The sequence below is a fragment of the Sorangium sp. So ce367 genome, assembly GCF_051520455.1.
GTDB classification, from domain to species: Bacteria; Myxococcota_A; Polyangia; order Polyangiales; family Polyangiaceae; genus Sorangium; species Sorangium cellulosum_B.
In genome coordinates, this window is record NZ_CP150334.1 from 403,701 (window position 1) to 519,043 (window position 115,343).

Genomic DNA, 115,343 nt, shown 5'->3' on the forward strand with positions numbered 1-115,343 from the left:
CGCGCCGGCGCGAGCGCACGCGGCCGAGCACGACCGGGGGGATCACGCCGCCGCCGGCGTCATCGTCGTCGACTTCGGCACGGCGACGACGTTCGACTGCGTGACCCCGAAGGGAGAGTACCTGGGCGGCGTCATCGCGCCGGGCATCCAGATCAGCGCCGAGGCGCTCTTCTCCCGCGCCGCGCGGCTGTCCCGCGTCGAGATCGCGCTCCCGCCCCGGGTCGTCGGCCGCAACCCCGTCCACTCGATGCAGTCGGGCATCGTGTACGGCTACGCGGGGCTCGTCGACGGGCTCGTGGGCCGCCTCCGGCGGGAGCTCGGCTACCCGTGCCGCGTCATCGCGACCGGTGGCCTGGCGCGGCTCATCGCGCCGCAGACCGAGACCATCGAGGGGGTCGACGACGACCTGACGCTCACCGGGCTGCGCCTGATCTACGAGCGGAACGCCGAGCGAGGCGGCGGGCACGCGCCGCTGCCGCCCGCGGCGGGCGGAGGCGGCCAGGATTGACCTTGCCCGTGTCCGGCCCCGCCCCGCGCCGAGCGAGCGTGCCCTCCCTCCCGGCGCCGCCGGCGTCCGGCCGGGGCCCCCGCCGCGCGCTCGTCCTCGCCGCCGCGCCCGCGGCGCTCGTGCTCTCGCTCGTCCTCGCCGTCCTCCTCGGCGCCGAGCCCGTCTCGATCGCGCGCGCCGTCGCCGAGCCCGGCCTCGACCGGACCCTCCTCATCGACGTGCGCCTGCCGCGCGTGCTCCTCGCGGCCGTCTCCGGCGCCGGGCTCGCGGCCGTGGGCGCCGCGTTCCAGGCGCTGCTCAGGAACCCGCTGGCCGAGCCGTACGTGCTGGGCGTCTCCGGCGGCTCCGCGCTCGGCGCCGCGGTCGCGATCGCGCTCGGCGTCGGCGCGACGACCGTCCTCGGCGCCACGCTCCTGCCCGCGGCGGCGCTCGCCGGCGGCCTCGTCGCGACGCTGCTCGTCTACGCCATCGCGCGCGGCGCGGCGGAGGGCACCTCCGGCGCCTCGATGCTCCTCGCCGGCGTCATCGTGAACTCCATCGCGGCGGGCCTCATCTCCTTCCTCAAGACGCTCGTCTCTCCCTCGCGCGCCCAGCAGCTGCTCCGGTGGCTCATCGGCTTCGTCGAGCTGCCCACGACCTCGGCCCTCCTCGGCGTCGCCGTCTACGTCGCCGCCGGCTGCGCCGTGCTCCTCGCCGACGCCGCGCGGCTGAACCTCCTCTCGCTCGGCGACGAGTCGGCCGGGACCCTGGGCGTCGACGTCCGCGCCGTCGAGCGCCGGGTCTTCCTCGCGTCCTCGTGCGTCGTCGGCGCGATCGTCAGCCGCACGGGCCTCATCGGCTTCGTCGGGCTGATCGTCCCGCACGCGGTCCGCCGGCTCTGCGGCGCGGATCACCGGCGGCTCCTGCCGCTGTCGCTCGTGGCCGGCGCGGTCCTGCTCGTCACGTGCGACCTCGTCGCGCGGCTCCTGTTCCGGTGGCTCGGCACGGAGCCGCCCGTGGGCGCGGTGACCGCGGTGCTCGGCGGGCCGATGTTCCTCGTGCTGCTGCGGCGCTCGCCGCGCCTGTGAGGGCGCGGGCGCGTCAGGTCATGCCGAGGAGCTTGTTCATGCTGGCCTCGTCCGCCGGCGTGAACGGGTAGCGATCGAACTCGGCGCTCGTGACCCACCGGAACGCGTTCACGGCCAGCGAGGCGAGCTCGCCGCTCCTGATGTGGCACTCGTAGAGGTACAGATCGACGACGTAGCGCTCGTAGGGGTGGCTCACGAACGAGATCAGCTGGCCCACCTCGATCTCGACGCCGAGCCGGTGGCGGACCTCGCGCTTCAGCGCGGCCGCGTCCGTCTCGGTCTCCTCCACGCGTCCCCCGGGGAACTCCCAGAGCATCGGGAGCACGGCGGTCGGCCGGCGCTGGGTGATCAGGTACCGGCCGTCCTGTTCAATCACGGCGGCGACCACGCGGATGGTGCGGACCATTTCCATGGCGAGTGCCTCAGGGCTGCTGAGCGTACGATGGGGCGTCGGGTTGTGCGAGCGGGACGGTCGCGCCCTCGGGGCGCCGCTGGCGCGCGCTCAGACGTTGATGCGGAACAGTTGCTGACCCATGAGCAGGATGTCGCCGCCCGTGATCTCGGTCTCGCCGAGGACGCGGAGGAAGGTGCCGTTCGAGCTGCCGAGGTCCGTGAGGAACAGCCGGCCGCCCTGGAGCGAGATCTGGCAGTGGAGCCCGGAGACGTAGCCGTCCTCGGGGAAGAGGATGTCGCCGCGCTCGCGCCCGAGGTGCAGGCCGGTGTCGGGGACCGGGAACGCGTTGCCGGTCGCGTCCCTGCCGATGATGAGGGCGAGCCGCGCGACGTAGCCCTTCGAGGGGCTGCCGAGCCGCTCGACGCCGTCGGGGGTCGCGGGCGCCGGGGAGAGCGGCTCGACGCGGACGATCTCCTGGCCGATGCGGAAGACGTCGCCGTTGTCGAGCTGCACCGGCGTGTCCCTGCGCAGCCTGCGGTAGACGCCGTTCAGCGAGCCCTCGTCCTTGACGAAGAGCCGCCCGCCCTTGATCGAGAACGTCGCGTGGCGCGGCGAGAGGTAGCTGTCGCCGCCGAAGATCGTGCCCGAGTCGCGCCCGATCAGCGTGGGGTTCGTGGGCAGCGTGTACGAGCCGGCCTCGGTGCCGTCGGCCCGGAGCGCCGTCAGCACGACGTTCGCGGCGCCCGACGTGGAGACGACCGGCGTGGAGGGCTGCGCGGCCTGGCCCGCCGGCTTGACGAGCTTGAAGCCGCACAGCGCGCAGAACTTGTTCGACGGCGGGTTGGGCTCCTGGCACTGGGGACAGACGACCGTCCCTGCGCCGGCCGCCGCCGCCGGCGTCGCGGACGCGGCCTTCTTGCTGGCGCCGGTGTCCTCCCCGCGGGCCGGGGCGATGAACGCCGCGGGATCGACGAGCGCGGGCGGCGGGGGCGCGACCGCGGGGCCCTTCTGGGCGCCGGTGCCGATGGCGGTCGGCTCATCGCCGTAATCCTTCGCCCGCGTCGCTGCCGGCACGCCGTGGGGCGGGGTGCCGGCCGCGAACTTCTTGGGCGAAACGTCGCGAGGTAGCTCGGCGCCGCAGCCGAGGCAGAACTTGTAATGGTCCTGATTTTCCTTGGAGCACTTCGGGCAGGTGATCACCACGCCTCCTCACAACGAGCGACCGGACTGGGTCCCAGGGCGAACGGCGGCGGGAGCATATTCGCCGCGGCGGCCCTCTGTCGACTGTCTGTCGCTCCTCCGCCCCTCGAGCGGGGGTCCCGCGCCGCCGCCCGCCCGTTCGCTGGGGCGATTCTGCCGGGCAAATCGCGGCTCGCCGGGCCCGGGCGGCCGCGTTTTTCCGGGCGCGGGCGATCGCGTTTTGCCGGGCGCCGGCGGCGTGGGTCACTTGGACGTGGGTCACTTGGAGAGGAGCGCGAGCGCATCGCGCACGAGGTCGCCGAGCGGGGCGCTGTCGACGCGCGCGCCGAGGGCGGTGACGGCGCGCTCGGCCTCGGCCGGGCGGTAGCCCATGCGGGTGAGCGCGCTGTGCAGGAGGTCCTGCTTGGCGCCGGTGGCCGCGGGCGGGGGAGCCGCGGGGGAGAGCGGGGCCGCGGGGAGGTGGACGAGCTTGTCCTTCAGCTCGAGGACGAGCCGCTCGGCGGTCTTCTTGCCGACGCCGGGGATGGCGGTGAGGCGCGCGGTCTCCCGGCGGGTGATCACCGCGGCGAGCTCCCCCGCGCCGAGCGCGCTGAGGATGGCCATCGCGATCTTCGGGCCGATGCTGGAGATGCCGATGAGCACGCGGAAGGCCGCCCGGTCCTCGCGCGTCGCGAAGCCGTACAGGAGGAGCGCGTCCTCGCGCACGTGGGTGTGGACGAACAGGGTGATCGCGTCCGAGCCGGCCTTCGCGTTCGCGGCGATGCCGCGCGCGCGCCCCAGCGCCCCGAGCGGGACGGTCACCTCGTAGCCGACCCCGCTGACGTCGAGGACGACCGTGCCCTCGTCGCCTTCTTCCACGACGTGGCCGGAGAGCCGGCCGATCAATTGACCTTGGCCCCTTGCTGGATCCACCTGCGGATGACGTCACGCTCCGCGGAGGGCAGGGGGTCGCCGCCAGAGGGCATCGGGTCCCCGCAGCCGTCGGGGGCGCACTCGAGGTCCCCGCAGCTCAGGGTGTCGTCGAGCTTGTGCAGGAGGAAGCTGTTCGCGGGGTCGCCGGCCGTGATCCGCGCCATCCCGGAGGGCGCCCTCGACGCGGCGCCGACGTTCTGGGCCACGATCGCGTCGATCTGCGCCTGCGTGGCCTGCTCGATCAGCGGCGGGCCGAGGTACGCGAACCCGGCCGAGCCGGCCTCGGCGCCGTGGCACGTCGAGCTGAACGCGCAGGACCGCTGGAAGATGGGGAGGACCTCGCCCGCGAAGCTCACCTCGGGCGTGGTGCCGTCGAACTTGCTGTAGTCGAAGCACTCCGTCGCCGCGGGCCCGGGGCCGTCGTCACCGCAGCCGGCGCCGGCGCACGCCGTCGCGACAAGGAAAATCAGGAAGAGTTTCCGCACGTTCACCCCTCGCACCAGATCTCGGGGCGGGACCCTAGCAGAACTGCGCGCGCTCCGTAACGCGTGACGTCGCGCCGCCCACCTCCGGTCGCGTGCGGTTGTTCCGGCGCGTCGTCCCGTCGGGGCGCGCGGCGTCCTGTCGCGGGGCGCGGAGATCGCCGCGCGTTTGGCCGGCCGGCGCGGCGGCGGGTAGGCTGGGCGTCCCATGAGGATTGGCCTGGGCATCGGCTCGACGGCGCTCGCGCTCGCCGCGCTCAACGTCGGTTGCGGCGGAGGGCACGACGCGGTCGAACGACAGCTCTCCGAGCTGCGCGCGGAGCTCGTCAGGGTGCGCGCGGAGAACGCGGTGCTCGCGGATCGTGTGGGCTCGCTGGAGCGCTCGCGGGGCGGCGCCCGCAGCGCGGCGCGCCCTGACGAGGCCGGGGCGCGCGCGGTGCCCCCGGAGGAGCCGGACAGGCCCGACCTCGAGGTGGTGCGGCTCGCGCCGGAGGACGACGGCGCGCGGCCGCCGGTGCTCCGCTCGACCGCGAACGGCGCCGTGATCGAAGAGCCCCCGGGCGGGTCGCCGCCGTCGAGCCAGCCCCCCTCCACCCTGTCGAGGCGCAAGCGATGAAGTTCCCCCCGAAGGCAACGCTGGTCCTGGTCTCCCTGGCGATCGTCGCCGCGCCGCCGCTGGCGCGCGCTCAGGACCAGCAGGGCGGCGAGGAGGGCGCCGGCCAGGCGCCGGGCGTCACCGTGGTCCAGCTCCCGAGGGGCGAGCCGACCGTCGAGACGCAGGTCGTGGTGCCGGGTTATCCGCAGCCGGGGTTCGATCCGAACGCCCACCTGCCCTCGAGCTCGCGGGGCACGACGGACACGTCCCGCCCGTCGGACGGCTTCGATCTGGGCCGCCGGAGCGAGGGCGCCGCCTCGGTGAAGGGCGGCGCGAGCGGCAGCTACGTCGTCGAGGGGCAGTTCGTGCCCGAGTCGCACTCGGTGCGGCGCGGCGACACGCTCTGGGACATCTCGGGCAGGTACTACACGAACCCCTATGCGTGGCCGCAGGTCTGGGCGCTGAACCCGCAGCTCCAGAACCCGCACTGGATCTACCCGGGCGACCGGATCCGGCTCCGCGACCCGAGCGAGGGCCCGACCCGCGGCAGCATCGGGTTCGGCGCGAACCAGCTGGGGCGCGGGGGGCGGGTGCCGTCGAAGACGATCTTCCTGCGCGAGCTCGGCTGGGTCGACGACGTGAAGAAGGACACGTGGGGGGAGCTCGTCGCGAGCCCCGACGACCAGATGCTTCTCAGCGAGGGCGACGACGTCTACCTCCGCCTCTCGGACGATCACGACGTCTCGATCGGCCAGGAGCTGACGATCTTCCGCGAGATCAAGAAGGTGAAGAGCGGGGACGTGAAGGGCGAGCTCGTGACGGTGCGCGGCACGGCGCGCGTGGATCGCTACAACCCGAAGACGCACATGGTGCGCGCGCGGCTCATCGAGTCGCTCGACGTTGTCGAGCGCACGGACAGGGTCGGCGCGGTGTTGCGGCGCCTCGACGTGGTGCCGCCGGTGGGCGCCGAGGCGGATCTCGAGGCGAAGATCCTCGCGGCCGTCTACCCCTACCAGCTCGTCGGGCAGCACCAGGTGGTGTTCATCGACAAGGGCGAGAAGGACGGCGTGAAGCCGGGGCAGCGCTTCTTCGCGGTCCGGCGGGGCGACCGCTGGCTGCAGCAGATCAGCGGCGCGGGCAAGCTGGCCACGGTCCGGCCGCGGGTGCAGGACGAGCGTCCGGCGCAGGTCGACGAGCCGAAGTTCGGCGTCGACGAGGAGCTGCTGCCGGACGAGACCTACGCCGAGCTGCGGGTCGTGCATGTGCGCGAGCGCACGGCAGCGGCGCTCGTGACCCACGCGATGTACGAGGTCGAGCGGGACGCGGTGCTGATCTCGCGCAAGGGCCTCTGAGGATCGACCGCCTGCGGCGTTATACGGCCGGGGTGTGCGGGGCGAAGCCCACGGGCCCGCGTCCGATTGCGTGAGCGGGCCAACGTGCGGGAAGGCAGCGGCCCCAGCCGTCGGCGCGCCGCCGCGCGCGACCTGGGCGGCGGAGGCGGCGGCGGAGGGAGGCGGGGGGGAGACGAAGCGCTGCCGCCGCGCTGACCGCGCAATGTCTCCACGAGGGGGGCGTCGGCGCGGTATGATGTTCCGCCTGGCATGCGTCGCCTTCCCGAAGTCCAGTCCGAGCTGAGGGGAGTGGACGGCGATCCTCCCACGCAGCGCTCGTTCGACAGCGTGACGGATCGCTGCACCCCGCGGAGCGGATCGCTGGCCGAGGTGCTCGGCGAGGGGGTGGTGCGGGGCCCCCGTTCGAGCGCGGCGCCTCCGAGCCTCAACAGCACCCCGCCGGAGGCGCGCGGCCACGCGCTGCGGGAGCGCGGCAACCTGCTCCTCCGGCGGAACGACTACGCGGGCGCCGCGCGCGACTACGACGAGGCGCTCGCGATGTTCCGGGCGACGGGCGACGCGCTCGGGCAGGCCCAGGTGTTCATGGATCGGGGCGCGCTGCGCCTGCGGGAGGGCGTCCCCGTGCAGGCGGTGCGCGACTACGACGAGGCGCTCGCGCTGTTCCAGGCCGCGGGCGATCGCGCGGCGGAGGGCGACGCGCTGCGGGCGCGGGGCTTCGCGCGCGCCGAGGAGGGCGATCTCGGCGGCGCTGTGTGCGACTACGATCTGGCGATCCACCTCTTCCTGCAGCTCGGCGATCGCGAGCCGCTCAAGCCCCGGGCCGGGTCGCGCGGGGCGGCCGCCGACGCCGACGCCCCGGGCCCCTCGGAGCCGCCTCGCGCCCGCCCTCACGGCGCCGCGCACGGGCGGGCGCTCAAGGCGCGCGGCGATCTGCGGGTCCGGCTCCGCAACCTGGCGGGAGCGGCGCGCGACTACAGCACGGCGCTCGCGCTCTTCCAGGACACGGGGGATCGGAGCGGGCAGGCCAGCGTGCTGAAGGCGCGGGGCGACATGCGGTTCGCCCAGGACAACGTGACGGGCGCCGCGCGCGACTACGACTGGGCGCTCACGCTCTACCAGGCGACCGAGGACCACCTCGGGCAGGCCGGCGTGCTCAAGGCGCGGGGCGATCTCCGGGTGCGGCAGGGGGATCTGGCGGGCGCCGAGAAGGATTACGACCAGGGGCTCGAGCTGTTCACGGCGACGCGCGAGGTCCTGGGCCAGGCCGCGGTGCTCAAGGCGCGGGGCGATCTGCGCTCCGTGCAGGAGGACCTTGTGGACGCGGTGCGCGACTACGACCGGGCGCTCGCCCTGTTCCGCACGGGCTTCGAGCGCCGCGGGCAGGCCGCGACGCTCAAGGTGCGGGGCGATCTCCGCCGCAAGCAGTTCGAGCTGGTGGCCGAGCTCGTGGGCGTCGCGGCGGCCGACGCGTCGGACCTGGAGGAGGCGCTCTCGGACTACGAGCAGGCGCTCGCCCTGTTCGAGGTGCTCGAGGACGGCGCGGGTCAGGCCGGCGTGCTGCGGGCGCGGGGCGATCTGGCGCGCATCCAGGGGGATCTCGCCGGGGCGCTGTCGCTCTACCTCGGCGCGAAGCGGCTCCTGGACGTGTCGGGCAACGCCGCGGAGCTCTCGGCGACCCTCGCCGAGATCGCCCGGACGCACGCGCTCGCGGGCCGCGCGGCCGAGGCGCGCGCCGCGGCGGAGCAGGCGCTCGCGCGGGCCGATCGCGCGACCAGCGCCGAGCACCGCGAGCTCGCGGAGGCGGTCCTCGCCGGCCGCGTCGTGGCCCGGGACGAGGCGTTCGCGAAGCGCGACTCCAGGGCGCCGAACGGCCTGAAGCGGTTCGACTGAGAGAGGCCCTGAGCCGCGCCGGCGCGCGGAGGGCGTCGGGGCGAGCCTCCGCGCCCCCGGGCCTCCGCGGGCGGCGCGGCGCCGCACCGAGGACCCGCGCGCCGCTCCCGGCGAGCGAGGACAGCCTTCGATGACGCTGATGGCGAGTTGACCCGATCGACGGACAACCCTCCTGACTCCGCTCGATGCTGCCGAGTGCGGGGATGACCCGATAAGGGCGTCTCCTCCCCGAGAGCTCCGGAGTGCGCCGTCTACGTGTACGGCACAAATCCAGGCGCACCACGGCCCGGGTGGCAATGCCCGCTTCCGTACATGTCGGCATGGCATCGCGCTGCGGTGTGATGATCCGCCGTCACGACAGACGGGCAACACCACGGCATCCTGAGCACGTTGCAGCGCTGTTTCCTGGTTGGCCGCCGCGCGCGCTTCGGGATAGAAAAGAATGTCTTAAGGAGTCATCTACATGAAGAGAGGCTTGAAAGCAGTGCTCGCCCTGTCCGCCGCGCTCGCTCTGCTAGGCATCGGTGCGCCCGCGGACGCGACGACGGCCGTCCTTCTCTCGCGGGAGGAGCTCGTGCGCCAGTCGGCGACGATCGCGCGCGTGATCGTCGGCCGATCGTACACGGCGGAATCCGACGACGGAAAATCGATCGTGACCCGCACCGAGCTCACGATCACCCAGCCGCTCAAGGGCGGCGCGGCGGACAAGGGGGGGTCGAAGATGATTGTGCTGGAGCAGATGGGCGGGACCTACAACGGCAAGACACAGCGGCTGCTCGGCGACGCCAAGCTCTCGCCCGGCGAGGACGCCGTGGTCTTCCTGCGCTCGGGCGACAAGGGGCGGTGGCACCTCACGGCGCTGGCGCTGTCGGCCTATCACGTGGACAAGAAGGGCATGGCGCGGCGCATCCTCGATGGGCTGCACCTCGTCCGGCGGACCGGAGCCGCGCTGGTGCCCGTCGAGACGCCCGTCGAGGCGGTCGAGCCCATCGAGAGCCTCATGACGGACGTCGTGCGCATCGCGGGAGGGAAGTGAGGTGAGGCGCCGCGTCGCCCTCGCCGCCCTGCTCGGCGCCGTCTCGTCCCTCGCCGTGGCCCGTGAGGCCGCCGCGTGGACGCCGCTCGATGACGTGGTCCCCCGCTGGGGCAAGCTGCCCGTCACCTACTACATCAACCGCTCGACGATCCCGGGCGAGATCTCCGCCTTCGCCGTCGACCGTGTCGAGACCGGGTTCGAGACGTGGTCGAACGCGGGGTGTACGGCGTGGCAGGTCGAGCTCCTCGGCGACACCACCGATCGTTACAACTACAACGACGGCAAGAACGTGTTTCAGTGGGTCAGCTCCTCCTGGCCGAACATGCTCGGCGACGTCAACTCGGTCATCGGCGTCACGATGCCGGTCTGGAGCTTCGACGGCGCCATCATTGACGCCGACATGGTCTTCAACGACGTCGGGTTTTGCTGGAACGACACCGGCAACAACGGCTGTGTCGACACGCAGTCGATCGCCACGCACGAAGAGGGGCATTTCCTGGGCCTCGGCCACTCCGCCGAGCGGAGCGCGACGATGACCCCTTACTATGTCGTGGGCTCGTCGATGCGCACCATCGAGCAGGACGACATCGATGGCGTGTGCGCGCTGTATCCCATCGGCGGGACCACGGCCGCGAGCGCCGCGAGCGCTGCCGCCGGCGGCGGCGGCAGCTGCGATAGCTGCTCGAACGATTCGCTCGCGGACACCTGCAGGGCGCCCTATGACGCGTGCGGTGGGTCGAACGCGTGCAGGGGATTCATCGGCTGTGTCAACGAGTGCCAGGACGACGCGTGCGTCGAGCGATGCATGGATGACCATGCCGAGGGCGCCGGCATGTATATCAGCATCCTCGAGTGCATCTGCGGGGAATGCTCGACCGAGTGCTCGACCGAGTGCGCTGGCTTCGATGGCGGCGGCAGCGGCGCCGGCGGCGCCGGCGGCAGCGGGGGCGATGGCGGAGCGGACGGCAGCAGCGTGTCGACCTCCTCCTCCTCGGCCGGCGGCGGGTCGACCGTGGGCGCGACCGTGAGCTCGTCGGTCGCCTCGAGCGGCGGGGTGGGCGGCGCGGGCGGCGCCGATCCCGACGACACGCCGAAGAGCGGCGATGAGGAGTCTGGCGGCGATGCCGGGTGCTCCTGCTCGACGACCGGCCGATCGGCGGATCTCGGCGGCGTCATGCTCCTCGGCGTGCTCGGCGCGCTGGCGTCGCGACGGCGCCGGCGCTGAGCGTTCGGTCGCGGGGCTTCAGGGGGAGCGCCGGCCCCCGCGGCGGCGCGGCTCGCGTCTGGGCCTGCCGCGATCTTCCGGGCCAGAGAGCACCTGAGAGGACACCTGGTGGAGGCCCGCGCCGTCGGCGTGGGGGCTCTGACCTCCACCGCGCCGCGCGGGCGCCCGCCGGCGCGGCGCGGTGGAGCGCGAAAACCCCGAGATAGGCCGTCTTCCCCGCGGATCCTGGGCGCGCCCAAGGCGGGCCGAAGCACCCCGACAACCTGGCCCGCCGGTTGCTCTATCCGGATGCGACGCCGCGAGACAGCGACGAGGGACGCCGAGGCGAGCTCGAGCTCGCAAAGAGGCCGTCGACACGCGATCTCGCGAGCGCGAACACAAGGCCCAAGGACACACCACCATGAACATCAAGAACCTGCTCCTCTGCTCGCTCATCTCTTCCTCCTCGCTCGTCGGCTGCATCGCCGAGCCGCTCGAGGGCGACAGCGTCGATGAGGGCGCGAGCGACGCCGCCGAGGTCGTGGGCGAGGGCGCAGAGGCGATCATCGGCCCCGGCGGGGATGACGGCGGCGGCCCGGTCACGAAGACCGTGAACCTCTCCTGCTCGATCACCTATCCCAGCATCTTCAACCCGAACGCCGCGATCAAGAACACCTCGCTCTTTGGCGTTCCGGAAGATGCGAAGATCACCTTCACCGTCACGCACTACTACGGCGATCCGGGGCCCTACACCCGCTCGGTCACCGGGCCGCTCGCCAAGGGCCAGACCAAGCTCGTCCCCCTCACGCACCCCGGCGCGCTCGACGCCTACGGCTGCACCGCCAAGGCCACCTGGATCCTCCCCGACTGAACCCGCGTCGGCAGACCAGCAGCCCTGTTGCAGGGCCAGGGCGTCACCGCGCACGGAGCCCCGATGTCCCCAGGCGCGCGTCCACGCGCGCCTTCGCGGAGCTCGCCCTGGCTCCCGATCTCCACGAGAGCAGCGCTCGACACGAGGGCAGCACTCGACGTCTTACCTGTTCCTACCTCTCCCGCCTCGCCCCCAATTTTTGTTTTGCCAATTGACACAACAGAAAATCGGGCTACCTTGAAGCTCGTGACAGCGCCAGGCCGCCCGCGCGGCAGACCGAGGAAGGATCCGCAGCAGCTCGCGACATGGGTTCCGCCCGAAGGCTGGTCACGCCTTGTCGCGTGGATCTCGCCGGAGGAGCGGATGGCGCTGAAGCGCGTCGCGCTCGAGGCGAGCACCTCCGTCGCGGAGCTGGTGCGTGCGCTGGCGAGCGGGCTCGCTGGGGGCGTCATCACCCCTGACGAGCTGCTCGGCCACGTACGAAAGGGCATTCAGGTCATGGAGAAGATTCCGACGATTTTCGATCGCGGCGACGACTTCAAGGTGCTCCCGAAGCCGCGGGAGGGGTGCGAGTGGGTCTTTGCGGGCGAGGGCCGTCCCACCGAGAAGCTCGACGGCACGAACGTGCGGTTGACCATCCGCTCGGGCCACGTGGTCCGGGTCGAGAAGCGCAGGAACCCGAGCAAGCTCCAGAAGCAGCAGGGAATCATCGACGGCTGGTACGTCGACGCCGATGAGCACGGTCCGGAAGACAGGTGGATCTTCGAGGCGGTTCGCGGGACGGAGTTCCAGGGCTGGCCGGACGGCGAGCATTCGGCGGAGGCGCTCGGACCGAGCATTCAGGGCAACCCGCTCGGGCTCGCCAGGCACATGGTCGTGCCGTTCAACCTCGAGATCCCCGTCTACGATGACGTCCCGAGGACCTATGACGGCCTCCGCGGCCTGTTCCAGCACCTGGAGAGCCGCTTCGCCCCGGGCCACCTCGCCGAGGGGATCGTGTTCCACCACCCCGACGGCCGGCGCGCCAAGATCAAGCGCAAGGACTTCCCCGGAGGGGCCGGCAAGTCGCGGTGAGGCTCCGGCCGATCGGGGCGCCTCTCCGCCGGGATCGAGGCAGCTCGCGATTCGCGCCCGTACCGCGGGCGTTCAGCGCCGCCGCCTGCCGCGCGCTGGCTTGCTGCTGCCTCCGCCGCGCGGCGCTGGCTTCTCTCCGCCGGGGCGCTGAGCCGGCTTCGCTCCGCCGGGGCGCTGAGCCGGCTTCGCTCCGCCGGGGCGCTGAGCCGGCTTCGCTCCGCCGGGGCGCTGGGCCGGCTTCTCCGGCGGCGCCTCCGTCGTCCGGACGACGAGCAGCGCCTGCCCGCGCTCGAAGGTCGGCGTCACGCTCACGTAGCCGTTCTCGCGCGCGAAGCCCGCCATGTCGCCGCGGTGCTCATCCATGTACCGGCTGAACCGCGTCCAGAGATCGCGCGCCTCCTCGTCGGCGAGGGGCGCGCCGTCGATGGAGGCGGCGAGGTTCGAACGATCGCTCACGTGGGTCCCGTGGCCGGGATGATGCGCCGTGAAGTGCGGCGCTTCCAGCTGTTATTGGCGGGTCTACCCCGCACGTCTCGCCGCCTTGCCGCGCCATCCGCCCCCGGGCAGGCTTCGCCGATGGGCCAGCCCGCCGAGAAGCAGCGCCGCGCGACGTACGCCGACCTCGAAGCTGTCCCACCGAACAAGGTGGCGGAGCTCGTCCGCGGCACCCTGCACGTGTTCCCTCGGCCGGCGCCGCGGCATTCCGAGGCCATCGAGCTCGATCTCTCGGTCCTCTGGGCGAGGTGACACGCCACCGCGCTGACACGGCTGCTCCAGCCAAGGCGCCGGTGTTCCCCCAGCTTCGCCGCCGCGCCCCGCCCGGAGCGCGGCCCCCGCATCACTGGATCCCGTATCCGGATTGTGGGGGGCGAAGTGCTGCATTTCCCGGGTCTTTTCGAGGATCGGAGCCCACCGATCGTGGCAGCTAAGTGCCCGTGGGTCCGTCCCGTGGGTCCACCTTCGGGCGTCCCACCCCCCTCCGTCAAGGGGCCGCCGCGCCCGTCCGCCGGCGCCGGCGCGAGCTCGGGGATCGCGCCGGTGATGTCGGGGAAGGGCTCGATCCGGAGGTCCGCCAGCGTGCGGGCGGCGCGCGTGTAGCGGTCCACCTGCCGCGTCTCCACGCACTCGACGTCCTGCACGACGCGCTCGCCATCGGCCGGGGCGCCGCACCGCGCGCGCCAGGCGCGCAGCACGTTGACCAGACCAGCGGGGATCTCGAAGAGCTGCGGCACGCCGTTCTTGGTGATGAGGGCGGCGAGCATGGCGTGGGTGATGTCGACGTCCTTCCACTTCAGCGCCATCAGGCTCGACTTCCGCAGGCCCGTGTAGACGGCGAGCGCGTACAGCACGCGGCGTCCGATCGCGATCTCCACGGACGCGAGGAGCGCGAGCACCTCCGCCGGCAGGAGATAGGCGAAGAGCTTCGCCGTCCCCTTCGGCGGGCGGTCTATGCGTCTACCGCGTCGCGTCTGGAGCGACGTGCCGAGCGCTGGCCACGGCGAGGGCGTCGCTCGGGAGCGCCCTTTCGGCTTGACACCGCGCCGAGGCTTCGCAGTGAGCGGGCGGTCGCCATCTTGCCCCGCTGCCCGCCCCCGTGCAGGCTTCCGCCATGGGCCAGCCCGCCGAGAAGCAGCACCGCGCGACGTACGCCGACCTGGAAGCCGTCCCGCCGAACAAGGTGGCGGAGCTCATCGGGGGCGTGCTGCACGTGATGCCGCGGCCAGCGCCGCGCCACGCGAACGCCAGTTCTGGCCTGATCGGGGAGGTCCGCGGCCCGTTCCAAGGCGGCCGTGGCGGCCCTGGGGGGTGGTGGATCCTGAACGAGCCCGAGCTGCACTTCCCGGACCCAGCGGCGCCCGGCGAGGTCGACGTGCTCGTTCCGGACGTCGCTGGCTGGCGTCGCGAACGGATGCCGGAGCTCCCTGAGACGGCCTACTTCTCCCTCTCGCCCGACTGGGTCTGCGAGGTGCTGAGCCCGTCCACGGAGAAGGTCGATCGGAACGACAAGATGCTGATCTACGCGCGCGAGGGCGTGCAGACGGCGTGGCTCGTCGACCCCATCGAGAGGACGCTCGAGGTCTACTCGCTCGTCCCGCATCGGGGCTGGGCCGCTGTTGGGACGCACCGCGGGGCGGCGCGGGTTCGTGTCGCGCCATTTCAGGCCATCGAGCTCGATCTCTCGGTGCTCTGGGCGACGTGACCTGCAGCCGCGCTGACCCGGGCGCTCCGCCCGCGGCGAGGGTGAGGAGCGGCGTCGTGATAGCCTCGCCGCATGATCGTCCCACCCCAGGACGCAGAGATCCTTGATCCGCCCTACCCCGGCGTGACCGCGAGCCCCATCTCTCCGCGCGACGGCGTCGAAATGAGCGTCTCCGAGCTGTTCCCCGACGTGGCCGTCATCGAGCCGCCGCATCCGCACGTGCACGCGCTCGGGCTCGCCCTGGCGGTCGCCGTCGTGGCCCTGCGTCGATGAGTGCCATGGCCGGCGCGTCGGTGAAGTCGGCGTTCAGCTCGTGACGTGAAGGCAGAGCTCGCACGGGCGCCCGTCGCCCCGCGCCCCACGCCGAGCGCGGCCCCCGCGTCACTGGATCCCGTACTCCTTGAGGCGCCGGTAGAACGTCCGGCGCGGCAGGCCCACGACCTGCGCCGCCTTCACCCGGTTCCAGTTACAGCTCGAGAGCGCGACGAGGATGCGCTCTCGCTCGCTCGCCTTGTGCGCGTCCAGCGACGTCTCGACGCGGTGTGGGTCGCTCGACGGCGGAGCCCGGCCCGCGCTCGCGGGCGCACCGCCGCCAGCGGGCGCCCGCGGCGGGGGCGTGGCGCCGCTGTCGAGCGACCCCCGCAACGACCGAGGCGCCGCGTCGGGGAGCTCGAAGTCCTCGCTCTCCAGCTCGGGGCGATCCGACAGGACCCACGCGTTGAGCAGCACGTTCTCGAGCTGCCGCACGTTCCCGGGCCAGGTGTACGCCGACAGCCGCTTCAGCGCGGCGCGGGACACGCTGCGGCGATCGCGGCCGTAGCGCGCGGCGAAGATCCCGAGGAAGTAGTCGATGAGCAGCGGGATGTCCTCGATCCGCTGGCGCAGCGACGGCACCCGCACCTCGACGACGTGCAGCCGGTAATAGAGATCCTCGCGGAACGTGCCCCGCGAGACCATGTCGGCGAGATCCCGGTGCGTCGCCGCGATGACCCGCGCGTCGACCGGCTCCTCACGCGCGCCGCCGACCGGACGGACGACCTTCTCCTGCAGCACACGCAAGAGCCCCGCCTGCATCTTCTGCGGCATCTCCCCGATCTCGTCGAGCAGGATGGTGCCGCCGGTCACCTCCCGGAAGAGCCCCTTCCGGTCGCGATCGGCGCCCGTGAACGCGCCGCGGACGTGCCCGAAGAGCTCGCTCTCCAGCAGGTGCTCCGGGATCGCGCCGCAGTTGACGCCGACGAACGGCTTCTTCGCCCGCGGGCTCGCGTTGTGGATCGTCCGCGCGACGACCTCCTTGCCCGTCCCGCTCTCGCCCGTGATCAGGATCGGGATGTCCGTGTCCTTCACCCGGTCGATGAGCGCGTAGACGCGGCGCATCGCCTCGCTCGTGCCGACCAGGCCCTCGTAGCCGAAATGGCCGCGGATCACCGCGCGCGCCGAGCGCAGATCCCGCCGCGTCGCGGCCAGCTGCGCGGTGCGGTGGCCGAGGAGCTCCTCCAGCTTGGCGCGCGCCGCGCGCAGCTCCTCGTTCGCGCGCTCGAGCTCGCGGGCGCGGCGCTCGTTCTCGCTCACGAGGCGCGCCGTCTCGATCGCGATCGCGACCTGATCGGCCAGCGCCGTCAGCGTCGGGAGCTCCACCTCGAACTTCGCCGCCGCGCTCAGCCGGGTCTCCAGGTACAGCGCGCCGATCACCTGCCCGCTCCGCTGCCGGATCGGCACGCACGCGACCGACTGCAGCATGAGCTGATGCACCGAGACGTAATCGCTCATGCGCGCGTCGTCCCGCGCGCTCGCGGTCACGACCGGCTCGCCCGTGGAGATCACCCGCTCGGCGATCGAGCTGGAGAAGCGCGCGTGCGGGTCGTCCCCCGCCTGATCGCGCGAGGCGTGGATCGAGAGATCGACCGCGCCTTCGCCCGCAACCGGCTGCAGCTCGTCGCGCGGCGGCCGCTGCAGGATGATGAACCCGCGCTCCGCCTGGAGGAGCGCGATCGCATGATCGGTCACCTTCGCGAGCAGGCGCGTGAGGTCGTGCTCGCCGGCGATCTCGCGGTTGATCTCGAGGACCCGCGCCAGCCGGTCCTCGCCCTGCGGGGCCGCAGCGCCTGCCTGAGCCGCCGCGCTCTGCTGGGTGAACGGCACCGTGCGGCTGCTCATCAGCTCGAGCATCGCGGCCGCCCGGATCTCCTTGCGCCGCGCGTCGTTCCAGAACACCTCCCGGAGGTCGCGCGGCAGCTTCGAGGCGATCTCCTCCAGCGTGATCAGCGCCTCCTCGCGGTCGTGGCGCGCCCGGATGAGGTGCCCCCGCTCCGTCTCGAGCTGCGCCCGCGCCTCGAGCGCGCGCCAGATCCAGTCGCGCTGGCCCGCGGCGCGCGCCGCGTCGAGCGCCTCGTCGTACGCCGCGCGGGCCCGCCACTCGTCGCGCGCGACCGCCGCGACGCGGCCGCGCGCGAGCGCGAGCAGGGCGCGGTGGGCGCCGGTCGTCCCCAGGCGCTCCGACGCCACGTCGATCTCCTCGCCGAGGGCGCGCGGATCCGCGCCGGCGCGCGCCACCGCGAAGAGCACGCGCTCGAGCCGCGCCTCGACCCCGTCGATGCGCCGGCCCATCGCCTCGTACGCCTCGGCGCACTCGAGGCAGAGCCGCTCGGCCTGCTCGAGATCGCCCGAGCGCGCCGCGTGCTCCGCCTCGAGCGCGAGCAGCTGCGCCTGCTGCTGCGGCGCGAGATCCGCGCGCTGGGCGGCGAGCGCGTCGAGCGACACCCGGGCCCGCGCGAGCCGCCCGAGGTAGAGGTCGAGGTTGGCGAGGTTGAGGAGCGCCTGGCGGATCGTCGCCACGCGGCCGGAGCGCCGGCCCAGATCGACGGCGGCCTCGAGGTGGCGGATGGCCGCGCCGAGGTCGCCCTGGAGCTTCGTGAGCGCGGCGAGGTTCAGGCGGGTCGTCGCGAGCGTGCCCGCGTCGCCGGCCTGCTCCGCGGCTGTGAGCGCCTCCTCGTAGACCGCCTTCGCCTCGCTGAGGTGGTCGTCCCGCTGGAGCGCGAAGGCGAGCGACACGAGCGCGACCGACAGGATCCGCGGCTCTCCCGTGAGCCGCGCGAGCCGGACCGCGTGCTCCAGCGTGCGCTTCGCGTCCTCGTGCCGCGAGGCGAAGCTCTGCGCGAGCCCGCGCGTCGCCACCGCCTCGGAGACGATCGCCTCGGGCGAGGCGCCGAACGCGGCGGCCGTCGTGAGCTCGGGGCGCGACGCGCCGGTCAGCCCCGCCTCGATCTTGAGCGGACCCACCCGCTCCACGGCCTCGCCCGCGCGGCGCTCCGCCTCGCCGTAGTCGCCGGCGCGCACGAGCGCGCGGGCCATCTGCAGCGACCAGAACGCCGCCAGCGCGTGATCGTCCGAGGCCTCGACCTGCTCCTTCACGCGCCCGAGCTCGGCGAGCGCCCGCGCCGTGTCGCCGCGGTTCATGGCGAGCCGCGCGCGCGCGAGCGTCAAGGTGGGCACCGCGGCGGCGGAGCCGTCGCCCTCGTGCCGTCCGAGCGCCTCCGCGGCCGCGTCGAAGTGGCCGCGGTCGAGCAGCCGGTGGATCTCCGCCGGCGGCAGCGCCGCCCCCTCGGCGCCCGCGCCGCCCGGCCCGGACGCCACCGCGCTCGTCGGGGGCGCGTCGAGCAGCCGATCGACGTCCTCGGTCGACGCGACGGGCGCGCGCGCGATGCACGCGACGATCTCGCGGATGCGCCCGGGCCACCGCCCCGCGCGGGAGACGACGTGCGCCGCCACCGCGTCGCTCAGCGACGGGATGGTGCGCTGCACGAGCTCGCGGGCGACCTGCTCGTCGAGCGGCGCCATCTCGAAGCGCTCGAACCCGCGGCCCAGGCGCGCGGGTGGAGGCGCGCCGTCCGTGGGCGCACCGCGCGCGCCGCGCCGCGCGCCTGGCGCCCGGTCCGCGCCGCTCTCCGATGGATCCCCGAGCACGAGCACGAGCTTGCCGCCGGCCTTCCGCACCTCGTCGAGCCGCTCGATCGCCGCGTCGCCGAGCCGATCGGCGTCGTCGACGAGCGCCGTCACCCGGCCGAGATCGTGCTCCGACAGCTCGATCGAGAGCGCCTCGCGCGGGTCTGCCACGCCGGCCGCCTCGACCCACGCGACGGCGTACCCGCCGACCTCGAGCGACCACGCGATGCGCCGGAGCAGCGCGCTCCGCCCGGAGGCGCGCGGGCCTTCGATCGAGAGCCCGCCGCCCGCGGGCAGCGCCATGATCTGCGCGAGCAGCCGCGTGGAGGGCGCGTCCAGCCCGACGATGGGCCAGACCACGGCGCCCGCGTCCGCGTCGGGCCGCGCGCCCGCCTCGCCCGGCCTCGCGGCCTCCTCTCCCGGCCCGGAGGGGAGCCGCGCCGCGCGCCGGAGCGCGTTCGCGAGCTCGTCCGCGCTCGGGTAGCGCACGTTCGGGTCCTTGGCGGTCGCCCGGTCGACGACCCCCTGGAGCGCCTCGACGACCTTCGGGTCGCGCTCGCCCCCGCTGTCGCGGAGGGCCTCGGCGAGCGTCGCGCCGAGCGCGAACACCTCGGCGCGGACGGTGAGCGGGTCGCCCTTGAAGAGCTCCGGCGCGGCGTAGCGGGGCGTGAGGCCCACGGGCCGCGAGCCGTCGTCCCGGAACGGCGCGGCGAGGCCGAGGTCGACGAGCGTGGCGCGGCCGCCCTCGCCGACGATGATGTTCGCGGGCTTCACGTCGCCGTGCAGCAGGAGCGCGCGGTGCAGGCGCGTCAGCTGATCGGCCGCGTCGGCGATGGCCGCGAGGTTCCTGGCCAGGTCGCCCTTGCGCGCGAGCAGATCGGCGAGGCTCGTCCCCTCGACGAGCTCGCGCACCATGAAGGGCCGCCCTGACGCGGGCAGCCGGCCGAAGCGCAGCACGCGCGGCACGCCGAGGCCCTCGACGCCCGACAGCGCCGCCGCCTCGCGGACGAGCGCGAGCACCTCCGGCTCGTCCGCCTCCTCGCCGAGCGTCTTCAGCGCGACCGTCTTGCCGGTCAGGCGGTCGCGCACCGCCCACACCTCGCCACCACCGCCCTTTCCGAGGGCCCCGATCGGCTCATAACGCGGCGGAAACAGCGGACGCGACGTCACCTCATCCCTCGATCAGAGGCCATACCCCGCGGACAGCCCGAAGAACAACCCTGTGATGGAGAAGCCGGCGTCGAGCCGCGTCTGAAGCTGCTTGATCGGCTTGTACCGGAAGCTGAGCTGCGGGAACGAGATCCACGGGAACACCGATGGCTTGGAGCCTCCGTTGATCCAGCTCGGCTCGTCGTAGTCGCCGAAATGCTCGTTGGAGCCGTCGCAGAAGCCGCCGGTCGGGCCGGCGCACTTGCTCCACGAGCCCACGTCGTCGGGGTCGAGGCGCGACGGGTTGTTCGGGTACGCCTGCGCGCGGTAGAGGTTGCCGAAGACGACGCCGAGCCCGACGCCGCCGCCGATCAGCAGGGAGAAGCGGCCCTTCTCCTTGTCGAGCGGGATCTCATAGAGGAGATCGGTCGTGAAGTAGACGAGCTTCATGGTGCTCGACACCATCTCCCAGGCGTCGTTGCCGTCGTTCTTCCCCTTGAAGAGGAAGGGGTCCATCGAGTAGTCCGCGTAGGAGATCGCCAGATCGATCTCGAGCCCGTCCCTGCGCGTCGAGAGCTCCGGGCCGAAGGTGAACACGTTCACGCTCGACCCGCCGTCCGCGAAGAGGTTGATCATCGCCTTCGGCACGATGAGGTTCCGGAACCGGAGCCCGGCGAACCGATAGGTCTTGCCCTCGCGCTCGAACGGGGCGTTCTCGTCCGCCGCCTCGGGCGGCGCTTCCTGCGGCTTGTCCTTCTCGCCAGGCGCCTTGTCGTCCTGCGCCTTCTCGTCCGCGGCCTGCTTCTCGGCGGCGGCGGAGTCGTCCAGGTTGCCTTCCGCGTCGTCCTTGGGCTGCGCGCCGGCGCTCGACGAGAAGCTCACGGCGCCGAGCAATGCGGCGAGCGCGGCGGCCCTTGCGTGCACCCCGACCGCGAGCTGCCGACCCATCTTCACGTGGTCCATTGTAGGTCACCTAGCGATGCGTAAGTTCAGGGCCGGGCTCCGCGCCCACGGAACGGGCGCGCCGAGGCCAGCATCGGGTTCTCCGCGCGCCCCGGTGGACCGGGCACCAGCGGAGGGGAGGGTACACGAGACGCAGCGCCGTGTGACGCCTGCGGACCGCCCACGGCGGAGCTTTTTCCATGACGGCGCGCCAGAGCGCGGCTGCTCGTGATCGCCGTCGGCGGCCGTGCGATATCGGCGCTGCAGGGCCCCACGGCGGTGGCATTGCTGGCGGACCAAACGAGGTTGCACACAGCAAAATAATCCGCAATAGACGGAAAGGATGATCCTGCATCAGGCCCAGGTCGAGCAGACGATCGACCGCGACGAGCGGGACAGGTTCATCAAGGAGCTCGTGGTGGTGCGGGTCCGCAGCACCGCGCACGAGTCCCCGCCGGCGAGCCGTGGGATCGAGGGGGCGCGCGCGCCGGGGGTGGAGGACGCGGAGTCGGTGGAGCGGGACGTGCCGCTGGCGATGATCCGCAAGCGGAGCGCGCGGCTCCGGAGCACGGTGGCGAGCGTGCTGCTGGTCCACGGGTACGGCCAGAACCGGTACATCTGGCACCTGCCGTCGCGGAGCTTCTCGAACTACCTGGCGCGCGCGGGCTTCGACGTCTTCAACCTGGACCTGCGGGGGCACGGTCGGTCGCGGCACCTCGGGGCGCGGCGGCCGGCCCACGTGACCGATTTCGTCCGCGAGGACGTGCCGGCGGCGATCGAGGAGATCCGGCGCATCTCGGGCCCGCGGCCCGTGTACCTGATCGGCCACTCGCTCGGGGGGCTCGTCGGCTACGCGACGGCGCCGACGATGGGGGACGCGGTCGGCGGGATCGTCACGCTCGGGAGCCCGTACCTGTTCACGCACGGGTCGCGGTCGCTCGCGCTGCTCGGCCGGCTGATGCTGACGGTCGACCGGCGCGTCCCGCTCGGGCAGGGGGCGCTCCCGCTGTCGGCGTGGGGCGAGCCGTTCCGGTTCGTGCGGGCGTTCGTCGAGAGCCCGATCTTTCCGCTGCCGATCCGGGGGTTCGTGCCCGGCTCGATGGAGACGCGGGTGCTCACGCAGCACATGTCGCTGGCGATGGACAGCGGCAGCATCACGGTGCTCCGGAACATGTTCCTGGACGCGGCGGCGTCGCGGAAGAGCGGCCACCACATGGGGAGCCTCTTCGGCTACGCCGAGCGCTTCGAGCAGCTCGACCTGCCGCTCCTGGTCATCGCGGGCACGCACGACGACCTCGCGCCGCCGGCGTCGGTGAAGCCTGCGTACGATTTCAGCCGCTCCTCGGACAAGACGTACCGCGAGTTCCCGCGCGGCCACCTCGACATCGTCGTCGGCCGGGACGCGCCGCTCACGGTGTGGCCGCTCATCGAGGCCTGGCTGAAGACGCGCATCCGGCGGGCGGCGGCGAGGGAGCGCGAACAGCTGAGCGCGTAGGACGCCGCGCGAGGGCGCCGGCGCGACTGCTATCGTGGGCGGATGACCATCGAGCTGCGGCAGCTGGCCCCCGAGCAGCACGGCGAGTTCGTCCATCCCATCCTCACCGCCTTCGGCGCGCTCGTGAACACCGAGCGCCTGGAGGCGACGAAGCGGCTCCGGGAGCTCACGTATGGCCTCGGCGCGTACGACGGAGGGTCGCTCGTCGGGGCCGCCGGCACGTTCTCGCTCACGATGACCACGCCGGGCGGCGCCGTCCCGGTCGCCGGGCTCACGATGGTCGGGGTCATGCCGACGCACCGCCGCCGCGGCATCCTCACGCGCCTCGTCCGGCGGCACATCGACGAGGCGCGCGCCGCGGGGCAGCCGATCTCCGCTCTCTGGGCCACGGAGGGCTCCATCTACGGCCGCTTCGGCTACGGCCTCGCGTCGCAGGCGTGCTCCATCTCGATCGAGCGCGATCGCACCGCGTTCCGTGGGGAGGCGAGCGCGGAGGGCCGGGCGCGGCTGCTCGGGGAAGCCGAGGCGCTCGAGGCGTTCGCGCCGGTCTGGGAGCGCGCCCGCCCGCTCGTCCCCGGGATGCTGGCGCGCTCGGAGCCCTGGTGGCAGGGCCGGCGGCTCTCCGACAACGACTTCATCCGCCAGGGGGGCGGCCCGCTCCAGCGCGTCGTGATCGAGGTCGACGGGCGCGCCGAGGCCTACGCGCTGTACTGCGTGCACCATCGGTTTGACGCGTCCACGATCCCGATCGGCTCCGTCCGCGTCATCGAGGCGATCGGCGCCTCGCCGCTCGGGACGAGGCTCGTCTGGCGGTACCTCTTCGACATCGACCTGGCGCAGCGGATCGAGGCGAGCCTGCTGCCGCCCGATCATCCCCTCGGCATGCTCCTCGTCGAGCCGCGGCGGCTGCGCCTCACGGCGAGCGACGGGCTGTGGGTGCGCATCGTGGACGTAGAGGCCGCGCTCGCGGCGCGCGCCTACGGCAGCGGCGAGGCGCTCACGCTCGAGATCACCGACCGCGATTGCCCCTGGAACGCGGGCCGGTTCCAGCTCGACGGGGGCGAGCGGCGCGCGACGCGGACCACGGCGGCGCCGGACCTCCGCCTCGACATCACGGCGCTCGGCTCGGCGTACCTCGGCGGCGTCTCGTTCCGTTGCATGGCCGACGCGGGCCAGGTCGAGGCGCTCTCCGGAGGCGCCATCGAGCGCGCGGACAGCCTGTTCCGCGCCGCGCGCGCCCCGTGGTGCCCCGAGATCTTCTGAAGGCCAGGCCCCGATGACGCTCCCGCTCCGCGGCGTTTACGCGGTGACCCCGACCCGCCGCCGCCGCTTCCTCTGGGCCGCCTGGTGGACGGCCGAGCCCGCGCGCGACCCGTTCCGCCCTCCGGACGCGAGCCAGGGCGGCGCGCGGACCGTCGAGGAGGCGCGGGCGCAGGCCGAGCGCGCGGCCGGGCGCCCGCTCGTCGAGATCGAGCCGGCGTGGGCGACGGCCTGGACGCGCGTCCTGCGCGGCGAGCCCCCGTGGCCCAAGCCGCGCGCGCGGCGGGAGGCGCCCCCGCCGCCGCCACCCGGGCCGTCGAGCCGCGCGCCGTCGCGGCCGGCGTCCGCGCGCGGCGCGTCGCCGTTCGCGGTGCTCGGCCTGGCGGAGGCCGCGAGCGCGGACGAGATCCGCCAGGCGTTCCGCCGGCTCGCGCTCCTCACGCACCCCGATCGCGGCGGCGACGCCCGCGAGTTCATGCGCGTCAAGTGGGCCCACGACGAGGCGATGGCCAGGCTCGCGCGGCCCAGGCGCAGGTAGCGGCGCGATCCAGGGCTAGTACCTAGGGTCAGAAATGCTGCCAGGGATCTGCGTCGCGAGCGGAGCGAGAGTTCGACGCAAAGGCGCCAAGAGCGCAAAGACGCAAAAATGCACGATATTTGTTCTTTTATTGCGCCTTTGCGTCTTTGCGTCTTTGCGTTGAACTCTCTCTTCGGATCCCCTGGTCAGACCTCTGGCGGGCGGAACTAGGGTCGGCTCGCCGCGGCGACCTTCCCCGCCTCGTCGAGGAGCGGCGCGTACTCGCGCGCGAGCAGCGGGTTGCCGCGGAGCGCCTCGTCGAGCAAGGCCCCGGCGCGCTGGGCCAGATCCAGGCGCGCTGCGCGCTCGCGCTCCACCTTCGCCCTCAGGAGGAGGAGCGCGCCCTTCCTGGCGCTCGCCAGCGGGAAGCCCGGGTCGATGGCCAGCGTCCGATCGATCAGCGCGAGCCCCGCCTCGACCTCCGAGCGCACGTCGAGGAGCCCCGGCCCGGTCAGGGCGGCGCGCTGCCGGTGGACCTCGGCCAGGGCGCCGAAGATCCTCGGATTGCCCCCGTTCGCCTCGAGGGCGCGGAGCAGCGAGCGCTCCGCGGCGTCGAGCGCCGCCGCAGGGCTCCCGCCGCGCGACGCGGCCCACCGCGCCGAGAGCAGCTCGATGTGCCCGAGCGCGAGGAGCGCCCCCGCGTGCTGCGGCCTCGCGGCCACGATGGGCTCGATCGCGCCCCTCGCCGCGCGGAGCGCGGCCGTCGGATCGCCTCCCCGGAGGAGCGCCCCGTGCGCCGCCTCGATGCGCGCGAGGCCCGCCCCCTGCTTCGCCTCGAGATCGTCCGGGTTGAGGCGCGCCGCCGCGCCGTACGCCTCGATCGACCGCGCGAGCGAGACCTCCGGGCTCTCGCCGGTGAGCCGCTCGTGCCGGCCCTGGATCAGGTACGTCAGGGCCAGGTTGTTGTAGGCGCGGTAGCTGTCCGGGCGCCGCCGCAGGGCCGCCTCGAGGCTGTCCTTGGCCACGTCGAGCGACTCTTCGGGCGACGCTCCGTGGTCGAGCTCGTACTGCGCTCGCCGCGCGTAGAGCCAGCCCTGGTTGAGGAGCGGCGGCATGTCGTTCGGCGCGATCTCGATCGCCCGCTCGGCGTACGACGCGCCGATCTCGAAGAGGGGGAGGGGATCGGCGCCGCGGGACGCGGCGTACTCGGCCATCATGCCGTAGGCGATGGCGGCGTCGTTCCACGCCCAGAAGGAGTTCGGGTCGAGCGCGAGCGACCGCTGCGCGCTGTCGACCGCGCGGCCGAGCGAGGGCCACGCGTCGAGCCCCACGGCGCTCTCGTGCGACGCGAGGAGGAAGAAGCTCGCCCCCATCGCGCCGTACGCGGTCGCGTCCGATGGGTCGCCCTGGACCGCTTGCTCGCTGGCCGCGACCGCCTCGACGAGATCCGACCTCGGGTCCGAGCCGCGCGACAGGTCGCGCCTTCCGCGGTGCACGAGCGCCCAGGCCTTCTTGGCGAGCGCGCCGCTCGCCCGCGGGTTGGCCCGGAGCGCCCTGTCGCACCGGGCGATGATCTGCGCGACGACCTCCTCCGCGTCTCCGCCGCGCTGCGCCTCGATCAGCATGATCTCGCTCAGGGCGCGCGCGGCCGCCTCGTGGACGTCGGGATCGCTCTCGGCCATCTCCGCCGCGGCCTCGTACGAGGCGACGGCGCCCCAGAACTCGACGAGCGCCGCCGCGTGCTCCCCGAGATCGCGCGCCGCCGTGCCCTTCGCGAGCAGGACGTCGCCCTCGAGCTTCTTCGCCTCGTATTCCCAGGGTGACCGCGCGAACGCCAGCCGCGCGTCGGCGAGCGCCTCGTCGAACCGCCCCTCGTAGAGCGCGATGAGCGCCACGGCGTACGACGGCGGCTCCGCGGCCGATCTCACGCTGTCCCTCAGGTACCTGAGCGCCGGCTGCTTGTGCCGCTCCTCGAGCTCGAGCTGATGCGCGGACCGCTCCCCCTTGTCGGCGAGGCGCCGCGCCCGATCGAGCCCCTTCAGGTAGAGCACGCCGTGCACGAGGCCCGCCGCGAACTTCGCCTCGCGCGTGGCATACCCGCTCGCGAGCGCCGCCTCGAGGTGCGCGAGCGCCTCCTCGGGCTCGTGCAGCGCGAGGTGCCCGCGCCCGAGCGCGTAGCGGCCAGGGCCCTCGACGAGATCGCCCGTCGTCTCGCGCATGCCCTGCATCTTCCGGTCGATCTCGCCCAGGCGCGCCCGGATGACCTCCTTCTCCCGCGACACCTCGTGGAGGGGGAGCGCGTAGGCGTAGCGCATGAACAGCTCCATCTCCTTGACGTCCTGACCGAAGCCCTCGGCCAGGGACGCCACGCGCGCGGCGAGCTCGGCCTGCCGCGCGGCGGCGAGCTTCGCGCGGAGGGCGACGGCGCCCGAGAGCGCGAGCACGACGAGCGCCACGGCGGCCGCCGCGACCGCCAGCCTGTGCTTCCTGGCGCGCTTCAGGGCGCGGTAGCCGATGCCCATCGGCCGCGCGTCGATCGGCTCCCCCTCGAGGTAGCGCTCGAGATCGAGCGCGAGCATCTTCGCGGAGTCGTACCGCCGCTGGGGCTCCTTCTCGAGGCACTTCATCACGATGGTCTCGAGATCGACCGGGATCCGCTTGTCGATCTTTCGCACCGGCGCCGGCAGCTCGCGCGCCACGCGGGCGATGAGGCTCGTCACCGAGGGGTCGACGAACGGCGGGCGCCCGGCGAGGACCTCGTAGAGCGTGGAGCCGAGGCAGTAGACGTCCGTGCGGCGGTCGAGCTGGCGCTGGCCCCCGGACACCTGCTCGGGCGCCATGTACGCCGGCGTCCCCTCGCCGCTCGCCGTCGCTCGGGCGTCCGCCGCGGTGTCCCTCGCGAGCCCGAAATCGAGGAGGTAGGGGCGGAAGGCGCCCTCGGCGGTCCGCTCCACCAGGATGTTCGCCGGCTTGATGTCGCGGTGGATCAACCCGAGCCGGTGGGCGGCGTGCAGGCCGTCCGCGACGTCGGCCACGATCTTCACCCGCTGCTCGAGGGACAGCTGCTGCGCCACCCGGTGGAGCGGCTGGCCGTCGATGTACTGCATGGCGATGAACGGCTGGCCCTGCGCCTCGCCCACCTCGTACACCTTGCAGATGTTCGGGTGCTCGACCCGGGCCTGGGCCCGCGCTTCCCAGATGAAGCGCTGGGCGAGCTCCGGATCGTTGCCCCGTATCAGCTTGAGCGCCACGTACCTGTGGAGTCGCGGGTCTCTGGCCTTGTAGACCGTGCCCATTCCCCCTTTCCCGATGAGCGACTCGCACTCATACCGATCCCAGTTGCGGATGGGAAACCTGCTCGGCACGCGCGACGAGGGCGGCTCGACGCACTGGAACACCGTCTCCTGCCCGGCGCCCGAGCTCCCCGGCGGGGCGGAGCGGGGCGGCCTGCTCTGGGGCGCGATCGAGACGGGGCGGGACGTGGGCTCCTCGCTCGCCGGCCACGCGGCGTTCGCACTCTCCGGGCCCGCTCCTCCCATTCGGCTCATGACTCGGACCCTTTTCAACAGCGAAGGTGGAGCCCCCCAGCGCATGGCCTCGAATCGCCATCATCCCGGACCGCCCGGCCGCGTGCCAGTGAGCGCCTCGCTTCAGGCGTGAGCTACGAGCGATATGACAAAACTGTCGCCCAACGGTAAACCTGAGTTTACGTCCATGTCAACACCCCGGACTGGGCCTGTCGCCGCGAGGGGGCCAGGGTGCGATGCGCTCGACGCGGCGATGGGCGTGGGGCGGGAACAGGCGGCGGGCGCGGCGTTCAGCGGCGTTTTGCGACGTTCTGCGCCGCGCCGACGACAGCGCCAATGACGATCCAACGAGAGAGCAGCGAGGAGCGGACGCCGTCCGCGACGCTATTTGTGGGGCGCGCGACATGATGCCGAGGTGGGTTCAGCTGCTCCGCTGCTCATGGGCCCGCCGGCGGGCTGGTCAGTACTTGACGGTGCAGCCGAACGCCTCGGTCTCTTTCGTGGAGATCGCCGTGCCGGCGGCGAGCTCGGTCAGCGCGGCATCGACGTAGTTGGTGACCTGCTCGCCCGGCTCGGGCTCACCGCCCTTCGTGCTGTCGATGGCGCCGGCGTAGACGACCGTGCCCTGCGGATCGATGACGACCATGTGCGGTGTGCGCTGGGCGCCGTACGCGCGCCCCACATCGCCCTTCTCGTCGATGAGGACCGGGTAGCTCATCCCGAACTCGCCCTTTGCCTTCACGTTCTCTTCCTTGGCGGTGCCCTGCTTGCCTGGAGCGCCCGAGTTGATGGCGAGCCACACGACCCCCTTCTGGGTCTGCTGCGCCGGCACGTCCTTCAGGCCGCCCTGGCGGTGCGCGAGCTGGACGAACGGGCAACCGGGGTTGAACCACTCGAGGACGACCGTCTTGCCCTTGTGATCGGCCAGCTTGACGGGCTTGCCGTCGAGGTCCGGCAGCGTGAAATCGGGCGCGGGCTGGCCGATCTTGGCCTGGGCCGCCTTCGCCTGAGCCGCCGGCGCGTCCGCGGCCTTCGCCTTCGGGGCGTCGGCCTTTTCGGGCTGCGGCGCGGCGGCGCCGGTGGCCGCGGGCGCGCTCGCCTCGCCGGGCTGCGTGCACGCCGCGAGGGCCGCGGCGAGGAACGTCAGGGAAATGAGCTTGTTCATACGGGGACGCTTACCACGCGTCGCGGCAGGCGCATGCGTCACGGGAACTCCGGCCAGTGATCGCCGGTCGCCCACCGGTACCGAAGGCCGAGCTGGCCGAGATCCGCGCCCAGCAGGCCGAGCTGATCGGGCGTCGCGGCCACCACCATCACCGTCCCCACCGCGTCCAGGTGGTGCGTCAACGACACGGCCAGCACGGGGCCAATGCGCACGACGAGGCTGTCGCGGCCAGGGTTGCCGAGCACCTCGGCGGCGGCGCCCAGGCGGAGCTCGCCGAACCGGTCCATCTCCGCCATGTAGCCGAGCCGGGCCCGGTAGAGGTACGGCGGCTTCATCACCGCGTGGAGCGCCTCCTCGTAAAGGTAGAACCCCTCCGGCGTCCCCAGCACCGCATAGCCGGTCGCGACGCCGAACAGGCTGCCTCCGAGCAAGGGTATCGAGCCCGACACCTCGAGCTCCCCCGCGACGTACCGCGACGGGGGGCCCTGCATGAGCTCGGTGTCCCTGCGCGTGTACGACGCCCGAGGCTCGAGGAAGTACTGGGTCGTCGAGAAGGCGTACCGCGCGCCTCCGCGGATCTCCACGCCGGGCAGCGCGGCGCGGAGGCCGAGGTACTCGGCGCCGCCGCTCGGAGATACGCTCGTGTAGGCCTCGATCCCGAGCCAGGACCAGTGCGGCTTGCCCACGCCGAGCGCCAGGCTCGGCCTGAAATAGATCACGCCGAGATCCATCAGCGCGGAGACGAACGGGCGCGCGGCGGCGCTCCGCGCCCAGTAAGAGCGCTTCTGCAGGAGGTCGATGCCCGAAGGCACCGGCGGCGGCTCGCCGGCGGGCGACGGCAGGTCGGCCGGATCCTGGGCGCCGGCCCCGGCGGGCAGCAGGGTGAGCGCGGCGAGCGCCGCGGCGGCGGCCAGCGCGTGGCGGAGCGCCATCGCTAGAACCTGCCCACCAGATACCCGCCGAGCGGCGCGGGCGCGAAGCTGAGCGTGATGCCGTCCCCGCGCCGCGCGTCCGAGGCGGGGGCGCCGCCGCGGTAATGCAGGAGCCACGGGAGCCCGAGGCCGGTCAGGGCGCCGACCGCCGCGCCCGTGAGCGCGTCGGTCGCGAAGTGCTGGTCGGAGACGACCCGGAGCGTCGCCACGGCCGCCGCCGTCCCGAGCGACGCGGCGCACGCGAGCGCGTCGGGGGCGCCGCCGCCGTACAGGGGCAGGCGCGCGTGGTGCGAGCACACGAGCCCCGCCGCCGTGAAGGCGGTCGAGCTGTGGCCGCTGAAGAAGCTCCTGTACCGCTTGCTCCCCCGGCAGTCGCGGTCCTGCTGCTCCTCCGGCCCGGCGCACCCGGCGCGGTAGGGGCGCTCGCGGCTCGTGAGCCCCGCGACGACGCCGTTCAGGGCCGCGTTCAGCGCGAGCGCCTCGACGTCGATCATCGCGATCTCCCAGGCGACGCTGCCGCGGCCGTGCCCCCACCAGGTCACGAGCAGGGCGTCCACCGCGAGGTGGTTGGTCATCAGCGTGAGCAGGAGATCGCTCGCGTCCCGCGCCATCTCGCGCTGGCGATCGCTGCGGATGCGCAGGGCGCCGCGCACCGAGCCGTCGAAGCCGTTCACCGTCGTCCACCGGCCCTCCGACGGCGGGATGGCGAGCGTGCCGAACGCGGTTGCGGCCAGGAGCCCCGTGGCCACATACTCGCTCACGCGGAAGCGCGGCCAGGCCGGATCCCACGCGACCTCGGGCCGCGCGCGAGAGAGAGCCTCCGGCGCGGCGCGGCGCGGCGCGCTCGGCAGCGCCGCCCCGGAGCGGAGGGCGGTGGTGTCGCCGGCTCCCCGTGTCGCCGCGCCGGACGGCGCCGCGAGCGCCTCGGCTCGCGCCGCTGCAGGCGGCTCGGCTCGCGCCGCTGCAGCGCCGAGCACCGCCGTCACGGCGAGCGCGCTGGAGGCGAACCGGAGGGGCGCGGCGCACCTCAAGGAGCGGACCGCGCGATCAGAAATCGGGGTGGCCGATGACGAGGAACTCGAGCGGCCCGGCGCCCGCGTTGCGCAGCCCGTGGTGTACGTTCGTCTCGACGTGCATCATCTGGCCGGGGCCGAGGGGCACCTCGCGATCGCCGACGATGCCGAGCGCCTGCCCGGCCAGGATGTAGATGGTCTCGGTGGTCTCCGTGTGGAGCTCGCGCGAGATCTCACAGCCGGGGCCCATCGTGCCCCTGTAGAAGCCGAAGGCGTTCCCGCGGTCTCTTCCCAGCAGCTGCGCCATGAAGACGCCTCGGTTGGGCAAATACTCCATCACGTCTTCGTCGGCTGCGGTCAGCACCACGGCCCCGTCGATCTGCTGCCTCATGGCGATCCTCCTCCTTCACGAGTGAAGCCGCTGGGAGATCGATCCGTTACCGAAGCGCACTGCGTCCTGTCAACGGCGCTCCGCGCGAACCGTGCGACGGCGGCCGTCGGCGTCTCGGCTTCCGTGCTTCTCTCCCTCTCTCCTTCCACGTTCCCGCTCTCTGCGTTTCCTGGCTTCAAAAAGGCAACACCACGCTCGCTGCGGCGCGGAGCTCGTAGCTGAACGACAGCGTCTTCAACCCTTTCGGAGGGAGCTCGACGTGGCCACGGAGAAATCCGTCCTTTTCGTCCAGCGTCCAGCCGGGGGCCTCGCCGAGCGCGACCTCGACCTCGGCCACCTCGCTGACAGGGATCCGCTCGGTGACCAGCACCCGCTTCACGTTGCTGGAGAGGTTGGACACGGAGAGCTTCACACGCCGGCGGATCTTGCGGCTCCCCGTGATCGCGGCGGTGTCCTGCTCCTCGTCGACGGTGCGCCGCACGCGCACGGCGTCGTCCACGCCGAAGCCGAGCTCGAACGGCTCGCCGGCGCCCACGAAATCGAGCCGGGCGCGGCCGATGAGGCTGCCGCCCCGCGCGACGCGCACCGGGCCCGCCAGCAGCGGGCGCGGCCGTCCGCCGGCGCCGCCGCCGTCCAGCGTCACCGTGGCGCGCAGGTGGGCCGCGGGGTGGACCTCGGGGTACAGCACAAGCGCGAGCTCGGTGGGGAGCGAGCGCCGCGCGATCTCGATGCGCGTCGGGCGGCCGTCGGAGGGGAGGGTCACCGGCTCCGCCGCCTCGAAGATCAGCGGCTCGCCGCCGTCGTCCACCCCCGGCATCTCGTCGACGGCCCGCGCCCCGCGGTCGAGCCCGGCCGCCGCGATCGCCTGATCGCGCGCTTCGACGATGACGCGGCGGCGCTCGATCTCCGTCTTGCGCCGCGCCCGGAGCACGTCGTCCTCGAGCAGCGGCGCCTCGGCGCTCCTCGACGGCCGCGCTGTCGAGAAGCGCGCGGTGACGTTCGCCCAGACCTCGCCCGTCGCCTGCCACGCCGCCGCCCAGGTGGTGAGCTCGATCGAGCCGCCAGGCCCCTGCGCCGCCGCGCCGCCCGCGGCGCCTGCGGCGAGCCGCGCCAGGTGCTCGGGGCGCCAGATCGCGCACGCGACGCGGTACGTCAGCTCGATGTCGACGGGCTGCGGCGAGGGGGCGTGCACCTCGACCTCGATCACCGCTTCATAGCGCGGCTGCTCGACCGACCCCTCGCGCAGCCGCGCCGCGGCGCGCCGGGCGTCCTCCTCGGCGCGCGCCCGCGCCGCGCGCGCGTCCGCCGAGGCGCCGAGCGCCTCGGCGAGCGCCGCGTGCAGCGCCTCGGCGCCGCCGCGCCACGAGGCGAGGCGCGCGGGCTCGCCGGCGTCCTTCGGGACCTCGCTCATCGCCCGCGCCCACTTCGCGAGCAGCTGGTCGAGGTGGGCCTCGCGGCGCGACGCCCGGTCCCGCGCGCGCTCCGCGGCGCCGGCCCGCAGCGACGCCTCGCGCTCCTCGCGCTCCAGCGCGTCGATCGCCTCGCGGCCGAGCGCCGCCTCCCTGTGCGCCCTCCACCGTACGCGCGCCGCCGTCACGCGCACCTCGTCGGCGCCAGCGCCCGCGATGCGCGCCTGCACGGTGCGCTCGTCGACGAACACCGAGACGCCGCCGATCGCGATCCACTGCGCCCCGGCCTGGACCTCGACGCGCGCCGCGCGCACGACCTCGGCGCGATCCTCGAACAGCGTCACCGCGCGCGCCACGCTCGGGTACGGCGCGCGGGCGCCTTCGTGGCCGCCGCTCCCGTCGCTCCCTCCGCCTCCGCTGGCGCTCCGCCCAGCCCGGTCCGAACCGCTCGCATCCGTTGCCATGGTGCGCTCGTTTCCTTTGTTATTCCCGACGGTTACCGCCGACGATCTCGTTCTTGGACGAGAGCACCACGCGGTAGGTGAAGGCGACGGAGGCCTTGCCGCCTGGCGCGATCGGGACGCGCCAGCGCAGCCCGCCGCGCACCGGCTCGCCGAGCTCCTCCTGGGTGTAGGGCTCGGCCTTCGGCTGCGACGAGAGGAGCTTGATCTCGACGTCCTTGTCGTCCGTCACCGGGATGCGGTCGAGGACCTCGACCTCGACGCCCATCCCCAGCGACGAGGAGAGGTCGATGACGACCGCGTGCTCGACGGCGAGCGAGCCGCCGAGCAGGCCGGCGCTCGACTCGTCCACGCGCGCGTTCCTGGCGACCCGGATCCGCTCCTCGACGCCGAGGCCGGCGCGGAGGAGGCCGCCCCGGTCCACGCGGCCGAGCGCGGACTGCGCCGCGAGGGCGCCGTCGACGAAGATGTCGACAGGCCCCGCGAGCAGCGGGGCGTCGAACGGGTTCTCGACGCGCGCCTCGCGGTAGACCTCGGCGGCCTCGCGGGGCGCGGTCACGAACCGGGGCGCGGCGGGGGCGCGCGCGGCGCCCAGCGCGACGCGGTGGAGCCTGCCGTTCGACGGCACGTCGGCGGCGCTCTCGCCGACGTAGAGGTGGTCGAACTGCCCGCGCGAGTCGCGCGGATCCACGGCCCGGGGCGGGGCGTCGAGGTCCGCGATGTCCTGCTCCGCCCGACGCGCGTCGCGCCGCGAGGGCCCGGGCTCGTCGCGCGCGAGCCGGCCGCGCTGTTTGCCCGCGCCGGGGAGGTGCAGCGCGTCGAAGTCGAGCCACTCCTCGACCTGCGCGGGCTCGAGCGGCGCCGGGGCGGCCCCGGCGCCCTCCTGCACCTGCTCGGGAGCGAGCCATTCCTCCTCGAGGCTGGCCGCCGCCTCGACGCTCGCCGCGGAGCCCAGGGCGCTCCAGGGGGCCGGGGGCGCGCTCGCCTGGGGGGCCGGCGGGGGCGGCGCCCCGGAGCCGCCGAACGACGGGAGCGACAGCCCGCGCGACTTGCGCGCCGGCGCGGCGAGCGGCATCGACGCGGCCGCCGGCATCGGGGGCGGCGGGGCGAACGCCATCGGCGCGGCGGCCTGCACCGGGGGCGGCAGCGCGCCCGCGACGGACGGCGCTGGCGGCGCTAGCCTTTTCATGGCCGCGAGGGGCTCCGGGCTGGCCCGGTTCCGCGCGGTCTCGTCGCCCCCACGCGTGCGCGGGAGCTTTCCAGGCGCGGCGGTGGTCCGCCCGGCCGGCTCGGGGAGGGCGGCGACGAAGCTGTCGAACCCCTCGAACATGGCGTCGAGCCCCTCCGGCGCGGGGCGGTAGCCGCGGCGCGGTGGGCGCTGCGCGCGGCTGAGCCGCAGCGAGGCGAGCTCCGGCAGCCGCGTGTCCTGCACGAGATCGGCCGTAGCGAGCGCGAGGCGCACGTCCTTCCAGTCCTCGCCCGAGGCCTGCGCGACGAGGGCGTCGAGCTGCAAGGCGACCTCGGTCGCGCCGCGCGAGAACCGCGCCGCGTAGGCGGGCCACCAGCGCGCGGCGGACACGGCGTACTCGAGCCGGAGCGCGGGCTCCCCGGCCGCGCCGCCGCGCTCCGGCGCGAGCCGCACGACGACGTCGAGGCGCGCCGGGTCGCGCTCCTCGACCTCGCCGCTCGTGGCCTGGGCGGCGTCGATCTGGGCGGCCAGGAGCTCCTTCCCGGCGCGCTCGAGCTCCGCGTCGAGCGCGGCGGCGCGGGCGTCGAGCGCGGCGAGCTCGTCCGAGAGCAGGCGGCTCACCGCGAGCGCGTCGCGGATGCGGGCCGCCGGGTCGCCCGGCCGGAAGCGCCGCGCGAGCTCCGGATCGAGCGCGACGGCGCCGAGCTGGTCGCGCCAGAGGCGGAGGTGGTCGCGCTCCGCCGACAGGCGCGCGATCGCGAGCTCGAGCTCGCGGAGCTCGGCGGAGAGCGCCGTCCTCGAGACGGGCGCCGGGGGCACGACGAGCCGCGCGCGCACGCCGATCACGTCGCGCACGTCGCGCGCGGGCCCAGAGGCCGCCGCCGCGCCCGCCGAGGCGCCTGCGGCGGCGTCGATGAGCGCGCGGAAGCTCCCCGGCTCGGCGAGCGGCGTGATCCCCGGCACCGAGATCTCGACCGCCTCCCGGGGGAGCGGCGCCGCGAGCTCGACGCGGCGGGTGACGATCGCCCCGCGCGCGTACACGACGACCCCCTCGATACGGCTAGCGCACTCGATCTTCTCGGCCGTCATCGCTCGTCCCCTCGCCCGCGAACGCCCCGTGAGAGCGCGACGGTATCACGCCGCGCGTGGGCCCGGATAGCGGGCTATCTCCTCGTGTCGAGGAAGCCGAACCCGGGCAGCGCGTCGATGCCGTAGGCGCGCAGCGCGAGCTCGTCGAGCCTGCCGAAGTCGCGCCGCCGGAAGGAGCTGCGGAGATCGCTCATCAGCTCCTCCGCGACGCTCTCCGGCGGGGGCAGGCGGATCCGCCGCAGGTACTGGGCCTGGAAGCGCAGGTAGCCTCCGCGCATCTTGACCGCATAGGACCACACGAAGAAGAGGGCGACCCTGGAGCCGAGCAGCCCGCCGAGTGCCTCCATGTCCCAGCCCTCCGAGGTGATGAAATAGAGATTGTGGTGCGGATAGAACCTGCCCTCGTCATAGACCACCTCGTTGGAGCCCGCGATGTCGGGGACGAGCAGCTTCGGGGCGCTGGTCAGCCCCGGAACCACGCGATCGATGGTGCGGAACCAGCCGGCGCCGCCCCGCCGGGCGATGTAGCGCCTCCTGATCTCGGCCTCGTGCGCGTGCAGGTACCCGGAGAGCCTGGGGTACTCCTCGAGATTGACCACCTTGCCGTCGGATCCGAAGGGATTGATGACGAACCGCCTGGCGTCGCGGATGCGGCCGTCCTCGATATCGCCTCGCATGACGAGCGGCACGAGGCGATCACGCTCGATATCCACCTCTTCACCGACGATGTAGATCCTGTCGTTCCCGGTGGCGACGCCGATGCCGACGCGCGTCCCGCCGACCTCCTCGATCGGCGCGAACCGCGCCTCGAGCGCGCGCAGGGCCTCGAGGTGCTCTGGCGAGCCGAGCACCCACGGGTCGTCGCCCTCGAACCAGGAAGGGTACTCCGACACGGCGACGCCAAAGCCGCGCTCCGCCGCGCCCGCCTCCGCGCGGCCCTCCGCGCGTTGAAGAGCGGCGGAGGCGGCCTCGCACTCCTCCGGCGAGGCGGTGCGCAGCGTCGCGACAGGGACGCTCCCCGTCTTGCCGGGCGACACGGCGAATATCGACGGGTAGGCGACGACCTCGGACTCGAAGGGAGACGCGCCGCGCAGATCGACGTAGCACCGCACCCGGAACCACCTCGACAGCATCCGGCGGAGCGGCGCGCCGTACCGGTTGAGGGTCCACCGGTCGGCGCAGATGAAGGAGAGGACCCCGCCGGGCGCGAGGAGCTCGAGGCCGCGCTCGATGAACGCGACGTAGAGATCGGCGCGGTCGTAGAGCGACCTGTACCGGTGTCGATACTCCTCCTGGAGCTCGGGCGAGAGCTGTTCGATCCTGACATAGGGCGGGTTGCCGACCACCGCGTCGAACAGACGTCCCTGGCTGGTGAGCAGGAAGTCGCCGTGGGCGATCCAGGCTTCGGAGAGGCGCGTCGCGTCGCCCTGCGGCAGCCCGAGCCGCGCGAGGGCGCCGGCGACCGCGAGGCGCGCGCGGTCGACGTGAGCTCGCTCGACGTCGTACGAGCGGATCGCCGGCTCGATCTCGAGGAGGTCGCGATCGTGGCGGCGCGCCGACTGGATCAGCCGCTCGGCGGCGGGGACCAGGAACGCGCCGTGGCCGCAGGCGGGCTCGAGCAGCGACAGCGACGCGAGATCCCGGTCCGCGGTGTAGCCCGCGAGATCGAGGATGAGATTCACGACGTGGGGTTTGGTCAGCACCACGCCGTGGGCCTCGCCCGACGAGCGCTCGCCGTAATCGTAGGCGCTCTGCGGGAGCATGACCGTCAGATCGAGGGCTGTCTGCATTGGCGCCGCGAGCATGGTAGCCGCGATCGGCGCGCGCGGGCGACGCTCCACGGCCGCGCTCGCCGCGCGGTCGCGGCGCCCGAGGCCGCGGCCGGCCGCCTCGCGCCGCGCCTCTTCCCCGCTCGCGTGCCGCCGTCGAGGCGCTTTCTGCGTCTGCGTCTGCGTCTGCTTCCGCGCTCGGGGCGAGGCGCGGATCGCGTTTCAGGAGGCGTCGCCATCGAATGGGGTAGAGTCGCCACATGGCCTTCCCCGTGTCTGTCCGTCCCGCCAATCGCATCGCGGCGAACGTCGCCCGCGGAGGCGCCGTGCAACCGCCGGCCGCCGGCCGGGACGCTCGGTCGAGCGAGGGGGGCGCGTGATCCTCGGCATCGGCATCGACGTCTGCGGCATCGGACGCATGGAGGAGGCGCTCGCGCGGTGGGGGGAGCGGTTCTGGGAGCGGGTGCTGTCTGAGCCTGAGCGCCGCTCGCTCGCGCACCGCGTGGACCGGGCGACGGCGCTCGCGGGCCGCTTCGCCGCGAAGGAGGCCGTGGTGAAGGCGATGGCCGGCGCGCCGGGCGTCAGCTGGCACCACCTGGAGGTGCGCGGCGCGCCGCGCATGCCGCCGACGATGGCGCTCCACGGCCCGGCGCGCGCGCTCGCCGAGCGCATGGGCGTCCAGCGGGTCCACCTGTCGATCACGCATGATGCAGGCGTGGCGGCGGCGGTGGCTATCCTGGAAGGGGACGGCGAGAGCCGATCCCCGACCGAAGCGGACGAGGACGGCGAGAGCCGATCCCCGACCGAAGCGGACGAGGACGGCGAGAGCCGATCCAGCCTGGACGAAGGGAAAGAGCGCTCGTGATTCCGGTCCTATCGCGCGCGCAGATGCGCGCCTTCGACAAACACGCGATCCACCAGTGCCACGTCCCCGGCGTGGTCCTCATGGAGAACGCCGGCCGCGGCGCCGCCGACGTGATCTCGGCGATCATCGAGGGGCGCAGCGCCGGGCAGCCCGGCGACGCCGCGCACAGCGCGCCGCACCCGCTCGCGTCCGGCCTTTCGCCCGCGCGGGCGTTCTGGCCGGCGACGTTGCCCTCCGGGGCGGGTCTCCGGGGCCGCCCCGGGAGCGTCCCGCCGCCGCCGAACGGCCGCCGCGACGCCGAGGAGGCCCGCGCCGCGCGCATCCGATCGTTCCCGGTCCGGCACGTCCCGAGCCCGGGGCAGCCCGCGACGTACCCCCTCCACGCCCGCGTCGTCGTCGTCTGCGGGGCCGGCAACAACGGCGGCGACGGCTTCGTCGTGGCGCGCCACCTCCTCGCCCGCGGCGCGGAGGTCCAGGTCTTCCTGGCCGCCCGGTCCGAGAAGGTCACCGGCGATAGCCGCATCAACCACGACGCGTACGTGGATCTCGGCGGCGCGCTGACCGAGCTCCCCCCGGGCGCGCCCCTCGCCCCGCTCGAGGTCGCGCTCACGGGGGCCGACCTCCTCGTCGACGCGATCTTCGGCACGGGCCTCGACCGCCCGATCGAGGGCCACCTCGCCGACGTCATCGGCGTCCTCAACACGGCGACCTGCCTGTGCATCGCGCTCGACGTGCCCTCGGGCCTCGACGCCGACAGCGGCGCGCCGCTCGGCGCCGCGGTGCAGGCCGACGAGACCGTCACCTTCGGCCACCTCAAGATCGGCCTGCTCACGCCCGAGGGCGCGCGGCTCGCGGGCAACGTGCACGTCGTCGATCTCGGGGTCCCGGACCGGCCGATCCTCGCCCACGTGGGCCACGTCGCCGAGGTCCTCCGCAAGGAGACGATCGGCTCGTCGCTGCGCCCGCGCGAGGCGAGCGTCTACAAGCACCAGGCGGGCAACGTGCTCGTCATCGCCGGCTCGTCGGGCAAGCTCGGCGCCGCGCTGCTGACCGCGCGCGCGGCGATGCGGACGGGCGCGGGCCTCGTGACGATCTGCACCTGGGCCGACACCGCGCGCGCGATGGAGTCGCGCGTCGTGGAGCTGATGACGACCTCGATCGATCCGGCCCGCATCGCGGCGTCGCTCGACGACGCGCTCGCCGGGCGGCGGGCGGTCGCCATCGGCCCGGGCCTCGGCCTCGACGAGCGGGCACGGGCCGCGGTGGATCACGTCGTGCTCGGCTGGGACGGCCTGAAGGTCGTCGACGCGGACGCCCTGACGCACTTCGTGGGCCGCCCGGAGGCGCTCGCGACCGCGCGCGGGAGCCTCATCATGACGCCGCACTCGGGCGAGCTCGGGCGGCTCCTGGGCCGGAGCGCCCGGGCCGTCGAGGAGGACCGCTTCGGCGCCGTGCGCGAGGCCGTGGCGCTCACCCGGGCGATCGTCGTGCTCAAGGGGGCGCGCACGATCATCGCGCTCCCGGACGGCCGCATGTTCATCTGCATGGCGGGCAACCCTGCGCTCGCCACCGCCGGCTCGGGCGACGTCCTGACCGGGATGATCGCGGCCCTCCTGTGCTCGATGGATCCCACCGCCGCGGCGAGCGCCGGGGTGCTGATCCACGCGCTCGCCGGCGACGTGTGGCGCGCGCAGACGGGCAGCGATCGGGGGCTGCTCGCGGGCGAGATCGCCGAGCTGGTCCCGGGCCTGATCGCCGCGCTGGCCGCCGGGAGCGACCCGCTCTCGACGTGACGCGAGCGCCTGCTCCGCCGGACGCCCCCGCCGGGCGCTCGCTCTGCTGGACGCCTCGCCCGGCGCTCGCGCGGGTGGGGCCGCTTCGCCCGGCGCGGGTGGCGCCGCCGGGCCTGGCGCGCCGCGGGCGGCTCGCCACCCTGGCGCGCCCGTTCTCCCTGCTGTCGATTTGACACGCGCCCGCGTGTCTCCGCCCGCGCCGTTCGGCGTGATCCGCGGCCTTCGCGAGGTCCGCGCGGTGGCACCTGCCTTGCCAGTGCCGGTTACGCAGGAGGTCCCGTCATGCTCGTCCACGCCGCTCATGCCCCCGCCCGGTCCTCGAAACTAGCGCCGCCGCCCGGCGCGACGCGCGCGCTCGGGCGCGGGCCGTCCTTCGGCACGGCGCGGACGGCGCCGGGAGAGGGCTCGCGGGGAGCGGTCGACGAGCTGCTCCGGGGCCTTGTCGAAATGACACCGGAGCTGTTCGGCCGCGCGCTGCGGCTCTCCCGGACGCCCGCGACGGCCGAGGACCTCGTGCAGGACACGGTGGAGCGCGCGATCCGGTTCGCGGGGAGCTACGAGCCCGGGACCAACCTGCGGGCGTGGGTGCACCAGATCCTCTTCAGCGTCTTCATCACCCGCTGCCGGCGCAGCCGCCGCGAGCGCAACGCCCTCGACGTGCTCGCGACCGACCCGTGCGCGTGGACGGCGCCGGAGCGCTGCGCCGACATGCACGCGCTCTCGCCCGGCGTGCGGCGCGCGCTCGCGACGCTCCCGCCGACCTTCCGTGACACCCTGGTGCTCGTGGATCTCGAGGAGATGTCTTACAAGGACGCAGCGACGCGGCTGGGCGTCCCGGTCGGCACCGTCATGAGCCGCCTGCACCGCGGCCGGAAGCTGCTCGCCGAGGTGCTGCGGGGCGAGGCGCCGGACGGCAAGGCCGAGGCGAGGAGCGACGTGAAGGCCGCGGCAGCATGAGCGATCGCGGCGCCGCGCCCGCGCGCTGCGCCTGCTTGCCGCGGTGATCCGCGCCCCCTACCATCGTCGTGCCACCGAGGAAGCGTTCCTCGCCAGGAGGCACCATGGCAACGACCGCGAGAGAGCCTCACGTCGTGATCGTCGGCGGAGGGTTCGGCGGCCTGAACGCGGCAAAGGCGCTCCGCGACGCGCCCGTCCGGGTCACCCTCATCGACAGGACCAATCACCACCTGTTCCAGCCGCTGCTCTATCAGGTGGCGACGGCCAGCCTCTCGCCGGCCGACATCGCGGTCCCGATCCGATCGGTCCTGTCGCGCCAGCGCAACGTCCGGGTCCTGCTCGGCGAAGTGACGGGCGTGGACCTCGCCGGCCGGCGCGTCACCGTCGACGGCGACCCGCTGGACTACGACTTCCTGATCCTCGCGGTCGGCGCGACGAACAACTACTTTGGCCACGAGGAGTGGGCCCGGTTCGCGCCGGCGCTCAAGAACCTCGACGAGGCGCTCACCATCCGCGAGCGCATGCTGCTCGCCTTCGAGGCCGCCGAGCGCGAGGAGGACCCCGCGGCGCGGCGGCGGCTGCTCACGTTCGTCGTCATCGGCGGCGGCGCCACGGGCGTCGAGATGGCCGGCGCCTTCGCCGAGCTCGCGCGCTACATCCTCGCGCGCGACTTCCGCTCCCTCGACCCTTCGCTCTCGCGGGTGCTGCTCGTCGAGATCGGCGCCCGCATCCTCCAGGCCTTCCCGGAGAGCCTCTCGGCGAGCGCCGAGGAGCAGCTCACGTCCCTCGGGGTCGAGGTCATCAAGGGGCGCCGCTTCCGAAGCATCGACGAGTACGGCGTGCAGTTCGAGGACGGCGAGCGCCTTCCCGCCGCGACCGTCATCTGGGCCGCGGGGGTCCGCGGCACCCCGCTCGCGCGCGCGCTCGGCGTCGAGCTCGATCGCGTCGGCCGCGTGAAGGTCGGGCCGGACTGCTCCCTCCCCGGGCACCCGAGCGTCTTCGCGATCGGCGACATGGCCACGCTCCGCGACCGGAACGGCGTCGACGTGCCCGGCCTCAGCCCGGCCGCGATCCAGGAGGGTCGCTTCGTCGCGCGCTGCATCCTCGACGATCTCGAGCGCCGCCCGCGCGGGCAGTTCGCCTACCGCGACAAGGGGACGATGGCGACCATCGGCCGCTCGCGCGCCATCGCGAAGGTCGGGCGCCTGCAGATGTCGGGCACGCTCGCGTGGCTCGCCTGGCTGGCCGTCCACGTGCTGTTCCTTATCGGCTTCAGGAACCGCTTCACCGTCATGTTCGCGTGGATGTGGCAGTACATCACCTTCAAGCGCGGCGCCCGCCTCATCACGGGCCATACCTCGCCGGTGCTCCTGGCGGCGCCCGCGCCTTCGGTGCGTCGCCCGTCGCCCGCGAGCCCGGTCGCGGAGGCGGTCTCCGGCGGCCCCTGAGCGCGCCCTTCCCCCCGCTCGCTTGACGCGCGCCCTCCACCATGGCGGATACGCGTCCAGTGAAGGCACGCAGAGCCCAGACCCCCGCGCGATCGGCGGCCGCCGAGCCGCCGTCCCCACCCCCGCCCCCGGCGAGCGAGCCTGGCGGGGACGACCCGGCGTTCGACGACGCGTCGGACCTCACGCCGGTCGTCGCCTCCAACCTGAAGCGGTTCCGGGCCGAGCGGGGCCTGTCGCTCGAGCGCCTGGCGAAGGCGTCCGGGGTGAGCCGGGCGATGCTGGGGCAGATCGAGCTGGGCCAGAGCACGCCGACCATCAACGTCCTCTGGAAGATCGCGCGCGCCCTCGGGGTCCCCTTCTCGGCGCTGATGAGCCAGGCGACCTCGCCCGTCACGACCGTCATGCACGCCTCGCACGCGCGCATCCTGCGGTCTCGCAACGGCGACTTCTCTTCCCGGGCGCTCTTTCCGATGGACCGGCCGCGCAACGTGGAGTTCTACGAGCTCCGCCTCGCGCCGCGCTCGGTCGAGCACGCCGACGCGCACGCCCCGGGCACCGCGGAGAACCTGATCGTCACCGAGGGCTCGGTGGAGATCACCGTGGCCGGCGAGCGGCGCCTGCTCGAGACCGGCGACGCCATCCTGTTCGAGGCCGACAGCCCGCACAGCTACCGCAACCCGGGCAGCGCCGAGGCCGTCATGTACCTCGTCATGACCTACGGTTCGCGCGGGTAGCCCCGCCCCGTTCCCGGACCCCGCCGGCCTCGTGTCCCTCCGGTATCCAAGACATGTCCTCCGTTATTTTGGCAGATCTCGCTTGCGCCCTCTGCTTTAGCGTGAGATATGTCCGTTATAGCGGCGGTCACCCGCTGCGAGGAGCAAGGAGGCGGAGCGATGCGGATCACCTGGATTGGTGGGTTGGATCGCAACCAGGCTCAGCTGGAGCGGATGGCGCTGCAGGCGGGGCACCATCTGGAGTTTCACACGGGCAACACGGGCGGCCGCGGGGCGTCCGAGCTGCGGGCGGCCATCGAGCGGGCCGATCTCGTGATCGTGCTGACCGACGTGAACAGCCACGGCGGCGTGCTCCTCGCCAAGAAGCTCTGCCAGAAGCTCGGCCGCGCGGCGTTCATGGCCCGGCGCATCGGCGCCTCGCGCTTCCAGCAGCTGCTCGACGCGCTCGCGCAGCGGGAATCGCGTTATCTCGCGACTGGCTAAGGGAGTAGGAACGATCGATGCGACGCTTGATGACGATGCTTTGTTGTGTGCTGGCGCTGGCGCTCTCGGCGTGCTCGAAGGGCGACGCGGCCGGCGCCTCGAAGTCGGGGTCGGTGCAGATACTGAACGTCTCCTACGACCCCACGCGCGAGCTCTATGAAGAGGTGAACGCCGCCTTCGCGAAGCGCTGGAAGGAGCAGAGCGGACAGGACGTCACCGTCAAGCAATCGCACGGCGGCTCCGGCAAGCAGGCCCGGTCGGTGATCGACGGGCTCGAGGCGGACGTGGTCACGCTCGCGCTCGCCTACGACGTCGATGCGGTCGCGTCCGCCGGGCTGATCAAGGAGGGATGGCAGGCGCGCCTCAAGGACAACAGCGCTCCTTACACGTCGACCATCGTCTTCCTTGTGCGCAAGGGCAACCCCAAGGGCATCAAGGACTGGGACGATCTCGTGAAGGAGGGCGTGGCGGTCATCACCCCGAACCCGAAGACCTCCGGCGGGGCGCGGTGGAACTACCTCGCTGCGTGGGGCTACGAGCTGAAGCGGGCGGGCGGCGACGAGGCGAAGGCGAAGGATTTCGTCGGCCGGCTCTTCAAGAACGTGCCCGTCCTCGACACGGGGGCGCGCGGCTCGACCACGACGTTCGTCGAGCGTGGGCTCGGCGACGTGCTGATCGCCTGGGAGAACGAGGCGCTGCTCGCGGTGAAGCAGAGCGGTAAGGACAAATTCGAGGTGATCGTGCCGTCGATCAGCATCCTCGCCGAGCCGCCTGTCGCGGTGGTCGACAAGGTGGTCGACAGGCGCGGGACGAGGGCGGCGGCGGAGGCGTACCTCGCCTTCCTCTCCACGGAGGACGGCCAGCGCATCGCGGTGAAGCACTTCTACCGCCCGCGCAACCCGGCGATCCTCGCGGCGGCCGAGTCGGAGGGTGTCTTCCAGAAGGTCGCGCTCTTCTCGATTGACGAGGTCTTCGGGGGGTGGCAAAAAGCCCAGAAGGCGCACTTCTCCGACGGCGGCGTCTTCGACCAGATCTACCAGGCCGGTAAGTAGACTTCGTGGCTCTCCTCTGGCGGCGACAGAGCGTTTTGCCCGGCTTCGGGCTGGCGATGGGGATTACGGTAACGTACCTGTCGCTGCTGGTGCTCGTCCCGCTGTCGATGATCTTCCTCAAGACGGCGACGCTCCAGCCCGCCGAGATCTGGGCGGTGGTGACCTCGCCGCGCGCCGTCGCCTCGCTGAAGATGAGCTTTGCCGCGTCGCTCATCGCGGCGGGCATCAACGCGGTCTTCGGCGTCCTCGTGGCGTGGGTGCTCGTCCGCTACAGCTTTCCGGGCAAGTCGATCGTCGACGCGCTCGTCGACCTGCCCTTCGCGCTCCCGACGGCGGTCGGCGGCATCGCGCTCACGGCCATCTATGCGCAGCAGGGGTGGGTCGGTCGGTTCCTGTACCCGCTCGGGATCCAGAGCGCCTTCAGCCGCCTGGGCGTCGTCATTGCGCTCACCTTCGTGGGGCTCCCGTTCGTCGTGCGGACCGTCCAGCCGGTGATGGAGGAGCTCGAGGTCGACCAGGAAGAGGCGGCGGCGTCGCTCGGCGCGGGCCGCTTCGAGATCTTCCGTCGCATCCTCCTGCCCGCGCTCTGGCCATCGATCCTCACCGGGTTCGCGATGTCGTTCGCGAGGGCGTTCGGTGAGTACGGGTCGGTCGTGTTCATCTCCGGGAACATGCCCCTCAAGACGGAGATCGCGCCGCTCGTCATCATGACCAAGCTCGAGCAGTACGACTACGCGGGCGCGACGGCGCTCGCAATGGTGATGCTTCTCTGCTCCTTCGTGCTCCTCTTCCTGATCAACCGACTCCAGTCCTGGAGCGGCGCGCGTGGGTCGTCGCGGAGCGCTGTTGAAGCGCCCAAGCCTGCGTCCGATCGGCCCGCGGGGGCCACGCCCGGGGTCGCGTCGTAGTGGCTGGCGCGGCGGGCAAGCTGCGGGTCAGGTCGCGCGGGGCGGTGCGCGGCGCGACGTCCGAGCCCCCGATGGTGCGCTGGGCGTTGACGGCGGCGGCGCTCGCGTTCCTCGGGTTCTTCCTCTTCCTGCCGGTCGTGGCGGTGTTCATCGAGGCGTTGAAGGACGGCCTCTCGGGGTACTGGCGGGCGATCACCGCGCCGGACGCCATCGCCGCCATCGAGCTGACGCTCACGACCGCGGTCATCGCCGTGCCGCTCAACCTCGTCTTCGGCGTGGCCGCGGCCTGGGCGATCGCGCGCTTCGAGTTCACGGGAAAGAGCCTGCTCGTCACGCTCATCGATCTGCCGTTCGCGGTCTCGCCGGTGATCTCCGGCATGATCTTCGTCCTGCTCTTCGGGGCGCAAGGGGTGGTCGGCCCCTGGCTCATCGAGCACGACCTCCGGGTCATCTTCGATCGTCCGGGGATCATCCTCGCGACGACGTTCGTGACGTTCCCGTTCGTCGCGCGCGAGCTCATCCCGTTCCTGGAGAGCCAGGGGGCCGACGAGGAGCACGCGGCGCTGTCGCTCGGCGCGAGCGGGTGGAGCATGTTCTTCCGCATCACCCTCCCCAACGCGAAGTGGGGCCTGCTCTACGGCGTGGTGCTCTGCAACGCGCGGGCGATGGGCGAGTTCGGCGCGGTGTCGGTCGTCTCGGGGCATATCCGGGGGCAGACCAACACCATGCCGCTGCACGTCGAGGTGCTCTACAACGAGTTCCACTTCTCGGCGGCGTTCGCGGTCGCCTCGTTGCTCGTCCTGCTCGCGCTCCTGACGCTCGTGGCGAAGCGCCTTATCGAAGGCCGGGCGCAGCGAGACGCCGCTCCGGAGATCGACCCGGCGGCGAAGGCCGGCGCGGGGTGACGCGCGTGCGATAGAGCGCGCGCGCGGGACGGAGCGCGCGATAAAGCGAGGGCCGCCGGAGCACTCGGCGCGAGCGGCACGAGAGGGAGCGCCGGAGACTCGGCGCTTCCCTGGAATCGCCGTTGCGCGGGAGAACGGATGGCGCGCGGAGAACAGCAGATCTCGACGCTTCGACGCGGGTGAGCGCCGCGGGAGGCGCGCTGTCGGGGCGCGCCCAACTTGCGATTGGCCCCCGGCGCTCCAGGTTCGAGGGAGGGGTCACCATGCGGTTCTTCGAAGCGGTTGGGCGTGTGATCGGGGGAGCGCTGTCTCCTATCGCCGGGGGGGGCAGCTTCATCCGGAGAGCGAGGCTGTTCCATCCCGACGGCGTGGTCTACTGCGCGGGGGTGAAGGCGCTCGCGGTGGAGGGCGAGGTCGGCGCGCTGGCCCAGCGGCTGGCGGGGCCGGCGCTCGTGCGGCTCTCGGGCGGGATGTGGCGATGGCGGGGCGGCAAGGGCGAGCGCCGTCCGGATGTGCTGGGGGTCGCGGTGCGCTTCCGGACCAGCGAAGAGGTGACGCCGGCCGCGAGCGCCGGCGATCAGGACCTCATCTTCGTGAGCGCGCGCCGGCTCTTGCTGCTCCCGTTCGCCCTGTTCACGACGAAGAGGCACGACTTCCTGGACAATGACTACTACGCGCTGGCGCGGTTCGACGTGGCCGGCTTCGGTCGCGCGGAGTTCCGCCTGGTGCCGCTGCGCGCGGCGGTGGTGAAAGGCAACCGCCTGGAGAAGCTGGAGCGCGCCGCTGCGGCGGGGCTCGCGCTGCTGCGCCTCGAGGTGAGGCGAGGGGGCTCGCGCGCGCGGTGGATGGCAGTGGCCGATATGGAGCTGTACGAGCCGGTGGACATCGACCAGCGCGCCCTCCGCTTCAACCCGTTCCAGACGGGGAAGGGGATCGTGCCGCGCGGGTTGATCCAGGCGACGCGGCGGGCGGTCTACACGGCCAGCTACATCGGGCGAGCCCTGGGGGGGCGGGAGAGGGTGCCGCGCGCGGGAAGGGCACGGCGCGGCGGGCGCGAACAGTAAGCAGCGCGGGTGTCCTGGAGGGCTGCGGCGGGAACGCGCCGGAGCCCCCCTCCGCCGGCTCCGGGATCGGGGCGGAGGGAGCAGCTGGAAGCCGGAACGACGCCAGAACGACGACATAACGACGACAGAACGAGCGCGGCGGAGCGCCCGGCTGAAGGGACGGCTCGGCCGCGTGAATGTAGACGGCGGTATAAAGGCGTTGACAGCCGGGCAGAGATGAGGCATGACCTCCCGCCGCTTCGAACAGTCGGTGAGGTAGCCAAGTGGTTAGGCAACGGTTTGCAAAACCGTTATACGCGGGTTCGAATCCCGTCCTCACCTCCGCAACGACGACAGTCCGGCCTGTGTGATGCCCAGGCGTTGACCTGGATGCCGCTGCCGCAAGAGGCGAGCGCGGAGCGCCGGTGCGGCCGCCTGGCAGTCGCCAGCGCGCCTGTATCGTCGACGTGAGCCGGAGCGATACGGCCGTCGCCGCGGCGCTGGCGCCCTCGCCTCAGCGAGGATCGAACCAGGTGTAGCCGTAGTCGAAGCAGAGCTCCTCGCCCGCCTGGATGTCGCGGAGCGCGATGGCAGCCATCGAGTCCGGCACCGGACCGTCATCCATCTCGACGTTGGGTGTCGTCGAGTGGTTGTAGAGCGCGAGCAACCCCCACGCATACGCCTTCTCCCGCCCGGGCTCCTTCCCCCACGTGAACACGTGATGGAGCGCCTGGCAGCCGCGGTGCTCCTCGGTCTTCAGATCCGAGGCCGGGAAACAGCTGACAGCGGCCCACTCGACGACGGCGCCCTTCGGCAGGAACCGGCGGGCGAAGACGCCCCGGCCCTTCCCGGGGATGCGGCGCCACACGACGTTCGGATGGAACTGGTTCTCGGCGATGAAGGCGTCGATTTCCTGGTCGGTCATGGCGGGCGCCACCGACGCTATCACGCCCCACCATCTCCGCGGCTGCTCGCGGGCAATTCCTACCTGAACCACATCTACTTCGGGCACGGGCGCTACGGGGTCGAGGAGGCGGCGCGGTTCTACTTCGGCAAGAGCGTCCGGCAGGTCACGCTGGCCGAGGCGGCGCTCCTCGCGGGCATCGTGAAGGGGCCCTCCCTCTACTCGCCGCGCGTGAACAAGGAGCGCGCCGAGAAGCGCCGCGCCTTCGTGCTCGGTCAGATGCGCGAGAAGCGCTTCCTGCCCGCGGCGCAGATCGACGCCGCGCTCGCGGAGCCGATCCGCCTCGCGCCCGAGCCGGAGCACCTGGACGAGCTGGCGCCCGAGGTCCTCGCCGAGGCCGAGCGCGCGCTGCGGAAGGCCGTCGGGCCCGACGCCAGGTACGGCGGCTACACGGTCGTGACCTCGATCGACCCGAAGATGCAGGCGGCGGCGCGCGCGGCGGTGCGCCAGAACCTCGACGCCTACGCCGCGCGGCACGGGCTCGTCGCGCCGTTCACGCGCGCCAAGGGGGATCCGGCGCCCTTCCAGGGCGCGCCCAAGGACGCGGGCCGCGCCTACCTGGGCGCGGTGACCGGCGCCGACGACGCGCGCGGCACCCTGGCCGTCCGCGTCGGCATGGCGCAGGGCAGCGTCGATCTGCGCAAGGAGCGCCGGTACAACCCGCGCGGGCTCCCGCCGAGCCGCTTCGCCGAGGTCGGCAAGGTGCTGCGCGTGCGCTTCGAGGGCGACCCCGAGGCCGGCAAGCTCCGGCTCGACCTCGGCCCGCAGGGCGCGCTCATCGCGATCGACGCGCGCACGCGCGAGATCGTCGCGCTCGCAGGCGGCTACGAGGGCGCGCGCGGCGGCCTCGATCGGGCGAGCCGCGCGCTCCGCCAGCCGGGATCGACCTTCAAGGCGATCGTCTACGGCTACGGCATCCATTCGCGCAAGCTCACGGCCGCCTCGATGCTCGAGACCGATCCGGCGGCGCTCGATGGCTATCGGCCCGGCAACTACGACGAGAGCGAGGGGCAGAGCCCGAAGCGCCTGCGCGACGCGCTCGCCCACAGCGTGAACGTGGCCGCTGTGTCGGCGCTCCGGGACGTCGGCCCCGAGGCCGTCGTCGCGTGGGCGCGCGAGCTCGGGATCACGTCGAAGCTCGGCGCCGACCTGTCCCTCGCGCTCGGCTCCTACGAGGTGACCCCGCGCGAGATGGCGGCCGCCTACGCGACGTTCGCGGCGGGCGGCGCGTACCAGGAGCCCGTCCTCGTGACCAAGATCACGGGCCCGCGCGGCGAGGCGCTGCCCCTGCCGGCGCGGCCCCCGCCGCGCCCGGTGATGACCGCGGCGGAGGCGTACATCACGACGGACCTGCTCGCCTCGGTCGTGAAGGTCGGCACGGCGAAGCAGGCGCTCTCGCTGCGCCGGCCGATCGCCGGAAAGACAGGGACGACGAACGACGCGAGGGACGCGTGGTTCGTCGGCTACTCGACCGACATCGCGTGCGCCGTGTGGACCGGCTTCGACGACGCCACGACGCTCGGCGCGCGCGAGGTGGGCAGCAGCGCCGCCCTGCCGGCCTTCATCGCGTTCATGGAGAAGGCGCACGCGGGGCGGCCGGCGACCGACTTCCCGGAGCCGCTCGGGATCGTGCGCCTCCCGATCGATCCGGCGAGCGGGATGGAGGCGTTCCCGGGCCAGGAGGGCGTCGTGGAAGAGGTGTTCCTCGAGGGCACCGAGCCGACCGGCGTCGCGGTGCCGGACCCGGCCGCGATCGGGCAGGGGATCCTGGACCTCTTCAAGACGCAGTGATCGTCGCGACGCGACAGCGCTTCCCCGGCGCCCTGCGCCGCGGCCTCCAGCTCGGGCTGGCCGGGCGCGCGGCGCCCTGGTGATCCTCGCGACGCGACGCCGGCCCCACGCGGCGCCGCCGCGCGCTATGTTCCGGCCCGCCCGTATGAAGTGGTCGCCGATCCTCGCCGCCCTGCTCCTGCTCGCGGCCGCGTGCAAGAGGCCCGACCCCGCCGAGGAGGCGGTCGCGCTCTCGCCGCAGGCCGCGAAGGGCAAGGCCATGTTCTCCACCCTCTGCGCGGCGTGCCACGCCCCCAGCGCCAAGCTGGTCGGCCCTCCGCTCAGCGAGCTCGCAGGGCTCTACAGGGACGATCCCGCGGGCATCGTCCGCTGGGCCGTGACCCCGGGGCGAAAGCGCGCCGACGTCCCCCCGATGCCCAGCTTCCGCGGCGTCCGGGAGTCGGATCTCGCCGACATCGCGCAGTACATCATCGAGGCCGGCACCGCGGCCGGAAAGCAAGGTCCATGATCTATTCGTTCGTCCTCGTCGCGCACTCGTGGCTGCGCTGGGTCGTCCTGCTGCTCGGGCTCCTGGCGCTCGCGCGGTCGGTCCGCGGCTGGGCCCAGCGGAGGCCGTGGACGGCGGCGGATCGCAAGGTCGGCGCGGCGTTCGTGGGCTCGCTGGACGCCCAGTTCCTCCTCGGCATCCTGCTCTACACCGCGCTCAGCCCGCTCAGGCCCACGTCGCTGGCCGCGCTGAAGGCCGCCATGCCCATCGCGGCGCTGCGCTTCTTCGCCGTCGAGCACATCTTCGCCATGATCGCGGCGGTGGTGGTCGCCCATGTCGCCTGGGCCCGAGCGAAGCGAGCCCCGGATCCCACCGCGCAGCACCGGCGCCTGGCGATCGGCGTCGTCATCACGCTGCTCGTGATCCTCGCGGCCATCCCCTGGCCTTCCATGGTCTACGGTCGGCCGCTCTTCCGGCTGCCCTGAGAGGCCGCCCATCGTCGCCTGCGCGTTCCCCGAGCAGCTGCCCGGGGCGCCGGCTCACGCCACGTCCTCCCGGCTCATCCGGAGCAGCCACAGCGGGGCCAGCGCCTGCGACAGGCTGCGCACCAGCGACGACTCGGCATACCCCATCACGTAGTCCTCGATCTCGATCGGCGACGTCGCGCCCGGGCGGCGCGGCGGGTCGAACCGGACCCGCCGCACCACCGGGAGGAGCTCGGCCGGGTTCGGCGGGAGCGCGCGCCCGCCTCGCGCAGCCTCGTCGAACGCCGCCTGCTGGTCGAGGTGCTCCCGGACCGCGCCCGCCGGCGAGAGGCCCGGCCGGGCCGGCAGGACGCGCACCCGCACCACCTCGGGGCCGCGCGAGAGCGACGTCCAGACGTGCGCGCCCGTCTCGAGCTCGAAGAAGTCCATCACGCACAGGCCCACGACGCTCAGGACGAGGAGCTCCGCCCCGCGCCCGGGGGCGGCGAGCATCGCCTCGAGCCCCGCCGCCCCGCGGCCCTGCTCGACCACGCGCGCGCGCCCGTCGCCGTCGGACCCGCTGCCGAGCGGCGCGCACGCCCACCCCTCCACCTCGCCCCCTGCCTCGCCGTAGGCGCGCGCGAGCGCCTCGAAGAGCCCCTCCTCGGGCTCGTCGCGCCCGCCGGCTGGCCTCTCGTCGAAGCGCGCCGCGCGGAGCAGCTCGATGAGGACCGCGTGCTGGCCCGGCTCGTCCACCTTGCGGAGCGCGCGCCGGAGCGCGTGGCCCTCCGCGATGCACTCCAGGACCTCCTGCTTCGCCGGCCGGCGCAGCGGGCCCGGCAGCTGGCGCCGGTGGAACAGGCGCACCCGGGAGCGGCTCCACTCGTCCTCGACCGTCACGTAGCCGAACCGCCGCACCTCCAGGTCGAGGTGCTGCTGCTCGTCGTCGTCGCCGCTCCGCCGCCGGACGAGGTCGATCCGCTCGCGGAACGCCCGGATCGCGCCGCGCATGGCGTCGAGGTTGTAGACCGCCTCGGCGTGCTCGTGCGCCCCGGGCCCCTCCGCGGCGGTCCGGCCGTGCTCCGCGAGGTGGTAGCGGATCCGCTCGGAGAGGCGCGCGAGGCCGTCGCTCCGCTCGAGCGCGTCGACGAACTCGAGCAGCGGCGAGAGCTCCGCCGTGAGCGCGCCGAGCGGCCTCGCCATGAGCGGCGCGAGGGCCCACGCCGCGGCCGCGGGCTCGGCCTCCGCGAGCGCCTCGCGGTGCAGCGCAAACGCGGGTGACGTGGGTGACGTGGGTGACGCGGGTGACGCGGGCGACCCGGGCGACCCGCGGGACGCGGCGCCCTCGCCCGCCGCGGCGGCGCCGTCGCCGCGCGCGGTCGTGAAGATGCGGATCACCTGCATCGCGGCGGGCGCGCCGCGGGTGAGCGCGTCGCTCAGCAGCGATCCGATCTCGTCCTCAATGAACCGCTTCACCGAGCGGGCGCCGTCCTCGGCCACGAACGCCTCGCGCGCGATCCGCTCGGCCACGCCGGCGCCCCGGCGCACGAAGACGCTCCGCTCGGCGAGCCCGCGCCGGCCGAGCAGCCGGTCGAGCTCCTTCTCGGCCACCCGCACCGCCACCTCGGGCGTCAGCGGCCGGAACGGCACGACGCGATCGATCCGGTTGAACAGCTCGGGCGGGAAGAAGTCGCGCACCGCCCGCGCGACCTCCTGGGCCGACTCCTCCGCGATCGCGAGCGCCCGCGCCTCCGAGAGCCCCGCGCCGCCGAAGCCGACGAGCGCCCGCGACCGCGCGCCCAGGTTGGACGTCATCACCACGACCGCGTGGTGGAAGTGCGCGGGCCTCGCCGCCGCGTCCGTGAGCCGCCCGTCCTCGAAGAGCTGGAGCAAGAGGCCGTGCACCGACGGGTGCGCCTTCTCGATCTCGTCGAGCAGCACAAGCGAGAACGGCTGCTCCCGCACCCGCTGCGTCAGGAGCCCGTCGGGCGCGTAGCGATCGCCGACGAGCCGCGCCGGCGCGTCCGGGCCGCTCTGCTCGCTCATGTCGAAGCGGAGCAGGCGCGACGCGCTGCCGTAGATGAGCTCCGCCATGCACCTGGCGAGCTCGGTCTTGCCGGTCCCCGTCGGCCCGGTGAAGAGGTACACGCCGTACGGGCGCCGCGGATCCACGAGGCCCGCCTTGATGCGCGCCACGAGGTCCGCCGCCGCGCGCACGGCCTCCGGCTGGCCGATCACCCGACGACCGAGCTCTTCCTCCAGCGCGCCGGCGTCGAGCGGCTCGTCGCCGCCCAGGAGGAGCCGCGGTACGCCGGTCTTCTGCGACAGGAGCCGCAGCACGTCCTGCGAGCCGATCGGGCGCGGCGCGTGGCCGCGCGCCGGCCCCGGCTCGCCGGAGGGCGAGGGCGTCACGCCCGCGCGGACGACCTCGCGCAGGAGGTCGACGGCCTTGCCCGGCAGCGCCTGCGCCGAGAGGAGCGATCCGCCGAGGTCGAGGATCGTCCGCATCACGTACGGGCTCACGCGGGCGGCGTGGCGCTGCTCGAGCGCGCGGACCTCCCGCACCATGAGGCGGAACGTCTCGGAGGGCGTCGCCTCGGGGAGGAAGAGCGGCGTGAACAGGGCCGCGAACGACGGGGACTCCTGCTCGAGGAGGCGGAACGCCTCGGGGGAGCACTCGCCGACCATCACGATCTCGCGGCGGGAGAGCGGGCCGCGGAAGAAGTCGGCGAGCGAGCGTTCGCTCTCGCGCGACCTGCCGATCCGGCCGAAGTGGTGGAGGTCGTCGATCACGAGGATCGCGCCGCGGCTGCGCGCGTCCTCCACGAGCTCGACGCACCGCTTCTCCCAGTCGCCGAGGTGGCTCATCCCGGCGATGAGCCTGCGGCCGCTCACGGCGACGACGTCGCGGACGCGGTCGAGGTTCTTGTGCGCGCCGTACCCGTCGGCCGCGAGGAGGTCGAGCACCGCCCGGTGGATCAAGGTCGTCTTGCCGCACCCCGGCGGGCCGACGACGACGACGGGCTGCGCCCTGCCCGCCCCGAGCAGCAAGGCGAGCTGCTCGCGCTGCGGCGATCGCGGCACGCCCGCGTCGAGGTTGCCCTGGGCCGCGCGCTGCGTGAGGCTCACGCCGAGGCTCGGCAGGACCTTGAGGCCCCGGCGCTTCTTCCAGCGGAACGCCGGATCGGCGCCGGTGTCGTCGTCACCCGGTCGATCCGGCAGGTCCGCGAGCGCCGAGCGCGGGGCGCACGAGAACGACAGCGCCGTGATGCGCTCCTTGCCCCGGCTCCAGAGCCGCGCGATCTCGTCGTCGTCGAGCGCGGCCCACGCGACCTGGAACAGCGCGCGGAGCTGCTCGTCCAGCGGGAGATCCTCGCGGATCGGCGCGGCCTCGCCCTGGCGGGCGGGGTGGTAGGCGAAGACGACGCGCTCGTGCTCCGAGGCCCAGCGCGGCTCGATCACGACGGGGCAGAGCCCGCTCACCTTGCGCCGCTCGGCGGCGCCGGAGAGCGTGAGCTCGAGGCGCACCTTCTCGATCCGGATGCCGCGGGGGAACTCGAAGCGCGCGAGCTCGGCCGCGCGCGCCTTCTCGAAGACGGCCCTGAGCTCCTCGGTGAGCAGGCGCCGGACGCGCTCCGCGTGCCGCCCCTCCCGCGAGCGCGTGCTCGGGCCGAGGCCGAGCGTCACGCACTCGACGTTCGTGGTCCGCCGTTCGAAGAGCGGGATCGTGAAGTGCACGGCCTCAGGGTAGTGGCTCTGCCAGGTCAGGCGTCGTGCAAATCATCCAGCGCCGGGCCGTCCCCGCCCGCGCTGAAGTACTCGCTCCGATCCAGCCCGCTCCCCTCGTCCTCGAACAGGAGCAGGTGTGTCAGCGCGACCTCGTCGAGCCGCTCCCAGTACCAGGCCGGATCCATCGCGATCCGCGCCCTGCGCCCCGCGATCAGCGCCGCGCCCTCGACCTCGTCGAGCTCGCGCGCGGCCGCCCCGCGCCGCCGCGCCGCGGCCGAGCCCGCGGGCGGCGGGGCGAGCGACCTGTGCTCCCACTGGTCCTCGGCGATGTCGGCCGCGTGCGCGACGAAGTGCACGAACACGTGCAGCCGATCATCGCCAGGCGCCTCGCCCGCGTCCCGCTTGCGCGCGACCACCCGGTGGAGCCCCCGCTCCAGCGAGAGGAACGCCCCCGCGTACGCGCCGGTGCAGCGGAGGAGCACGCTCCGGAACCCGCGCTTCGGCTCGTCGAGCGCGTCCAGCACGTCGCCCGCAGCGCGCGGCGGGCCCCACCGCCGGCTCGCGGGCCACGCGCCGTCGCCGGGCCCGGCCCGGTCGCCGTCGATGTGCAGCGTCGCGCCCCACCCGCGCCGCGGGAGCTCCTTGAGGAGCGGCGCGAGCCACCGCTCGAACGCCCCCGCGTCGAGCTCCTCCAGGATCAGCGTGATCGCGTCGCGCCGCGACTCGGTCGCGACGAGCGCGCGGGGCAGCACCTTGCGCACGCCCTCCCACGCCGCGCGCGCCTCGCCCGCGAGCCCGCGCACCTCCTCGCTTTCGAGCAGCGCCATGAGGGCGAGCTCCTCGACGCCGTGCATCTCCTCCTGCGCGCGCTCGAGCTGCCCCCAGAGCTCGCTCAGCCGGTGGTGCTCGGCCTGCAGCGCCGCGGCGTCGATCTCCTTGCGCCGATCGCGCGACGGCCCGCTCGCGAGGCTCAGCTGCGTCAGCAGGAAGTCGAGCTGCTCCCTGAGCTGCTCGAGCGGCCCGAGGTTCATCCACCGGTCCACCTCGCGCCGGAGCTCGCCGACCTGCTCGACGCCGAACGCCTGCTGCGCGGCCTTCGCCGCGCGCCGCCGCCGCGCCGCGAGGCGGAGCGCGGGCGTCTCGGCGCGGGCGACCACGGCGCCGTCGGCGGGCGCCGCCGCTTCAGGCTCGCCCGCCTCGGTCACCCACACCGTGAGATCCCGCGCGTCGCCACCGAGCTTCGCCAGCAGCCGCGCGAGCGGCGCCGCGAGGTGCTCCTCGACGTGGCGCCGCAGCGCCCGCGCCCCGTACGCCGGCGCGTGGCCGTCCTCGGCGAGCCGCGCGAGCGCCCGCTCCGACACCTCGAGCGCGACGCCCGCCTCGGACAGCCCGCGGCGCTGGGCGAGGCGCTGCGCCGTGAGGCGCGCGACCTCGGCGAGCTCCGCCCGGGTCAGCGCCCGGAACGGCACCACGCGATCGATGCGGTTCACGAACTCCTGCCGGAACGCGCCCGCGACGACGCGCTGGTAGTGCGCCTCGTCCAGCGCGGCCTGCTCCTCCGGGGCCTCGGCTCCTCGCTCGCCGGCGAACCCCGCCCGCGCGCGCCGCTCCGCCGCGCCCAGGTTCGACGTCATGATCACGATCGCGTTGTGGAAGTACGCCGTCCTGCCGCGCGCGTCGGACAGGCGCCCCTCGCCGAGCACCTGCAGCAGGAGATCGAACACGGCCCGGTGGGCCTTCTCGATCTCGTCGAGCAGGAGCACGCAGAACGGCTGCTCGCGCACGCGCTGCGTGAGCAGCCCGCCCGCGCCGTCGGTCCCGCGGATCAGGCGATCGGCCGCGCCCTCGCTCGAGAACTCGCTCATGTCGAACCGCGAGAGCCGATCGGGCGAGCCGAAGAGCAGCCCGGCGAGCGCGCGGGCGAGCTCTGTCTTGCCGACGCCCGTCGGCCCCACGAAGAGGAACGCCGCGAGCGGCTTGTCCGGCGGCGAGAGCCCCGCCTTCACAACGGCGATCGTCTCGGCGAGCGCGCGCACCGCGCGCTCCTGCCCGACGACGCTCGCGCCGAGGTCGCGCGCCACGCGGTCGACGCGGAGCGGGAGATCGTCGCGCAGCAGGAACGCCGGCATCCCCGTGCGCATCGAGAACAGCTCGTGGAGATCGCTCCGCCCGAGCGTGACCGGCTCGCCCTGCGCGGTCCGCTCCCGCTCGTGCACGGCGCGCAGGTCCTCGTAGAGGCGGACCGCCTTGCCCGGGAAGGCGCTGTAGGGCAGGTAGCGCTCCGCGAGATCGACGAGCGCCGTCAGCGCGTCGCCCGCGACCGCGGGGCGGTGCGGCTCGACGCGGCCGTCCCGCTCGGCGCGCGCGGCGAGCGCCTTCCGGGTATCGGCGGCCGAGAGCGGATCGATCCGGATGCGGCTCAGGCCCGCGAAGAACGCCCAGTGCTGCCCCTCGAGCGCGTCGAGCCGGTCGTCCCGGAGCTCGCACAGGACGCGCACCCGCCCCTCGTCGAGGTAGGGCCGCATCGCGCCGGCCAGGTCCACGTGTCCCCCGTCGACGCGCTCGGCCAGGAGATCGTCGAGGTTCTCGAAGTAGAGCACCGCGTCGAGCGCGGCGGCGGCCTCCATCACGCCGTGGATGCGCTCCTGCCACTGCCCGAGCCCGCTCATGCCCGCGATGAGCTGCGCGCCCGACGTCGCGTAGACGAGCCGCGTCTGGCGGGCGACATACGCCAGCGCGAGCGCGGTCTTCCCGGCGTGCTCCGGGCCCACGAGCAGCACGCCGAGGCGCTCCTCGCCGTCGAGCAGCGCGGCGAGGCGCGCGAGCTCCGCGTCGCGGCAGGCGAGCGGCGGCGTCGCGAGCGGGCTCCGCTGCGCCGCCACGTGGAGCGGCGTCGCCACCGCGACGAGCGTCTCCACGGCCTTCTTCCGCCGCGCGCGCTCCACGATCGACGCGCCGCGCGGCCCGTGCCCGCCCGCGCGCTCGGGCTCGGGCAGCGGCGCGTGGAGCACCTCGAGGCGGTGCGCGCTCCCGGGCAGGAGCCCCAGGTGCTCCCAGGTCGACAGGACCTGCGACGCGAGCAGCCGGCGCACCTCGTGCCGGATCGCCGCCTCGATCGGCTCGCCCGCCTCCACGTAGAACGCGTGCCCGAGGCTCGGCACGAGCACCCACGCGTCGCTCTCGCCGCGCTCCGCCGCCGGCGCCTCCGTCTGCCCGCGGGCGTAGAGCTCGCCGGCCGGCACGACGACGCAGGGGAAGCTCACCGGCACCTCGTTCCGCAGCTTGCGCGGCAGGTCGTCGCGCGGGACGGGGACGCTCACGGAGAGGAGCCCTGTCCCTTGCGGGAACGAGAGCCGGGAGACCGCCTCGGGCCGGGCGCGCGCGGCGTGCTCGCGCAGGAAGAGCTGCTGCTCGACGAGGACGTCCTCGTCGCGGCCGAAGCTCGCGACGCCCGGCGCCGCGACGGGGAAGGCGAGGCACGCGCCGTCGAAGCGCTCGCGCACGAAGACGAGCGCCCTGGCGGTGCGCCCGTCGCTCGCGTCGCGAGCCCCTTCCGCGGACGCGCCCGCTCCGTCCTCTGGAGCGGGCGCGGATCGCCCGTCGTCGCTGGAGCTCGTGCTCATCCGAGAGGGCGGAGCAGAGCCGATCCGCCCTCCCGGCGCAATCAGGTGAACAGCGCGATCAGCGTGATCACCGTGATCCGCTCACGTCGGGTCGGCCTTGGGCGTGGTCGGTCCGCTCGGGGGCAGCTCGGGCTGCTTGATGTAGTCGGTCGGGAGATCGCCGGTGAGCGACTTGAGGAACGCGACGATCGCCTTCACCTCTTCGGGCTTGGCCTCCACGCCGAGCTGGTGCCACGCCATCTTGGTCACCGTCTCGTCGAGCGTCGCGATCGAGCCGTCGTGGAAGTACGGGAAGGTCTTCTCGACGTTCCTGAGGCTCGGGACGCGGAAGAAGAACTTGTCCTTCTCGTCCTTCGTGTGGTCGAAGCGCCCGTTGTCCTTGAGGCCGGGGAACTCCTTCACGAGGCCGAGCTTCTGGAACGTCGAGCCGCCGACGGCGACGCCCGTGTGGCAGGTGGGGCACCCGAGCGAGATGAACTTGTGGAACCCGGCCTTCTCCTCGGCGCTAAGGGCCTTGTCGTCGCCGCCGAGGAACTTGTCGAAGCGCGACGGCGTGACCAGGCCGCGCTCGAACGCGCCGATCGCCTTGGCCATGTTGTCGTAGGTGATCGGCTCCTTGTCGTCGGGGAAGGCCGTCTTGAAGAGCTTCACGTACTCGGGGATCGACTTGAGCGTCGTGATGACCCGCTTCTCGTCCGGCATGGCCATCTCGACGGGGTTCAGGATAGGCCCTTTGGCCTGGTCCTCGAGCGTGGCCGCCCGGCCGTCCCAGAACTGGGCGACGTGGGGGCCCGCGTTGTACGCAGAGGGCGAGTTGCGGCCGCCGAGCTGGCCCTTGTGCCCGGAGGAGAACTGCTTGTTGTCGACGCCGTAGCTCGAGAGGCCATGACACGAGTTACAGGAGATATCGTGGTTCTTCGAGAGGCGCGTCTCGTACCACAGCATCCTTCCAAGGGTCACCTTGTCATCGGTGATCGTGTTCTTGTCAGTCTCGAATTTTGCGGGCAGGACCTTGAAGGACTTGACGTCCTTCGGATCGAAGACGAGCGGCTTCACGTCGCTTGTCGCCGCGGCGGTCGCGGCGGGCTTCGCCGTGTTCGAGGCCGGGGGGGCCTTGTGCTCGTACTCCGCGGATCGTTCGCAGGCGCCCAGCCCGGCGGCGATGAAGAGCACACTGATGAGAGATGAGGGCCAACGCATGAGGTCTCCTGGCTCGTGAGGACGCCGTCCACGGTATGAGAGAGCCGCCGCGGACGTCAACGCGCGCCGCGGCCGCACCGTCGCCGCGCTCGCCGGCCAAGGCGCGGTGCTGGCGGCGGTGGCGGGGGCGCCCCCGGGTGATGCGTGTTACCGGCCGGTTGCGACTCGTGGTCTCGAAGGTAGCGCGATGGATGTCGAGGTGCCTCCTGCGCGCCTATCTCCCCCGAGGTGCGCTCCTCCGTTTCGCCCGATTTCTCCGAGGTGCTGCGCGGCGTGCTCGCGCGGCCCGCGGGGTAGCGGGCGAGCTGCGGTAGGGCGGAAGCGTGGAGGCGCGGAAACGCCGGAGGGCGGAAGCGTGGAAGCGCGGAAACGCCGGAGGGCGGAAGCGTGGAAGCGCGGAAACGCCGGAGGGCGGGAGCGCGGGAGCGTGGACGATGCGAGGCCGACCGGCGAGGGGGCCCTTGCGCGCCCGGGGGGCGCCGGGCAACCCTTTCGGCCGTGCACTCGCCGATCGACAGCGGGGTCGTGCTCATCACCGGCGCGTCGTCGGGCATCGGCCGCGCGCTGGCCCACGAGATCGCCCAGCGCGCCCGGGCGCTCGTGCTGGTCGCGCGCCGCAAGGATCGCCTGGAGGCGCTGCGCGCCGAGCTCGCCGCGGCGCGCCCGGCGCTCGCCGTGCTCGCCTTCGGCTGCGATGTCACCGATCGGGCGGCGGTCGACGCGATGCTGCTCGCCGTCGAGGCCGAGGTCGGGGGGGTCGACGTCCTCGTCAACAACGCGGGCTTCGGCGACATCGGCGTGTTCGATCTCTCCGCGTGGTCGCGCACCGAGCAGATGATCGCGCTGAACGTGACGAGCCTCGCGTACCTCACGCACCGGCTCGTCGGCCCGATGGTGTCGCGCGGGCGCGGCGCGATCGCGAACGTGAGCTCCGGCTTCGGGCTGACGTTCGGGCCCGGGATGGCCTCGTACGTCGGCACGAAGCACTTCGTCACGAGCTTTACCGAAGCGCTCCGCCTCGACCTCGCCGGCACCGGCGTGCGGGTGACGCAGGTGTGTCCGGGGCCCGTGCGGACCGAGTTCAACGAGGTGGCCGGCAACTTCACGGGCCTCGAGCCTCCCGCGCTCCTGTCGATCTCCCCGGAGCGCTGCGCGCGCGCGCTGGTCCGCGCGGTGGACCGCGACCGCGCGCTCGTGGTGCCCGGCGCGGTGGCGTGGCTCGTCATCCATCTCGGCGTCCTCTGCCCGCGGTGGCTGCTCCGGCTCGCCTACTGGCCGATCGCGCGCGTGCTGCGGAAGAAGCAGCTCGCGGTGCGCGACGCGCCGGCGCCGCCCTGAGGCGCGCGTCCTGGCGGCCACGGTCGCCGAGGCGGCGCGCCGGGGCGCAGGACCTGGGCGCCGCGGCGAGAGCTGCGGACCAGAAGGTTCATCTGCGGCACTGTCCGCCCTCGTGGTAGCGTCAGGCGCCTCTCGTCGAGCTCCTGAGGAGAACCACGGATGAAGAAATATCGGTGTCTGGTCTGCGGCTTCGTCTATGACCCGGCGGTCGGTGACCCCGACACCGGCATTGCGCCGGGGACCTCGTTCGAGGACCTGCCCGACTCCTGGATGTGCCCGGAGTGCGGCGCGACCAAGGCCGATTTCGAGCCGATCGACGAGTGAGCGGGCCGCTCCCTCCGCGCCGTCTCGGCGAGCCGAGCGCTAGACAGCGCGGCGGCGCCGGCGGCGTGAGCACATCGGCTGCGTGGTCTCCGCGCACCGATGTGCTCCTCGGATCGCGCCGCGCGCGGTCCCCGTGGGCTCTCCACCCCATCCACCGCGGATCGGCCTGACGCACGCGGCACGGTGAGCGCCAGCCGCAGCCGCGCGGGCGCTCACCGCAGCGAGGCAAAGGCGACGTCGAGGAGCGCCGCGCGGTGGGCGCTCAGCGCAGCGCGCCGCGATCTGCCCCCCGTGCTGAGGGGACCCTCCCCTGCGGACGCCCGAGCGGTGTGCGTCACTGCGCAACCGCATGAGCTCGCACGCTCAGCGTACGCCCGCGTCTCGCGGGGCCATGCGCTCGCGAGGGAGCAGCGATGGCGTGGAGGACGAAGAAGAACGGCTAAGAAAGAGAATGAAACTGCTTCGAGGGTGGACCTGACAGGGATCGAACCTGCGACCTCTAGAGTGCGATTCTAGCGCTCTCCCAACTGAGCTACAGGCCCTCGCTTTCGAGAGCGCGGACTCTACTCGCGGGGGCGCCGCTGTCAAGCATGGATCGCGGTTTTCTCTCCGCCGCCCGTCCGTTGTTCGGGGCCCAACCGGCGGCGCGCACGGGCGGCGTCGAGAGCCCGCGACGGGGGCAACCCGCCGCCTCGGGCCGCCGTGGTCGCCCGTGCGCGCCGCCAGCGAGGCCGGGACCGGGGGCGCAGGCCGATCGTGCTCCCCTCGGCCGGCGTCGATCTCGGTTGGTTTCGATGAGCCGTGGCCGACACCCCTGTGGTCTTCACTCGAGGAGCTCACCTTGGAGGTGATCGAATGAAGCGATGGATGACGGCCCTCGCGGCCGCGGTGACGATCGTGAACGGCGGGTGCGTCCCCATGGTGCTCACCTCGGCGGAGGAGGAGCCGGAGGAGGGGCCGCCCTCGCGCAGCGCCATCGCCGTGCGGTTCGGTGACCTGTTGTCGGACCCGTTCAACAGGGAGGTGCTGATGAACGGGATGCAGCTCACTCACCCGCTGCACCCCGACACACTCGCGCTCTTTTTCAGTGATTCCGTGCAGGGCTGCGGCCTGCCGCTGATCGGGCGGGGGCCGAGCCCGCTGGACTCCATTTCGGCCACGGACGCCTTCTGGCAGATCGCGCTCTTCATCCCGCCAGAGCTCAATCGGCCCGGGCTCATCGACCTCAGAGACCTTCGCATCACGACGTACCTGGCCGTCTGGCACCCCTCGTACGGCGGAGGGTCCGCCCTCGGCGACGGGGCGTGGGGGGCCCTGGGAGGGGAGGCGGACAAGACGCTCGAGATCGTGAGCAGCGACGCGAGCTCCGTCTCGGTGAAGCTCGAGTGGCGGACGCCGCCGTGGCGGATCGAGTTCAACGGCGTACCGTACAAGCCCGATCTGGACCTCGGCGGCGACTACACGGCCACTTATTGCGGCGCTCCGCCGCCGTCGATCCCGCCCTCACCGGGGCGCGCGATCCCTGGCGCCGCGCTGGCCGCGCCGCCGGGCGGGCCGACCCCGGATCCCGACGCGCTCCATCTGTTCCTCGGGAGCGGGGCCGAGAGCTGCGCGGATCCCTGGTCGTCCATCGCGTGCACCGGCGCCACGCGCGTGACGTTGAGCCTCCCGCCGGCCTACCAGAAGCCCGGCATCCTCGATCTCACGGATCCGGCCATCGCCGCGTCCTTCATCCACTCGTGGAGCACGGACTGCTCGGCGACCGAGCTCGTCAGCGGCGTGTTCGACGGCGGCACGATCGAGATCCTGAGCATCGACGCGAGCGGGGTCTCGTGCAGGGTGTACGGGTCCCATACCCAGCTCGACGCCGGAGCCTTCGATGCCGACGGGCTCTACACCGCGTCGAGCTGCCCCTGAGCGGTGTCCCCGCGCTCGGCGCCACACCTCCGTGGCGAGGAAGCAGGGCAACGCGGTAATTCGGGGCGCGACGGCGCAAGGGATTTCCCTTCCCCGGGCGCCTGCCGCGGGCGCGGCGCCGGGGGAGAGCCCGGGCATGAAGCGCTGATCAGTTGGCAGGGCTCGGCGGCTCCGCGGGCGCGCCGGGCGCCGGCGGAGGCTCGGCCTGCGCGCGCGCCTGGGCCTTCGGGTTCTGGAAGATGAAGAGCTTCTCGCGCTCCTCCCCGTAGCTCTCCGTGCTGCCCCACTTCGGGTTCCAGTCCTTCACCCAGTACACCTCCCCGGAGACGATCGCGTCCTCGGGCCGGCCCGTGCGCTCCGGGTAGCGGTAGATGTACTCCTTCATCGCGTCCCGGTACGAGGTGTTCGCCGGCAGCTTGATGCGGGCGAAGTAGTCGCACCAGATCTGGGTGTACGCGAAGCTCTTCGTGTGCAGGAGGTCGAAGTTCGGCGGCTCGCCGGTGAAGGGGTTGATGTGGCGGCCGTCGACCGTGATGGCGTCGACGACGATCGTCCCGTCGTCCATCACGGGGTTCGGCGAGAACATGAACCAGCCCTGGAGGAACCGGAGCTTCTGCGAGAGGACACGCGTCGGCTCGGGGTGAGGCACCTTCCAGCGGTTCTTGATGACCCAGAGCTCGACCGCCGCCTGGTTGACCGCGCCGACGAACATCACGAGCACGGCGAGCTCGCGGAACGTCGCGAGCACCTTCCGGCCCGCCAGCCGGAGCGGCGCCGGCGGGGGCGCGATCTCCGAGCGCTCCGGGATCCGCGCGCCGAGCGCCCGGCCCAGGCTGCGGCGGTGCGCCGCCGCCATCGCCGCTGTCGCCGCGTCGCGCACGAGCGGCAGGCGGAGCGCCCACGCCACGGCGGGGCCGAGCGGGATCGCCGCGATGATGTCGGCGAGCGCCGCCGCCCCCTCGGCCGCCTCGCCGCCAGGACGCCGCGCCGCGAGCCCGTGGGGCGCGGAGCTCGACGCCTCGAAGGTGAGCAGGCCGAACCGGTCCATCCGCTTCAGCACGCGGCAGGCGAGCACGGCGCCCGGCGAGCGCGGGTCGAACAGCACGACGCGGGCCCGGTGCACGCGCCGCATCGTGCGCGCGGCGATCTCCCAGTCCTCGCGGCTGATGAGGAGCGTGGAGAACACGCAGAGCGCCCACGCGAACGGGCCCAGCACGAACGTCGTGCCGAACCCGACGTGGAGCAGGTTCATCATCACGAGCGTGAGCCGCCGCGCCCACACCCGGCCGAGGGGCGACAGCAGGCACACCGGGATGGCCGCCTCGAACGAGATCACCATCCTCGTCATGAACAGGATGAGGAACTTCGGCGCGTAGTCGCGGATGTCCGCCACGATCGGCGTCACCATCCGGTCGACGTAGAGAACGAAGTGGACAGCGGTCCCGTTCTTCCAGGCGGGGCCGGTCTTGTGCACCACGTTGAAGAAGTAGATCGCCGAGAGCTGGATCAGCAGGACGGGCCCGAGGACGGTCACGTAGGCGTCCGGCTTCCGGGGGTCGTCGAGCGTGGAGCGGTCGTTCAGATCGTCCGCGGTCCGCTCGCGGCTCCGCTTCAGCGACGCGAGGAGCGCGTCGACGGAGAAGCGATCGCCCAGCGGCAGGAAGCACGTCCAGAGCAGCAGCAGGTTGTGGACGACGTAGCCGCCGTTCTCGATGAGCAGGACGCGCCCGTTCATGCTCGTGACGAACACGAGCGAGAGCACCTGCATGAGCTTCGTCTTCCAGCCGATGAGCAGGCAGACGTAGGTGGCGAAGATCACGGCCCAGAGGACCCAGAGCTCGCCCGGGGTGGAGAAGGCGTTGACGAGCGAGAAGTTCCCGCCGCCCTGCGGGCGCCAGAGGTTCACGTGGTTCGGCAGGACGCCGATGTCCGCGAACATGTCGGACCACGCCCAGCTGCGGCGGAACAGGTCGCCGATCAGGAAGAAGCCGAGCAGGATGCGCGTGAAGCCGAGGGTCCGCCGGTCGAACGTGAAGAAGCTGTCCCGGAGGATGTCCCACATCGAGGGCCCGCGCGGCCGCGGAGGCGGCTCCGGCTCCGCGTCGTCTTCCTCGTCGTGCTCGCCTTCCGCGGCGCCATCGTCCCCGGCGGCCCCGTCGCGCTGCGCCGCGCGCGCTGCGCCGTCGCCCGCGCGTGCGCCGTCGCCCGCGCCGCCCGCGGCGGCGGCCTCCGGGCCTGCTTCGCCGCTCTCGCCGGGGTCCTCGTTCCGGAGCGCGCCCTCGGGCCCACCCTCGTCGCGATCGTCTTTTGCGTTCATAAGGCGTCGAGATCGATGCTGCGCGAGCGGAGCGCTCGCCGTTCCCATCCCCTACCTACCGCAACCGCGCTGGCGCCGCACGAGGCGACCAGGGGCGCGACGGGCGAGCGCGCCGCGTCACGCCCTGTGGGCAGGATCGCGACCGCACGGCGCGCTTGATACGCGCGGCGCGGGACGGTAACGAGGAGGGCGACGTGCGCCCCATGCCCAACGCGCCCGACGCGCCCGACGCGCCCGACGCTGAAGAGCGCCTCGCGCTCGCGAGCTGCGCCTTCGTGGCCGGCTGCATCCTGCTCGCGCCGCGCGAGTGGATCTCGGCGGGGCTCTCGCTCGCGCTCGCTGCGGCGCTCTTCGGGTGGCACCTCCGGCGGCGCGCCGCGGCCCCGAAGGGAGGGCCGGTGGCGCTCGCGCAGGGCGCTCAGGGCGCGCCGGGTGAGCCGGGTGAAGAGCCCCGGGCGCCCGCCTGAACGCGCAGCGGAGGGCGGCCGAAGCGGGCGCGCACGCGGTCGGCGACGGCGCGCACCCGCGGCGCACCGAGGAGCCGCCGCTCCAGGCGCCGCTTGCCGGGGACGTCGAGGAGCATCACACCGATCAGGATCACCAGCGCGCCCGGACCGGGGATGCCGGGCAGCGACAGCAGGATCCCGAGCGCGACGGCCATGACGCCGAGCAGGTTCTTTCCGACGCGCGCCGCCATGCGCACCCAGGCCGGGTGCCCTTCCAGGAAGGGCGCCTCCTCCTGCCTCTCCAGGTAGTCCTCGGGCAACCGGACGAGCACGACAGTGACGAGCGCCATGCCCGCGATGAAGCTGGCGATGCACACGCCCACGCCGATGGCGAGCTGCTCGCGGTGCGCGTCGATGAACGCGCGCGCTGCTCGGGCGGCATCCGTCATCGATGAGGCGGGGAGCATACGGCGGTGAGGCAGGGAGCATACGGCGCGCGGCCGGCTCGGGCGAGGTGGGCCGGGCGGCTCAGGGGACGAGCACGGTGCCGATCGAGCCGGGCTCGCTCGCTTCACGCGCGAGATCGCCCGGCTTGAGCCGCCCCAGGATGTGGATGCGGCGGACCCCTTCGGCGAGCGCGGCGAACGACTCCTCGAGCTTCGGGATCATCCCGCGGGTGACGGCGCCGCTCGCGATGAGGGCGCGCCCCTCGGCGACCGTGAGGCTCGGGATGCGCGAGGCGGGATCGGCGACGTCGCGCAGCACGCCCGGCACGTCGCTGACGAGGAAGAGCCCCGCCGCGCCGAGCTCGATGGCGACCCGGTTCGCGACCGTGTCGGCGTTGATGTTGTACGCCTGCCCGTCCGCGCCGGCCCCCAGGCAGGCGAGGACGGGCAGGTAGCCGCCGCTCCCGAGCAGCTCGAGCAGCCCGCGATCGACGCCCGTGATGTCGCCGACGAGGCCGAGGTCCACCGGCTCGGGCCCGGCGCCGGCGTAGACCTGCGGCGGCCGCTTGACCGCCGAGAGGGCGGGCCCGCTCGCGCCGTGGAGCCCCACCGGCCTCGCGCCCGCGGCGACGAGCGCGGCGCAGAGATCGACGTTGAGCTTGCCGGCGACGACCATCTTCATGACGTCGAGCGTGTCCGCGTCGGTGACGCGCTGACCGGCGACCTGCCGGACGGGGATGCCGAGGCGCTCCTGCAGCCGGGTGGCCTGCGCGCCGCCGCCGTGGACGACGATCGCGCGCGCGCCCGCGCGGGTGAGCGCCGCGAGGTCGCTGGAGAGGATGGCGAGGGCAGGGCCGCCCACGACCTCGCCGCCGAGCTTGATGACGAGCGGGCCCGTCGCCGTGGTCACGGGTGCCTCCGCGCTGCTCTGGGACATTTCATGAAGGGCACACGTACCACTTCTGCTGCGGCCAGGGCAGAGGTCGCCGGCGCGCGAGGTGGTGGCGGCGCGAGCGGGCGCCGGCGACCTCGGGCGGGGCGGCGCTCGGCCCTCCGGGGCTTCCGTGGCATGCTGGCGCCGTGATCCAGGCCCTCCGACAGGCGCTGTCCAGCCGCGCGGAGCCGATGCTCGCGCTCCTCGAGCGGCTGGTGAACCTCAACTCGTTCACGGACAACCCGCGCGGCGGCGACGCCGTGGGCGAGGTCCTTGCCAACGAGCTCTCGACGATCCCCGGCCTGTGCGTGCGGCGGTTCGCGAGCGCGCGCTACGCCGCGCACTGGGTGGCGGAGAGCGAGGCGGCCAAGGCGTCGCCGGCGGGGCACGTCGCCCTCGTCGGGCACCTCGACACGGTGTTCCCCCCGGGGGTCTTCGAGGGCTTCCGCCTGGACGGGGAGCTCGCGCGCGGGCCCGGCGTGCTCGACATGAAGGGCGGGCTCGTGGTGGTGATCGAGGCGCTCAGGGCGCTCGAGCGGATCGGCGCGCTGCCGGCGATCCCGGTGCGGTTCGCGATCGTGGCGGACGAGGAGGTCGGGTCGCCCGAGGGGCGCCCGCTGCTGCAGCGCGAGCTCGCGGGCGCCGCGTGCGCGCTCGTGTTCGAGGCGGGGCGCGAGGGGGACCGGATCATCACAGCGCGCAAGGGCACGGGGGGCGCGACGGTGAGGGCCACGGGCAAGGCGGCGCACGCCGGCAACGCGCACCGGCAGGGCGCGAACGCCATCTGGGCGCTCGCGCGCTTCATCGACCGGGCGCAGCAGCTCACCGACTACGGGCGTGGGGTGACCGTCAACGTCGGCAAGGTGAGCGGAGGGCAGGGCAGGAACACGGTGCCCGACGCGGCCGAGGCGCAGGTCGACCTCCGCTTCGTGAGCCGCGCGGACGGCGAGGCGATGCTGGCGGCGCTCGCCGCGGCGGCGCGCGAGGCGGCCGCCGAGGTGCCCGGCACCGCCGTGCAGGTCGACGGCGAGATCGCGCGGTCGCCGCTCGCGCGGACCGACGCGAGCGCGGCGCTCTGCCGTGAGTACGCGGCCTGCGCGCGGGCGGCGGGGCTCGGCGACGCCGAGGCGCCCCTCCTCGGCGGCGGCTCCGACGCCAGCTCGACGGCCGAGATCGGGATTCCGTCCATCGACGGCCTGGGGCCTCGGGGGAGCGGCTTCCACACGAAGGACGAGCTCGTCGAGGTGGGCACGCTGATCCCCAAGGCGGAGGCGCTGGCGGCGTTCCTGCTGGGCCGGCGCGCGTGACGGGCTGACGGGCGGCGCGCGCGACTCCGACGCTCGCCTGCCGCGGCCTGCCACGTGCGACCCCAGTGGATCACCTGGGCGACTGCCGCGTGCGCCGCGTGTCGACGCTGTCAGGGATCCCCTTGCTGTGATGACGCGAACCCGCGAGAATGTATTTATGGCAAGTGGGGCTGCTTACACATTGACGGGCGTCATCCACGAATCCTCGGCGACGACGGTCTACCGGGGAGTTCGGGAGAGCGACGGCTCCCCGGTGGCGATCAAGCGGCTCAAGAGCGAGCGCCCGCTGCCGGTCGAGATCGCGAAGCTCAAGTACGAGTACGCCATCGCCCGGGACCTCGCGCTGCCTGGCGTCGTGAGGGTCTATGGGATCGAGAAGGTGGGCAGCGGCCTGGCGCTCGTCATGGAGGACGCGGGCGAGCGCCCGCTCAACGAGATCATCGGCGCGAGCAAGCTGAAGCTCGAGGACGCGCTCCGTATCGCGATCTCGATCGCGGACGCCCTGGAGTCCATCCATCGACGAGGCGTCACTCACATGGACGTCAAGCCGCACAACATCCTCGTCAACGCGCAGACGCTGGAGGCGAAGCTGACGGATTTCGGCAGCGCGACGCGCCTGTCGCAGGAGGCCCACAAAGCGAACCGCTTCGCGTCCTTCGAGGGGACACTGGCCTACATGTCGCCGGAGCAGAGCGGGCGGCTGAACGTCGTCATCGATCGTCGCACGGACCTCTACTCCCTGGGCGTCACCCTGTACGAGATGGTGACGGGCGTCCTCCCCTTCCGGACGACGGACCTCATGGATCTCGTGCACAGCCACATCGCGCGGACCCCGCCGGCGCCGCAGGCCGTGTCGCCCGCGGTGCCGAGCGCCGTCTCCGACATCGTGATGAAGCTCCTCGCCAAGAGCCCCGACGACAGGTACCAGAGCGCCCACGGGCTCAAGCTCGACCTGGAAGAGTGCTCGTCGCAGCTCTCGTCCAAGGGGAAGATCGAGCCGTTCCCCGCCGGCCGATACGACTACGTCGATGAGCTGCGGGCGCCTCAGAAGCTCTACGGCCGGGAGACCGAGGTCGCGCTCCTCTCCGACGCGTGGAGCCGCACCAGGCAGGGCGGGAGCGAGTTCGTCCTGGTCTCCGGCTACTCCGGGATCGGCAAGTCGGTCCTCGTGAACGAGCTCCAGAAGAGCGTCGTTCGCGAGAGAGGGTATTTCGCGACCGGCAAGTTCGACCAGCTCAACCGCACGACGCCGTACGCGGCCGTCGCGCACGTCTACCAGGAGCTCATCCGCAACATCATGGCGGAGTCTGCCGAGGCGCTGGGGCAGTGGAAGCGCAGGCTCTCGGCGGCGGTCGGCTCGAACGGGCAGCTCCTCATCGATCTGATACCGGAGCTCGAGCTCCTCATCGGCCCTCAGCCGGCCGTCCCGGCGCTCGGCCCCACCGAGTCGCAGGCGCGGTTCCAGCTGACGCTCCAGAACTTCTGCCGCGCCTTCCCCTCCCAGGAGCGGCCCCTGGTCCTCTTCTTCGATGACCTGCAGTGGGCGGACGCGGCGTCGCTCAAGTTCCTCCAGAGCATCGCGGCCGAGGCGCGGATCGCCTGCATGCTCATGATCGGCGCGTACCGCGACAACGAGGTCGACGCGAGCCACCTGTTCTCCGTGGTCCTCGCGGAGCTCCGCAAGAAGGCGGCCGCGGTGAGCGAGCTGACGCTCAAGCCGCTCGTCTTCTCCGACGTGAACCAGCTCGTCGCCGACACGTTGAGCTGCGATCCTCACCGCGCGGAGCCCCTCGCGCGGCTCATCTTCGACAAGACCCGGGGCAACCCGTTCTTCATGAGCCAGCTCATGAAGAGCCTGCACGCCGAGAGGCTCCTCTCGTTCGACCCCGGCGGCTTCTCGTGGACATGGGATCTCGATCGCATCCGCGAGGCGAAGGCCTCGGAGAACGTGATCGAGCTCATGGTGGGCAAGATGCGCCGGCTGCCCGAGCGCGCCCAGCGCATCCTCTCCCTCGCGGCGTGCGTCGGCCACCAGTTCGATCTGACGACGCTGGCGATCGTGACGAGGCGGTCGCGCCTGGAGGCGGCGCGCGAGCTCTGGGGCGTGCTCCGCGAGGGCTTCATCCTCCCCGTGGACGCGGAGTCCAGGTTCTTCGATATCGCCATGGACGGTGAGCTCGCCGTCGCCGAGGACGGCTCCGGCGAGGAGCTCAACGTCTCTTACAGGTTCTTGCACGATCGCGTGCAGCAGGCCGCCTACGCGCTCATGGACGACGCGGACAAGCAGGCGGCGCACCTCCAGATCGGGCGGCTGATGCTGGAGGACAGCAAGCGAGATCAGTCCGAGGCCGAGCTGTTCGACATCGTGGGCCACATGAACAGGGGCGTCGCCCTGATCATGGACGAGCGCGAGAAGCGGGCGCTCTCGCGGCTGAACCTCGACGCCGGCAAGCGGGCGAAGATGGGGGCGGCCTATGACGCCGCCGTCCATTACCTCGAGATCGGGACATCGCTGCTCGACGCCGAGAGCTGGAAGAGCGAGTACGAGCTCGCGTTCGGGCTCCACGCCGAGCTCGCGGAGTGCAGGTGCCTGAGCGGCGGCTTCGAGGCGGCCGAGCCGCTGTTCGACGTTCTCTCGACCCACGCGAGGACCACGCTGGATCGCGCGAACGTCTGCGTGCTGCGGATGACCTTCTACCTGATGCTCGGCCAGATCAACCGGGTGATAGACCAGGCGCTGGAGGCGCTCGGGCTGCTCGGGGTCGAGCTCCCGCGGGCCGCCGACGAGCGCGAGGCGACGCTGCGCGAGGAGCTCGCCGCCCTGCGGGCGAGCCTGGAGACGCGCGAAATAGCGAGTCTCATCGACCTGCCGCAGGCGTCCGGCGCGGAGACGCAGATGATCCTGGGCCTCCTCGGCGAGCTGGCGACGCCGGCGAACGCCGTGGATCCCACCCTCGGCCTGCTCGCGGTGGTCAAGCAGATCAACCTGTCGATAAAGCACGGCAACTCGGCCATGTCCGCCCTCGGGTACGTCTCGTTCGGCAGCATGCTAGGGAACGAGCTGCCCCTGTTCCGGGACAACCCTCAGCGATACGAGGAAGGGTACGAGTTCGCGAAGCTCGGGATCGCGCTCAACGAGAAGTTCAACAACGTTCGCCTCACCTGCAAGCTGCTGATCTACTTCGCGGCGATACTCCATCTGTTCGAGCATCTCTCGGCGACGATCGACTGCTTCGGGCGTTCCCGCCAGGCCGGGCTGGCGAGCGGCGACCTGGTCTATGCGTCGTATTGCTGCATGCACATCGCGGCGGCGAAGCTGAACCTCGGCGACGATCTGGACGGGCTCGCGGACGAGATCGAGCAGAACCTCGCGCTCGTGCGGCGGATCGGCGACCTGACCACGATCAACGCCCTGGTCTGCGCGAAGCAGGTGGTCGCGAACCTCACGGGTCGAACCGAAGGGGGGCACTCCCTGAGCGGCGGCTCGTTCGACGAGGCCGAGTTCACGAGGTCGATCGAGGGGTCGGAGCTCGCCTATGTGGTCAGCTGGTACAGCGCCTTCAAGCTTCAGCTGAGCTACCTCCACGGGGACTACGCGTCCGCGCGCTCGTTCCTGGCCACGGCCGAGCGGCAGAGCGTGGGGTGGTCGAGCCACGCCTGGGCGACGGAGATCGTGTTCTTCGGCTGCTTGACGCTCGCGGCGTCGTGCGACGGGGCGCCGGACGGCGAGCGGGCAGAGCACATGGAGGCGCTCGCGAGGCTCGAGGCGAAGCTGAACCACTGGGCGGAGCTGAGCCCCTCCAACTACGCCCACAAGAGCACCCTCGTGGCGGGCGAGGTGGCGCGCCTCTCGGGGAGGACGCGGGACGCGATGATGCTCTACGAGAAGGCGATCGAAGGGGCGAAGGCGAGCCGGTTCGTGCGCGACGAGGCGATCGCGAACGAGATCGCGGCGAAGCTGTACGAGGCCGAGGGGCTGCTCCGGTCCGCGCGGGCCTTCATGACGGACGCCTACCACGCGTACCTCGTGTGGGGGGCGACGGCCAAGGTGGAGAGCCTGGCGCGGGTCGCTCCCCACCTCGTGCCTGCCGACGGAGGGCTCCTCGGGCCGCGCAGCGTCGTCGCCTCATCGCGCTCCGGCAGGGCGCAGACCACGTCGACGACGCGGCTCAGCACCAGCATCCTCGACGTGGAAGCGGTCATCCAGGCCGCGCAGGCGCTCGCGGGCGAGGTCGTCCTGGAGAGCGTCGTGAGCCGGCTGATGGAGATCGTCATCAAGAACTCCGGCGCGCAGAAGGGCGCCCTCATCCTCGAGCGCGAACAGCACCTGCTCGTCGAGGCGGTCGTCACGGCGGAGCCGAGCTCGCTCCGGGCGGGCCTGGCCGCCCCGCTCGAGGGGAGCGCCGACGTGCCCGTCTCCATCGTGCAGTACGTCGCGAGGACGAAGGAGCCCGTGATCCTGGCGGACGCGACCCAGGAGCCCCGGTTCGCGGGCGATCCGTACATCGCCGCGTGCGCCCCGAGGTCGATCCTGTGCCTGGCCATGGTCCACCAGGGCCGGACCAAGGGGATCATCTACCTGGAGAACCGGCTCGCCCCGAGCACCTTCAAGCCGGCGCGGCAGGAGCTCGTCAGGCTCCTTCTGACGCAGGCCGGGACGGCCGTGGAGAACGCGCTGCTCTACGAGCACCTGGAGCACCGCACGGCGGCGCTCCAGGAGGCCGAGCAGCGGCTCGGGGTCGAGTTCGCCGGGCGAGAGCGGAGCGAGCGGGAGCGCCTGTCCTTGCAGGAAGAGATCATCCGGGTGCAGAACGACCGGCTCGCGGAGCTGTCCACCCCCATCATCCCGATCACCGACCGGATCATGGTCATGCCGCTGATCGGGATGATGGACAGCGCGCGGGCCCAGCAGGCGCTCAGCACCGCCCTGCACGGGGTCGAGTCGAACGGCGCCGAGGTCGTGATCATCGACATCACCGGCGTGAAGCTCGTCGACAGCGACGTCGCGAGCACGCTGATATCCACGGCGAAGGCCCTCCGGATGCTCGGGGCGCAGGCGGTGCTCACCGGCATCCGCCCCGAGGTCGCGACGACCCTCACGGGCCTGGAGATCGAGTTCAGAGAGATCGTGACGCGGGGGACGCTCCAGAGCGGCATCGCGTACGCGCTGCAGAGGACGGGGAGGACCGACGGCCTCGTGAAGAGCGCCGCGCGTTGAGCGCGGCGCCGGCTCGACCGGCTCAGGTCCTCGCCTGTCCGCTGTCGGGGCTGCTGTCCGGGCCGCTTCTCCGGGAGCTCCATCGGCTCAACCCCGAACGCGCGGTGCTCTCGGGGATCCTGGCCCGCACGCGGCTCCGCGCCGTGATGTGCGCCCGGACGACGCGGGCCACGGACGCGACCTGAGGCGGCTCCATCATGGTGAAATGGTTGCCCGGGACCTGGTGCATGACGAACCGCCCGCGGGTGAGGTCCCTCCAGTAGTCGACGTCGTCGGGCTCGCTCGCGCCGAGCTGATCGCGCGCGCGCACGAACAGGACGCTGGCCTCCGTCGGGCGCGGCTCGTAGCGCGTCATGGCGCGCCAGGTGCTCAGCACGATGGCGCGGAACGGCGCGTCCTCCCGGAGCGCTGCGACGAAGCCCTGGTACGCCTTGGGGGCCGCGTCCTTGAGCCCGATCAGCTGCCGGAGCACGTCGTCGGCGCTCTCGATCGACGCGCCCCGCACGGACGCCAGGGATCCGGTGTCCAGCAGGAGGAGCTGCACCTTCTTCCCTTCCGCCAGGAGCTGCTGCGCCATCTCGTAGGCGATCACGCCGCCGGCCGAGTGGCCGCCCAGGAGGTACGGGCCCTCCGGCTGGACGGCGCGCAGCTCGTGAACGTACCGCGCCGCCATGGCGGGGATCTCGGTGAAGACGGGCTCGTCGGGCTCCATCCCCGACGCCCGGATCCCGTAGATGGACAGGTCGGCGCCCATCTGCCGCGCCAGCTCGCGGTAGATGAAGATCGTGCCGCCGATGGGCTGCACGAGGAACAGCGGCGCCCTGCGGTGCGACCCGACGTGGAGCGGGACGATGAGCCGGCCGCGCCCGCGCCCCGACGCGACGCTGGCGCTCCTGTAGGTGGGCGGCGCGGAGGCGCTGGGAGGCTGGCTCTCGTGGATGTGCTCGGCGAGCGCCGCGACGGTGCGGAGCTCCAGCAGCGCGTGCACCGGGAGCTCGACCTTCAGCCGCTCCTTGAGCAGGGTCCGCACCGCGATCGCGCTCAAGGAGTCCCCGCCGAGGTCGAAGAAGTTGTCGTGCGGCCGCACCTTGGCCACGCCGAGCACCTCCCTGAAGATGTCCGCGATCGCGCGCGCCGCGTGATCCGCAGGCGCCCCCGCCCTCGGCTCGGAGCTCGCGGCGACCCGCTCCGTCGCAGGCGCCGGGCGCGACGCCGCGTCGCTGCTGTCGAGCGCCGACGAGGGCGCCGCCATCGTCGCGGGCGCCGGGCGCGAGGCGCCGAGCATGTACGGCGTGCGCTTGAACGGGTACGTCGGCAGCGGGACGCGCCGGCGCCGCTCGTCCCGGGAGAACGCCGCCCAGTCGACGTCGGCGCCGGCGCACCAGAGCTGGCCGACGGCGGCGAGCAGCGCCTCCAGGTCCGTCCGATCGGAGCCCGAGCTCGCCATCGTGGTGACAATGAGCCGCCCTGCGCCGGCGTCGGGGTGCTGGCTCGCCAGCGTGGCCAGCGTCCGCCCGGGCCCGACCTCGACGAAGACGTGATCCGGGTCGAGGAGCAGCGCTGCGAGCCCTCGCCCGAAGCGGACGGTCCCCCGGAGGTGCCGAGCCCAGTAGGACGGATCCTGGGCATCGGCGTCCGTCATCCACGCGCCGGTGAGGTTCGAGAGCATCGGGATGCGCGGCGCCCGTCGCTCCAGCGAGGCCGCCACCTGGGTCAAGCGGTCCGCGAGCGGGCCGACGAGCGAGGAGTGCGCCGCCGTGGCGATCGGCAAGCGCCGGGTCTCGTGGCCCTCGCGCGCGCACTCCCGCTCGAGGCGCTCGATCGCCGGCAGCGTCCCGGAGACGACGCACACCTCCGGGCCGTTGACGGCGGCCAGGGAGAGCCCGTCGCCGAGCCGATCGAGCAGCGCGTCCTCGGAGAGATGCACGACGAGCGTCGCCACGTCCCTGGGCAGCTGCTCGTACAGGCGCCCGCGCGCCGCGATGAGCGTCACCGCGGCCTCGAGCGACAGCACGCCCGCGACGCAGGCGGCTGTGTACTCGCCCAGGCTGTGTCCGCTGACCGCCGCCGGGCGGATGCCCCACGACAGGAGGAGCCGCGCCGTCGCGTACTCGGTCGAGAAGATGGCCGCCATGTTCGCGCAGGGGGCGCGCAGCTGCTCGGCCGCGCGCTCCCGCTCCTCGGGGCCCGGGTAGAGCAGCGCCCGGATGTCCATGGAGAGCGCGCGCTGGAACAGCGCGGCGCACTGATCGAGGCTCTCCTGGAAGACGCGCTCGTTCGCGTACAGCTCTCGCCCCATGTCCACCCGCTGGGAGCCTCCGCCGGGGAAGAGGAACACGACCTTCGGCGCGGGGCCCTCGGCGACGTCGCTGAAGGCGTGGGCGGGATCGCGCGCTCGCAGGCGGGCGGCCGCCGAGACCGGGTCGCGGCAGACGACGGCGCGGCGATGCGCGAACCGCGCCCGGCCCTGCTGGAGCGTGAAGGCGACGTCGGGGAGGGGGACGCGCGCCGCGTGCCGCAGGTGCCCGGCCAGCCGATCGGTGATGCCCTCGAGCGCTTCGCTCGTCTGCGCGGACAGGACCAGCAGCTGGCAAGCCCGCGACGGGCCGGACGGCTCCATCGCGGGCGCCTCCTCCAGGACCACGTGGGCGTTCGTGCCCCCCATCCCGAAGGCGCTCACCCCGGCGCGGCGCGGGCGCGCTCCGCGCTTCCAGGCGAGCGGCGCGGCGTTGACGAAGAACGGGCTGCTCTCCAGGTGGAGCTCGGGGTTCGGGCGCCGGAAGTGGAGCGTGGGCGGGATCAGCTCGTGCTCGAGCGAGAGCGCGGCCTTGATGAGCCCGGTGACCCCGGCGGCCGCCCCCAGGTGCCCCAGGTTGCTCTTCAGCGAGCCCAGCGCGCAGAACCCGACTTTGTCAGTGCCATTTCTGAAGGCGCGCGACAGGGCGGCGACCTCGATCGGATCGCCGAGCCTCGTGCCCGTCCCGTGGCCCTCGACGAAGGTGATGCTCTCCGGCTCCACCCCCGCGGCGGCGTGCGCCCTGAGGATGGCCTGCGCCTGTCCGTCCGTGCCCGGCGCGGCGTAGCCGACCTTGCGCGAGCCGTCGTTGGTGACCGCGGATCCGAGGATGACGGCGTGGATGTGGTCGCCGTCGCGGAGCGCGTCCTCCAGCCGCTTGAGCACGACCACTGACACGCCGCTGCCGGCCACGGTCCCCTGCGCGTCGGCGTCGAACGGCCGGCAGTGTCCGTCCGGCGACGCGAGCGAGCCCTCCTCGTGGACGTGGCCGAGCCGCGTCGGCGGCAGGACAACGACGCCGCCCGCGAGGACCATGTCGCACTCCTTCGTGGCGAGGCTCTGGCAGGCCAGGTGCACCGCGACGAGCGACGTCGAGCACGCGGTCAGCACCGTCACGGCGGGGCCGCGGAGGCCCAGCTTGTACGCGACCCGCGTCGTCAGGCCGTCGGCGACGTTCCCGGTGACGATCCGGTAGTACTCGGCGCTCAGCGGCGCCTTGGGCATGCCGACGCGCTCCAGCCAGTACAGCGGGGCCTCGCTCCCGGCGAAGACGCCGACCGACTGCTCGCACGAGAGCGGATCGTAGCCGGCCCTCTCCATCGCTTCCCAGGCGCACTCGAGGAAGATCCGGTGCTGCGGGTCCATGAGCATCGCCTCGTTCGGGCTGTAGCCGAAGAACCGCGCGTCGAAGCACATCGCGTCGTCCAGCACGCCGCACGCCGGCACGAGGTTCGGCGCGCGGATCAGGTCCAGATCGACGCCCGAGGCCTCCAGCTCCTCGGGCGTGAAGAAGCGGATGCCCTCGACGCCGTTGCGCAGGTTGAACCAGAGCGTGTCGACGTCGCGCGCCCTGGGGTAGCGCCCGGACATCCCGACGATCGCGACGGCGTTCGCGGGCGCCGCCTTGCGCTCCGGCGCGGGGGCCCGGCGGCTCGAGGGGCGCGTCGGCGGCGCCGGCGCCGCGGTCTCGTCTGCCTCCGCGGCCCGCGAGGCCGCCCCGAGGTGAGCGGCCAGGCTGCGGATCGTCGGGTGCTGGAACAGCTCCACGATCGGCACGTTCCGGCCGAGGCGCGCCAGGAGCGCGGCCTGGACCTGCACGAGCAGGAGCGAGTGGCCGCCGATCTCGAAGAACCGATCATCGAGCCCCACGCGGTCGAGGTCGAGCACCTTGCGCCAGATCTCGCTCAGGACGGCCTCGATGTCCGAGGCCGGCGCGGCGGTCCTGGGCTCGGCGCTCGGCGTCGGGCGCTCGGGCGCGGGGAGCGCGCGCCGATCGACCTTCCCGCTCGCGTTGAGCGGCAGCGCGTCGAGCTTCACGAAGATCGCCGGCACCATGTACTCGGGGAGCTTCGCCGCAAGGAACGCCCGCAGGGCCGGGAGGAGCGCGCGCGCCTGCTTCGCGCGGAGCGGGTCGTTGACAAGCGGCGAGCGCGCCTGTCCCTCGGCGGCGCTCGCGCCGAGGAAGGCGCGTGGCCTCCGCGGATCCCCGTCGCGCTCGAAGAGGACGTCCATGCGCTCCGGGCCTCCGGTCCGCGACCAGGTGACGCGGACCGCGTAGCCCAGCCTGCCGCCGAGCTCCCAGAGCGCCTCCGGCTGGATCGCGGCGCCGGCGCGCGCGGGGCCCGCGGCGCAGAGGTCCTCCTTGGTCCCGCTCGCCGTCGAGAGCGCCGCTGCCAGGGCGACGTCCGCGTGCACGCGCGCGTTCGGGATGCCCAGCACCTCCAGCGCCTCGGGGCGGTCCTCCCGCAGCGATCGCTCGATCTCATCCATGTCCGCCGGCGCCGGCCCGCCGATCGAACGAGCGATCGCGGCCGGCTCCGTCGCCTCGCCCACGAACAGCACGACGTCGTACCGATAGCGGGTCATCTCCTCGGCGCCGTGGCCGCGCTTGAGCCAGATCTCCACCTGGCTCACGCCCGGGATCTGGCCGCGCAGGGCGCGGAAGTAGTCGGGCGCGACGACGAGCTCTTCCTCGGTCGAGATCGCCCGCCGCACCCGGCCACGCAGCTCCTCGGCCGCGGTGTCCGGCGCCGCCCGGTGGAGCTGCACCGACGCGTGGAACGCCTCGAGCAGGGGGAGGCTCCGCACGTCGCCGATGAACACGAGCCCGCCGGGGGCGACCGAGCGGACGGCGCCTTCGATCACCGATCGCAGGTAGTCGGCGCCGGGGAAGTACTGCACGATCGAGTTGAGGACGATCGCGTCGAAGCTCCCCGGCTCGACGTCGCTGAAGTCGTTGGCCTCGCGGCGCGCCAGCGTCACGTGGGTATACTCCCTGGCGGCGAGCCTGGGGCGGAGCAGGGAGATGGCCTGCTCGGAGAAGTCGGTCCCCAGGTAGGCTTCGCAGCGGGGCGCCGTCTTCAGGAGCAGGAGGCCTGTCCCGCAGCCGATCTCCCAGACCCGCTTCGGCTGGAAGGACAGGATCCGCTCGACCGTGAAATCGCGCCACGCGCGCATCTCCGCCGCCTCGATGGGCGCGCCCGTGTAGCTGCTGTTCCAGCCCGTCGTGTCGAGGTCCGGATCGGCGGCGGCGATGTCCTTCGCGTAGGTACCGTCGTACAGCGCGCGCCACTCCGTGACGTGGCCCGCCTGGAGGCCCGCGTCGTGCGCCGCGCGCTGCCCGCCGCTGCCCGGCACCACGTAGGCGACGAGGCGCCTGTCGCCGTGGGCGTCGTCCGTCGCGAGGACGACGGCGTCGTCGAGGGCGGGGTGCTGCCTGAGCGTGGCCTCGATCTCGCCGAGCTCCAGGCGGAAGCCGCGGATCTTGACCTGGTGGTCGAGCCTGCCGAGGAACTCGATGTCGCCGTCGAGCCGCCAGCGGACGAGGTCGCCGGTGCGGTACATGCGGGCGCCGGGCGCGTCGGAGAAGGGGTCGGGGAGGAAGCGGTCCTCTGTGAGCTGCGGGTCGTGGAGGTAGCCGCGGGCGAGGCCCTGGCCGGCGATGTAGAGCTCGCCGGGGACGCCGACGGGGACGGGCTGTCGGCGCGGGTCGAGGACGTAGACGCGCACGTTGTCGATGGGCCGGCCGATGGGCGGCTTTCGTGAGGCGTCGCGGTCGGCGGGGGCGCCCCGGAGGAGCGAGCAGGAGGTGGTGACGACGGTGGCCTCGGTGGGGCCGTAGTTGTTGACGACCTCGAAGGGGATGGCGCGGTGAGGCCAGCGCCGTAGCCTGTCGCCGCCGGTGAGCAGGGCGCGCAGGGAGCAGCGAGCGGGCCAGTCGAGGCGCAGCAGCTCCTCGGCGATGGGGGTGGGGACGAAGGAGACCGAGATGTGCTGTTCCAGCAGCCACTGCTGGAGCTCCGGGGGCGAGCGGCGGAGGGGCTCGGAGGGGATGTAGAGGCAGGCGCCGGAGCAGAGCGAGGGCCACATCTCCCAGACCGAGGCGTCGAAGCCCGGGCTGGCGATGAGGGTGGTTCGATCGGTGCTGGACAGGGCGAACCGCCGCCTGTGCCAGGCGACCAGGTTGGTGAGCCCGCGGTGCTCCACGAGCACGCCTTTCGGGCGGCCCGTCGAGCCCGACGTGTAGATGACATACGCCAGGTCGGAGGGGCCTGTGCTCCTCGGCGGTGCCGAATCAGGCTGCCCGGTGAGCGCCCGCCCGTCGGCGTCGAGGCGGATCACCTCGCCGCCGAACGCGGGGATGCGGTCGGAGAGGCGCGCCCCGGTGATGAGCACCGGCGCCCTGGAGTCGTTCAGCATGAGCTCCAGCCGCTCGCTCGAGCTCTCGGGGCCGAAGGGGATGTACGCCCCGGAAGCCTTGAGGATCCCGACGATGCCCACCAGGAGAGCGAGCGACCGCTCTGCGTGGATCGCGACCGCCGTCCCCGGCGCCACGCCGGCCTCGCGCAGGCGGTGGGCGAGCTGGTTCGCTCGGCGATCGAGCTCGCCGTACGTCAACGAGCCGCGCTCGGCCACGGCGGCCAGGGCATGCGGCGCGCGCGCCGCCTGCTCCTCGAACAGGTCGAGGACGCACCGGTCTCCTGGAGGGTCGACCGCCGTGTCGTTCATCTCGATCACGAGCCTCCGCTGCTCGACGCGCGTGAGCAGCGGCAGCGACGACACCGGCTGATCCGGCGCCGAGGCCGCGGTGGAGAGCACCGTCAGCAGGTGCTCCGCCATCCGCTCGACCGTCGCTCGGTCGAAGAGATCGGTGCTGTACTCGAGCATCCCCGTCACGCCGTCGGGGCCCTCCCAGGAGTACAGCGAGAGGTCGAAGATCGTCTTCTTGGCGTCGGCCTCGATGGGACGGACCTCGACCCCGGCGAGCGCGAGATCGCGCTCCGCCGGGCTCTGCGGGGCGAAGACGATCTGCACGACCGGGTTGTAGCCCGGGCTGCGCTCGGGCCTCAGCTCCTGCACGAGCACATCGAAGGGCAGCATGTCGTGCTCGTAGGCCTCCAGGCACAGCTGCCGCACCCGCTGGAGCAGCTCGTCGAAGCTCGGGTCGCCGGACAGATCGACGCGCAGGGGCACGATGTTCACGAAGAAGCCCATGATCTCCTCGAGATCCATGCGCGCCCGGTTGGCGCTCGGCATTCCGATCAAGAGGTCGTCGCGCTGCGTGTAGCGGTGCAGCAGGACGGCGAAGGCGGCCATGAGGACCATCGTCACCGTCATCCCCCGCCGGGCGCTGAGCTCCCCGAGGCGCTCCGCGAGCGGCGCGTCGATCCGGAAGGAGACGGTGGCGCCGCGCAGGCTCTGGATCGCCGGCCGCGGATGATCGCTCGGCAGCTCGAGCAGGGGCGGCGCGTGGAGCAGGCGCTCTTTCCACCAGGCGAGCAGCTCTGCTCGGGCGCTGTCCCTCATCTGCTCGCGTTGCCACGCGGCGAAGTCGGCGTACTGGATCGCGAGCTCGGGCAGCGCCGCGGGGGCGCCCCGGCGGTGGCCGTCGTAGAGGATGGCGAGCTCGCGGAACGCGAGCTCGATGGACCAGCCGTCGGTCGCGATGTGATGGAGGTGGAGCCACAGGATGTGGTCGTCCGGCCCGAGCTTGAGCAGGCAAGCCCGGAGCAGGGGGCCTCGCTCGAGGTCGAAGACGGTCTGCGCCTCTGCGTTGATGCGCTGGTGCGCCGCGACCTCCCGCTCTTCCGGGGAGAGGTGCTGGAGATCCATCACGTTGAGCTGCGACGCGCTCTGCGGGGCGATGACCTGGACCGGCCGCCCGTCGCGCTCCGCGTAGGTCGTCCGAAGGATCTCGTGCCGCTGCGCGAGCTCGCGGAGGCTCCTGTCCAGCGCTCCGACATCGACGCGCCCGCGCAGGCGGAACGGGAACAAGCAGTTGTAGGCCCGGCTCTCCGGCGCCAGCCGCTGGAGGAACCAGAGCCGCTCTTGCCCGAAGGACAGGGGCAGCGGTCCGAGGCGCGGGACGGGCGAGATCGCGCGCTCGGCCCCGCGCGCCGCGGGCTCCTGCCTCACGAGGGGCGCGAGCTCGGCGATGGTCGGGCGGCGGAAGAGCTCCTGGAACGCGAGTTCGACCCCGAGCGCGCTGCGCACGCGGGAGAGCAGCCGCACGGCATGGACGGAGCTGCCGCCCAGCTCGAGGAAGCTGTCATGCACCCCCACGCGCTCCTGCCGCAGCACCTCCTGCCAGATTTCGGCGAGCGCCCGCTCGACGGGAGAGCGAGGCGCGACGAAGGCGTGCGCCAGCGCGGTCCGCGCGGGGCCGGGGGCCGGGAGCGCCGCTCGGTCGACCTTGCCGTTCGCCGTCATCGGCAGCGCGTCGAGCGCGACGAAGGTGGACGGCACCATGAACTCGGGCAGCCGGCCCAGGAGGTGAGCGCGGAGCGCTGCCGGCGACGCCTCCACTCCCTCCACGCCTCGCGCGGAGGCTCCGCCGCCGCTCGTCGGGACCACGTAGGCGACGAGGCGCCTGTCGTCGTGGGCGTCGTCCGTCGCGAGGACGACGGCGTCGTCGAGGGCGGGGTGCTGCCTGAGCGCGGCCTCGATCTCGCCGAGCTCCAGGCGGAAGCCGCGGATCTTGACCTGGTGGTCGAGCCTGCCGAGGAACTCGATGTCGCCGTCATGCCGCCAGCGGACGAGGTCGCCGGTGCGGTACATGCGCGCGCCGGGGTCGGAGGAGAAGGGGTCGGGGAGGAAGCGGTCCTCTGTGAGCTGCGGGTCGTGGAGGTAGCCGCGGGCGAGGCCGTCGCCGGCGATGTAGAGCTCGCCGGGGACGCCGACGGGGACGGGCTGGCGTCGGGGATCGAGGACGTAGACGCGGACGTTGTCGATGGGTTTGCCGATGGGCGGCTCGCGTGAGGGGCCGCGGTCGCCGTGAGCGTCCCTGGGGAGGGCGCAGGAGGTGGTGACGACGGTGGCCTCGGTGGGGCCGTAGTTGTTGACGACCTCGAAGGGGATGGCGCGGTGAGGCCAGCGCCGTAGCCTGTCGCCGCCGGTGAGCAGGGCGCGCAGGGAGCAGCGAGCGGGCCAGTCGAGGCGCAGCAGCTCCTCGGCGATGGGGGTGGGGACGAAGGAGACCGAGATGTGCTGTTCCAGCAGCCACTGCTGGAGCTCCAGGGGCGAGCGGCGGAGGGGCTCGGAGGGGATGTAGAGGCAGGCGCCGGAGCAGAGCGAGGGCCACATCTCCCAGACCGAGGCGTCGAAGCCCGGGCTGGCGATGAGGGTGGTTCGATCGGTGCTGGACAGGGCGAACCGCCGCCTGTGCCAGGCGACCAGGTTGGTGAGCCCGCGGTGCTCCACGAGCACGCCTTTCGGGCGGCCCGTCGAGCCCGACGTGTAGATGACATACGCCAGGTCGTCCGGCGCCTGGCCAGCGGCCGGAGGCACCTTGTCCACGGGCTCGCGATCGAGCATCGCCCGATCCGCGTCGAGGCGAACGACGCTGAGCCCGCGGCTCTGCACGCGGCAGACGAGGTGGTCGCTGGTCAGGAGCGCCGAGACCTTCGCGTCCTCCAGCATGAACGCGAGCCGAGCCGGCGGATAGGCCGGGTCGAGCGGGACGTACGCGCCCCCCGCCTTGAGCACGCCGAGCGCGGCCACGATCATGTCCGGCGAGCGCTCCAGGCAGATGCCGACGAGCGCGCCGGGCCCGGCGCCGCTCTTCCTGAGGAGGTGGGCGATCTGGTTGCTCCGCCGATCCAGCTCGGCATACGTGAGCCGCTCGCCCTCGAACGCCACCGCGGTGGCGGAAGGGGCGCGGCGCGCCTGCTCCTCGACCTGCTCGTGGACCAGCTCGCGCGGCGGGGCCGTCGCCGCGCCGCTGCTCCAGTCGACGAGGAGCTGCCGCCGCGCGTCGGCCGACAGGAGAGGCAGATCCGAGATCCGCTGATCAGGGCCCTCGGCGGCGCCGCCGAGCAGCGCCTGCCAGTGCTCGAGCAGCCTGACCGCCGTCGCCTGCTCGAAGAGATCGCGGCGGTAATCGAGCCTCGCGACGACCCCTTCGGCGGCGTCCTCGACGCTCACCACGAGATCATGAGCGACGTACGGCAGATCGAGGTCCGTTCGGGTCAGCGCCAGCAGCGGCCCGTTGCACGGCGGGGGGCTCGGGGGCGTCGCCGCGAAGAGGACCTGGACGATCGGCGTGCGGCCCGGGTCGCGCGGCGCGGCGAGCTTCTCCAGCAGCGCCCTGGCGGGGACCTCGCTGTTCGCTCTGCCCTCCTCGATGGAGCGGTGTACCTGGCGCAGGAGCTGTCGGAACGAGGGCTGTGCGCCGAACCTGCCCCGCACGATCACCGGGCCGCCGAAGAGGCCGATGAGCTCCCGGACGTCCGGCGTATCGCGCCCGGGCAGGGGCGTGCCGATCAAGACATCCTCCTCACCGGTGATCCGGTGCAGGACGGCCAGCATCCCCGCGAGCAGCGCGGTGAACAGGCCCGCTCCTTCGTCCCGGGCCGCCGCTTCGAGGCGCAGGAGGAGCGATCGATCGAGCGCGCGCTCGACCGACCCTCCGTCGAAGGCAGGCACGGCGGGCCGCGGCCGGTCCGTCGGGAGATCCAGGGCAGTCGGCGCGCCGGCGAGCTCCCGTGTCCAGTGGTCGAGCCGCGCGTCGAGGCGATCGTCGGCGGCGCGGTCGAGCTGCCGCCGGACGTGGTCCTGATAACGCATGGGCAGCGCCGGAGGCGTCATGGAATGGTAGAGGGCGCAGAGCTCCGAGAAGAACAGCCCCACGCTGGAGGCGCCGTCGCAGACGAGGCCGTGCATGGACAGCGCGACCAGGTGGCGGCGCGGGTGCGCCCGGATGAGCGTCACCCGCCAGAGCGGGGCACGCTCGAGATCGAACGGGCGAGCGGCCTCCTCGCGGGCGGCCGCGAGCGCCGCCTCGTCCGAGGTGGGCTGTAGGTCCGGGGCCAGGTCCACCTCTCTGAGGTCGATCGCCACCGCGGGCCTGACGACCTGCGCCGGCTCTCCCTCGCGCTCGACAAAGGAGGTCCTGAGCGGCTCGTGGCGCGCCGATATCTCCTCGATGGCGCGGCGCAGCCTGGGTACATCGAGATCCCCGTCGAGCCAGGCCGCGCCGCCTTCATGGATGACCGGCGCGGGACCATGGACTCGAGCGAGGAGCCATTTCGTCTCTTGCTCGAAGGAAAGTGGCGCGTAAGTCAGCTCAACCATGGCGCATGCCCTCCTGTCCGTTGATGTCAGAGAGCACCTCCCTCCTCCCGCTCCGAGCGTTCGGAGAGGCCCTCGCAATGGGCTCACGCGCGCCGTGTAGGCGGCACCCATGCAGGTCGTCAGGCACTCCATTCGCTCGCGCGCCGGCTGTCGGCTCAGCGATGTCCTCGGTGACATGGCGCTCCTCGTCCCGAGCGCGCAATTCATCCCCGAGCGCGCATCAGGCGTACGCCTGTCACGGAACCATCACGCGAGAACTCGACGTCTTCGCCTCCCCCGGCGACACGTTTCCTTGGTCTACGGAATTAATAATGATCCTTTATCGAAATATTGCCAAGCGGAATGATCAAAATCGTTCGTGCGATGAGCGCAAGGCACATCTCGATCATGTCCGAGCTCCTGCCCGAGGCAGTTCATCCGTTCATCCGTGCCGCGCCCTGCGCTGTCGGCGCGGCGCGGCGCCGGCAGGGGACGGGGCTTGGCCCTGAACAGCCGGCGCCGCCGTGGCTCGGCGGGGGCTGTCCGCGGATGGACCGCGAGGGCAGGCGCTACTCTGTGGGAGGATCGGTGAAGAGCATACCAGTCGTCGCCGTGAGCTTCTCCAGGACTGCGGGCCCGAAGCGCTCGGCGAAGCGCGCCCTGTCCTCGGGCGCGATGACGATGTCGCCCGGCTCGTCTTCGCGCTCGTCCGTGATGATGGCGAGGAGCAGCCCGGGCTCCTGGCCGACGTTCTCGAACTGCCGGTAGACGCCCACGGGCACGTCGATCATATCGAAGGGCTCGAGCGTCGTCTCGTCCGTGGCGCCCTCGTTCCAGCGCAGCGCGAAGCGTCCAGCGAGGCACAGAAATACCTCCCTCGAGCGACGGTGTGCGTGCAGAGGGACCTTGTCGCCAGGCCTGCAGCTGACGATGCCCACGCTCATGCCTTTGGGGCCGACGATGGCCGGCGCCGTCCCCTCGCGCGCGTCCCCCGCCGCGTGCGCCATCAGGAGATACAGAGGAGGGTTCACGGCGTCGAACGCCTCCTGTGGGATGCTGGTGTCAACGGTGTGATTCACGTAAGCCCGGAGCTCGCCGAACCGCGCGATGCGCGAGCGCATCTGCTCCGGGGTGATCTTCAGCGTCGTCATGATAGATCCCCCTTGTCTGCCGCGTCCGAGCTCATGGACCGCTCGGCGCGGCTCTTCTCCAAAGATACCGCGGGCTATGGCGGTGCGCTCGATCGATTCCCTGCTTCGAATCGACTTTATCGCTCGCTATCGTCGCGCGTCACGCGTCGCACGCGGTGGGGCGCGCGTGAGCCGTGTGTTGGCTGAGCAATGGACAATACTGGGCCAGTGTAGTAGCGTGGCCCGGGAAGGCCGATCTCTGGAGGCGCTCGGAAACGTCGAGGCGTGATGCTGCCGATCCCGCGGAGCGCCGGACGGTCAAGCCGATACGGCCGCGGCGCGTGTCGGTCATGCCTTTGTGAACGACATTGAATTCCAGGGACAGCCGTTTCCGCCAGGCCCGCAGCGCAGGGGTCATTAGCGAATTCCAGGGACAGCCGTTTCCGCCAGGCCCGCAGCGCAGGGGTCATTGGCGAATTCCAGGGACAGCCGTTTCCGCTATGCCGGCAGCACCTGCGTCACTGGCTGTCCGGTGGTCAATCGCCTCGACCCGCAGGTGATCTCCGGCGGAGGTCTCGCGGCGGCCGGCTCCGGCCACCTCTGCTGCGCCGTGGCCCGTCCGGACGCGCACCCGTGAACGCGCGGCGAATCTGGCGGGCGCGTCAGCGCGTCACTCCAGCACCACGAACTTCAGATACCGCCCCTCCCACCACGCCGGCAGCGTCGGGTGGTCCTCCGGCTGCCCGTGGATCGCCCGGATCCGCAGGTCGTCCCGCTCCAGCGTGGCGTCGTCCAGCGTGGCCAGGAAGTCTTCCGCCGTGATGTGGCTCGAGCACGACGCCGCGCACAACAGGCCACCTCGATCCAGCACGCGCGCGACCGCGGCGTGCAGCCGCCGGTAGGCGCCGAGCGCGCGCGGCTTGGCGCGCTCGCTCGGCGCGAAGCTCGGCGGGTCGCAGATGATGAGATCGTACCGGTCGCCGCGCGCGCGGGCCTTCTCGAGGAAGTCGAACGCGTCCGCCGTCACGAACTCGTGGGCCGCCGGATCCACGCCGTTCTCGCGGAACGTGCGCTGCGCCGACGCGTGCGCGGCCGACGCCGAGTCGACGGAGGTGACCCGGCCCGCGCCGCCGAGCGCCGCGGCCACCGAGAAGCCCCCCGCATAGCTGAACAGGTTCAGCACGCGCCGGCGCCCGGCCGCGAGCGCGCGCACGCGGGCGCGGTTGTCGCGCTGGTCGAGGAACGCCCCCGTCTTCTGCCCGCGCGCGAGATCGACCTCCATCGCGACCCCCGTCTCCCTCACGAAGAGGCGATCCGGCAGCGGCGGCCCGTGCAGGTGCGCGAGCTTCTTCCCGTCCGCGTCCTCGCCCGCCGCCGACGCGCGCGCGCGCAGGCCGATCGAGCGCACGCCGCGGGCGCCCAGCGCGCGCGCGAGGTGCGGGAGCAGGCGATCGAGCCAGGGCGCCAGCATGTCGCCGTCGAGGCGGATCACCGCGGCGCGGTCGTACCGATCGATGACGAGCGACGGCACCCGGTCCCCCTCGCCGTTGCACAGCCGGTAGGCCGTCGTGTCGCGGCCGTCGAACCAGCCGTCGCGCAGGGCGAAGGCGCGATCGAGCCGCTCCGCGATTGCCCGCTCGTCGAGCGGCGGCGCCTGCGTGCGCTGGAAGACGCGGACGGCGATCGCCGAGTCCGCGTCCCAGAGCCCTCGCCCGAGGAACGGCGCTCCCTCGGCCGACAGCTCGACGACGTCGCCCGACGCCGCGGCGCCGCCGCGGTGCGCGCGCTCCCCGCGCTTGCCCTCGCCGCGCTTGCTCCCGTGCCCGCCGTCCGCGATGCCGTCTCGGTAGACCCATGGGTGGCCGCGGCGGACGGCGGCGGCGGCCGGCGCGGTGAGATGGACCCGCATCGACCCCGCCTAGCACGGTAAGCTCGCAGCGTGCTGCACCGAGTTCGTTCGTCCGGATGGGCCTGCCTCGGGGGGATCTCGCTTGCCGTCGCGGCAGCCTGCACGCAGGACCACGGCGTCCTCGGCCGGGATCCATCGAGCGGGGCGGCCACCTCCGGCGCCGGCGGCGGCCCGGGAGCGACAACGAGCGGCGCGACGACGACCACGGGCGCGGGCGGCGGCGCGGTCGAGCCGCCGGGGCCGACGAGGCTCACGGTGGTGAACGGCATCAGCGATCACGACGCGGTCCGCTTCTGCTTCCTCGCGTACCCCGACGGGACGGGCGCCGGCGTGGACCCCTGGCCGGGCGCCGCCGCGGGCCTCGCGTTCGCCCGGGCCCAGGAGGTCGAGCCGCTCGGCGCGGCGATCCCCGAGGGGACGAGCCTGCGCGCGCACGTGATCGCCGGCGACCTCCGCGCGACGGAGGGGCTCGACTGCGCGGAGATCCTCGCGCTCGCGGCGGAGAGCGCGGCCCCGATCGTGGCCGCGGGGCTCCCCGTGCTGCCGGCGCCCGTGTTCGCCGAGGAGAAGAGCCTCCTCCTGGTCGCCACCGGATGCCTCGGCGGCGAGGGGCACACGCACGAGAGCGAGAAGGAAGGCTGCGGCGACGCCTACACGATCGACACGCCGACCGCCGGCCTCGTCGCGGTCGCCATGTCGCGGCGGACGACGTTCGACAGGGTGAGCCTGCAGGTCGCGCACGCGAGCGCGGCGACGCCGGTGGTCCATGTGGACCTGACGCCTGGGCGCGACGACGCGACCGGGGTGACGCTCGCGCAGGACCTCTCCTACGGCGCGATCGCGCCGTTCCCGCCGTCCACCGGGCTCTCGGTGAGCGACCTCGGCGCGCTCGACGAGGTCGCGATCGAGACCCGCGATCCCATCGAGGGGACGGTGACGTCGTCGGTGCCGATGCGCGAGATCCTGGCGAGCAGCGACGTGCCGGCGGCCGACATCGGGGACGGTCAGGGGTTCGTGCTTGTCGCCGTCGGGGCCGCTCCGGGGGCGGAACAGGGCGGGTTCTGGCACCCCCTGACGTACTCGCTCTTGCGGGCGAATCCCTGAGCTTGTTCCCGAAACATCCCATTACAGGCGAGGTTCCGGGGTTCACCGTCTCTCGTCGGACGGAACGACCACGCCTCGCCTGGCAGCGCGCCGTGGACTCGCCTTGATTCCGCCTCGGGCATCAAGGCCCCATCGAGCGCGGTTCGCAATGCCACGATCCTGCCGTGTGGTGCCGTGTTGTCCAGGTTTTGCGCAAGACCCTGATTGCTCCTGTACGGCCGACTCGAGTGTGTCCGGCGTGTCTGCCGAGCTTGCAGCGCGCGTTGTCTTATTGGAGGATGAGGGTCCTGCCCCCTTGGTGTCAGGCGCCTCCCTCTCTCCTCGCAGATCAGCGCTCCGCGGGCCTCCTCACGGCTCTGTCTGGCTCTTCGGCGAGGAGCGTCGCGCCGGGAAAATCGTGAGTCGCTCGACGAACGGGAGCGCCCTGTACGGATGACATCACGGGACAATCACCCGCCGTGACGATCGGATGAATCTCCAGTATAACGCGAGTGCCGAAATTCCGATGGGGGGAGGGAACATGGCGACACAGGTATTTGTCGGGGCGAGCTCCGCGGCGGATCCGAGAGAGGCTGCTTCAGAGGCCGTGGCGACGGCGCTCCGCGGGGCTTCCCGCACGGAGCATGTGGCGCGACCGGCATTCGCCCTCGTCTTATCGACGGACCAGTACGACGCCGACGCGCTCGCCGCGGCCGTGACGAGCCAGCTGCCGGGCGTCCCCTGGGCGGGGTGCTGCACTGCCGGGGTCTTCGCCGGCAGCCGGCTGCTCCGGCAGGGGCTCGTGGTGGGGCTCGTCGCCTCGGAGACGGTGCGTGTCGGCGTCGGGGTCGCGCAGCCGGTGAGCCAGGACGGGCGGCGCGCCGGCGTGCTCGCCGCCTCGCGCGCCCTCGAGGCGTTCCCGTCGTCCGTCGCTCCCGGGTGGAGCCGCGCGCTCATCGTGCTGCCGGACGCGGTCACGGGCAACGCCGCCGACGTGGTGCGCGGCGCGGTCGAGGTCGGCGGGACGGGCGTCGTCTGGGCTGGCGGCGGCGCGGGCGACAACCTCCGCTTCGTGCGCACCGCGCAGTTCGCTGGCGGCAGCGCCTACTCGGACAGCGTGGTCGTCGTCGCGATCGACTCGCCGGCGCGCATGGCGACCGGCATCCGCCACGGCTTCCGGCCGTATGGCCCGCCCACGATGGTCACCCGCGCCGAGGGCACGGTCCTCGCCGAGCTCGAGTACGAGGGCGCCTTCTCGGTCTACCAGCGCACCGCGCGGGCGAGGGGGGATCAGGTGAACATCGACGGCTTCGCCACGTTCGCCATGACCCACCCGCTCGGCATCCCGCAGGCCGACGGCGAGCACGTCATCCGCGATCCGCTGCGCGTCGTCTCGCCGGGGGGGCTCTACTGCGTCGGCGAGGTCCCGGACGGGTGCCTCATCCGCGTCATGGAGGGCGACCCCATCGGCCTCGTCGGCGCCGCGCGCGAGGCCGCGACCACGGCGCGCGAGGCGGTGGCCGGGCCCATCGCCGGCGCGTTCGTGTTCGACTGCATCTCGCGGTGCATGATGCTCGGCGACACGGTGCGCGACGAGCTGACCACCTTCGAGAGCGAGCTCGGCGAGAGCGTCCCGGTGATGGGATGTCTGACGTTTGGAGAGGTCGGTACGCTGGGCCGAGGAGTACCGCAGTTTCACAACAAGACCGCTGTCGTGCTCGCCCTGGGGGCCTGAGCGCGGGAGCGGTTGGAGCCCTGTCATGGCGAGCGGCGAAGAGCACGAGATCCAGGAGGAACGGCTGGCGCTCCTCAGCGTCCTCCAGGAGCTCACGGTCGCGGCGCTCGACCTCTTCGATCCGCACCAGTCGATGGCGGTCTTCCTGGAGCGGCTCGCCGAGCGCCTGAGCTGCATCGCCGTGCTCGTGCTCGTCGAGCCGGCCCCGCGGGCCCCGCGGCTCCTCGACGCCGCCGGCCTGTCGGCGAGCTCGCGCGCGCTGCCCATCCCGCCGGGCTCGCCCGCCGCGTCGGGCGAGCCCAGCGGCGCGGGCGCGGGCCTCTCCTTGCCGTACCCCGAGCTCGCGCGGCCCGGGCTCGTGACGTGGCACTTCTCGCTGGAGGGGCAGGGCGACAGCGGCGCGTCCAGCCTCCTCCTCTGCTTCGAGAGCGAGCCCCCGTTCGCGCCCCGGTACCGGGGCATGATGCGCCGGCTCACGGCGACCTTCCGCACGGCGCTCGTGCACCGCCTGCTCTACGCCCGCATGATCGAGAACGAGCGCGAGCGGGCGCGGAACCTCGCCGCCGCGGAGGCGGGGCGCGCGGCGGCGGAGGCGGCGCAGCGGCGCGCGGCCTTCCTCTCGGAGGCGAGCCGGCTGCTCTCGAGCTCGCTCAATTACGAGGCGACGCTGGTGCGCGTCGCGCGCCTGCCGGTCCCGTTCGTCGCGGACTGGTGCATGGTCGACATCATCGAGCGCGAGGCGATGCTCCGGCGCGCGGTCGTCGTCCACGCCGATCCGCAGAAGAGCGAGCTCGCGCGCCTCCTGCAGGGCCAGACGCCGATGGACTCGGTCCTCCCGTCCGGCGTCGCCAGCGTGCTGGAGACGGGCGAGGCGGCGCTCTGCGAGGTCGCGGGCGCGCCCCTCGCCCCGGCGAGCGAGCGCGGCTCGTACGACAGCGAGCCGCCGGTGTCGGCCAGCGAGGCGCTCCTCATGGAGCTCGGCCTCCGGCGTTACATCTCCGTGCCGCTCGTCACGCGCGGCACGATGCTCGGCGTGCTCACCATCGCGTCCGGCCGCGACGATCTGATGTACGGCGTGGAGGACCGGGCGCTCGCCGAGGATCTCGGGCGCAGGGCCGCGCTGGCGATCGACAACGCGCGGCTGTACGAGAGCGCGCAGCGGGCGATCCGGGCCCGGGAGGAGCTCGTCGCGGTGGTGTCGCACGATCTCAAGAGCCCGCTCGCCACCATCGTCATGAACACGAGCCTCCTGCGCCGGAAGCTGCCGGGCGCGGACGAGGCGGTCGACGTGCGGCGCCCTGTCGAGCGCATCCAGAAGGCGGCCGATCGCATGAACCGCCTCATCCGCGATCTGCTCGATCTGGCGAAGCTCGACGGTGGCCACATCTCGATCCAGCCGGTGCCCCACGACGTCGCTGGCCTGCTCGGCGACGCCATCGAGCTCTTGCGGGAGGAGGCGGCGGAGAAGTCGCTGCGCCTCGAGCAGAGCGTCGAGCTCGGCGTCGATCGGGCGCTCTGCGATCGCGAGCGGATCCTGCAGGTGATCGCCAACCTCGTCGGCAATGCGATCAAGTTCACGTCGGCCGGCGGCGAGGTCGCGATCCGGGCCGAGCCGTGGGGCCGGGAGGTGCGCCTCTCGGTGCGGGACACCGGCCCGGGCATCCCGGAGGACCAGCGGGCGCGGATCTTCGAGCGCTACTGGCAGGCGAAGGAGACGGCCCACAAGGGCACCGGGCTCGGCCTCTCGATCGCGAAGGCGCTCGTCGAGGTGCACGGCGGGCGGATCTGGGTCGAGAGCAAGGTGGGCGAGGGCAGCACGTTCTTCTTCACGCTGCCGATGGTGGAGGCCACGAGCGCGACCTCGGGAGTCGCGGCAGGCACGCGCCTCGGGGCCTGACAGCTGCATTCGGGGTTTGCCGTACAGCGGTGTAATCACATCTCCGAGGCAGGAGGGTCTCTTCGCCTTGCGCGTTGGCGGTCCGATCCGTTCATCGCTATACCTTGCCTCGATGAAGGACGTCGGGAACGACAGGGGCGAAACGGCGCCGGCCGAGGCTCGATGGGGCGATGACGAGCGGGGGCTCGTCGAGGCCGCGCTCGGGCTGCTGGGCATCCGCAACCTCGTGCTCGCGATCCACGATCCGAGCTTTCCCTCGGACGACGCCGAGGACATCGGGCGCGGGTCCCCGAACACCGAGGGGGGGCGCCGATTCCTCCGGTTCGCGCGGGATCTCGGCTTCAACGGCGTCCAGCTGGGGCCGCAGGGGGAGACCTCTGCCGACAACGCGTCTCCGTATGACGGCACCATCTTCTCGCGGAGCACGCTGTCGATCGCGCTCGCCGGGCTGGTCGAGGACGGCCCCTCTGGCGCGCTCCTCCGCCCCGAGTCGCTCCGGGAGATCGTCGCCGGGCGGCCTCCTGGCAGCGAGGCGCGCGCGCAGCACGGCCATGCCTACCGCGCGCAGCGCGCCGCGCTCCGCGAGGCGTACGCGTCGTTCGAGGGCCGGCGGAGGCGCGGCGATCTCGGCGACCTCGAGAGCCGCCTCGACGCCTTTACGCGGCGGAACGCCGTGTGGCTCGAGAGGGACGGGCTCTACGGCCCGCTCTGCGCCGAGCACCGGAGCGGCTGGTTTCACGGCTGGTCTGGCGAGCCCGATCTCGACCGGCGCCTCTACGCGCCTGGCCCTGGCGAGGTGGTCGCGTGCGGGGAGCGCAGGAGAGCGCTCCTCGACAGGTACCGCGAAGAGCTCCGCTTTTACGCCTTCTGCCAGCTCCTCGCGCACGAGCAGCACGCGGCGCTCCGGACGGTGACGGCCGATCTCGGGCTCAAGCTCTACGGCGATCTGCAGATAGGCTACTCGCCTCAGGATGCCTGGGCCTATCAATCGGTCTTCCTCAGGGGGTATCTCATGGGCGCGCCGCCGAGCCGGACCAACCCGGAGGGCCAGGTGTGGAGCTACCCTGTCCTGGATCCCGCGCAGTACGCCGATGCGTCGTCCGGCGGGCTCGCGCTCGTCCGGGCGCGCATGGACAAGATGTTCGACGAGTTCGACGGGGTGCGCCTCGATCACCCGCACGGGCTCGTCTGCCCCTGGGTCTATGCGGCCGACGCCCCCGATCCGCTCCGCGCCGTCCAGGGCGGGGCGCGGCTCTTCTCGTCGCCCGACCTGCCGGAGCACCCGTTGCTCGCGCGGTACGCCATCGTCTCTCCCGGGCAGCTGAACCGCGCCGTGCCCCGGTATGCCGACGACTGGGTGACCTCGCTGTCTCCGGAGCAGGTCGGGCGCTACAGCGTCATCTTCGACACGATCGCGCGCTGCGCGGAGGCCCGCGGGCGCGCCATCTCCGACGTCGTGTGCGAGGTCCTGAGCACGCTCCCGTACCCGCTCGGGGCCGTCCTTGAACGGCACGGGCTGGGGCGCTTCCGGGTCACGCAGAAGGCCGATCTCGACAACCCGAAGGACGTCTATCGCAGCGAGAACGCCGCGCCCGCCGACTGGATCATGGTGGGGACCCACGACACGCCGCCGCTCTGGAGGCTCCTCGACACCTGGGAGCGCGCCTCCGCGCTGGGGCGGCAGGCGGCGTACCTGGCGACGCGCCTCGCGCCCTCGCCGGCCGAGGAGGGCGCGATGGCGCGCGCGCTCGCGTCCGACCCTCGCGCGCTGGCGCTGGCCAAGCTCGCCGACCTCTTCGCCAGCCCGGCGTCGAACGTGATGGTCTTCTTCGCCGATCTGCTCGGGATGAAGGAGATCTACAACACACCCGGGACGGTGGGCGAGCACAACTGGTCGTTGCGGGTCCCTCGCGATTACGAGCGGTCCTATCTGGAGATGCGCGCGCGCGGCGCGGCCCTCGATCTCCCGCGCGCGCTCGCGCTCGCGCTGCGCGCGCGGGGAGGCGCGGAGTCGGCGGAGCGCGGGAACCTCGCCAGGCGGCTGGAGCGCTGCCCGCGCTAGAGCGGCGGTCACCCGCTTCGGATACGGGCCCATCTCGACGTTTTCGGTGCTCAGCGCACTGGAGTGCGCTTCCGCGCCGAAAACGCCGATCTGGACCCGTCTCCTGTGCGGCTGACCGCCGCTCTGCGACGCTCGTACTAGGCTCAGCTGAAAACCGCTCTAGAGCGATTCGCGATTGGGTTTGGTACAGACCGTGCCCCTCGAGCTGGGCGTTGGCGGATCCCGAGCGCGACTTTTGCGAGGCGTGCGAGCCCGCGGCGCACGGCTCCGAGGCGTGCCCCTGCGCTGCGGTCTGGGACGAGGAGGTCGGTCGAGGTAACCCGCATGGCGGAACCAGCCTTCGGCGTCCTTCGGCGTCACCTGGTGGAGGGCCCTGTCCATCGCGTCGAGCACGCCCACCACGGTCCGCTGCCCAGCGGTGCGGAGGGTCTGCTTGATCTTGCTGCCACACTCTTCCACCGGCGAGAAATCCGGCGAGTAAGGCGGCAGCGGGTGGTAGTCGGCACCCGTCGCCTCGATGGCCGCGCGGACCTCGGGGTATAGATGTGGCTTGAGTCGATCCACGAGCACGATGTCGCCAGGCCGCAGCACCGGAGCCAGATATTCCTGGGCGTACGTCTCAAATCGAGGACGATTCATGGCGCCTTCGAAGACCACCGGCGCCACCACCCCCTGCAGCCCCAGCCCGAGCACCAGCGTCAGGTTCGGGTCCGCGTTCGCCGGCGCCTTGCCGTAGGCCCGCTGCCCGCTCAGGGCGTAGCCATAGAGCCGGGTCATGCCCAGGTTGGCGCCGAACTCGTCGACGAAGATCAAGCGGCGCGCATCTGTGGTCCCCGCCCAATTTTGAAAACTCGCGCGGGCCTGTTGAACGTCCGGGCGGTCTTGCTCGCTGGCACCCAACGTCCTTTTTTTCGGGTGATCCCCATCCGGTGCAGCGTACGGCTCATCGTCGAGACGCTGACGTGCACATGGTGACGCTGCTCCATCTGCTCGATCAGTTCCGCCAATGTCCGGTCGTTCTTCTCTTCCAGCAGCTTAATCAGTGCCCGCTCGTCCGTCTCGTCGAACTTCCGTGGCGTGCCGCCGCCGTGCGGACTCGGCGCGAGGTCGCCCGTGGCGCGCAGCTGCGTGAGATAGTTCTGCACCGTGTTCGGGGCGACCTCGAACCGCTCGGCCAGCTCCCGGATACTTCCTTCACGGTTCTGGTAGGCGTCGATGATCCGCTGCCGCAGATGGATGCTGTACGGGCCCATGCGGTAGGCAGCAGCATCAGCGATGCCACCGTCCCGCCCGACCATGCTCAGCTTGTACCAAGCTCAACTGCAAATCGCTCTAACTGAGAATTCCCCCGAAAAATCCGGGGAGGTACTTCAGTTCGGGCTCCACACCGCCCACTTCCCCGAGGTGGCCCATGTGTCGCTCGCATCCTTGAACGCCCCGATGAACGCGGCGCTCCCGTCGAAGAACCCGTCCGGCGGCGCGACCGCGTCCTTGGTCAGGGACGCCGCGGGACCGAACACCGGCGCGGACGGGTCGAAGCAGCCCTGGATACCCGGGTCCTCCTGCCGATTCTTCCGATCGGGCTCGCTCAGGAACGCGATCTCATCGAAGCCGCCGTCGTCGTCCTGGAGGATGCCTGTCCCGTCGCTCGTCTCGGCGTAGGCGAGGTCATTCACCAGATTGAAGAAGATCGAGCTCGCTATGTTCTGCTCGGGATCCGGGTCGCGCACGTCGAGGCCCGACTCGAAGCCCGTGACGATCGTGTTGGCGATGTTCGCCTTCGTCGACCGGCGGAGGAGGATGCCGTACTGCTCCTTGTCCACGTCCACGCCTTTCCCGCAGAGCGTCGCGTTGTAGATCGTCGGCTCGCTCCGGGGCTCGAGCGCAGGCGTGAGCGCGAGCGGGTCGTTGTCCCCCTCGAGCCCGTTCGTCTCCTCCGCGACGTTCGGGTCCTGCTGCGCCACGAGGAACTGGAGCTTTCCGCGATAACCCTGGTCCCAGTCGAAGGCGTCGTCGCCGCTGTACTGGCAGGCGAGGTGCTTTGCGTTCACCGTGCCCCCGAAGAACTCGAAGCAGTCGTCGGACACGTGCCTCACCTGGACGAAATCGATGATCGTCCCCCTGCCGACCCCGCCGAGGGTGAGCCCGTTGATCTCGTTGTTCGGCGCGAGCTTCACGCCGGAGTACTCGATGCGCACATATTTGAGCGTGCCGCTCGAGTCGTTCTCGTCGATGCCCCCGTATCGCCCGTTGTTCGTCAACCCCTCGATCTGGCCCGGGGTGCGTGCGCCGTTCGCGTCCACGTGGTTGGTCGGCGCGTTGCCGAGGAGGATGACGCCGCCCCAGTCGCCGGCCCTGCGATCCTCCGGGGGCTTGCTGCTCGTGAACACGATGGGCTCATCCCTGGTGCCCACGGCGATGAGCTTGGATCCGGGGTGCACGACGAGCGTCGCGGGGACCTGCGGGTTCGTCTCGCCGAGCACGGTCGTGCCCTTCTCGATGGTCAGCGTCGCCCCGGCCGAGACGTTCACCTGGCCCTTGAGGATGTACTTCTTGTCACATCTGAGCGTGAAATCCTCCGTGATATCCCCGGTGATCTCGACGGTCGGCTTGTCGGCCGCCGCGCACCCGCCTGGCGGGTCGTCGCCCCCGCCGCCGGCTGAGCCGCTCGACGAGGGGACGCAGGTGCTGTCCGTGCGATCGCAGATGGCGCCGTCGAACTGCGCGCAGTCCGCGTCGGAAGTGCATTGCACGTCCCGCTGCTCGATGATGAGCGAGCACGCGAGGGCGCTCGTGGCGAGCGCGCCCATGGCCAGCGCGAGGGCGGCGGCAGGTGGTGAATCGACGGGGCTGCGCTCATGGTTCATTGCAATCACCCGATGGCGAGGGAATCGTCTCTGTCAGGCAGGACCGCGCTGTCCGGCCGACCGGGACGTGGCGACACCGTCGCTGACAGGCCATCGCATTCGCGAGAACGTTACATGACGGCCGCTTCGAGGTAACAGGTCGCGGGCATTCTCCGGGCCGGGCTGGCCTCCCTCTGGGGACCGATCCGGCACAGGTCGAATGAGCGCTCCCAGCGATCCCAATGGTTGGCGGAAATATCGCCCGATCGCCGAGATCGGCAGGGGAGGTATGGCCGACGTCTGCCTCGCGGTCGCCCAGGGCCCGGTGGGATTCAACAAGCTCGTCGTGCTGAAGCGGGTGCGGCCCGAGCTCGTGGAGGACGCCGACATCCTGGCCATGTTCCTCGACGAGGCGCGGCTCGCGGCCCGATTGAATCATCCGAACGTCGTTCAGACGTACGAGGTCGGCGACGAGGGAGCGCGCTTCTTCATCGCGATGGAGTACCTCGACGGCCAGCCGCTCGGCAGCATTCGCTCCCGCGTGGGGCACGACAAGGTGCCGCTCGCGCTCCAGGTTCGCGTCCTGTGCGACGCGCTGGCCGGGCTCCATTACGCGCACAACCTGCGCGATTTCGACGGAACACCCATCCACGTCGTCCACCGCGACGTGAGTCCGCAGAACATCTTCGTCACCTATGATGGCGTGATCAAGGTCGTCGACTTCGGTATCGCCAAGGCGGCCGACTCGCTGACGGAGACGCGCACCGGAACGCTCAAGGGCAAGGTCTCGTACATGTCGCCGGAGCAAGCGCGCGGAGAGCGCGTCGACCGGCGCTCCGACGTCTTCTCGGTGGGGGTGATCCTCTGGGAGGCGCTTGCCCGGAGGCGCATGTGGAAGGGCTTCAACGACCTCGCGATCCTCGGGCGGCTCGCCATCGGAGAGGTCCCGAGGCTCGCGGAAGAGGCGTCCAGGGTCGAGCTCGACCCCGAGATCGAGCGGATCTGCCAGAAGGCGCTCGCGCCCGCGCTCGAGGACCGTCATGCCTCCGCGGCCGAGCTGCAGGCGGATCTCGAGCGCTGGCTCGGCGAGCGCCACCGGGGCATGTCCGCGCGGGAGGTCGGCGAGATCGTGGCCGGCCAGTTCGCCGACGACCGGGCGCGGATCAAGCAAGTCGTGGAGGAGCAGCTGCGCGGCGTGCGCTGGACCGGGAGCTATCCGAGGGTCACGCCGGCGCCCGACCTGCCGAAGCTGAGCGCCGGTCCGATGTCGATGACGCCGACCTTGACCGCGCCCGCGGCGGTCAGCGCCTCCTCGGACGGGAGCTCGATGCTGCCCTCGGTCAGCATGACCGGCGCGAAGGAGCGCCCCGCGCGCCCGAACCGCACGATAGTCGTGATCGCGGTCACCTTCGTCGCCATCGGCGGAGCCGTGAGCGTCGGGGTCTTGCGCGCGCAGCCATGGAGGATCGCCGCGAGCGATCACCAAGAGGCGCAGGTCGCCGCGCAGCCTGCGGCGGAGCCCTCTCCGAAGCAGGAAGAGGCCATCCGCCTCGTCGTCCGCGTCTCGCCGGCCGACGCGAAGGTCTCCATCGACGGCTCGCCGATGTCGACCGGCGCCTACGAGGGCCGCCTCGCCAGGGATGGCCGCGCGCACGTCATCCGCGCGGAGGCGCCGGGTTTCCTCGCGCAGGAAGAGAAGGTCACGGCGAGCAACGATCTCTTCTTGAGCCTCGCGTTGAAGAGCGCACCGGAAGCGCAGCCGGGGAGGCTCGCCGCCATCGGTCGGAGCGCCCCGGCGAGCGTCGCCACGGCGCCGCCTGCGTCCGCCGCGCCGCCGTCGAGCGCGCCCGCGACGCCACCTGCCGAGCAGAAGCCGAAGCGGGGGATCGATCTGGAGAGCCCGTACGCCCGATGAACACCCCGAGAGCGCTCGCCCTCTGCGCCGCGATCGTGCTCAGCGCCCCGCTCGGCGCGTTCGCTCAGCCTGCCGGTAACAAGACCGAGGAGGCCGACGCCCGCTTCCGGCGAGGCGTCGAGCTCTACAACGAGGTGGATTATGGCGCTGCGCTCACCGAGTTTCGCCGCGCCTACGAGCTCGCGCCCGCATATCAGGTGCTCTACAACATCGCGGGTACGTGTTATCAGCTCAAGGACTACGCCTGCGCGCTGCGCGCCTTCGAGAGGTACCTCGCCGACGGTGGCGAGCGGATCCCGGGCGGCCGGCGGGCCGAGGTGGAGCGGGACATCGCCGTCCTGCGGAGCCGCGTCGCGACGGTGGAGATCTCGACCTCGGCGCCGGACGTCGAGATCTCCGTGGACGGCGTGCCGGCGGGCAAGACGCCGCTCGCTGAGCCCCTTCTGATGAGCGCCGGGCGCCGCCGCATCGCCGCCGAGGCGCCGGGCCGCCCGGCCGTGTTGAGGGTCGTCGACGTGGCCGGCGGCGATCACGTTCAGCTCAAGATCCAGCTCCCCGAAGCGCGAGCCCTGCACGGCCCCGGCGAGGGCGCGGGCGGCGCGCCGGCTCCGCCGCCGGCGCCGCCGGGCGCGCTGCGGATGGACCGCGCGCCTCGCCAGCAGCGGAGCGTGCCCGTGTTGCCCTGGCTCGCGACCGGCGCGCTCGCCGTGGGCGCGGCCGCCACCGGGCTCCTGGCGCTCGGCGCTTCCGGGGACCTCGACGCGGAGCTCGATCGGTATCCCGGCGACGCCCGCGCCGTCGAGCGAGCGCGGGCGAGGAGCGAGGCGCTCGCGCTCACCACCGACCTGCTCGCGGGCGCCGCCGTGCTCGCCGGCGGCATCTCGATCTACCTCACTGTCGCTGGCGCAGGCCCGGAGCGCGCCGACGGAGAGCGCGCGTCATCTCCTCCGGTGAGGCTCACGATCGCGCCGGCGTCTCTCGAGATCGCGGGCTCTTTCTAGGACCGACGCAGAGCGTCGCAGGGTCGCGACGGTCAAAACGCTTGCATCCAGCGCGCTGGAGCTGCATTGATCCGGGCGATCGCCGCGGTCATGGGGGCCTCTCCCGTGCGACGCCGCGGCGACGGTGCGACAAGGTGGTCAATCGCCCGCGCTGCCCGCGAGTTGAGAACGAGATGGGAGACACCAGGTGAGCACGACCAAAGCGTCTCTTGGGACCCTGTTCCTCATGCTCTCCCTGGCCGCGCCTGCGCTCGCGCAAGAGGCGGCGCCGCGGCAGCCCGTCACCGACAAGACGAAGGAGCGTTGGGCGAAGAGCCAGGGAGGCCGGTTCGGCTTCGAGATCGACGTCCTCAGCTCGTCTTACCAGCGGGAGATCGCGGCGGCTGCCGGCGAAGAGGCCTCCGTCGAGGAGTCGTCGCGGCTCGGCGTCGCCATCACCGCCGCCACCCAGTACAAGCTGTTCGCGGGTCTCCACCTCGACGCGGAGATCCCGTTCGTCTACGGCGACGTCTCGGGCCCCCAGTCGACAGACCTGTTCGGCAGGCGGTTCACGAGCAACGCAGGATACAGCCAATTCTTCATCGGCAATCCCACGTTCGGCCTCCACTACGCTGCCAACGCCCTGCCCATCCTCGCGCTCTTCGGCGGCATGAGCTTGACGATCCCGCTCCACCCGCACCCGGGGACGGAGCTCCAGGTCGCGTCGGTGGCGAACTTCCCCGCGCGGGCTTACTTCGATGCGCAGCGCGTGCTGCTCGCGCACTGGGCCTTCCGGGCGCGCGTCGGGACCGAGATCAACGTCGGCAAGGTCCTGTTCTTCACCCACGATCTCGCGAGTCAGGTCTTCTTTCCGACCCGCGACGGGGAGGACACGAAGACCGTGATCGAGCAGGGAAACGAGATCGAGTTCCGCCCGTTCGGGAACTTTGGCATCGGCATGCGCCTTCAGGCGGCGTTCCCTCTCTCCTCGAGCAACTCGGCCCAGCTCGCGGCGGAGCCGTTCGTCGGCTGGGAGCCGCTCGTGAAGGGCTCTTTCACCCGCGTCGGCGCGCTGGTCGCGCTCGACGACGACCTCGGCTTCGGCCTCGATCAGGGGAAGGTCGCCACCATCCGCGTCGCCCTGGGCAGCAAATGGTAGGGAGCGAGCGCCGCGGGGGCGAGCTACGCTGAGCGCTCCGTGATGACGACCCCCAGCCCGAGCCGCGACCCCTGGGTCGGCGTGCCGAGGCCGAACCCTGCTGCCCGGCTTCGACTCTTCTGTGCGCCCTATGCGGGCGGCGGCTCGTCGATCTACAGCGCCTGGTGGCGCGCGCTCCCCGCGCACACGGAGCTCTGCGCGCTCAAGCTCCCCGGCCGGGAGGCGCGCATGAGCGAGCCGCCGTTCGAGCGCCTGACGCCGCTCGTCCAGGCCCTCGCCACCGCGCTCGAGCCGTGGCTCACGAAGCCGTTCGCGCTGTATGGCCACAGCCTCGGCGCGCTCGTCTGCTTCGAGCTCGCGCGCGAGCTCCGCCGCCGGGGAGCACCGCTGCCGCGCCACCTCTTCGTGTCGGGCCGGCGCCCGCCTCACGTTCGCGGCTCGGATCCGCTCCACGGCCTGCCCGAGCCCGAGTTTCTGGAGCGGATCCGCCGCATGGGGGGCACGCCCGACGAGGTGCTGCGCGACCCGGAGCTCCTGGCGCTCTTCCTGCCTGTCCTGCGCGCGGATTTCGCGGTCAACGAGGCCGAGCCGTTCGTCCCGGGGACCCCGCTCGATTGTCCGATCTCCGCGTTCGGGGGCCTCGACGACGAGCGCGCGGACCGCGCCGATCTCGAAGGCTGGCGCCATCACACGCGCGGGGCCTTCCGGGTCGAGATGTTCCCCGGCGGACACTTCTTCCTGCGGAGCGCCCGGGAGCCGCTCCTGCGGCAGATCTCGGCCGTCCTCGGCGACGTCGAGCGCGCGCTCCCCGCGTGACGGCCGGCGCTGGGTGGGTGTTGAGCCCGGGGCGGGAGCCATGCAAAGAAGGAGGGACCCGCAGCCTCTCGGCCCCTCTGCCCCTCTTCCTCTCTGCTTCTCTGCTTCTCTGCTTCCCCGGAGACCCGAACGATGACCGATTTCCAGTACCAGGACATGCTCCCCCTCGGCCATGACGAGACCCCGTACCGCCTCGTCAGCCGCGACCATGTCTCGACCTTCGAGGCCGCCGGCTCGACGTTCCTCAAGGTCGAGCCGGAGGGGCTCACCCTGCTCGCGCGCGAGGCGATGCGCGACATCGCCCACCTCCTCCGGCCCGGTCACCTCGCGCAGCTCGCGCGGATCCTCGGCGATCCCGAGGCCTCCTCGAACGATCGCTTCGTCGCCCTCGAGCTCCTCAAGAACGCGAGCATCGCCGCGGGGGGCGTGCTCCCGTCGTGCCAGGACACCGGCACGGCCGTCGTCATGGGCAAGAAGGGCCAGCTCGTCTTCACGGGCGGCGGCGACGAGGCGGCGATCGCGCGCGGCGTCTTCGAGACCTACCGCGCGCAGAACCTGCGTTATTCGCAGCTCGCGCCGCTCGACATGTACCGGGAGGTCAACACGAACGACAACCTCCCTGCGCAGATCGAGATCTTCGCGACGGACGGCGACGCCTACAAGCTCCTGTTCATGGCGAAGGGCGGCGGCTCCGCGAACAAGAGCTATCTTTACCAGGAGACCAAGGCGCTCCTGAACCCGGAGAGCCTGCTCTCCTTCGTCGAGGCGAAGATCCGCGCGCTCGGCACCGCGGCGTGCCCGCCGTACCACCTCGCCATCGTCGTCGGCGGCACGTCGGCCGAGTACACGCTCAAGGTCGCGAAGCTCGCCTCCGCGCGCTACCTCGACACGCTCCCGGCCGACGGCAACGCGCGCGGGCGCGGCTTCCGCGACCGCGAGCTCGAGCAGAAGGTGCTCGAGCTCGCGCAGCGGACGGGGATCGGGGCGCAGTTCGGGGGCAAGTACTTCTGCCACGACGTCCGGGTCATCCGCCTGCCGCGCCACGGCGCCTCGTGCCCTGTCGGCATCGCCGTCTCGTGCTCTGCGGATCGTCAGGCGCTCGGCAAGATCACGCGCGAGGGCATCTTCCTCGAGCAGCTCGAGGCCGATCCCGCGAAGTACCTGCCCGACACCACGGACGCGGATCTCGAGGGCGAGGTCGTGAAGCTCGACCTCCGCCGTCCCATGAGCGAGATCCGCGCGGAGCTCTCGAAGTACCCCATCCGCACGCGGCTCTCGCTGAGCGGCCCGATGATCGTCGCGCGAGACATCGCGCACGCGAAGATCAAGGAGCGCCTCGATCGCGGCGACGGCATGCCGAGCTACCTGCAGGAGTTCATGGTCTACTACGCCGGGCCCGCGAAGACGCCCGCGGGCTACGCCTCCGGCTCGTTCGGCCCCACCACGGCTGGCCGGATGGACGCGTACGTCGACCTCTTCCAGGCGAACGGCGGCAGCTACGTCATGCTCGCGAAGGGCAACCGATCGCCCGCCGTCACCGCGGCGTGCAAGAAGCACGGCGGCTTCTACCTGGGCTCGATCGGCGGTCCGGCCGCGCGCCTCGCGAAGGACTGCATCAAGAAGGTCGAGGTGCTCGAGTACCCCGAGCTCGGCATGGAAGCGGTCTGGAAGATCGAGGTCGAGGATTTCCCCGCCTTCATCGTGGTGGACGACAAGGGCAACGACTTCTTCGCCGACATCAACAAGCCGGCCGGCCGGAAGCTCGAAGTCGCCGGCTGACGTCCGGAGCCCGGGAATCGCGGCCGGGCAGCTCCCCTCCGCCTCCGGCGCCGGCGCGGCGGCGCCGGCCGCCCTCTCCATCCGTGCCAGACCTTCCAGGGCCTGCGCAAACTCCGCGTCGGCGGCGGAGCGACAGCGAGGTTGACTGGCGACGATGTCCCCTCCGGATCGGCGTCGAGGACCCGGTTCCATCCGTTCGTGATACGGCTCGACACCAGCTTTCCCTGCTTCCGTCACCTGGATCGACGAGCGTGACCGAGGCAAATGGTCACATTCGAGGCGTCTTGGCGCCTGTTCAGCTCGGTGTCGGCTCGACGAGCGCTGCTGGGGCCGCGGCCCGCGGGGGCACGGTCCGTGCTTTGACCTCGTGCGGAAGGAGCTGAGCATGACAGTTCGACCTGATCGCACGGTGTCTCATGGCCGCGCTGACGCTGGGCACCACCGTTTCGAGGATCGGCACGGTGGTCCCCATGGTTCTCGCCATCAGCTGGAGGTGGATCGTCTGGACCGACTGGTGCGCGCAGCGCAGGAGATCGCTGGTCAAGCAGAGCGTCGAGAGCGCGAGCAGCGCAGCGACGCGGGCCAGGAGGCGAGGCCCGGCGACGGCGGCGTCAAGCCGCGTCCGGCGCCGAGGAATCCGAGCATCGCCGACCTCGAGCGCGCGGACAACGAGGGGATGCTGCCGCCGGGGGAGACGTGATGAGCGCACGCGCGATGAGCCTCGATGGGCTCGTCGATCGACTCGTGCCGGGCGCGCTCCGCCCCGCGGAGCGCGCGCCCCTCGCCCCTGCGCTCGAGGCGGAGGTGCGGCACGTCGACACGTGGAGCGCGGGGCGCCTCGCCTATTACGTGGACGCCCGCGCTGCGGGGCGCCCCGTGGTGCTCGTGCACGGGGTCGACGCGGCCGCGTCGTCCAGGGAGATGGCGCCCCTGTTCGATGCGCTCCGCGGCGAGCGGCCGGTCTACGCGCTCGATCTTCCCGGCTTCGGCCTCTCGGAGCGGGCGGACCGCGTGTACGATCGCGAGCTCTACCGCGCCGCGCTGCGCCGCTTCCTCACGGACGTGGTCCGCGCGCCGGGCGGCGCCGACGTCATCGCGCTCTCCCTCTCCTCGGAGTTCGCCGCCGCCGTCGCCTGCGAGGAGATGAGCATTGTTCACAGCCTCGTGCTCATCTCCCCGACGGGGCTCGGCCGTGAGCCTCCCGGCGCGAGCGCCCTCCTCCGGGCTGTCTCGCGCGTCCCGTACGCCGCCGAGGCGCTCTATCGCGTGCTGGCCGCGCCGCCCAGCATTCGCTGGTTCCTGAAGAAGAGCTTCGTCGGCGAGCCGGATACAGGCCTCGTCGACTATGCAATCCGCGCGTCGAAGGAGCCTTTTGCCCACCGGGCCCCCCTCGCGTTCATCGCCGGTGCCCTGTTCACGGACGACGCTCTCCAGCGCATCTATGCGCGTCTGCCCGTCGCCACGCTGATCCTCCACGACCGTGACCCGTATTCGCGCTTCGACCGCCTCGCCGAGCTCACGCAGCAGAACCCGCGCGTGGAGGCCGCCCGCGTCGCGCCGACGCTGGGTCTCCCGCACTTCGAGCAGCTCGACGCCACGCTCGATGTGGTGCGCAGGTTCTGGGCGCAGGACCCTTGGTAGCTCTCCTCCACAGAACGACCAGGACAGCCTGGTAGGGAGCTCCGCGCAGGGCGGACGTCGATTTCCTGCGGAGCCCCCCAGGCTCCGCAGGGAAGCCGAGGTCGTCCGGTCCGCTCAGGAGCCGTCGCCCTCGACGCCGATCATGTATGCGCCATTACTGATTGGCTCCTTCTCGTGCCAGCGGGCCTGTGCTCCGCCGGTCTCGTGCGACCCCGAGGGGGGTCTCAGGGATCGACCTGCGACACGCATCCAGTTCCACCGCTCCTGAAGCACCTGGTGTACAATGGAGCGGTGGCGGAACACCGGGTGTGCCGACAGGAGCACCCGGTGTGTGTGGTCACGTGCGTACCGGTTCGATCGGGGCCATTTCGTTAGGACCATGACATCTGCGGCGCGGGAGGGGTGTCCTTGCGCAGCAATCCGGCGATGGAGCGCTGCGCCAAGACATCACGATGGATGGTCAGGCGATGGAGCAACGCGGCACGCGTCTACAGGGGGCGCGGATTGTTTCCAGGCGTAAAAGTCTTTGCAAACTCCAGGTCAACGGGCTAATTAAGCTCTTATAGCGGGGGATGTCGTGAATTCAGGCGGCCAAACCATCTCTTCGACCCAGCAAGCGAGCAACAGCTTGCTTGGTCGATACCGCCTGATTGCAAAATTGGGTCGTGGTGGGATGGCCGATGTATTTCTGGCCGTCTCCCGGGGGCCCGGGTCGTTCAACAAGCTCGTTGTTGTGAAGTGTCTCCGCGTCGGGATGGCGGATGACCCGCGCTACGTCCTGATGTTCCTGGACGAGGCCAAGCTCTCGGCCCGGCTCAATCACCCCAACGTCGTTCAGACCTACGAGATCGGGGGCGAGAGCGGCGGGTACTTCATCGTGATGGAGTACCTCGAGGGCCAGCCGCTCAAGGACGTCGTGAGGGCGGTGGTGAGCGGCTGTCCTGGCGCCGCGAGCTTCACGCGGGGGGCGTGGGTCAGGACGATCGTCGAGGCGCTGCGCGGGTTGCACTACGCGCATGAGCTCGCGGACTTCGATGGCGGTCTGCTCGGCGTCGTACACCGCGACGTCTCGCCGCACAACATCTTCATCACGTACGACGGAGCTGTGAAGATCGTTGATTTCGGCGTCGCGAAGGCGGCCCTCAACGATGCGCACACCGAGAGCGGAACCTTCAAGGGCAAGATGGCCTACGCCGCGCCCGAGCAGGCGATGGCGAGCGCCGACGTCGATCGGCGGGCCGATCTCTTCGCCATCGGCATCGTGCTCTGGGAGCTCCTGGCGATGCGGCGGCTGTTCGATGGCGACCACGTCGCCGTGATGCACCAGCTGCTCACGCGGGACATCCCGCGGCTCTCCACCGTCGTGCCGGACATCGACCCGGCGCTCGATGAGATCGTGGCGAGGGCCCTCCAGCGGGATCCCGATCGACGGTTCGCCACCGCGCAGGAGATGGGCGACGCGCTGGAGAGTTACCTGCGGGGCTCGGGTGAGGACGTCCGCACGGAGCAGCTCGGCGCGCACGTGCTCGAGATGTTCGCGGAGAGCCGAGCGCTCGTGCGCCAGCAGGTCACCGCGCAGTTCGAGTACCTGAGCTCGCTGGATGTCGCGGGCGACATCCAGCGCGCCTCGATGGTCGGAGAGTTCCCCCGCGCCTCGATGGTCATGGGGATGAACCGCTCGATGTGGCCCTCCGCGACCGCGGCCGGTCTACCCCTCCTCAGCGATCAAAGCCACAGCTTCCCCGCCCACCATCATCACGAGCCCCCGGCCGTCGATCCCGGCAGCCTGGGCGCGACGGTGGGGCGCGCCTCGTCCTGGCGGCAGCGTGGGTATCTCGCCTCTGTGCTCGGGGTGGTCGCGCTGCTCGTCGCGGGGGCCTTCGTGATGTTCCGCGACCGCTCGGTGGAGCCCGTCGCGTCGGAGCAGCCTGCTGCGGTGTCCACGGCTGCGACGGCGCTCGAGCCGGGCCTGATGAAGGCCAAGGTCACGATCAAGAGCGAGCCCGCGGACGCGAACGTGAGCTGGAACGGGACCATGCTCGGCAAGACGCCCCTCAGCGTCGAGCTGCCTCAAGGGATGCAGGTCGTCGTTGTGTCCAGGGCCGGTTGGGTCGACGTGTCGATCTTCCTGCAGCTCTCCGCGTCGGACGTCGTCGAGCGCACCGTCGCGCTCCGGCGTCAGGACGTCAGCACGATACCCTCCAATTAGATCTCCCCGTCTCCCTGTGAATTCCCCCGGCAAATTCGAGGGGATACTTCAGGTGCCGGGCCGGAGGACGCGCATGGAGGAACCTGCCTTGGCGGCGAGGCGGCGGACTTCTCGACCGAGCCAGTCGAGGAAATCGAGGTTCCACGGAGGCCCGTCGGGCCAGCGCTCGCGTATGCGGTCGGCGAGCTCGAGATCCCAGCTCCCGTAGAGATCCACGAGCGCGTCATGCGCCTTGCGGCCGGCCAGCGCTTCAGGGGCCCCGCCAGGCTCGCCTCCGTGCGCGAAGGCGTCATCGCAAACATAGTAGTTGCACGTCGCCGCGCGCCGCTCGGGGGGGATGGTGCAGCCCTCATGACCGTGGAAAGCGCACCTCTTGGGGAGCGCTCCGCCATCGCTGCCCTGGGGCTCGACCCGCAGGATGAGCAGGCCGCGCTGGCCCGGGCGCAGGGTGCCCGCGGCCATCTGCTCGAGCAGCCAGCCAGCGCCGCCGAGCGAGACGATCCGCCCGATGTCCGACCACTCGACCCCCGGCGGGCTGGCGCAGCAGCCCGTCGGGCCCTGCGGGCACGAGCCGCACAACGTCGAGTGCAACCGCGTATGCATGCCCGCGAGCTCCAGCCGGATCATCGCGCCACCAGCGCTCCTATGCTCTGGGCGTGATCAGACGCTCCAGCCCGCGCAGCGGGATGTCCAGCCAGTCAGGCCGGTTGTTGAGCTCGTAGCCGACCTCGTAAATGCACTTCTCGAGCATGTAAAAGTCGATCAGGAGCACCGTGTCCGCGTCGCTCGCGGGCACGTACGGCGCCGTCTCGTCGGTCCGCGGCTCGGCGGCCGCCTGAGCGCGCGCGACCGTCTCCATGTATCCCGCGAGGTAACTCGCGGAGATCCACGCCACCCAGGCGTCGGTCCACGGCTTGAGGACGGCGACGTCCTCGGGCCGGAGGCGAGCGTCCCGGAGCGCCGAGGCGCCGGCGTAGTCGAACGAGCGCAGCATCCCGCCCACGTCCCGGAGCGGGCCGCGCTTGTAGCGGCGCTCGTTCAGCGGCCTCGCCGGCTCGCCCTCGAAATCGATCAGGATGAAGTCGTCGCCCGTCGAGAGCACCTGGCCGAGGTGGAAGTCGCCGTGCGTCCGGATGCGGGGGATGTCGAACTTCCTCGACACGATCTGCTGGAGCTTCGCGTTGATCTCGGCCTCGCGCGGCAGCATCGCCGACACCTGCTCCCGCACGTTCTCGGGGAGCGAGCGCTCGCGCTTCCTCAGCAGCGCGAAGGTGCGCGAGAGCATGCCGTGCGCCGACTGGAAGATCGACTGCTGGTGCAGCGTCGAGAACGACTGCTGCCCGAACGCGGGGTCCTTGCTCGACTTGCCGAGCGTGAGGTGGAGCTGCGCGGTGCGCTCGCCGAGCAGCCGCATCCTCACGAGCTCGGTCCCCATGAGCTGGTTCACGAGCGGCGGCGGCGTCGCGCGCGACGCGTCGACCAGCGTGCCGGCCGGCATCGGCGGCGCGCCCCCCTTCGCCGTCTCCTCGTCGGCGAGCACCCGCTCGAAGAAGCGGTTCAGCGCCTCGAGCGTGCTCGTCCACGCGTCGCTCTGGCTCTGCACGTACTCTTGGAGCATCGCCACCGTGGTCGCCTCGCGACCGCGGGCCTGGTACTCGATCGCCCCGGCGAGCCGCGCCGTGGAAGGGAACTGGTGCTCCGTCAGGTACCGGCCGATCTCGAGCTCCGGGTTGATGCCCTCCTCGACCTGCCGGAAGATCTTGAGGAGGAGCTTGTCGCCGTAGATGATGGTCGTGTTGCTCTGCTCGCTCTCGGAGATGCGCGCCGGGAGCTCTCCCTCGGCGCCGAGCGTCTCGAGCGTCGTCCCGAGCGGCAGCGCGTGGAGCTCGCCGAAGGAGCCCGTCGCGACCCCCTGCGCCCGGATCGCGGCGAGGACGAGCGCGGCGAACTCCGGGGTCGCCAGCGCGTCGTAGAGGACGCCCTCCGGCGCCGCCGCGCTCTCCGGCTCGGGATCGCGGATCGTGACGTCCGCGATCACCGCGTGGCGCGCGCGCGTCGCGAGCGTCCGCGCGTAGTCGCCCGTGGCGAAGCCGATCGGCACGACATACGTCTCCGGCGAGCCGTCCGTGTACTCGACGCGCGCGAGCAGGAGGTAGTGCTCCGCCGCGGTCTGCTCGCCGCGCAGGATCGGGATGACGTCCGCGAGGGTCGTGGCGCGCCGCGTGCGCGCCTTGCCGCGGAACCAGCGCCGCGCCGCGATGAACTTGCCGAGCGCCGGCTCGAGCACCTTGCGCCCCTCGGGGGAGAGGAGCGTCCGCCACGAGCCCTTCGTCGCGATCGCGGGCGCCGCCTCGGCGTCGCCCGCGGAGATCGCCGGCGTCGCCGGCTCGAGCGCGAACCAGAAGAAGTCGTGCGGACCGAGCGACAGGGAGTAACCGCGGCTCGTGATCTCCGGGAAGCGGCTCCTGCCGAACAGCTCGACAGGCACCATGCCCTCGAAGCGCGCGAGATCGAGCTCGACGTGCTGCGCGTACCGAGAGAGGTTCGCGACGATGAGCAGCCGCTCGTCCGCGTGCGCGCGGATGAACGCGAGCACCTTGCTGTTGTCCGGGTGCAAAAACTCGATCGTCCCGCGGCCGAGCACCTTGTTCTGCTTGCGCAGGGTGATGAGCCGCTTCATCCACCAGAGGAGCGAAGCCGGGTTCTGCTGCTGCGCCTCGACGTTGATCGCCTCGTAGTGGTACTCGGGGTCGATGATGATCGGCAGATAGAGCTTCTGCGGGTTCGCCCTGGAGAATCCGGCGTTCCGATCGGCGCTCCACTGCATCGGCGTGCGCACCCCGTCGCGATCGCCGAGATAGATGTTGTCGCCCATCCCGATCTCGTCGCCGTAGTAGAGGACGGGGGTCCCCGGCAGCGAGAAGAGCAGCGCGTTCATCAGCTCGATCCTGCGCCGCGTCTTCATGAGCGGGGCGAGCCGCCGGCGGATGCCCAGGTTGATCCGCGCCGTGTGCTCCTGCGCGTAGACGCGGTACATGTAGTCCCGGTCCTCGTCGGTCACCATCTCGAGCGTCAGCTCGTCGTGGTTCCGGAGGAACGTCGCCCACTGGCAGGTCTCGTGGACCACGGGCGTCTGCTTCAGGATGTTGACGATCGGGAAGCTGTCCTCGAGCTCGACCGCCATGAACATCCTGGGCATGAGCGGGAAGTGGAAGTTCATGTGGCACTCGTCGCCGCTCCCGAAGTACGCCGCGGCGTCGGCGGGCCACTGGTTGGCCTCCGCGAGGAGCATGCGATCGGCGAAATTCGCGTCGATGTGGCGCCGGAGCTTCCGCAAGAACTCGTGCGTCTCCGGCAGGTTCTCGCAGTTCGTCCCCTCGCGCTCGTAGAGGTACGGCACGGCGTCGAGCCGGAGCCCGTCGACGCCCATCTCCAGCCAGAAGTCGACCACCTTGAAGACGGCGGCGTGGACGTCCGGGTTCTCGAAGTTGAGATCGGGCTGGTGGGAGTAGAAGCGGTGCCAGTAATAGGCGTTGGCGACCGGATCCCAGGCCCAGTTCGATGTCTCGAAGTCCTTGAAGATGATCCGGGCGTCCTTGTAGCGGTGCGGCGTGTCGCTCCACACGTAGAAATCGCGCCAGCGCGAGCCCTTGGGCGAGGTCCGCGCCCGCTGGAACCACTCATGCTCGTTCGAGGTGTGGTTCAGGACGAGCTCGGTGATGACGCGGATGTCGCGGCGGTGCGCCTCGCGCAGGAGGCGGGCGAACTCGCGCCGGGTCCCGTAAGATGGGTTGATGTTGGCGTAGTCCGCGATGTCGTATCCGCCGTCGCGCAGCGGCGAGGGGTAGAAGGGCAGGAGCCAGATCGCGGTGACGCCGAGATCCTGGAGGTAATCGAGCTTGTCGACGAGCCCCTCGAAGTCGCCGATGCCGTCCGCGTTCGAGTCGCTGAACGCGCGGACATGGACCTCGTAGATGATAGCGTCCTTGTACCAGAGGGCGCTGCCTTCGGCGGGAGGGGGCTTTTGATCCTGGCTCATGGCTGCTCCGGCGATGCGCGTAGTCCGCGCGACGACGCCGGGCGCACAGGATACAGCGGCTCGGGCCCTGTGCGGCGTGAGCACGCCGCCCGGGCCAGAGGTGGCCAGGAGGCAAGGCACGCTGCGGAGTCCGCCACTGGGCGCGCACTGCCGTCCCCACGCAGATGACGCGGATCACGTGTATAGTTTAACTACTCGGGATTGCAAGACCACGCGTGCCCGACTTCGGTAGCACGCCACGCGCCGGGCGCAAAGCGGCGCGGTTGCGTTCGGCTTGCGTCCGGTTGCATACGGTTGCGCTCGTTTGCGCTCGGGTTGCACCCCGCGCGCTGTCGAGATCGCTGCTTCGTGAGCTCGGCCCACACGTCGAACCGCAGCCGGTGTAAGAAGCGCTGGCACTCGTTCTGCGATCGGGCGAGCTCATGCCCATCGAAGGAGCATTCTCATGATGCGTGTCTTCCACGTACTCCCGCTCTCCCTCGCCGCGCTCGGAGCGCTCGCGTGCTCGTCGACCCCCGAGCCGACGATCGACCCGAACAACCCGTGCCCTCCGGGCCAGTGGTGCGCCTCGGCCGTGCCGACCACGCCGGCGACGGCGGTGCTCACGCCCACCACCACCGCCGCGCCCGCGGGCTCCGCCGCCACGCCGATCCCGCCGGTCGCCGCGGTGGCCGCGACGCCGATCCTGCAGGGGATGGGCACGACGGAGGCCCCGGGGATGAAGCCGGACGGCGGGCCGTTCGCGGGGCAGTTCCAGGAGGGCCAGGCGCTCGAGCAGCAGATCAACATCTCGCCCGGCAAGTGCTACACGGTCGTCGGCATCGGCCTCGGGGTCCAGGAGCTCGACATCCAGCTCGTCTCGCAGCCCGCGCCCGCGCTGCCGCCCGTCGTGCTCGCGCAGGACAGCACCACCGGCGCCGCGGCGACGCTCGGCGGCAAGGCCTCCGGCTGCTGGAAGAACCCCCTGCCGATCGGCGGTCCGGGCAAGGTGATCCTCAAGGCGACGAAGGGCGCGGGGATCGCGGCCGCGCAGGTCTTCATCAAGTAACGCTCCCCCGCGCGGGCTGGCCGAGTCCGCCCGCACGCTAAGACGCGAAGACGCCAGGCCATGCGCGTGGCGAGAGGCGCGCGCCTCGCGCGCGACTCTTCTATTCCCGCCGCCTTCCTCCTCCCCTAGAGCAGACCGACGCGGCCGTGGGCCGCGCGCGCGACTCCATGAGCGAGACCGTCTTCCTCGGCCCCGACGCCAGCAAGACCTGCGCGAGGCCGCGCTGGGAGTGGCTGTCGCCGCGCCTCCCCCCGGACCTCGAGCAGGAGGCGACGAGGCGCGTCGCGTGGATGGCGCTCTGCACGATCGTGGCGGGCTCCCTCGGCTTCCTCGTGTCGGAGATCTTCCCGGGCCTCGAGCTCGGCCCGTACCCGATCCGCGTCGCGGTCTTCCTGCCGTTCATGCTGGTCTCGGCCGCGCTCTTCGTCATCGCGCGGAAGGGGCTCCTGTCGCCGCCGCGGATCGTCGATCTCTCGTTCGCCTACAAGATCCTGGGCGCCGCGCTGCTCTCGGTCATCTCCAACGCGCAGCCGTGGCCGGAGGGGCCGGTGTTGCCGGGATGGCCGCCGGTGGCCGTCTGGGTGCTCATGTTTCCCATCATCGTCCCCGCCCCGAGCGTGCGCACGCTGTTCACCTCGACGCTGGCGATCCTCACCGATCCGGCCTGCCTCTGGGTGCTCGTCCGCTCGGGCTTCATGGAGCCGCCCTCGTACGAGGCGATGCTCCGCCGCTTCTTCCCGAGCGTCATCGCGCTCGCGCTCTCCGTGCTCGTGTCGCGCGTCGTCTTCGGGCTCGGGCGCAAGCTCGACGCGGCGCGGGAGCTCGGCAGCTACCGGCTCGTCGAGCGGCTCGGCGGCGGCGGCATGGGCGAGGTGTGGCGGGCGAAGCACCGGATGCTCGCCCGCCCCGCGGCCGTGAAGCTGATCCGGCCCGAGGCGTTCCAGGGCGAGCCATCGAGCAACGGCAACGCGAAGGCGCGGTTCGAGCGTGAGGCGCAGGCGACCGCCGCGCTCCGATCGCCGCACACGATCGGGATCTTCGACTTCGGCGTCGCCCGCGACGGCTCGTTCTACTACGTGATGGAGCTGCTCGACGGCATGGACCTCGAGACCCTCGTCAAGCTGGACGGCCCGCAGCCTCCCGCGCGCGTGGTCCACCTGCTCCGGCAGGCCTGCCACTCGCTCCACGAGGCGCACAAGGCCTTCTTCGTGCACCGCGACATCAAGCCCGCCAACCTCTTCCTGTGCCGCTACGGCGCAGATCTCGACTTCTTGAAGGTGCTCGACTTCGGGCTGGTGGCCCAGCGCAGGAAAGACGCGGACCCCTCCAAGCTGACGGCGGACAACGCGATCACCGGCACGCCCGCGTTCATGGCGCCGGAGGTGGTGCTGGGCGACCGCCCGATCGACGGCCGGACCGACATCTACGCGCTCGGGTGCGTCGCCTACTGGCTGCTCACCGGCGCCCTCGTGTTCGACGCCGAGACGGCGATGAAGACGATGTTGCTCCACGCGACGGAGGTGCCCGTCGCGCCTTCGAAGCGCGCGGCGCGCGCGATCCCGCCCGCGCTCGACCGCCTCGTGCTCGACTGCCTCGAGAAGGATCCCGCGCGGCGACCGCAGTCGGCGCGCGAGCTGTCCGAGCGGCTCGCCGCGCTCCGCATGGACGCCGACTGGACCGAGCAGCACGCGGCGGCGTGGTGGGAGGCGGTCGCGCCGCCGTCGCTCTCGGGCCAGGCGGCCAGGGCGGCCGTCGACGCCTTCGGCTGAGCTCCGCGCGCCCGTCCCGGGTCCTCAGCGGA

The 115,343-nt window shown here is 72.3% G+C and carries 78 protein-coding genes, 2 tRNA genes and 2 pseudogenes (2 of these 82 cut by a window edge); 49 read left to right on the forward strand and 33 right to left on the reverse strand.

The window, feature by feature from the left end:
• Window positions 1-508 carry the 3' portion of a type III pantothenate kinase gene (locus WME97_RS01565; protein WP_437548907.1) on the forward strand. It extends 392 nt beyond the left edge of the window, so only the last 508 of its 900 coding nucleotides appear in the window; the start codon falls outside the window, past its left edge; the stop codon is at window positions 506-508.
• Between the two features lie 38 nt (window positions 509-546).
• Window positions 547-1,575, forward strand: coding sequence for a FecCD family ABC transporter permease (locus WME97_RS01570; RefSeq protein ID WP_437548909.1), 1,029 nt, complete (start codon window positions 547-549; stop codon window positions 1,573-1,575).
• Window positions 1,576-1,588: 13 nt separating this feature from the next.
• On the opposite strand, the gene WME97_RS01575 is transcribed toward WME97_RS01570, so the two are convergent.
• The 4 genes from WME97_RS01575 to WME97_RS01590 all read right to left on the reverse strand — a co-directional run bounded on the left by WME97_RS01575 (window position 1,589) and on the right by WME97_RS01590 (window position 4,566).
• Window positions 1,589-1,987: a (deoxy)nucleoside triphosphate pyrophosphohydrolase gene (locus tag WME97_RS01575; protein ID WP_437548910.1), complete on the reverse strand. Its 399-nt coding sequence runs from the start codon at window positions 1,985-1,987 to the stop codon at window positions 1,589-1,591.
• A 90-nt stretch (window positions 1,988-2,077) separates the two neighbouring features.
• Window positions 2,078-3,169, reverse strand: coding sequence for an FHA domain-containing protein (locus tag WME97_RS01580; protein WP_437548912.1), 1,092 nt, complete (start codon window positions 3,167-3,169; stop codon window positions 2,078-2,080).
• Window positions 3,170-3,427: 258 nt separating this feature from the next.
• Complete coding sequence (ruvA, locus tag WME97_RS01585) at window positions 3,428-4,081, reverse strand: Holliday junction branch migration protein RuvA (protein ID WP_437548914.1); 654 nt, start codon at window positions 4,079-4,081, stop codon at window positions 3,428-3,430.
• Window positions 4,051-4,566, reverse strand: coding sequence for a hypothetical protein (locus WME97_RS01590; protein ID WP_437548916.1), 516 nt, complete (start codon window positions 4,564-4,566; stop codon window positions 4,051-4,053). Before WME97_RS01590 ends, ruvA begins: the two co-directional genes overlap by 31 nt.
• A gap of 205 nt (window positions 4,567-4,771) precedes the next feature.
• On the opposite strand from WME97_RS01590, the gene WME97_RS01595 reads away from it, so the two are divergent.
• The 7 genes from WME97_RS01595 to WME97_RS01625 all read left to right on the forward strand — a co-directional run bounded on the left by WME97_RS01595 (window position 4,772) and on the right by WME97_RS01625 (window position 12,585).
• Window positions 4,772-5,179 (forward strand): hypothetical protein, encoded by a 408-nt coding sequence (locus WME97_RS01595; RefSeq protein ID WP_437548918.1) that lies wholly within the window; start codon window positions 4,772-4,774, stop codon window positions 5,177-5,179.
• Window positions 5,176-6,510, forward strand: a complete 1,335-nt coding sequence (locus tag WME97_RS01600) for a LysM peptidoglycan-binding domain-containing protein (RefSeq protein ID WP_437548920.1) — start codon at window positions 5,176-5,178, stop codon at window positions 6,508-6,510. Before WME97_RS01595 ends, WME97_RS01600 begins: the two co-directional genes overlap by 4 nt.
• A gap of 249 nt (window positions 6,511-6,759) precedes the next feature.
• Entirely contained in the window at window positions 6,760-8,400 is a 1,641-nt protein-coding gene (locus tag WME97_RS01605; RefSeq protein WP_437548922.1) for a tetratricopeptide repeat protein, read from the forward strand.
• A gap of 463 nt (window positions 8,401-8,863) precedes the next feature.
• Entirely contained in the window at window positions 8,864-9,436 is a 573-nt protein-coding gene (locus tag WME97_RS01610; RefSeq protein WP_437548924.1) for a hypothetical protein, read from the forward strand.
• 1 nt (window position 9,437) lies between these two features.
• A complete protein-coding gene (locus WME97_RS01615) occupies window positions 9,438-10,661 on the forward strand; it encodes a matrixin family metalloprotease (RefSeq protein ID WP_437548926.1) in 1,224 nt (407 codons plus the stop codon).
• A 400-nt stretch (window positions 10,662-11,061) separates the two neighbouring features.
• On the forward strand, window positions 11,062-11,511 hold the full coding sequence (locus WME97_RS01620; RefSeq protein WP_437548928.1) for a hypothetical protein: 450 nt from the start codon (window positions 11,062-11,064) through the stop codon (window positions 11,509-11,511).
• A 363-nt stretch (window positions 11,512-11,874) separates the two neighbouring features.
• Window positions 11,875-12,585, forward strand: a complete 711-nt coding sequence (locus tag WME97_RS01625; RefSeq protein ID WP_437548930.1) for a hypothetical protein — start codon at window positions 11,875-11,877, stop codon at window positions 12,583-12,585.
• A 72-nt stretch (window positions 12,586-12,657) separates the two neighbouring features.
• Here the strand turns inward: WME97_RS01625 and WME97_RS01630 are convergent, their stop codons facing one another.
• A complete protein-coding gene (locus WME97_RS01630) occupies window positions 12,658-13,041 on the reverse strand; it encodes a hypothetical protein (RefSeq protein WP_437548932.1) in 384 nt (127 codons plus the stop codon).
• Window positions 13,042-13,059: 18 nt separating this feature from the next.
• Between WME97_RS01630 and WME97_RS01635 the strand changes: the two are divergent.
• Window positions 13,060-13,296, forward strand: a pseudogene (locus WME97_RS01635) (Uma2 family endonuclease); the annotation flags it as partial.
• Window positions 13,297-13,712: 416 nt separating this feature from the next.
• Here WME97_RS01635 and WME97_RS01640 read toward each other — a convergent pair.
• Window positions 13,713-13,979: pseudogene (locus WME97_RS01640) on the reverse strand (tyrosine-type recombinase/integrase); the annotation flags it as partial.
• A gap of 215 nt (window positions 13,980-14,194) precedes the next feature.
• Here WME97_RS01640 and WME97_RS01645 point away from each other — a divergent pair.
• The gene (locus WME97_RS01645; protein ID WP_437548934.1) at window positions 14,195-14,785 is read left to right on the forward strand and encodes a Uma2 family endonuclease; all 591 of its coding nucleotides are present in this window, start codon (window positions 14,195-14,197) and stop codon (window positions 14,783-14,785) included.
• A 72-nt stretch (window positions 14,786-14,857) separates the two neighbouring features.
• Entirely contained in the window at window positions 14,858-15,058 is a 201-nt protein-coding gene (locus WME97_RS01650; RefSeq protein ID WP_437548936.1) for a hypothetical protein, read from the forward strand.
• Window positions 15,059-15,166: 108 nt separating this feature from the next.
• Here the strand turns inward: WME97_RS01650 and WME97_RS01655 are convergent, their stop codons facing one another.
• Both WME97_RS01655 and WME97_RS01660 read right to left on the reverse strand, forming a co-directional pair.
• Window positions 15,167-19,897, reverse strand: a complete 4,731-nt coding sequence (locus WME97_RS01655; protein WP_437548937.1) for a sigma 54-interacting transcriptional regulator — start codon at window positions 19,895-19,897, stop codon at window positions 15,167-15,169.
• Between the two features lie 12 nt (window positions 19,898-19,909).
• Window positions 19,910-20,839, reverse strand: a complete 930-nt coding sequence (locus WME97_RS01660) for a hypothetical protein (protein ID WP_437548939.1) — start codon at window positions 20,837-20,839, stop codon at window positions 19,910-19,912.
• 322 nt (window positions 20,840-21,161) lie between these two features.
• Between WME97_RS01660 and WME97_RS01665 the strand changes: the two genes are divergently transcribed.
• The 3 genes from WME97_RS01665 to WME97_RS01675 are packed head-to-tail and all read left to right on the forward strand — an operon-like array spanning window position 21,162 to window position 24,111.
• Complete coding sequence (locus tag WME97_RS01665; protein WP_437548941.1) at window positions 21,162-22,313, forward strand: alpha/beta fold hydrolase; 1,152 nt, start codon at window positions 21,162-21,164, stop codon at window positions 22,311-22,313.
• A gap of 42 nt (window positions 22,314-22,355) precedes the next feature.
• The gene (locus tag WME97_RS01670; RefSeq protein WP_437548942.1) at window positions 22,356-23,576 is read left to right on the forward strand and encodes a GNAT family N-acetyltransferase; all 1,221 of its coding nucleotides are present in this window, start codon (window positions 22,356-22,358) and stop codon (window positions 23,574-23,576) included.
• 13 nt (window positions 23,577-23,589) lie between these two features.
• Window positions 23,590-24,111, forward strand: a complete 522-nt coding sequence (locus WME97_RS01675) for a J domain-containing protein (protein ID WP_437548944.1) — start codon at window positions 23,590-23,592, stop codon at window positions 24,109-24,111.
• 206 nt (window positions 24,112-24,317) lie between these two features.
• Here WME97_RS01675 and WME97_RS01680 read toward each other — a convergent pair whose 3' ends face one another.
• The 8 genes from WME97_RS01680 to WME97_RS01715 all read right to left on the reverse strand — a co-directional run bounded on the left by WME97_RS01680 (window position 24,318) and on the right by WME97_RS01715 (window position 37,056).
• Window positions 24,318-27,638, reverse strand: a complete 3,321-nt coding sequence (locus tag WME97_RS01680) for a protein kinase domain-containing protein (protein WP_437548946.1) — start codon at window positions 27,636-27,638, stop codon at window positions 24,318-24,320.
• A 439-nt stretch (window positions 27,639-28,077) separates the two neighbouring features.
• The gene (locus WME97_RS01685) at window positions 28,078-28,782 is read right to left on the reverse strand and encodes a thioredoxin family protein (protein ID WP_437548948.1); all 705 of its coding nucleotides are present in this window, start codon (window positions 28,780-28,782) and stop codon (window positions 28,078-28,080) included.
• Between the two features lie 38 nt (window positions 28,783-28,820).
• Window positions 28,821-29,714, reverse strand: coding sequence for a hypothetical protein (locus tag WME97_RS01690; protein WP_437548949.1), 894 nt, complete (start codon window positions 29,712-29,714; stop codon window positions 28,821-28,823).
• 2 nt (window positions 29,715-29,716) lie between these two features.
• Entirely contained in the window at window positions 29,717-30,745 is a 1,029-nt protein-coding gene (locus tag WME97_RS01695; RefSeq protein ID WP_437548951.1) for a phosphatase PAP2 family protein, read from the reverse strand.
• Window positions 30,746-30,761: 16 nt separating this feature from the next.
• Window positions 30,762-31,118 (reverse strand): cupin domain-containing protein, encoded by a 357-nt coding sequence (locus WME97_RS01700; RefSeq protein WP_437548953.1) that lies wholly within the window; start codon window positions 31,116-31,118, stop codon window positions 30,762-30,764.
• A 175-nt stretch (window positions 31,119-31,293) separates the two neighbouring features.
• Window positions 31,294-32,991 (reverse strand): DUF4139 domain-containing protein, encoded by a 1,698-nt coding sequence (locus WME97_RS01705; RefSeq protein WP_437548955.1) that lies wholly within the window; start codon window positions 32,989-32,991, stop codon window positions 31,294-31,296.
• A 19-nt stretch (window positions 32,992-33,010) separates the two neighbouring features.
• On the reverse strand, window positions 33,011-35,266 hold the full coding sequence (locus tag WME97_RS01710; RefSeq protein WP_437548957.1) for a DUF4139 domain-containing protein: 2,256 nt from the start codon (window positions 35,264-35,266) through the stop codon (window positions 33,011-33,013).
• A gap of 74 nt (window positions 35,267-35,340) precedes the next feature.
• On the reverse strand, window positions 35,341-37,056 hold the full coding sequence (locus WME97_RS01715; protein WP_437548959.1) for an Eco57I restriction-modification methylase domain-containing protein: 1,716 nt from the start codon (window positions 37,054-37,056) through the stop codon (window positions 35,341-35,343).
• 355 nt (window positions 37,057-37,411) lie between these two features.
• On the opposite strand from WME97_RS01715, the gene acpS reads away from it, so the two are divergent.
• The 11 genes from acpS (at window position 37,412) to WME97_RS01770 (ending at window position 47,565) form a co-directional block, all read left to right on the forward strand.
• The gene (acpS, locus tag WME97_RS01720) at window positions 37,412-37,900 is read left to right on the forward strand and encodes a holo-ACP synthase (protein ID WP_437548961.1); all 489 of its coding nucleotides are present in this window, start codon (window positions 37,412-37,414) and stop codon (window positions 37,898-37,900) included.
• Window positions 37,897-39,693, forward strand: a complete 1,797-nt coding sequence (locus WME97_RS01725; RefSeq protein ID WP_437548963.1) for an NAD(P)H-hydrate dehydratase — start codon at window positions 37,897-37,899, stop codon at window positions 39,691-39,693. Before acpS ends, WME97_RS01725 begins: the two co-directional genes overlap by 4 nt.
• Before the next feature lie 282 nt (window positions 39,694-39,975).
• Entirely contained in the window at window positions 39,976-40,650 is a 675-nt protein-coding gene (locus WME97_RS01730) for an RNA polymerase sigma factor (protein WP_437548965.1), read from the forward strand.
• Window positions 40,651-40,754: 104 nt separating this feature from the next.
• On the forward strand, window positions 40,755-42,098 hold the full coding sequence (locus WME97_RS01735) for an NAD(P)/FAD-dependent oxidoreductase (protein ID WP_437548967.1): 1,344 nt from the start codon (window positions 40,755-40,757) through the stop codon (window positions 42,096-42,098).
• Between the two features lie 59 nt (window positions 42,099-42,157).
• On the forward strand, window positions 42,158-42,832 hold the full coding sequence (locus tag WME97_RS01740; RefSeq protein ID WP_437548969.1) for a helix-turn-helix domain-containing protein: 675 nt from the start codon (window positions 42,158-42,160) through the stop codon (window positions 42,830-42,832).
• 159 nt (window positions 42,833-42,991) lie between these two features.
• The gene (locus WME97_RS01745) at window positions 42,992-43,315 is read left to right on the forward strand and encodes a DUF2325 domain-containing protein (protein ID WP_437548971.1); all 324 of its coding nucleotides are present in this window, start codon (window positions 42,992-42,994) and stop codon (window positions 43,313-43,315) included.
• Between the two features lie 17 nt (window positions 43,316-43,332).
• Entirely contained in the window at window positions 43,333-44,367 is a 1,035-nt protein-coding gene (locus WME97_RS01750) for a sulfate ABC transporter substrate-binding protein (RefSeq protein WP_437548973.1), read from the forward strand.
• A gap of 5 nt (window positions 44,368-44,372) precedes the next feature.
• Complete coding sequence (gene cysT / locus WME97_RS01755) at window positions 44,373-45,275, forward strand: sulfate ABC transporter permease subunit CysT (RefSeq protein ID WP_437548975.1); 903 nt, start codon at window positions 44,373-44,375, stop codon at window positions 45,273-45,275.
• Window positions 45,276-45,346: 71 nt separating this feature from the next.
• Window positions 45,347-46,180 (forward strand): sulfate ABC transporter permease subunit CysW, encoded by an 834-nt coding sequence (cysW, locus tag WME97_RS01760; RefSeq protein WP_437548977.1) that lies wholly within the window; start codon window positions 45,347-45,349, stop codon window positions 46,178-46,180.
• Between the two features lie 263 nt (window positions 46,181-46,443).
• Complete coding sequence (locus WME97_RS01765) at window positions 46,444-47,244, forward strand: hypothetical protein (protein ID WP_437548978.1); 801 nt, start codon at window positions 46,444-46,446, stop codon at window positions 47,242-47,244.
• A gap of 249 nt (window positions 47,245-47,493) precedes the next feature.
• Window positions 47,494-47,565 (forward strand) — tRNA-Cys (locus WME97_RS01770).
• Between the two features lie 172 nt (window positions 47,566-47,737).
• Here the strand turns inward: WME97_RS01770 and WME97_RS01775 are convergent.
• On the reverse strand, window positions 47,738-48,148 hold the full coding sequence (locus WME97_RS01775; protein WP_437548980.1) for an SET domain-containing protein: 411 nt from the start codon (window positions 48,146-48,148) through the stop codon (window positions 47,738-47,740).
• On the opposite strand from WME97_RS01775, the gene WME97_RS01780 reads away from it, so the two are divergent.
• The 3 genes from WME97_RS01780 to WME97_RS01790 all read left to right on the forward strand — a co-directional run bounded on the left by WME97_RS01780 (window position 48,101) and on the right by WME97_RS01790 (window position 50,950).
• On the forward strand, window positions 48,101-49,978 hold the full coding sequence (locus tag WME97_RS01780) for a penicillin-binding transpeptidase domain-containing protein (protein WP_437548981.1): 1,878 nt from the start codon (window positions 48,101-48,103) through the stop codon (window positions 49,976-49,978). The two genes, WME97_RS01775 and WME97_RS01780, sit on opposite strands and share 48 nt — an antisense overlap.
• Before the next feature lie 145 nt (window positions 49,979-50,123).
• Complete coding sequence (locus tag WME97_RS01785; RefSeq protein WP_437548983.1) at window positions 50,124-50,486, forward strand: c-type cytochrome; 363 nt, start codon at window positions 50,124-50,126, stop codon at window positions 50,484-50,486.
• Window positions 50,483-50,950: a hypothetical protein gene (locus tag WME97_RS01790; RefSeq protein ID WP_437548985.1), complete on the forward strand. Its 468-nt coding sequence runs from the start codon at window positions 50,483-50,485 to the stop codon at window positions 50,948-50,950. The genes WME97_RS01785 and WME97_RS01790 overlap by 4 nt, the downstream gene beginning before the upstream one ends.
• 54 nt (window positions 50,951-51,004) lie before the next feature.
• On the opposite strand, the gene WME97_RS01795 is transcribed toward WME97_RS01790, so the two are convergent.
• The 3 genes from WME97_RS01795 to WME97_RS01805 all read right to left on the reverse strand — a co-directional run bounded on the left by WME97_RS01795 (window position 51,005) and on the right by WME97_RS01805 (window position 59,481).
• Window positions 51,005-54,667, reverse strand: coding sequence for an AAA family ATPase (locus tag WME97_RS01795; RefSeq protein WP_437548986.1), 3,663 nt, complete (start codon window positions 54,665-54,667; stop codon window positions 51,005-51,007).
• Window positions 54,668-54,693: 26 nt separating this feature from the next.
• Window positions 54,694-58,281 carry an AAA family ATPase gene (locus WME97_RS01800; RefSeq protein WP_437548987.1) on the reverse strand — a complete coding sequence of 1,196 codons (3,588 nt, stop codon included), beginning with the start codon at window positions 58,279-58,281 and terminating at the stop codon, window positions 54,694-54,696.
• Window positions 58,282-58,362: 81 nt separating this feature from the next.
• The gene (locus WME97_RS01805) at window positions 58,363-59,481 is read right to left on the reverse strand and encodes a cytochrome-c peroxidase (protein ID WP_437548989.1); all 1,119 of its coding nucleotides are present in this window, start codon (window positions 59,479-59,481) and stop codon (window positions 58,363-58,365) included.
• 498 nt (window positions 59,482-59,979) lie between these two features.
• Between WME97_RS01805 and WME97_RS01810 the strand changes: the two genes are divergently transcribed.
• Together WME97_RS01810 and rd are read left to right on the forward strand one after the other, a co-directional pair.
• On the forward strand, window positions 59,980-60,819 hold the full coding sequence (locus WME97_RS01810; protein WP_437548990.1) for an SDR family NAD(P)-dependent oxidoreductase: 840 nt from the start codon (window positions 59,980-59,982) through the stop codon (window positions 60,817-60,819).
• A 159-nt stretch (window positions 60,820-60,978) separates the two neighbouring features.
• Window positions 60,979-61,143: a rubredoxin gene (gene rd / locus WME97_RS01815; protein WP_437548991.1), complete on the forward strand. Its 165-nt coding sequence runs from the start codon at window positions 60,979-60,981 to the stop codon at window positions 61,141-61,143.
• A gap of 469 nt (window positions 61,144-61,612) precedes the next feature.
• Here rd and WME97_RS01820 read toward each other — a convergent pair.
• A tRNA-Ala gene (locus WME97_RS01820) sits at window positions 61,613-61,685 on the reverse strand.
• 313 nt (window positions 61,686-61,998) lie between these two features.
• Here WME97_RS01820 and WME97_RS01825 point away from each other — a divergent pair.
• On the forward strand, window positions 61,999-63,060 hold the full coding sequence (locus WME97_RS01825; RefSeq protein ID WP_437548993.1) for a hypothetical protein: 1,062 nt from the start codon (window positions 61,999-62,001) through the stop codon (window positions 63,058-63,060).
• A 148-nt stretch (window positions 63,061-63,208) separates the two neighbouring features.
• Here the strand turns inward: WME97_RS01825 and WME97_RS01830 are convergent, their stop codons facing one another.
• Window positions 63,209-65,377, reverse strand: coding sequence for a hypothetical protein (locus WME97_RS01830; RefSeq protein ID WP_437548995.1), 2,169 nt, complete (start codon window positions 65,375-65,377; stop codon window positions 63,209-63,211).
• Between the two features lie 194 nt (window positions 65,378-65,571).
• Between WME97_RS01830 and WME97_RS01835 the strand changes: the two genes are divergently transcribed.
• Window positions 65,572-65,844 (forward strand): hypothetical protein, encoded by a 273-nt coding sequence (locus WME97_RS01835; RefSeq protein WP_437548997.1) that lies wholly within the window; start codon window positions 65,572-65,574, stop codon window positions 65,842-65,844.
• On the opposite strand, the gene WME97_RS01840 is transcribed toward WME97_RS01835, so the two are convergent.
• The gene (locus WME97_RS01840; protein WP_437548999.1) at window positions 65,796-66,272 is read right to left on the reverse strand and encodes a hypothetical protein; all 477 of its coding nucleotides are present in this window, start codon (window positions 66,270-66,272) and stop codon (window positions 65,796-65,798) included. The genes WME97_RS01835 and WME97_RS01840 overlap by 49 nt on opposite strands.
• A gap of 79 nt (window positions 66,273-66,351) precedes the next feature.
• A complete protein-coding gene (gene argB / locus WME97_RS01845) occupies window positions 66,352-67,206 on the reverse strand; it encodes an acetylglutamate kinase (RefSeq protein WP_012232977.1) in 855 nt (284 codons plus the stop codon).
• A 143-nt stretch (window positions 67,207-67,349) separates the two neighbouring features.
• On the opposite strand from argB, the gene WME97_RS01850 reads away from it, so the two are divergent.
• Window positions 67,350-68,510 carry a M20 family metallopeptidase gene (locus tag WME97_RS01850; protein ID WP_437549002.1) on the forward strand — a complete coding sequence of 387 codons (1,161 nt, stop codon included), beginning with the start codon at window positions 67,350-67,352 and terminating at the stop codon, window positions 68,508-68,510.
• Window positions 68,511-68,667: 157 nt separating this feature from the next.
• The gene (locus WME97_RS01855; RefSeq protein ID WP_437549003.1) at window positions 68,668-73,728 is read left to right on the forward strand and encodes a protein kinase domain-containing protein; all 5,061 of its coding nucleotides are present in this window, start codon (window positions 68,668-68,670) and stop codon (window positions 73,726-73,728) included.
• Window positions 73,729-73,750: 22 nt separating this feature from the next.
• Here the strand turns inward: WME97_RS01855 and WME97_RS01860 are convergent, their stop codons facing one another.
• The 3 genes from WME97_RS01860 to WME97_RS01870 form a co-directional block, all read right to left on the reverse strand.
• Window positions 73,751-85,315, reverse strand: coding sequence for an amino acid adenylation domain-containing protein (locus WME97_RS01860; RefSeq protein ID WP_437549005.1), 11,565 nt, complete (start codon window positions 85,313-85,315; stop codon window positions 73,751-73,753).
• Window positions 85,316-85,863: 548 nt separating this feature from the next.
• The gene (locus WME97_RS01865; RefSeq protein ID WP_437549007.1) at window positions 85,864-86,445 is read right to left on the reverse strand and encodes a cupin domain-containing protein; all 582 of its coding nucleotides are present in this window, start codon (window positions 86,443-86,445) and stop codon (window positions 85,864-85,866) included.
• Window positions 86,446-87,094: 649 nt separating this feature from the next.
• The gene (locus WME97_RS01870; protein WP_437549009.1) at window positions 87,095-88,333 is read right to left on the reverse strand and encodes a class I SAM-dependent rRNA methyltransferase; all 1,239 of its coding nucleotides are present in this window, start codon (window positions 88,331-88,333) and stop codon (window positions 87,095-87,097) included.
• Window positions 88,334-88,363: 30 nt separating this feature from the next.
• Here WME97_RS01870 and WME97_RS01875 point away from each other — a divergent pair, with 30 nt between their 5' ends.
• The 4 genes from WME97_RS01875 (at window position 88,364) to WME97_RS01890 (ending at window position 95,110) form a co-directional block, all read left to right on the forward strand.
• Entirely contained in the window at window positions 88,364-89,437 is a 1,074-nt protein-coding gene (locus WME97_RS01875; protein WP_437549011.1) for a hypothetical protein, read from the forward strand.
• Between the two features lie 625 nt (window positions 89,438-90,062).
• Window positions 90,063-91,151 carry an FIST signal transduction protein gene (locus WME97_RS01880; protein WP_437549013.1) on the forward strand — a complete coding sequence of 363 codons (1,089 nt, stop codon included), beginning with the start codon at window positions 90,063-90,065 and terminating at the stop codon, window positions 91,149-91,151.
• Between the two features lie 25 nt (window positions 91,152-91,176).
• Complete coding sequence (locus tag WME97_RS01885) at window positions 91,177-93,048, forward strand: ATP-binding protein (RefSeq protein ID WP_437549015.1); 1,872 nt, start codon at window positions 91,177-91,179, stop codon at window positions 93,046-93,048.
• A 112-nt stretch (window positions 93,049-93,160) separates the two neighbouring features.
• Window positions 93,161-95,110 (forward strand): 4-alpha-glucanotransferase, encoded by a 1,950-nt coding sequence (locus tag WME97_RS01890; RefSeq protein ID WP_437549016.1) that lies wholly within the window; start codon window positions 93,161-93,163, stop codon window positions 95,108-95,110.
• A gap of 159 nt (window positions 95,111-95,269) precedes the next feature.
• Here the strand turns inward: WME97_RS01890 and WME97_RS01895 are convergent, their stop codons facing one another.
• The 3 genes from WME97_RS01895 to WME97_RS01905 all read right to left on the reverse strand — a co-directional run bounded on the left by WME97_RS01895 (window position 95,270) and on the right by WME97_RS01905 (window position 97,977).
• Window positions 95,270-95,923 (reverse strand): transposase, encoded by a 654-nt coding sequence (locus tag WME97_RS01895; RefSeq protein WP_437542332.1) that lies wholly within the window; start codon window positions 95,921-95,923, stop codon window positions 95,270-95,272.
• Window positions 95,920-96,408 carry a helix-turn-helix domain-containing protein gene (locus tag WME97_RS01900; protein WP_437541932.1) on the reverse strand — a complete coding sequence of 163 codons (489 nt, stop codon included), beginning with the start codon at window positions 96,406-96,408 and terminating at the stop codon, window positions 95,920-95,922. The genes WME97_RS01895 and WME97_RS01900 overlap by 4 nt, the downstream gene beginning before the upstream one ends.
• Window positions 96,409-96,480: 72 nt before the next feature.
• Window positions 96,481-97,977 carry a hypothetical protein gene (locus tag WME97_RS01905; protein WP_437549017.1) on the reverse strand — a complete coding sequence of 499 codons (1,497 nt, stop codon included), beginning with the start codon at window positions 97,975-97,977 and terminating at the stop codon, window positions 96,481-96,483.
• Window positions 97,978-98,176: 199 nt separating this feature from the next.
• Here WME97_RS01905 and WME97_RS01910 point away from each other — a divergent pair, with 199 nt between their 5' ends.
• The 8 genes from WME97_RS01910 to WME97_RS01945 all read left to right on the forward strand — a co-directional run bounded on the left by WME97_RS01910 (window position 98,177) and on the right by WME97_RS01945 (window position 108,455).
• A complete protein-coding gene (locus tag WME97_RS01910) occupies window positions 98,177-99,871 on the forward strand; it encodes a serine/threonine protein kinase (RefSeq protein WP_437549019.1) in 1,695 nt (564 codons plus the stop codon).
• Entirely contained in the window at window positions 99,868-100,872 is a 1,005-nt protein-coding gene (locus WME97_RS01915; protein ID WP_437549021.1) for a PEGA domain-containing protein, read from the forward strand. The genes WME97_RS01910 and WME97_RS01915 overlap by 4 nt, the downstream gene beginning before the upstream one ends.
• Window positions 100,873-101,059: 187 nt before the next feature.
• On the forward strand, window positions 101,060-102,010 hold the full coding sequence (locus WME97_RS01920) for a hypothetical protein (protein ID WP_437549023.1): 951 nt from the start codon (window positions 101,060-101,062) through the stop codon (window positions 102,008-102,010).
• A gap of 42 nt (window positions 102,011-102,052) precedes the next feature.
• Complete coding sequence (locus tag WME97_RS01925) at window positions 102,053-102,826, forward strand: thioesterase II family protein (RefSeq protein ID WP_437549025.1); 774 nt, start codon at window positions 102,053-102,055, stop codon at window positions 102,824-102,826.
• A 132-nt stretch (window positions 102,827-102,958) separates the two neighbouring features.
• The gene (locus WME97_RS01930) at window positions 102,959-104,605 is read left to right on the forward strand and encodes a fumarate hydratase (RefSeq protein ID WP_012232992.1); all 1,647 of its coding nucleotides are present in this window, start codon (window positions 102,959-102,961) and stop codon (window positions 104,603-104,605) included.
• Window positions 104,606-105,119: 514 nt separating this feature from the next.
• Window positions 105,120-105,305, forward strand: coding sequence for a hypothetical protein (locus WME97_RS01935; RefSeq protein ID WP_437549026.1), 186 nt, complete (start codon window positions 105,120-105,122; stop codon window positions 105,303-105,305).
• Window positions 105,305-106,246, forward strand: coding sequence for an alpha/beta fold hydrolase (locus WME97_RS01940; RefSeq protein WP_437549028.1), 942 nt, complete (start codon window positions 105,305-105,307; stop codon window positions 106,244-106,246). The genes WME97_RS01935 and WME97_RS01940 overlap by 1 nt, the downstream gene beginning before the upstream one ends.
• Window positions 106,247-106,823: 577 nt before the next feature.
• On the forward strand, window positions 106,824-108,455 hold the full coding sequence (locus WME97_RS01945; RefSeq protein WP_437549030.1) for a protein kinase domain-containing protein: 1,632 nt from the start codon (window positions 106,824-106,826) through the stop codon (window positions 108,453-108,455).
• A gap of 48 nt (window positions 108,456-108,503) precedes the next feature.
• On the opposite strand, the gene WME97_RS01950 is transcribed toward WME97_RS01945, so the two are convergent.
• The gene (locus WME97_RS01950) at window positions 108,504-109,082 is read right to left on the reverse strand and encodes a hypothetical protein (RefSeq protein WP_437549032.1); all 579 of its coding nucleotides are present in this window, start codon (window positions 109,080-109,082) and stop codon (window positions 108,504-108,506) included.
• Between the two features lie 16 nt (window positions 109,083-109,098).
• Window positions 109,099-112,494, reverse strand: a complete 3,396-nt coding sequence (treS, locus tag WME97_RS01955) for a maltose alpha-D-glucosyltransferase (protein WP_437549033.1) — start codon at window positions 112,492-112,494, stop codon at window positions 109,099-109,101.
• 445 nt (window positions 112,495-112,939) lie between these two features.
• Here treS and WME97_RS01960 point away from each other — a divergent pair, with 445 nt between their 5' ends.
• Window positions 112,940-113,542 carry a hypothetical protein gene (locus WME97_RS01960; protein ID WP_437549035.1) on the forward strand — a complete coding sequence of 201 codons (603 nt, stop codon included), beginning with the start codon at window positions 112,940-112,942 and terminating at the stop codon, window positions 113,540-113,542.
• Window positions 113,543-113,709: 167 nt separating this feature from the next.
• Complete coding sequence (locus tag WME97_RS01965) at window positions 113,710-115,311, forward strand: serine/threonine-protein kinase (protein ID WP_437549037.1); 1,602 nt, start codon at window positions 113,710-113,712, stop codon at window positions 115,309-115,311.
• Window positions 115,312-115,335: 24 nt separating this feature from the next.
• Here the strand turns inward: WME97_RS01965 and gspC are convergent, their stop codons facing one another.
• Window positions 115,336-115,343: the end of a type II secretion system protein GspC gene (gene gspC / locus WME97_RS01970; protein ID WP_437549039.1), read on the reverse strand. It continues 952 nt past the right edge of the window; the window shows 8 of its 960 coding nt (coding positions 953-960); its start codon lies beyond the right edge, outside the window; it ends in the stop codon at window positions 115,336-115,338.

What these genes read in the sequence shown, in the direction of transcription:
- WME97_RS01575 (WP_437548910.1), bottom strand. Translation starts at nt 1,987, where the DNA reads ATGGAAATGGTCCGCACCATCCGCGTGGTCGCCGCCGTGATTGAACAG.
- WME97_RS01595 (WP_437548918.1), top strand. Translation starts at nt 4,772, where the DNA reads ATGAGGATTGGCCTGGGCATCGGCTCGACGGCGCTCGCGCTCGCCGCG.
- WME97_RS01600 (WP_437548920.1), top strand. Translation starts at nt 5,176, where the DNA reads ATGAAGTTCCCCCCGAAGGCAACGCTGGTCCTGGTCTCCCTGGCGATC.
- WME97_RS01605 (WP_437548922.1), top strand. Translation starts at nt 6,760, where the DNA reads ATGCGTCGCCTTCCCGAAGTCCAGTCCGAGCTGAGGGGAGTGGACGGC.
- WME97_RS01610 (WP_437548924.1), top strand. Translation starts at nt 8,864, where the DNA reads ATGAAGAGAGGCTTGAAAGCAGTGCTCGCCCTGTCCGCCGCGCTCGCT.
- WME97_RS01620 (WP_437548928.1), top strand. Translation starts at nt 11,062, where the DNA reads ATGAACATCAAGAACCTGCTCCTCTGCTCGCTCATCTCTTCCTCCTCG.
- WME97_RS01625 (WP_437548930.1), top strand. Translation starts at nt 11,875, where the DNA reads ATGGCGCTGAAGCGCGTCGCGCTCGAGGCGAGCACCTCCGTCGCGGAG.
- WME97_RS01645 (WP_437548934.1), top strand. Translation starts at nt 14,195, where the DNA reads ATGGGCCAGCCCGCCGAGAAGCAGCACCGCGCGACGTACGCCGACCTG.
- WME97_RS01650 (WP_437548936.1), top strand. Translation starts at nt 14,858, where the DNA reads ATGATCGTCCCACCCCAGGACGCAGAGATCCTTGATCCGCCCTACCCC.
- WME97_RS01660 (WP_437548939.1), bottom strand. Translation starts at nt 20,839, where the DNA reads ATGGACCACGTGAAGATGGGTCGGCAGCTCGCGGTCGGGGTGCACGCA.
- WME97_RS01665 (WP_437548941.1), top strand. Translation starts at nt 21,162, where the DNA reads ATGATCCTGCATCAGGCCCAGGTCGAGCAGACGATCGACCGCGACGAG.
- WME97_RS01670 (WP_437548942.1), top strand. Translation starts at nt 22,356, where the DNA reads ATGACCATCGAGCTGCGGCAGCTGGCCCCCGAGCAGCACGGCGAGTTC.
- WME97_RS01675 (WP_437548944.1), top strand. Translation starts at nt 23,590, where the DNA reads ATGACGCTCCCGCTCCGCGGCGTTTACGCGGTGACCCCGACCCGCCGC.
- WME97_RS01680 (WP_437548946.1), bottom strand. Translation starts at nt 27,638, where the DNA reads ATGAGCCGAATGGGAGGAGCGGGCCCGGAGAGTGCGAACGCCGCGTGG.
- WME97_RS01685 (WP_437548948.1), bottom strand. Translation starts at nt 28,782, where the DNA reads ATGAACAAGCTCATTTCCCTGACGTTCCTCGCCGCGGCCCTCGCGGCG.
- WME97_RS01690 (WP_437548949.1), bottom strand. Translation starts at nt 29,714, where the DNA reads ATGGCGCTCCGCCACGCGCTGGCCGCCGCCGCGGCGCTCGCCGCGCTC.
- WME97_RS01700 (WP_437548953.1), bottom strand. Translation starts at nt 31,118, where the DNA reads ATGAGGCAGCAGATCGACGGGGCCGTGGTGCTGACCGCAGCCGACGAA.
- WME97_RS01705 (WP_437548955.1), bottom strand. Translation starts at nt 32,991, where the DNA reads ATGGCAACGGATGCGAGCGGTTCGGACCGGGCTGGGCGGAGCGCCAGC.
- WME97_RS01710 (WP_437548957.1), bottom strand. Translation starts at nt 35,266, where the DNA reads ATGACGGCCGAGAAGATCGAGTGCGCTAGCCGTATCGAGGGGGTCGTC.
- WME97_RS01715 (WP_437548959.1), bottom strand. Translation starts at nt 37,056, where the DNA reads ATGCAGACAGCCCTCGATCTGACGGTCATGCTCCCGCAGAGCGCCTAC.
- WME97_RS01730 (WP_437548965.1), top strand. Translation starts at nt 39,976, where the DNA reads ATGCTCGTCCACGCCGCTCATGCCCCCGCCCGGTCCTCGAAACTAGCG.
- WME97_RS01735 (WP_437548967.1), top strand. Translation starts at nt 40,755, where the DNA reads ATGGCAACGACCGCGAGAGAGCCTCACGTCGTGATCGTCGGCGGAGGG.
- WME97_RS01745 (WP_437548971.1), top strand. Translation starts at nt 42,992, where the DNA reads ATGCGGATCACCTGGATTGGTGGGTTGGATCGCAACCAGGCTCAGCTG.
- WME97_RS01750 (WP_437548973.1), top strand. Translation starts at nt 43,333, where the DNA reads ATGCGACGCTTGATGACGATGCTTTGTTGTGTGCTGGCGCTGGCGCTC.
- cysW (WP_437548977.1), top strand. Translation starts at nt 45,347, where the DNA reads ATGGTGCGCTGGGCGTTGACGGCGGCGGCGCTCGCGTTCCTCGGGTTC.
- WME97_RS01765 (WP_437548978.1), top strand. Translation starts at nt 46,444, where the DNA reads ATGCGGTTCTTCGAAGCGGTTGGGCGTGTGATCGGGGGAGCGCTGTCT.
- WME97_RS01780 (WP_437548981.1), top strand. Translation starts at nt 48,101, where the DNA reads ATGGAACTGGTTCTCGGCGATGAAGGCGTCGATTTCCTGGTCGGTCAT.
- WME97_RS01775 (WP_437548980.1), bottom strand. Translation starts at nt 48,148, where the DNA reads ATGACCGACCAGGAAATCGACGCCTTCATCGCCGAGAACCAGTTCCAT.
- WME97_RS01785 (WP_437548983.1), top strand. Translation starts at nt 50,124, where the DNA reads ATGAAGTGGTCGCCGATCCTCGCCGCCCTGCTCCTGCTCGCGGCCGCG.
- WME97_RS01790 (WP_437548985.1), top strand. Translation starts at nt 50,483, where the DNA reads ATGATCTATTCGTTCGTCCTCGTCGCGCACTCGTGGCTGCGCTGGGTC.
- WME97_RS01800 (WP_437548987.1), bottom strand. Translation starts at nt 58,281, where the DNA reads ATGAGCACGAGCTCCAGCGACGACGGGCGATCCGCGCCCGCTCCAGAG.
- WME97_RS01805 (WP_437548989.1), bottom strand. Translation starts at nt 59,481, where the DNA reads ATGCGTTGGCCCTCATCTCTCATCAGTGTGCTCTTCATCGCCGCCGGG.
- rd (WP_437548991.1), top strand. Translation starts at nt 60,979, where the DNA reads ATGAAGAAATATCGGTGTCTGGTCTGCGGCTTCGTCTATGACCCGGCG.
- WME97_RS01825 (WP_437548993.1), top strand. Translation starts at nt 61,999, where the DNA reads ATGAAGCGATGGATGACGGCCCTCGCGGCCGCGGTGACGATCGTGAAC.
- WME97_RS01830 (WP_437548995.1), bottom strand. Translation starts at nt 65,377, where the DNA reads ATGAACGCAAAAGACGATCGCGACGAGGGTGGGCCCGAGGGCGCGCTC.
- WME97_RS01840 (WP_437548999.1), bottom strand. Translation starts at nt 66,272, where the DNA reads ATGACGGATGCCGCCCGAGCAGCGCGCGCGTTCATCGACGCGCACCGC.
- argB (WP_012232977.1), bottom strand. Translation starts at nt 67,206, where the DNA reads ATGTCCCAGAGCAGCGCGGAGGCACCCGTGACCACGGCGACGGGCCCG.
- WME97_RS01855 (WP_437549003.1), top strand. Translation starts at nt 68,668, where the DNA reads ATGGCAAGTGGGGCTGCTTACACATTGACGGGCGTCATCCACGAATCC.
- WME97_RS01860 (WP_437549005.1), bottom strand. Translation starts at nt 85,315, where the DNA reads ATGGTTGAGCTGACTTACGCGCCACTTTCCTTCGAGCAAGAGACGAAA.
- WME97_RS01865 (WP_437549007.1), bottom strand. Translation starts at nt 86,445, where the DNA reads ATGACGACGCTGAAGATCACCCCGGAGCAGATGCGCTCGCGCATCGCG.
- WME97_RS01870 (WP_437549009.1), bottom strand. Translation starts at nt 88,333, where the DNA reads ATGCGGGTCCATCTCACCGCGCCGGCCGCCGCCGCCGTCCGCCGCGGC.
- WME97_RS01885 (WP_437549015.1), top strand. Translation starts at nt 91,177, where the DNA reads ATGGCGAGCGGCGAAGAGCACGAGATCCAGGAGGAACGGCTGGCGCTC.
- WME97_RS01890 (WP_437549016.1), top strand. Translation starts at nt 93,161, where the DNA reads ATGAAGGACGTCGGGAACGACAGGGGCGAAACGGCGCCGGCCGAGGCT.
- WME97_RS01900 (WP_437541932.1), bottom strand. Translation starts at nt 96,408, where the DNA reads ATGGTCGGGCGGGACGGTGGCATCGCTGATGCTGCTGCCTACCGCATG.
- WME97_RS01905 (WP_437549017.1), bottom strand. Translation starts at nt 97,977, where the DNA reads ATGAACCATGAGCGCAGCCCCGTCGATTCACCACCTGCCGCCGCCCTC.
- WME97_RS01910 (WP_437549019.1), top strand. Translation starts at nt 98,177, where the DNA reads ATGAGCGCTCCCAGCGATCCCAATGGTTGGCGGAAATATCGCCCGATC.
- WME97_RS01915 (WP_437549021.1), top strand. Translation starts at nt 99,868, where the DNA reads ATGAACACCCCGAGAGCGCTCGCCCTCTGCGCCGCGATCGTGCTCAGC.
- WME97_RS01925 (WP_437549025.1), top strand. Translation starts at nt 102,053, where the DNA reads ATGACGACCCCCAGCCCGAGCCGCGACCCCTGGGTCGGCGTGCCGAGG.
- WME97_RS01930 (WP_012232992.1), top strand. Translation starts at nt 102,959, where the DNA reads ATGACCGATTTCCAGTACCAGGACATGCTCCCCCTCGGCCATGACGAG.
- WME97_RS01940 (WP_437549028.1), top strand. Translation starts at nt 105,305, where the DNA reads ATGAGCGCACGCGCGATGAGCCTCGATGGGCTCGTCGATCGACTCGTG.
- WME97_RS01950 (WP_437549032.1), bottom strand. Translation starts at nt 109,082, where the DNA reads ATGATCCGGCTGGAGCTCGCGGGCATGCATACGCGGTTGCACTCGACG.
- treS (WP_437549033.1), bottom strand. Translation starts at nt 112,494, where the DNA reads ATGAGCCAGGATCAAAAGCCCCCTCCCGCCGAAGGCAGCGCCCTCTGG.
- WME97_RS01960 (WP_437549035.1), top strand. Translation starts at nt 112,940, where the DNA reads ATGATGCGTGTCTTCCACGTACTCCCGCTCTCCCTCGCCGCGCTCGGA.
- WME97_RS01965 (WP_437549037.1), top strand. Translation starts at nt 113,710, where the DNA reads ATGAGCGAGACCGTCTTCCTCGGCCCCGACGCCAGCAAGACCTGCGCG.